The organism is Xanthomonas sp. WHRI 10207, assembly GCF_040202975.1.
Classification (GTDB): Bacteria; Pseudomonadota; Gammaproteobacteria; order Xanthomonadales; family Xanthomonadaceae; genus Xanthomonas.
In genome coordinates this window covers 153,749-266,977 of sequence record NZ_JBEGDX010000003.1, presented here as the reverse complement: position 1 = coordinate 266,977, position 113,229 = coordinate 153,749, and the positions used below count along the sequence as shown (strand labels likewise).

The 113,229-nt window shown below is 65.1% G+C and carries 101 protein-coding genes, 2 other RNA genes and 1 pseudogene; 40 read left to right on the top strand and 64 right to left on the bottom strand.

Annotation, left to right across the window (positions count from 1 at the left end):
• Positions 1–393 precede the first annotated feature (393 nt).
• Complete coding sequence (locus ABQU90_RS11595) at positions 394–744, top strand: hypothetical protein (protein ID WP_323521032.1); 351 nt, start codon at positions 394–396, stop codon at positions 742–744.
• A gap of 186 nt (positions 745–930) precedes the next feature.
• Here the strand turns inward: ABQU90_RS11595 and ABQU90_RS11590 are convergent, their stop codons facing one another.
• Entirely contained in the window at positions 931–3,048 is a 2,118-nt protein-coding gene (locus ABQU90_RS11590) for a methyl-accepting chemotaxis protein (RefSeq protein WP_323521031.1), read from the bottom strand.
• A gap of 307 nt (positions 3,049–3,355) precedes the next feature.
• Between ABQU90_RS11590 and hrpB the strand changes: the two genes are divergently transcribed.
• On the top strand, positions 3,356–5,857 hold the full coding sequence (hrpB, locus tag ABQU90_RS11585; protein WP_323521030.1) for an ATP-dependent helicase HrpB: 2,502 nt from the start codon (positions 3,356–3,358) through the stop codon (positions 5,855–5,857).
• Positions 5,858–6,068: 211 nt separating this feature from the next.
• A complete protein-coding gene (locus tag ABQU90_RS11580) occupies positions 6,069–6,500 on the top strand; it encodes a hypothetical protein (protein ID WP_055853585.1) in 432 nt (143 codons plus the stop codon).
• Positions 6,501–6,888: 388 nt separating this feature from the next.
• Here ABQU90_RS11580 and ABQU90_RS11575 read toward each other — a convergent pair whose 3' ends face one another.
• On the bottom strand, positions 6,889–7,464 hold the full coding sequence (locus ABQU90_RS11575; protein ID WP_323521029.1) for a pseudouridine synthase: 576 nt from the start codon (positions 7,462–7,464) through the stop codon (positions 6,889–6,891).
• 328 nt (positions 7,465–7,792) lie between these two features.
• Positions 7,793–8,647 (bottom strand): class I SAM-dependent methyltransferase, encoded by an 855-nt coding sequence (locus ABQU90_RS11570; protein WP_323521142.1) that lies wholly within the window; start codon positions 8,645–8,647, stop codon positions 7,793–7,795.
• A gap of 233 nt (positions 8,648–8,880) precedes the next feature.
• Between ABQU90_RS11570 and ABQU90_RS11565 the strand changes: the two genes are divergently transcribed.
• From ABQU90_RS11565 to ABQU90_RS11545, 5 genes are all read left to right on the top strand, one after another.
• Positions 8,881–9,849: an aldo/keto reductase gene (locus ABQU90_RS11565; protein ID WP_323521028.1), complete on the top strand. Its 969-nt coding sequence runs from the start codon at positions 8,881–8,883 to the stop codon at positions 9,847–9,849.
• Between the two features lie 105 nt (positions 9,850–9,954).
• Positions 9,955–10,983: an NADPH-dependent curcumin/dihydrocurcumin reductase gene (gene curA, locus ABQU90_RS11560; protein WP_311239435.1), complete on the top strand. Its 1,029-nt coding sequence runs from the start codon at positions 9,955–9,957 to the stop codon at positions 10,981–10,983.
• 62 nt (positions 10,984–11,045) lie between these two features.
• Positions 11,046–11,849, top strand: a complete 804-nt coding sequence (gene dkgB, locus ABQU90_RS11555) for a 2,5-didehydrogluconate reductase DkgB (RefSeq protein ID WP_323521027.1) — start codon at positions 11,046–11,048, stop codon at positions 11,847–11,849.
• An 89-nt stretch (positions 11,850–11,938) separates the two neighbouring features.
• Positions 11,939–12,013: non-coding RNA, sX9 sRNA (locus ABQU90_RS11550), on the top strand.
• Between the two features lie 121 nt (positions 12,014–12,134).
• Positions 12,135–12,437 carry a hypothetical protein gene (locus tag ABQU90_RS11545; RefSeq protein WP_055853597.1) on the top strand — a complete coding sequence of 101 codons (303 nt, stop codon included), beginning with the start codon at positions 12,135–12,137 and terminating at the stop codon, positions 12,435–12,437.
• A gap of 409 nt (positions 12,438–12,846) precedes the next feature.
• Here ABQU90_RS11545 and ABQU90_RS11540 read toward each other — a convergent pair whose 3' ends face one another.
• The gene (locus tag ABQU90_RS11540) at positions 12,847–13,263 is read right to left on the bottom strand and encodes a hypothetical protein (RefSeq protein ID WP_055853599.1); all 417 of its coding nucleotides are present in this window, start codon (positions 13,261–13,263) and stop codon (positions 12,847–12,849) included.
• 219 nt (positions 13,264–13,482) lie between these two features.
• Here ABQU90_RS11540 and ABQU90_RS11535 point away from each other — a divergent pair, with 219 nt between their 5' ends.
• Positions 13,483–14,283, top strand: coding sequence for a DUF2884 family protein (locus ABQU90_RS11535; RefSeq protein WP_323521026.1), 801 nt, complete (start codon positions 13,483–13,485; stop codon positions 14,281–14,283).
• Between the two features lie 417 nt (positions 14,284–14,700).
• Here ABQU90_RS11535 and ABQU90_RS11530 read toward each other — a convergent pair whose 3' ends face one another.
• The 5 genes from ABQU90_RS11530 to ABQU90_RS11510 all read right to left on the bottom strand — a co-directional run bounded on the left by ABQU90_RS11530 (position 14,701) and on the right by ABQU90_RS11510 (position 19,040).
• Positions 14,701–15,732, bottom strand: a complete 1,032-nt coding sequence (locus tag ABQU90_RS11530) for an alpha/beta hydrolase (protein ID WP_228324924.1) — start codon at positions 15,730–15,732, stop codon at positions 14,701–14,703.
• A 19-nt stretch (positions 15,733–15,751) separates the two neighbouring features.
• Positions 15,752–16,180 (bottom strand): organic hydroperoxide resistance protein, encoded by a 429-nt coding sequence (locus tag ABQU90_RS11525; protein WP_055853607.1) that lies wholly within the window; start codon positions 16,178–16,180, stop codon positions 15,752–15,754.
• A 99-nt stretch (positions 16,181–16,279) separates the two neighbouring features.
• On the bottom strand, positions 16,280–16,741 hold the full coding sequence (locus ABQU90_RS11520) for a MarR family winged helix-turn-helix transcriptional regulator (protein ID WP_055853609.1): 462 nt from the start codon (positions 16,739–16,741) through the stop codon (positions 16,280–16,282).
• Positions 16,742–17,204: 463 nt separating this feature from the next.
• Positions 17,205–18,299 carry a cell division protein ZapE gene (gene zapE / locus ABQU90_RS11515; RefSeq protein WP_055853613.1) on the bottom strand — a complete coding sequence of 365 codons (1,095 nt, stop codon included), beginning with the start codon at positions 18,297–18,299 and terminating at the stop codon, positions 17,205–17,207.
• Between the two features lie 78 nt (positions 18,300–18,377).
• On the bottom strand, positions 18,378–19,040 hold the full coding sequence (locus ABQU90_RS11510) for an alpha/beta hydrolase (RefSeq protein WP_115552900.1): 663 nt from the start codon (positions 19,038–19,040) through the stop codon (positions 18,378–18,380).
• 66 nt (positions 19,041–19,106) lie between these two features.
• On the opposite strand from ABQU90_RS11510, the gene ABQU90_RS11505 reads away from it, so the two are divergent.
• Positions 19,107–19,988 (top strand): EamA/RhaT family transporter, encoded by an 882-nt coding sequence (locus ABQU90_RS11505; protein ID WP_323521025.1) that lies wholly within the window; start codon positions 19,107–19,109, stop codon positions 19,986–19,988.
• Positions 19,989–20,062: 74 nt separating this feature from the next.
• On the opposite strand, the gene ABQU90_RS11500 is transcribed toward ABQU90_RS11505, so the two are convergent.
• Positions 20,063–21,388: a GTP-binding protein gene (locus ABQU90_RS11500; protein WP_323521024.1), complete on the bottom strand. Its 1,326-nt coding sequence runs from the start codon at positions 21,386–21,388 to the stop codon at positions 20,063–20,065.
• A 61-nt stretch (positions 21,389–21,449) separates the two neighbouring features.
• Between ABQU90_RS11500 and ABQU90_RS11495 the strand changes: the two genes are divergently transcribed.
• A complete protein-coding gene (locus ABQU90_RS11495; RefSeq protein WP_323521023.1) occupies positions 21,450–21,836 on the top strand; it encodes a MerC family mercury resistance protein in 387 nt (128 codons plus the stop codon).
• 288 nt (positions 21,837–22,124) lie between these two features.
• On the opposite strand, the gene ABQU90_RS11490 is transcribed toward ABQU90_RS11495, so the two are convergent.
• The gene (locus ABQU90_RS11490; protein WP_323521022.1) at positions 22,125–23,843 is read right to left on the bottom strand and encodes an ExeM/NucH family extracellular endonuclease; all 1,719 of its coding nucleotides are present in this window, start codon (positions 23,841–23,843) and stop codon (positions 22,125–22,127) included.
• A 282-nt stretch (positions 23,844–24,125) separates the two neighbouring features.
• Positions 24,126–24,644 carry a c-type cytochrome gene (locus ABQU90_RS11485; protein ID WP_055853623.1) on the bottom strand — a complete coding sequence of 173 codons (519 nt, stop codon included), beginning with the start codon at positions 24,642–24,644 and terminating at the stop codon, positions 24,126–24,128.
• A gap of 281 nt (positions 24,645–24,925) precedes the next feature.
• On the opposite strand from ABQU90_RS11485, the gene ABQU90_RS11480 reads away from it, so the two are divergent.
• Genes ABQU90_RS11480 through ABQU90_RS11465 form a run of 4 tightly spaced genes read left to right on the top strand, consistent with a single transcriptional unit; the run spans position 24,926 to position 27,867 of the window.
• On the top strand, positions 24,926–25,570 hold the full coding sequence (locus tag ABQU90_RS11480) for a DUF4198 domain-containing protein (RefSeq protein WP_323521021.1): 645 nt from the start codon (positions 24,926–24,928) through the stop codon (positions 25,568–25,570).
• Positions 25,571–25,607: 37 nt separating this feature from the next.
• The gene (locus ABQU90_RS11475; RefSeq protein WP_323521020.1) at positions 25,608–25,919 is read left to right on the top strand and encodes a DUF3649 domain-containing protein; all 312 of its coding nucleotides are present in this window, start codon (positions 25,608–25,610) and stop codon (positions 25,917–25,919) included.
• Positions 25,916–27,535, top strand: a complete 1,620-nt coding sequence (locus ABQU90_RS11470; protein WP_323521019.1) for a PepSY-associated TM helix domain-containing protein — start codon at positions 25,916–25,918, stop codon at positions 27,533–27,535. Before ABQU90_RS11475 ends, ABQU90_RS11470 begins: the two co-directional genes overlap by 4 nt.
• Entirely contained in the window at positions 27,532–27,867 is a 336-nt protein-coding gene (locus tag ABQU90_RS11465) for a DUF3325 domain-containing protein (RefSeq protein ID WP_323521018.1), read from the top strand. Before ABQU90_RS11470 ends, ABQU90_RS11465 begins: the two co-directional genes overlap by 4 nt.
• Positions 27,868–28,082: 215 nt before the next feature.
• On the opposite strand, the gene ABQU90_RS11460 is transcribed toward ABQU90_RS11465, so the two are convergent.
• From ABQU90_RS11460 to ABQU90_RS11450, 3 genes are all read right to left on the bottom strand, one after another.
• A complete protein-coding gene (locus ABQU90_RS11460) occupies positions 28,083–28,610 on the bottom strand; it encodes an RES family NAD+ phosphorylase (RefSeq protein WP_055853633.1) in 528 nt (175 codons plus the stop codon).
• Positions 28,607–28,981 carry a hypothetical protein gene (locus tag ABQU90_RS11455; RefSeq protein ID WP_055853635.1) on the bottom strand — a complete coding sequence of 125 codons (375 nt, stop codon included), beginning with the start codon at positions 28,979–28,981 and terminating at the stop codon, positions 28,607–28,609. Before ABQU90_RS11455 ends, ABQU90_RS11460 begins: the two co-directional genes overlap by 4 nt.
• Before the next feature lie 87 nt (positions 28,982–29,068).
• Positions 29,069–29,686, bottom strand: coding sequence for a TetR/AcrR family transcriptional regulator (locus ABQU90_RS11450; protein WP_323521017.1), 618 nt, complete (start codon positions 29,684–29,686; stop codon positions 29,069–29,071).
• A 129-nt stretch (positions 29,687–29,815) separates the two neighbouring features.
• On the opposite strand from ABQU90_RS11450, the gene ABQU90_RS11445 reads away from it, so the two are divergent.
• The 4 genes from ABQU90_RS11445 (at position 29,816) to ABQU90_RS11430 (ending at position 37,041) form a co-directional block, all read left to right on the top strand.
• Positions 29,816–30,979, top strand: coding sequence for an isovaleryl-CoA dehydrogenase (locus ABQU90_RS11445; RefSeq protein WP_323521016.1), 1,164 nt, complete (start codon positions 29,816–29,818; stop codon positions 30,977–30,979).
• 10 nt (positions 30,980–30,989) lie between these two features.
• Positions 30,990–32,600: a carboxyl transferase domain-containing protein gene (locus ABQU90_RS11440; RefSeq protein WP_323521015.1), complete on the top strand. Its 1,611-nt coding sequence runs from the start codon at positions 30,990–30,992 to the stop codon at positions 32,598–32,600.
• Between the two features lie 223 nt (positions 32,601–32,823).
• Positions 32,824–34,851: an acetyl/propionyl/methylcrotonyl-CoA carboxylase subunit alpha gene (locus ABQU90_RS11435; protein ID WP_323521014.1), complete on the top strand. Its 2,028-nt coding sequence runs from the start codon at positions 32,824–32,826 to the stop codon at positions 34,849–34,851.
• 102 nt (positions 34,852–34,953) lie between these two features.
• A complete protein-coding gene (locus ABQU90_RS11430; protein WP_323521013.1) occupies positions 34,954–37,041 on the top strand; it encodes a S9 family peptidase in 2,088 nt (695 codons plus the stop codon).
• Positions 37,042–37,300: 259 nt separating this feature from the next.
• Here ABQU90_RS11430 and ABQU90_RS11425 read toward each other — a convergent pair whose 3' ends face one another.
• A complete protein-coding gene (locus tag ABQU90_RS11425; RefSeq protein ID WP_323521012.1) occupies positions 37,301–38,545 on the bottom strand; it encodes a putative peptide maturation dehydrogenase in 1,245 nt (414 codons plus the stop codon).
• Between ABQU90_RS11425 and ABQU90_RS11420 the strand changes: the two genes are divergently transcribed.
• Positions 38,544–38,855, top strand: a complete 312-nt coding sequence (locus ABQU90_RS11420; RefSeq protein WP_115526751.1) for an NHLP-related RiPP peptide — start codon at positions 38,544–38,546, stop codon at positions 38,853–38,855. The two genes, ABQU90_RS11425 and ABQU90_RS11420, sit on opposite strands and share 2 nt — an antisense overlap.
• Positions 38,856–38,882: 27 nt before the next feature.
• Here ABQU90_RS11420 and ABQU90_RS11415 read toward each other — a convergent pair whose 3' ends face one another.
• The 4 genes from ABQU90_RS11415 to aceB form a co-directional block, all read right to left on the bottom strand.
• Complete coding sequence (locus ABQU90_RS11415; protein ID WP_407078723.1) at positions 38,883–41,375, bottom strand: putative peptide modification system cyclase; 2,493 nt, start codon at positions 41,373–41,375, stop codon at positions 38,883–38,885.
• A 3-nt stretch (positions 41,376–41,378) separates the two neighbouring features.
• Positions 41,379–42,446 (bottom strand): GGDEF domain-containing protein, encoded by a 1,068-nt coding sequence (locus tag ABQU90_RS11410; RefSeq protein ID WP_115552631.1) that lies wholly within the window; start codon positions 42,444–42,446, stop codon positions 41,379–41,381.
• A gap of 192 nt (positions 42,447–42,638) precedes the next feature.
• Positions 42,639–43,934, bottom strand: coding sequence for an isocitrate lyase (gene aceA, locus ABQU90_RS11405; protein ID WP_055853656.1), 1,296 nt, complete (start codon positions 43,932–43,934; stop codon positions 42,639–42,641).
• 169 nt (positions 43,935–44,103) lie between these two features.
• A complete protein-coding gene (gene aceB, locus ABQU90_RS11400) occupies positions 44,104–45,720 on the bottom strand; it encodes a malate synthase A (protein WP_323521011.1) in 1,617 nt (538 codons plus the stop codon).
• Between the two features lie 118 nt (positions 45,721–45,838).
• Between aceB and ABQU90_RS11395 the strand changes: the two genes are divergently transcribed.
• A complete protein-coding gene (locus tag ABQU90_RS11395; protein ID WP_055853659.1) occupies positions 45,839–46,795 on the top strand; it encodes a LysR family transcriptional regulator in 957 nt (318 codons plus the stop codon).
• A gap of 378 nt (positions 46,796–47,173) precedes the next feature.
• On the opposite strand, the gene ABQU90_RS11390 is transcribed toward ABQU90_RS11395, so the two are convergent.
• On the bottom strand, positions 47,174–47,806 hold the full coding sequence (locus ABQU90_RS11390; RefSeq protein ID WP_055853661.1) for a TetR/AcrR family transcriptional regulator: 633 nt from the start codon (positions 47,804–47,806) through the stop codon (positions 47,174–47,176).
• A gap of 98 nt (positions 47,807–47,904) precedes the next feature.
• Between ABQU90_RS11390 and ABQU90_RS11385 the strand changes: the two genes are divergently transcribed.
• The 3 genes from ABQU90_RS11385 to ABQU90_RS11375 are packed head-to-tail and all read left to right on the top strand — an operon-like array spanning position 47,905 to position 49,918.
• On the top strand, positions 47,905–48,972 hold the full coding sequence (locus ABQU90_RS11385) for an MBL fold metallo-hydrolase (RefSeq protein WP_311239452.1): 1,068 nt from the start codon (positions 47,905–47,907) through the stop codon (positions 48,970–48,972).
• Positions 48,969–49,637 (top strand): SDR family NAD(P)-dependent oxidoreductase, encoded by a 669-nt coding sequence (locus ABQU90_RS11380; RefSeq protein WP_323521010.1) that lies wholly within the window; start codon positions 48,969–48,971, stop codon positions 49,635–49,637. The genes ABQU90_RS11385 and ABQU90_RS11380 overlap by 4 nt, the downstream gene beginning before the upstream one ends.
• A complete protein-coding gene (locus tag ABQU90_RS11375) occupies positions 49,592–49,918 on the top strand; it encodes an SDR family NAD(P)-dependent oxidoreductase (RefSeq protein ID WP_323521009.1) in 327 nt (108 codons plus the stop codon). The genes ABQU90_RS11380 and ABQU90_RS11375 overlap by 46 nt, the downstream gene beginning before the upstream one ends.
• A gap of 88 nt (positions 49,919–50,006) precedes the next feature.
• Here the strand turns inward: ABQU90_RS11375 and lepB are convergent, their stop codons facing one another.
• From lepB to arfB, 8 genes are all read right to left on the bottom strand, one after another.
• Positions 50,007–50,633 (bottom strand): signal peptidase I, encoded by a 627-nt coding sequence (gene lepB / locus ABQU90_RS11370; protein WP_323521008.1) that lies wholly within the window; start codon positions 50,631–50,633, stop codon positions 50,007–50,009.
• Positions 50,634–51,106: 473 nt separating this feature from the next.
• Positions 51,107–53,275, bottom strand: a complete 2,169-nt coding sequence (dcp, locus tag ABQU90_RS11365; protein ID WP_323521007.1) for a peptidyl-dipeptidase Dcp — start codon at positions 53,273–53,275, stop codon at positions 51,107–51,109.
• Between the two features lie 268 nt (positions 53,276–53,543).
• Positions 53,544–55,712, bottom strand: coding sequence for a M3 family metallopeptidase (locus ABQU90_RS11360; RefSeq protein ID WP_323521006.1), 2,169 nt, complete (start codon positions 55,710–55,712; stop codon positions 53,544–53,546).
• Between the two features lie 227 nt (positions 55,713–55,939).
• Positions 55,940–58,120, bottom strand: coding sequence for a peptidyl-dipeptidase Dcp (dcp, locus tag ABQU90_RS11355; protein WP_323521005.1), 2,181 nt, complete (start codon positions 58,118–58,120; stop codon positions 55,940–55,942).
• A gap of 252 nt (positions 58,121–58,372) precedes the next feature.
• Positions 58,373–59,383 carry an isoaspartyl peptidase/L-asparaginase family protein gene (locus tag ABQU90_RS11350; protein WP_323521004.1) on the bottom strand — a complete coding sequence of 337 codons (1,011 nt, stop codon included), beginning with the start codon at positions 59,381–59,383 and terminating at the stop codon, positions 58,373–58,375.
• A gap of 182 nt (positions 59,384–59,565) precedes the next feature.
• Positions 59,566–59,835 (bottom strand): hypothetical protein, encoded by a 270-nt coding sequence (locus ABQU90_RS11345; RefSeq protein ID WP_323521003.1) that lies wholly within the window; start codon positions 59,833–59,835, stop codon positions 59,566–59,568.
• 113 nt (positions 59,836–59,948) lie between these two features.
• Positions 59,949–60,578, bottom strand: a complete 630-nt coding sequence (locus ABQU90_RS11340) for a lysophosphatidylcholine acyltransferase (RefSeq protein ID WP_055853674.1) — start codon at positions 60,576–60,578, stop codon at positions 59,949–59,951.
• Positions 60,579–60,580: 2 nt separating this feature from the next.
• Positions 60,581–61,012: an alternative ribosome rescue aminoacyl-tRNA hydrolase ArfB gene (arfB, locus tag ABQU90_RS11335; protein ID WP_011257289.1), complete on the bottom strand. Its 432-nt coding sequence runs from the start codon at positions 61,010–61,012 to the stop codon at positions 60,581–60,583.
• Between the two features lie 57 nt (positions 61,013–61,069).
• Here arfB and ABQU90_RS11330 point away from each other — a divergent pair, with 57 nt between their 5' ends.
• Positions 61,070–61,645, top strand: a complete 576-nt coding sequence (locus tag ABQU90_RS11330) for a DUF2059 domain-containing protein (RefSeq protein WP_323521140.1) — start codon at positions 61,070–61,072, stop codon at positions 61,643–61,645.
• 677 nt (positions 61,646–62,322) lie between these two features.
• Here ABQU90_RS11330 and ABQU90_RS11325 read toward each other — a convergent pair.
• The gene (locus tag ABQU90_RS11325) at positions 62,323–63,093 is read right to left on the bottom strand and encodes a pseudouridine synthase (RefSeq protein WP_323521002.1); all 771 of its coding nucleotides are present in this window, start codon (positions 63,091–63,093) and stop codon (positions 62,323–62,325) included.
• Between the two features lie 81 nt (positions 63,094–63,174).
• Here ABQU90_RS11325 and ABQU90_RS11320 point away from each other — a divergent pair, with 81 nt between their 5' ends.
• Positions 63,175–63,636, top strand: coding sequence for a thioredoxin family protein (locus ABQU90_RS11320; RefSeq protein WP_323521001.1), 462 nt, complete (start codon positions 63,175–63,177; stop codon positions 63,634–63,636).
• Between the two features lie 171 nt (positions 63,637–63,807).
• Here ABQU90_RS11320 and ubiB read toward each other — a convergent pair whose 3' ends face one another.
• Complete coding sequence (gene ubiB, locus ABQU90_RS11315) at positions 63,808–65,481, bottom strand: ubiquinone biosynthesis regulatory protein kinase UbiB (RefSeq protein ID WP_115514994.1); 1,674 nt, start codon at positions 65,479–65,481, stop codon at positions 63,808–63,810.
• The gene (locus ABQU90_RS11310; RefSeq protein ID WP_323521000.1) at positions 65,478–66,122 is read right to left on the bottom strand and encodes a ubiquinone biosynthesis accessory factor UbiJ; all 645 of its coding nucleotides are present in this window, start codon (positions 66,120–66,122) and stop codon (positions 65,478–65,480) included. Before ABQU90_RS11310 ends, ubiB begins: the two co-directional genes overlap by 4 nt.
• Before the next feature lie 350 nt (positions 66,123–66,472).
• Between ABQU90_RS11310 and ddlA the strand changes: the two genes are divergently transcribed.
• Both ddlA and ABQU90_RS11300 read left to right on the top strand, forming a co-directional pair.
• On the top strand, positions 66,473–67,579 hold the full coding sequence (gene ddlA / locus ABQU90_RS11305) for a D-alanine--D-alanine ligase (protein WP_323520999.1): 1,107 nt from the start codon (positions 66,473–66,475) through the stop codon (positions 67,577–67,579).
• Positions 67,576–68,058: a GNAT family N-acetyltransferase gene (locus ABQU90_RS11300; protein WP_323520998.1), complete on the top strand. Its 483-nt coding sequence runs from the start codon at positions 67,576–67,578 to the stop codon at positions 68,056–68,058. The genes ddlA and ABQU90_RS11300 overlap by 4 nt, the downstream gene beginning before the upstream one ends.
• 115 nt (positions 68,059–68,173) lie before the next feature.
• Here the strand turns inward: ABQU90_RS11300 and ABQU90_RS11295 are convergent, their stop codons facing one another.
• Both ABQU90_RS11295 and oleD read right to left on the bottom strand, forming a co-directional pair.
• Positions 68,174–68,332, bottom strand: coding sequence for a DUF1328 domain-containing protein (locus ABQU90_RS11295; protein ID WP_003468167.1), 159 nt, complete (start codon positions 68,330–68,332; stop codon positions 68,174–68,176).
• A gap of 64 nt (positions 68,333–68,396) precedes the next feature.
• Positions 68,397–69,407 (bottom strand): 2-alkyl-3-oxoalkanoate reductase, encoded by a 1,011-nt coding sequence (oleD, locus tag ABQU90_RS11290; RefSeq protein WP_323520997.1) that lies wholly within the window; start codon positions 69,405–69,407, stop codon positions 68,397–68,399.
• Between the two features lie 198 nt (positions 69,408–69,605).
• Between oleD and ABQU90_RS11285 the strand changes: the two genes are divergently transcribed.
• A complete protein-coding gene (locus ABQU90_RS11285; RefSeq protein ID WP_323520996.1) occupies positions 69,606–70,760 on the top strand; it encodes a serine hydrolase domain-containing protein in 1,155 nt (384 codons plus the stop codon).
• A 5-nt stretch (positions 70,761–70,765) separates the two neighbouring features.
• Here the strand turns inward: ABQU90_RS11285 and ABQU90_RS11280 are convergent.
• The 3 genes from ABQU90_RS11280 to oleC all read right to left on the bottom strand — a co-directional run bounded on the left by ABQU90_RS11280 (position 70,766) and on the right by oleC (position 74,307).
• Positions 70,766–70,841: non-coding RNA, sX9 sRNA (locus ABQU90_RS11280), on the bottom strand.
• A gap of 251 nt (positions 70,842–71,092) precedes the next feature.
• On the bottom strand, positions 71,093–72,646 hold the full coding sequence (locus tag ABQU90_RS11275; RefSeq protein WP_323520995.1) for a winged helix-turn-helix domain-containing protein: 1,554 nt from the start codon (positions 72,644–72,646) through the stop codon (positions 71,093–71,095).
• A gap of 8 nt (positions 72,647–72,654) precedes the next feature.
• Complete coding sequence (oleC, locus tag ABQU90_RS11270) at positions 72,655–74,307, bottom strand: olefin beta-lactone synthetase (RefSeq protein ID WP_323520994.1); 1,653 nt, start codon at positions 74,305–74,307, stop codon at positions 72,655–72,657.
• A 322-nt stretch (positions 74,308–74,629) separates the two neighbouring features.
• Between oleC and ABQU90_RS11265 the strand changes: the two genes are divergently transcribed.
• Positions 74,630–75,013 carry a YkgJ family cysteine cluster protein gene (locus ABQU90_RS11265; protein WP_323520993.1) on the top strand — a complete coding sequence of 128 codons (384 nt, stop codon included), beginning with the start codon at positions 74,630–74,632 and terminating at the stop codon, positions 75,011–75,013.
• 57 nt (positions 75,014–75,070) lie between these two features.
• Here ABQU90_RS11265 and ABQU90_RS11260 read toward each other — a convergent pair whose 3' ends face one another.
• The 4 genes from ABQU90_RS11260 to ABQU90_RS11245 all read right to left on the bottom strand — a co-directional run bounded on the left by ABQU90_RS11260 (position 75,071) and on the right by ABQU90_RS11245 (position 78,811).
• A complete protein-coding gene (locus tag ABQU90_RS11260) occupies positions 75,071–75,973 on the bottom strand; it encodes an alpha/beta fold hydrolase (protein WP_323520992.1) in 903 nt (300 codons plus the stop codon).
• 145 nt (positions 75,974–76,118) lie between these two features.
• Positions 76,119–77,273: a protein adenylyltransferase Fic gene (gene fic, locus ABQU90_RS11255; RefSeq protein WP_323520991.1), complete on the bottom strand. Its 1,155-nt coding sequence runs from the start codon at positions 77,271–77,273 to the stop codon at positions 76,119–76,121.
• Positions 77,274–77,372: 99 nt separating this feature from the next.
• Positions 77,373–78,389 carry a 3-oxoacyl-ACP synthase III gene (locus ABQU90_RS11250; RefSeq protein WP_055853700.1) on the bottom strand — a complete coding sequence of 339 codons (1,017 nt, stop codon included), beginning with the start codon at positions 78,387–78,389 and terminating at the stop codon, positions 77,373–77,375.
• A 101-nt stretch (positions 78,390–78,490) separates the two neighbouring features.
• Positions 78,491–78,811, bottom strand: a complete 321-nt coding sequence (locus ABQU90_RS11245) for a DUF4156 domain-containing protein (protein WP_055853702.1) — start codon at positions 78,809–78,811, stop codon at positions 78,491–78,493.
• A 386-nt stretch (positions 78,812–79,197) separates the two neighbouring features.
• On the opposite strand from ABQU90_RS11245, the gene ABQU90_RS11240 reads away from it, so the two are divergent.
• Together ABQU90_RS11240 and ABQU90_RS11235 are read left to right on the top strand one after the other, a co-directional pair.
• A complete protein-coding gene (locus ABQU90_RS11240) occupies positions 79,198–79,659 on the top strand; it encodes an XAC0231 family protein (protein WP_055853704.1) in 462 nt (153 codons plus the stop codon).
• 26 nt (positions 79,660–79,685) lie between these two features.
• On the top strand, positions 79,686–80,162 hold the full coding sequence (locus ABQU90_RS11235) for a tRNA (cytidine(34)-2'-O)-methyltransferase (RefSeq protein WP_323520990.1): 477 nt from the start codon (positions 79,686–79,688) through the stop codon (positions 80,160–80,162).
• Between the two features lie 324 nt (positions 80,163–80,486).
• Here ABQU90_RS11235 and ABQU90_RS11230 read toward each other — a convergent pair whose 3' ends face one another.
• From ABQU90_RS11230 to poxB, 6 genes are all read right to left on the bottom strand, one after another.
• Positions 80,487–81,713 carry an MFS transporter gene (locus tag ABQU90_RS11230; RefSeq protein ID WP_323520989.1) on the bottom strand — a complete coding sequence of 409 codons (1,227 nt, stop codon included), beginning with the start codon at positions 81,711–81,713 and terminating at the stop codon, positions 80,487–80,489.
• 91 nt (positions 81,714–81,804) lie between these two features.
• On the bottom strand, positions 81,805–82,440 hold the full coding sequence (locus ABQU90_RS11225; protein WP_323520988.1) for a hypothetical protein: 636 nt from the start codon (positions 82,438–82,440) through the stop codon (positions 81,805–81,807).
• 130 nt (positions 82,441–82,570) lie between these two features.
• The gene (locus ABQU90_RS11220; protein WP_323520987.1) at positions 82,571–83,368 is read right to left on the bottom strand and encodes a hypothetical protein; all 798 of its coding nucleotides are present in this window, start codon (positions 83,366–83,368) and stop codon (positions 82,571–82,573) included.
• A gap of 456 nt (positions 83,369–83,824) precedes the next feature.
• Positions 83,825–85,165 (bottom strand): sigma-54-dependent transcriptional regulator, encoded by a 1,341-nt coding sequence (locus ABQU90_RS11215; RefSeq protein WP_323520986.1) that lies wholly within the window; start codon positions 85,163–85,165, stop codon positions 83,825–83,827.
• Positions 85,150–86,592, bottom strand: a complete 1,443-nt coding sequence (locus ABQU90_RS11210) for a sensor histidine kinase (protein WP_323520985.1) — start codon at positions 86,590–86,592, stop codon at positions 85,150–85,152. The genes ABQU90_RS11215 and ABQU90_RS11210 overlap by 16 nt, the downstream gene beginning before the upstream one ends.
• Positions 86,593–86,636: 44 nt before the next feature.
• On the bottom strand, positions 86,637–88,346 hold the full coding sequence (poxB, locus tag ABQU90_RS11205) for a ubiquinone-dependent pyruvate dehydrogenase (RefSeq protein WP_323521139.1): 1,710 nt from the start codon (positions 88,344–88,346) through the stop codon (positions 86,637–86,639).
• A 362-nt stretch (positions 88,347–88,708) separates the two neighbouring features.
• Between poxB and ABQU90_RS11200 the strand changes: the two genes are divergently transcribed.
• Positions 88,709–89,305 (top strand): OmpO family porin, encoded by a 597-nt coding sequence (locus ABQU90_RS11200; RefSeq protein WP_104611926.1) that lies wholly within the window; start codon positions 88,709–88,711, stop codon positions 89,303–89,305.
• Positions 89,306–89,589: 284 nt separating this feature from the next.
• Here ABQU90_RS11200 and ABQU90_RS11195 read toward each other — a convergent pair whose 3' ends face one another.
• The 7 genes from ABQU90_RS11195 to ABQU90_RS11165 form a co-directional block, all read right to left on the bottom strand.
• Positions 89,590–90,615 carry an NAD(P)H-dependent glycerol-3-phosphate dehydrogenase gene (locus ABQU90_RS11195; RefSeq protein ID WP_115514979.1) on the bottom strand — a complete coding sequence of 342 codons (1,026 nt, stop codon included), beginning with the start codon at positions 90,613–90,615 and terminating at the stop codon, positions 89,590–89,592.
• A gap of 15 nt (positions 90,616–90,630) precedes the next feature.
• Positions 90,631–91,146, bottom strand: a complete 516-nt coding sequence (gene secB, locus ABQU90_RS11190; RefSeq protein WP_055853720.1) for a protein-export chaperone SecB — start codon at positions 91,144–91,146, stop codon at positions 90,631–90,633.
• 109 nt (positions 91,147–91,255) lie between these two features.
• Positions 91,256–91,690: a rhodanese-like domain-containing protein gene (locus tag ABQU90_RS11185; protein ID WP_055853722.1), complete on the bottom strand. Its 435-nt coding sequence runs from the start codon at positions 91,688–91,690 to the stop codon at positions 91,256–91,258.
• Between the two features lie 76 nt (positions 91,691–91,766).
• Positions 91,767–92,189 (bottom strand): hypothetical protein, encoded by a 423-nt coding sequence (locus ABQU90_RS11180; protein WP_055853724.1) that lies wholly within the window; start codon positions 92,187–92,189, stop codon positions 91,767–91,769.
• A gap of 29 nt (positions 92,190–92,218) precedes the next feature.
• Entirely contained in the window at positions 92,219–92,689 is a 471-nt protein-coding gene (locus ABQU90_RS11175; protein WP_055853726.1) for a YiiD C-terminal domain-containing protein, read from the bottom strand.
• On the bottom strand, positions 92,686–92,883 hold the full coding sequence (locus ABQU90_RS11170; protein ID WP_323520984.1) for a hypothetical protein: 198 nt from the start codon (positions 92,881–92,883) through the stop codon (positions 92,686–92,688). Before ABQU90_RS11170 ends, ABQU90_RS11175 begins: the two co-directional genes overlap by 4 nt.
• 60 nt (positions 92,884–92,943) lie before the next feature.
• The gene (locus tag ABQU90_RS11165) at positions 92,944–93,753 is read right to left on the bottom strand and encodes a glycosyltransferase family 25 protein (protein WP_323520983.1); all 810 of its coding nucleotides are present in this window, start codon (positions 93,751–93,753) and stop codon (positions 92,944–92,946) included.
• A gap of 263 nt (positions 93,754–94,016) precedes the next feature.
• Between ABQU90_RS11165 and ABQU90_RS11160 the strand changes: the two genes are divergently transcribed.
• From ABQU90_RS11160 to ABQU90_RS11150, 3 genes are all read left to right on the top strand, one after another.
• A complete protein-coding gene (locus ABQU90_RS11160; RefSeq protein ID WP_323520982.1) occupies positions 94,017–94,880 on the top strand; it encodes a uroporphyrinogen-III synthase in 864 nt (287 codons plus the stop codon).
• 103 nt (positions 94,881–94,983) lie between these two features.
• Entirely contained in the window at positions 94,984–95,961 is a 978-nt protein-coding gene (locus ABQU90_RS11155; RefSeq protein ID WP_323520981.1) for a uroporphyrinogen-III C-methyltransferase, read from the top strand.
• A complete protein-coding gene (locus tag ABQU90_RS11150; protein ID WP_055853736.1) occupies positions 95,958–97,223 on the top strand; it encodes a heme biosynthesis protein HemY in 1,266 nt (421 codons plus the stop codon). Before ABQU90_RS11155 ends, ABQU90_RS11150 begins: the two co-directional genes overlap by 4 nt.
• A 55-nt stretch (positions 97,224–97,278) precedes the next feature.
• On the opposite strand, the gene ABQU90_RS11145 is transcribed toward ABQU90_RS11150, so the two are convergent.
• Positions 97,279–97,821, bottom strand: a complete 543-nt coding sequence (locus ABQU90_RS11145) for a hypothetical protein (RefSeq protein WP_323520980.1) — start codon at positions 97,819–97,821, stop codon at positions 97,279–97,281.
• Positions 97,822–97,926: 105 nt separating this feature from the next.
• Entirely contained in the window at positions 97,927–99,222 is a 1,296-nt protein-coding gene (locus ABQU90_RS11140; RefSeq protein WP_115526719.1) for an acetyl-CoA C-acetyltransferase, read from the bottom strand.
• 88 nt (positions 99,223–99,310) lie between these two features.
• On the opposite strand from ABQU90_RS11140, the gene ABQU90_RS11135 reads away from it, so the two are divergent.
• Together ABQU90_RS11135 and ABQU90_RS11130 are read left to right on the top strand one after the other, a co-directional pair.
• The gene (locus ABQU90_RS11135; protein WP_161964583.1) at positions 99,311–100,195 is read left to right on the top strand and encodes a hypothetical protein; all 885 of its coding nucleotides are present in this window, start codon (positions 99,311–99,313) and stop codon (positions 100,193–100,195) included.
• Positions 100,196–100,263: 68 nt separating this feature from the next.
• Positions 100,264–100,627, top strand: a pseudogene (locus tag ABQU90_RS11130) (VOC family protein).
• A gap of 433 nt (positions 100,628–101,060) precedes the next feature.
• On the opposite strand, the gene ABQU90_RS11125 reads toward ABQU90_RS11130, so the two are convergent.
• The 7 genes from ABQU90_RS11125 to glnA form a co-directional block, all read right to left on the bottom strand.
• Positions 101,061–101,708 (bottom strand): superoxide dismutase family protein, encoded by a 648-nt coding sequence (locus ABQU90_RS11125; protein ID WP_115560927.1) that lies wholly within the window; start codon positions 101,706–101,708, stop codon positions 101,061–101,063.
• Between the two features lie 47 nt (positions 101,709–101,755).
• Entirely contained in the window at positions 101,756–102,355 is a 600-nt protein-coding gene (locus ABQU90_RS11120) for a superoxide dismutase family protein (RefSeq protein ID WP_055853746.1), read from the bottom strand.
• A 753-nt stretch (positions 102,356–103,108) separates the two neighbouring features.
• Positions 103,109–104,536: a nitrogen regulation protein NR(I) gene (ntrC, locus tag ABQU90_RS11115; RefSeq protein WP_323517837.1), complete on the bottom strand. Its 1,428-nt coding sequence runs from the start codon at positions 104,534–104,536 to the stop codon at positions 103,109–103,111.
• Positions 104,529–105,578 carry a two-component system sensor histidine kinase NtrB gene (locus tag ABQU90_RS11110; protein ID WP_115552572.1) on the bottom strand — a complete coding sequence of 350 codons (1,050 nt, stop codon included), beginning with the start codon at positions 105,576–105,578 and terminating at the stop codon, positions 104,529–104,531. The genes ntrC and ABQU90_RS11110 overlap by 8 nt, the downstream gene beginning before the upstream one ends.
• A 271-nt stretch (positions 105,579–105,849) precedes the next feature.
• Positions 105,850–107,292, bottom strand: a complete 1,443-nt coding sequence (locus tag ABQU90_RS11105; protein WP_115558749.1) for an ammonium transporter — start codon at positions 107,290–107,292, stop codon at positions 105,850–105,852.
• Between the two features lie 22 nt (positions 107,293–107,314).
• On the bottom strand, positions 107,315–107,653 hold the full coding sequence (locus ABQU90_RS11100; protein ID WP_002808480.1) for a P-II family nitrogen regulator: 339 nt from the start codon (positions 107,651–107,653) through the stop codon (positions 107,315–107,317).
• Positions 107,654–107,927: 274 nt separating this feature from the next.
• On the bottom strand, positions 107,928–109,337 hold the full coding sequence (glnA, locus tag ABQU90_RS11095; protein ID WP_055853753.1) for a type I glutamate--ammonia ligase: 1,410 nt from the start codon (positions 109,335–109,337) through the stop codon (positions 107,928–107,930).
• Between the two features lie 224 nt (positions 109,338–109,561).
• On the opposite strand from glnA, the gene ABQU90_RS11090 reads away from it, so the two are divergent.
• Positions 109,562–110,356, top strand: coding sequence for an undecaprenyl-diphosphate phosphatase (locus ABQU90_RS11090; protein ID WP_323520979.1), 795 nt, complete (start codon positions 109,562–109,564; stop codon positions 110,354–110,356).
• A gap of 249 nt (positions 110,357–110,605) precedes the next feature.
• Complete coding sequence (locus ABQU90_RS11085) at positions 110,606–111,379, top strand: META domain-containing protein (protein WP_323520978.1); 774 nt, start codon at positions 110,606–110,608, stop codon at positions 111,377–111,379.
• A 624-nt stretch (positions 111,380–112,003) separates the two neighbouring features.
• Here ABQU90_RS11085 and ABQU90_RS11080 read toward each other — a convergent pair.
• Positions 112,004–112,615: a YbhB/YbcL family Raf kinase inhibitor-like protein gene (locus ABQU90_RS11080; RefSeq protein ID WP_055853760.1), complete on the bottom strand. Its 612-nt coding sequence runs from the start codon at positions 112,613–112,615 to the stop codon at positions 112,004–112,006.
• Positions 112,616–113,229 lie beyond the last annotated feature (614 nt).

Sequence of the window (113,229 nt, the reverse complement as noted above, 5' to 3'; positions counted from 1 at the left end):
GCGCAGCGGCATCGCGGCTTGCACAGCTGACGCATGTGGATAACGCAAACCCAACACCGCGATCACTACGCTTCAAAAGTGACCACACGGATGTGACGCATGGGGAGTGCACCAGGATTGCGTGCCGAGTCACGTTGGCACGAGTCGGCATCGGCATTGCTCGCTGTGTTCGTGCTGCACGTGGTGTTTGCCGTTTGGCTCATCCACCTATCCCCTGACCGCATGCCACGGCAGCGCGACATCACCGCCACGCGCATCACCCTCACGTTCATCGCACGTGACCCGTCGCCAGCACCCACCCCGCCTGTACGGATGCGGCAACCAGCCCCCAAGGCACCGACGCGCACGAACACGCGTCTCATCGCGACTGCGCAACAGCCTATCGGACCCGCGTTGGCGACGCCCTCGCCCCTGACTCCCGGCACGGCCGCGACCGGCACGCCCGGCTTGAACCTGCAGGTGCAAGACACCACGCCAGTAATCGCCGCACGCAGCCAGCGCCTGCTCACGCCGCCGGATGCCTTGCCGGTGGACACCACGCGCTTCAACCAGGCCTGGGCGCCGGATGGTGGCGAAGTGCAGCAGACCTGGGCCTTCCGCTCCGGCTTGGCGCGCGCGGCTTTATCGATGACCGGGGCCTTACGCCAGCCCTGCAACCAGCGCGAACGCAATCAACGCCTGGAAAAATGCTTCGGCAGGCAATACCAGAGCGATGTGGAACCGCCCGTGTCGCCCGGCCGCTGAAACAGGCGACGCAGCTGCAGCGATCCATCGCCGCTGCCGCGCCATGATGCAACCCACACCATCTAGCAAGCCGTGGTCAGGCGGCAACGCGCGGCGCGCAGAAACCGGCGTGCAGACGTCGCCCTTCTTGCCGGCACCGCAAACCCACCGCGCACCTGTCGGCGACGCAGCGGCTGCGCGCCGCGCTTACGCAGCCGCCACCAAGCGCGGCTTGCGTGCATCCAGGCGGAACACCGACACCGCTTCGCTCAGCTCCACTGCCTGTTCTTCCATCGCACGTGCGGCGGCCGAGGCTTCTTCCACCAACGCTGCATTGCGCTGGGTGGTTTCGTCCATGTCGTTGACGGTGCGCGCCACCTGTTCGATGCCCGACGATTGCTCGCGCGAGGCGGCAGAGATCTCGGCGATCAGCGTGGTCACCTGCTGCACCGATTGCACGATGTCCTGCATCGTGCGTCCGGCCTGATCCACGCGCGCGCTCCCGCGCGCCACGCTCTCCACCGATGCATCGATCAACTGCTTGACCTCCTTGGCGGCACCGGCCGAGCGCTGTGCCAGCGCGCGCACTTCGGAGGCCACCACCGCAAAGCCGCGGCCCTGTTCGCCGGCGCGCGCGGCTTCCACCGCCGCGTTCAACGCCAGGATATTGGTCTGGAACGCGATGCCGTCGATGACGCTGATGATCTCGGCGATCTTCTTCGACGACACTTCGATCTCGCCCATGGTATCGACCACGCTGGCGACCATCTCGCCGCCACGGCCGGCGATGTCGGCAGCGGCCTGCGCACCACGGCTGGCCTGCTGCGCGGTGTCGGAGTTCTGCCGCACGGTCGAGGTGAGTTCTTCCATCGAGGCGGCGGTTTCTTCCAGATTCGCCGCCTGTTGTTCGGTGCGTTGCGCCAGATCGCTGTTGCCGGCGGCAATTTCTGCCGAGGCGGTGCGGATGGTCTGCGCGGCCAGCGTGATATCGCCAACGATATCGGTCAGGCGTTGCACGGTGGCGTTGGCATCGTCGCGCATCCGCGCGAACACGCCCTGCTGGTTACCGCGCATGCGCGCGGTCAGATCGCCATCGGCAATCGCCTTGAGCAGCTGCGACAACTCGCCCAGATTCTGGTCCACGTTCTGCATCAGGCCATTGAGGCCCTCGACCATGCCGCGGAATTCGAACTTGTAGGCATCGGCATTGCCGCGGGTCGCAAAGTCGCCGGCCGCAGCGGCGTCCACCAGGCCGCGAATTTCGCCATTGATGGCCGCCAGGTTGCGCTTGGTGGTGTCCATCGCATCGGTAATCTGCGCCTTTTCGCCCGGCAGGCGCGGCATGTCCACCGACATGTCGCCCACCGCGTAATGCTGCATCACCTGCAGCATGGTGCCGATCAGGCCCACCTGCGCGCCGATCAATCCGTTGGTGTCATCGACCATGCGGCCGTAAGCGCCGGGAAACGCCTGCGCGTCCATGCGGTAGCTCATCTGCCCGGCTTCGTGGCGCTGCGCCATGTCCGCCTGCGCGCTGGAGACATCGGTAAGCGTGTTGACCACCTGCCCCATCGCCTGGCCAAGCAGGCCGATTTCATCGCGATTGCTGACCGCAGCGCGCGCGGACAGATCGCCGGCCGCCACTAGGCGTGCCGCACGCGCGACGTTTTCGATGGGCCGCACGATCGAGCGACGAATCCACCACCCCAACACCACCACCAGACATAACGCCGCAGCAATGGTGGCCAGCGCCGAATACACCAGCATGTGCTGCGCCGATTGCGAACTTGCCAGTACGGCCGCATCGGCCAACGCCTTGCTGCGCGCGACCAACGCCTCCAACGTCTGGCTGGGCGCGCGGTCCTTGCCCTTGACCAGCTGGTCGCCCACCTGGGTGTCGTAACCGGACTCGGCAAACTTGCCCAACGCCGCTTCGTAGCTGACCTGCAGTTCCAGATGCGCCTTGGCAAAGTCCTGCGCCAACGTGCGCGCCTGCGGATCGGCCAGCGCGCCTGCCAGTGAGGTGACCGTGCCCTGCACGCTCTTGCCCTTGTCGCGGAAGGCAGTCAGATGTTTTTCGAGCTGTGCAGGGTCGCGGCCCCGGATCAGCACGTTCTTCCATTCCTGCACCTGCAGGCGGAAATCGCGGGTGAGTTCTTCGCTGGCAGAGGCCTGCGCCACTTCCACCGGCACCTTGCCGGACAGACTCAACCAGGCAGAGCCCAGACCGCCAAGTGCGCATAACAGGATGATCGACAGACCAAGCGCAAGGGCGCCCAGCAGCTTGCTTTGCAGACTGACAAAACGCGGGGACGGGGTGGACATGGTCAATCCAATGACGGGTTCAACCGGGTTATCGACGCCGGCCATGCACTCTGAAGCATGCAAGCCTCCTGCATTTGCACTCGTCGGATCCGCCGCGCAGCAACTGAGCGGACGCTGCCGGAGCGGCTAAATGGCGCACATCTTTGTGCACGCAGGCTCTTGGTCCGCAGCACGTCGCTGGGCAGCAAGCGCTGGCGGCAAGCCCACACAGTTGCGTTGCCGACAGGCCATACGCCATTCCCTGACAGGCTTCACCTCGATCCCCGACCATCGCACCGGCGCGAGCAGGCCCGTATCCTTGCCGCGCATGACCGAACCTGCATTCCCCATCGCCCCACTGCTGCCGCAGATCCGCGACAGCCTGGCCGCCCACCCGCGTCTGGTGCTCGAAGCCCCGCCCGGTGCCGGCAAGACCACCCAGGTGCCGCTGGCGTTACTGGATGCGCCGTGGCTGGCCGGCCGCAGCATCGTGATGCTGGAACCGCGCCGGGTGGCCGCGCGTAGCGCTGCGCTGTTCATGGCGCGCCAGTTGGGCGAGCCGGTCGGCGAAACGGTGGGCTACCGCATCCGCTTCGAAAACAAGACCTCTGCGCGCACCCGGATCGAAGTGGTCACCGAAGGCATCCTGACCCGGATGATCCAGGATGACCCGATGCTGGAACGCGTGGGCGCGCTGCTGTTCGACGAATTCCACGAACGCCATCTGGCCGGCGACCTCGGCCTGGCGTTGGCGCTGGACGTGCAGGCACAGGTGCGCGAGGACCTGCGCATCGTGGCGATGTCGGCCACGTTGGATGGCGAGCGGCTGGCCGGCTTTCTGGATGCGCCGCGCCTGAGCAGTGCCGGGCGCAGTTTTCCGGTGGAGATCGCACATTTCCCCGCGCGCCGCGACGAAGCGCTGGAACCACAGACGCGGCGCGCAGTGGAGCATGCCCTGCTCACCCATCCCGGCGATGTGCTGGTGTTTTTGCCCGGCCAACGCGAGATCGCGCGCGTGCAAGGCGCCTTGCAGGACGCACTGGACCCGGCCATCCAGGTATTGCCGCTGCACGGCGAGTTGTCGGTGGACGCGCAAAGCCAGGTGCTGCAGCCGGATGCGCAGGGCCGCCGCCGCGTGGTGCTGGCCACCAACGTGGCAGAGTCCTCGGTGACCTTGCCCGGCGTGCGCGCGGTGATCGACAGCGGCCAGGCGCGCGAGCCGCACTACGACCCCAACAGCGGCTTTTCGCGGCTGGATGTAGCCACCATTTCGCAGGCGTCGGCCGACCAGCGCGCCGGCCGTGCCGGACGCGTGGCCAGCGGCTGGGCGTACCGGCTGTGGCCGCAATCGCAGCGCCTGGAGCCGCAACGGCGCGCCGAAATCACCCAGGTGGAACTGGCCGGCCTGGCACTGGAACTGGCTGCCTGGGGCAGCGATGCGCTGCGCTTTGTCGATACCCCGCCCACTGGCGCGCTGGCGGCCGCGCGCGAATTGCTGCAACGGCTGGGCGCGCTCAGCGACAGCGGCGGCATCACCGCGCTGGGCCGCCGCATGCTGGCGCTGGGCACGCATCCGCGTCTGGCCGCGATGCTGGCGCAGGCCGGCGCTGCATCGCGCCTGGCATTGGCCTGCGACCTGGCCGCGTTGCTGGAAGCGCGCGACCCGCTGCGGCAGGGCGGCGATGGATTGGCCGCACGCTGGCGCGCGTTGGCGGCATTTCGCCAGGGCCGCAACGCGCCCGATGCCAACCGCGGCGGCCTGGCCGCGATCGACAGTGCCGCCAAACAATGGCGCCGCCGACTACGCTGCGACACTGCCCCACCCAGCAGCGTGGAGGCGCACGCGCTGGGCGACCTGCTCGCGCATGCCTTCCCCGACCGCATCGCCGCACGCCACCCGACCGACCCGTTGCGCTATCTGCTCGCCAACGGCCGCAGCGCGCGTCTGTTCGACCACAGCGACCTGCGCGGCGAACCGTGGCTGGTCGCTAGCGAGCTGCGTTACGAGGCCAAGGACGCCCTACTGCTGCGCGCCGCTCCGGTCGACGAGGCGTATCTGCGCCGCAGCCTGCCCGAGCGTTTCGTGCAGCAGGACGTGGTGCAGTGGGACGCCGACAAACGCGCCTTGGTCGCGCGCCGGCAATCCAGCTTCGACCGCATCGTGCTCGACAGCCGCCCCGCCGGCCGTGTCGATCCCGCCCAGGCCGCCGGCGCCCTGACCGAGGCGGTGCGTCAGCTCGGCCTGGATGCCCTGCCCTGGACCGAGACCCTGCAGCAATGGCGCGCCCGTGTGCTGTCGCTGCGGGTGTGGATGCCCGAGCTGGAGCTGCCCGATCTCTCCGATACCGCATTACTTGCCTCGTTGGACCGTTGGCTGCGCCCGGCCTTCGCCGGTAAGACCCGGCTCGACGCGCTGGATGAGTCCAGCCTGGGCGAGGCGCTCAAGGCCGCCCTACCGTGGGAACGCCGCCAGGCCATCGACCGCCACGCTCCGACCCGCATCAACGTGCCGTCGGGCATGGAACGCCAGATCAGCTACGCACTCGACCACACCCAACAACCGCTGCCGCCGGTGCTGGCGGTCAAACTGCAGGAACTGTTCGGCCTGGCCGAAACCCCGCGCATTGCCGATGGCCGCATCCCGCTGACCCTGCACCTGCTCTCGCCCGGCGGCCGCCCACTGCAGGTCACGCAGGATCTGAAAAGCTTCTGGGCCAACACCTATCCGGACGTCAAAAAAGAAATGAAGGGCCGGTATCCCAGGCATCCATGGCCAGACGACCCCTGGACAGCCGCCGCAACCCATCGCGCAAAACCCCGCGGTACCTGACCCGCCTTGCTGTAGCCGCTCGCCGCCGGGAGAGCGGTTGGGGTGCGGGGACGGCCGCCCGTTGGTCGTGCAATGCGAAGCGGCATCTCTTTTGAACGCAGGCAACAGCGCTTTTTAACCGTTAGCCAAACGGCGCTTACTGCCGCTAACGCCGCCTATACGCCATTGGCCACAGACTGCAGGTCACGTACTCGGAAAGGAAACGCCTTCAATGAGCAAGCTGACTGTGATCACCGAACGCGCCCTGGAGCGTGCCCTGGAACTGGCCGGCACCGCCGGCGACCAACTGCGTCATGCCGCATCCACTGCGGGCGACCAGGCACGTAGCGCCGGCAGCAGCCTGCGTCATTTCGGTCCGGGTGCCAGCGAATGGCTGAAGACCGGCGTGGCGCTGGGCGCAGTGCGCAGCGGCGGCAAGGCAGCCAGCAAGCTGGTCAAGCGCAACCCGGCCATCACCGTGGCAGCGGCCGTCGCCGGCCTCGGCCTGATCGGCTATGCGGTGTATCGCAAGCGCCAGCGCGATCAGCAGGTGCTGGGTGGCAATGTGCATCGTCTGGATCGCGAACATGCCAGCAATGCCAACGCACGTCGCGCCGCCTACCAGCGCCGCGCTGCAGTGACCCCGAGCGACGGCGTCGAATAAGACACCGAGTCCGCCGAACAAGCGGTTTGCACTCCAGAACGCCACGGCCTCGCGCTGTGGCGTTTTCGTTTGTGGGCAGGCATTTCATAGCGCTGTGTGGCACTCAGCCGCATAGCAACCCACTACGTTGCCTGATCGCTATGCCGCTTTAGAGCAGCTGAGAAAACGACTGCGCTCACCGCCAGGCGGGCGCGGCTGGTGCTCGGTGCAGCAGGGACTACCCGTACACCTACACGCCGGATCCGAGTGCGGCATCCACACCCAGGTAAGAGCTGCTCGCTACGTGTCGTCAGCCGCTCGTTGAACGAGGCATGCAATCGCCGCAGTTCGATCGCATCACTGGCGATTGCAGCGATCGCACCATCGACGTGATCGCAACACCCCAGCGCTATCTGCGCGACCCACGCCCCTGTCGCGGGCCAGGCGTGTCATCCACACGCCACTGCCCAGGCGCGAGCGCATCCAGTCTCCAGTCGCCGATCGCTACCCGCACCAGACGCAAGGTGGGCAGACCGACCGATGCGGTCATCCGACGCACCTGACGGTTACGGCCCTCGCTGATCTGCAGTTCCAGCCAGGCATCGGGCACGGTCTTGCGCACACGCACCGGCGGATTGCGCGGCCACAGCTCCGGCGCGGGGTCGAGCGTGCGCACCGCTGCCGGCCGGGTCGGGCCGTCGTTGAGCAGCACGCCATCGCGCAAGGCCTGCAGCTGTGCGTCCTGCGGCTCGCCTTCCACCTGCACCCAGTACGTTTTGGGTTGTTTGTGCCGTGGGTCGGTGAGCCGATGCGTCAGTGCGCCATCGTCGGTGAGCAACAACAGCCCTTCGCTGTCGTGATCCAGGCGGCCCGCCGCGTACACGTCCGGCGGCAGGCCGAACTCGGCCAGCGTGCGCTTGGGCGGCTGCGAGCGGTCGCTGAATTGCGATAGCACGCCATAGGGTTTGTTCAACAGCACCAACATGGACAGACCTGTTGCAGGAGAGCGCTGCGCGCAGCGATCGCCGCGCGTGGCTGTATGACGTAAGCAAGATGCGCACCACCAGCAGCGCGGTCGCTGGCATGCGGCATCCCGTGGAAACAACGGAAACTTCGGGTGCGCAGGTCACACCATGGTCAAACGTAGCTGTCCGCCACGCATCGCAGATCCCGTCTCGACGCACTCGCAACGCACATGCACTGCGTTCTTGCGTCCGGCTGTCATACACACACAACCGCACGCCACATGACCGCCGTGATGCGCAGCAACCACTGCATGCCGGCCGCATCTGCGCCGGCATGCAGACACGTGCTTACTGTTTGACGAACTTCAAGGTCATGCGGTCGCTCTCGCCGATCGCCTTGTACTTGGCATCGTCGGCCTTGTCGTGGCTGTTGCTCGGCGGCAACGTCCACACGCCACCCGGGTAATCCTTGGTATCACGCGGATTGGCGTTGAGCTCGCTTTTGCCGGCCAGCTTGAAGCCCGCCGCTTCGGCCATCGCAATCACCTGCGCCTGACCGACATAGCCGCTCTTGTCGTCGGCCGGCACGTCGGTCTTGGCGCGGTGCTCGACCACGCCCAGCACGCCGCCGGGCTTGAGCACCTTGTAGAAGCCGGCGAACATCGCCTCGGCACTGCCGGCCATGCGCCAGTTGTGCACGTTACGGAAGGTCAGCACCAGGTCGGCCGAGTTGTCCACGCCGAACGACGGCGACTTGGGCACATACGACACGAACGACGGCTTGCCATACACCTCGGGCTTGGCCTTGAACTTCTTTTCCAGCTCGTCGCGCGCACGCTGGGCGTAATCGCGGTTACGGCCTTCGGATGCCGACGCCGGGTCGACCACCGCTGCCACGTACTTGCCCTTCTCGCGCAAGTAAGGCGACAGGATTTCCGAATACCAGCCGCCGCCGGGCGTGATCTCGATGACGGTCTGGGTCGGCTTGATACCGAAGAACGCCAGCGTCTGGCCCGGGTGGCGGTACTGATCGCGCTGCACGTACACACGGTCGCGCCAGTTGCCATTGATGGCCGCCTGCAACGCGGCATCGGGCGCCGGCGGGCTCGCGCTGTCGGCCGGCTTCATGGCCATCGCCAGGGGCGCACTCATCGCCACCATGACACTCATCACACACGCACAAGCCAGCTTGTTGCGGATCATCGCAGCGCCCTCTTCCGGGTAAAAGTAGCGCGAGCCTAGCACGCGGCCCGGGGCCTGCCATGTGCCCGAATCGCAATGCTCAGCGGTGGTTCGCATCGCCGTGCATCCGCGAGATGTTCATATCCTGTGAGCCGATGCACACGATCGGCGGAACGCTGAATCCACATCGATGTCACACGCATGATCGGTGCGCATGACTATCCTGTCGGCAGTTCGCATCAGGAGCTTCCACGATGACTCACCCCCGCGCACTGGGCCGCTCCGGCCTGCAGGTTCAACCGATCGTCTTCGGCGGCAATGTGTTCGGCTGGAGCGCCGATGAGGCGACCTCGTTCGCCTTGCTGGATGCTTTCGTCGATGCCGGCTTCAATCTGATCGACACCGCCGATGCGTATTCGGGCTGGGTGCCGGGCAATCGCGGCGGCGAATCGGAAACCATCATCGGGCGTTGGCTTGCACGCAGCGGCAAGCGCGACAAGGTGCTGATTGCGACCAAGGTCGCCAAGTGGAGCGAGCATCCCGGCCTGTCCCCGGAGAACATCGCAGCGGCGGTGGAAGATTCGCTGACGCGCCTGCAGACCGATGTGATCGATCTGTACCAGGCGCACGAAGACGATGAATCGATTCCGCTGGAAGCCACGCTGGCCGCGTTCGGCCGTTTGATCGAACAAGGCAAGGTGCGCGCGATCGGCGCGTCCAATTACAGCGCGTCGCGCCTGCGCGATGCGCTGGATATCTCCGAGCAATACACGCTGCCGCGCTACGAAAGCCTGCAGCCCGAATACAACCTCTACGACCGCGCCGGCTATGAAGCCGAGCTGGAACCGCTGGTACGCGAGCGCGGCCTGGGCGTGATCAGTTACTACTCGTTGGCCAGCGGCTTTCTGACCGGCAAGTACCGCAGTGCCGACGATGCCGGCAAGAGCAGCGCGCGTGGCGCCTCGGTGGTCAAGCAATACGTCAACCCGCGTGGCCTGCGCATTCTGCAGGCGCTGGACGATCTGGCAGCGACCCACAACGCCACGCCGGCGCAGATCGCGCTGGCCTGGTTGATCGCACGCCCCGGCCTCACCGCACCGATCGTCAGCGCCACCAGCGTGACTCAGCTGCACGATGTGCTGGCTGCGGCGCAGCTGTCGCTGAGCGCCGAGCAGCTTGCGCAACTGGATGGCGCAAGCGCGCCGGAACCGGCTGCAGCGTAACGCCGCAACAGCGCAGCATCGGCCTGTTCATTCACTCGCACGGCGACTTCTGTCGCTGTGTTCCCTCGGCCGCGCACGCGCGGCTCCCCTGCGAGGATCTTCCGCATGACATCGATCACCAACCGCCGCATCGTGCTGGCATCGCGCCCGCACGGCGAACCCAACGCAGACAACTTCCGCATCGAAGAAGTCGCCCTGCCGCCCACCGGACACGACCAGATTTTGGTGCGCAACCGCTTCCTGTCGCTCGACCCGTACATGCGTGGCCGCATGGACGATGGCCCGTCGTATGCGGCGCCCGTGGCCATCGATGCGGTGATGGAAGGCGGCACCATTGGCGAAGTCGTCGAGTCGCATCATGCCGACTATCAGCCCGGCGATCTGCTGGTGCTCTCCGGCGGTTGGCAGACCTATAGCCTGCTCACCCCGACAACGCCGCTGCGCAAACTGCCCAAGGACGACAGCCTGCCGCTGAGCACCGCGCTCGGCGTCTACGGCATGCCCGGCTTTACCGCCTACGCCGGCCTGCACGAGATCGGCAAGCCGCAGCCCGGCGAAACGCTGGTGGTGGCCGCCGCCAGTGGGCCAGTCGGCGCCACCGTGGCGCAGTTGGCGCGCCTGCAAGGTTTGCGCGTGGTGGGCATTGCCGGTGGCGCAGAAAAAGTGCGCTACCTGCGTGAGTCGTTGCAGGTGGATGTGGCGCTGGACCATCGCGCCGACGACTTTGCTGCGCAGTTGCGCGCCGCCACGCCCGACGGCATCGATATCTATTTCGAAAATGTCGGCGGCAAGGTGTTCGATGCGGTGCTGCCGCAACTCAACGACTTTGCGCGCATTCCGGTGTGCGGCGTGATCGCCACCTACAACAGCCGTGGGCAGGCACTGCCTGGGCCCGATCGCCTGCCGGACTTCATGGGCCATGTGCTGCGCAAGCGACTGACCGTGCGAGGTTTCATCCAGCACGATTTCATCCGCCTGATGCCGGCATTTCTGCGCGAAATGGGCCAGTGGCTGCGCGAAGAGCGCATCCAGTATCGCGAGCATGTGCTGCATGGCCTGGATGCCGCACCGCAGGGGCTGATCAGCCTGTTGCGCGGCGAAAACTTCGGCAAAGCGGTCGTCGCACTCGACTGATCAATGCGCAGCGCTCTACCGGCTCTTACGATTCCCCATTCCCCATTCCCAAAAGGAACACAATGACTGTCCCCGCATTCGGCCTCGGCACCTTCCGTCTCAAAGATCAGGTCGTTATCGACTCGGTACGCAACGCGTTGGCGTTGGGATATCGCGCCGTCGATACCGCACAGATCTACGACAACGAAGCGCAGGTTGGCCAGGCGATCACCGCCTCCGGCGTGCCGCGCGACCAACTGTATGTGACCACTAAAATCTGGGTCGACAAGTTCGGCCGCGATGCGCTGCTGCCGAGTCTGCAGGAGAGCCTGCGCAAACTCGGCACCGAGTATGTCGACCTCACCCTGATCCATTGGCCGTCGCCGAAGGATCAGGTACCGATGCGCGAGTATCTGGAAGCCTTGGCGGACGCCAAGCAGCAGGGCCTGACGCGTGCGATTGGCGTGTCCAACTTCACCATTGCCCTGGTCAAACAGGCGATCGAGATCCTGGGCGCCGAGGCGATTGCCACCAACCAGATCGAGGTGCACCCGTACCTGCAAAATCGCGCGTTGATTGCATTCCTGCGCGAACAGGGGATCCACGTGACGTCCTACATGACGCTGGCCGTGGGCGAAGTGCTCAAGGATCCGGTGATCCTGGCCATCGCCGCGCGCCATGACGCCACCCCGGCGCAAGTCACGCTGGCGTGGGCACTGCAGCAGGGATATTCGGTGATTCCATCGTCGACCAAACGGGCGAATCTGGAAAGCAATCTCAAGGCACAGGACCTGCGCCTGAGCGAGCAGGACATGGGCGAAATCGCCGCACTCGACCGCGGGCAGCGGCTGGCCAACCCGCACGCCATCGCGCCCGACTGGGACTGATGGTGCACCGACGCATGCAGCGGGCTGAGAGCGGCTGACACAACGACTGCGCTCACCACCAGGCGGGCGCAGTCGGCACGCGGTACGGCATGGAGCACTCAGACACTGCGGTTATGAGTGCGCCGCCCACACCCATCTGATGACTGCTCGCTACGGTATTGGCCGCGCTTGGCGCTGCATGTATCGACAGCGGTGGCGACCGCTCGTCGTCGCGGACTGGTGAGCCGTCACCGGCGCTGCTACGGTGCCCGCACAGGGGGGTAGCCCGGTCACGGAGTCCTACCCATGCACAGCGCAGCCGTTCTGACCCGCAATACCGTCAATGTCGACGCAGAAATCGCCTACTGGCGCGATGTCCATGCCGAAGGGCATCTGGGCGGTTACGCGTTTGCCGATTACGCCCGCCTGCTGATGCTGGGCTACGACATCTACCTGGCATATCCGCGCGCCACCGAAGCGCAGCTGTACCGGGTCCTGCAGGATGCGTACTACCAGGACCAACCGCTGCTGTCGGTGCCGTGGGACCAGGCGCGCTGGATCGTACGCCATGCCTGGCAGCATCTGCAGGATGCAAGCGTGCGGCACTGAAGGCGCCCTGCGCTTCGGCACAACGCGAGTATTTTGCAGGATGGACGGCAGCGTAGTTCGATCAAGAAGCGCGTGCTGCGTGTTGTGCTGAGCGCCCTATGCTCGCGATGACTGCACACCGCCACGTTGTTTGATTTGGGAAGGGATATCTTTCGCGAGCCGCATCAAATCAGGTTGGGCCGTAAGCGCGAATTAGCCGCCGTTTTTAAGCGCGCTGACGCTACAAATTCAAGAGCGCACTGACGCTACAAAACGTCGAACACACGCTGGCGCGATAAGGCAGCTGGCAACACCAATCGCCTGCACCACACGATGACCTAAACGGGCGGCATTGCGACCGCTCTACTCCGCGACGCATCACCCCGGTGACAGCTGGCCGCGCAGCAGTGCGCGGCATCGTGGACAGCAATCAGTTCAACTGACCCATCGCCATCGCCTGCCGATCGATACGGTGCTTTTCGGCCAGCGCCTGCATGCCTTGCAGCGTCGAAGCGATCAGGCTCGCGTAACGCAGCCGCCACAGGTTGGCGCGGTCGTCGTCGTCCTGTGTGCTGCCCAGCCCATCCAGCACCTGCGGCAGGCGGCGGTCTGCCAAGGCGGACGCGGCCAGATAAGGCTTCGGCGGTGCGATCACGTCGACCGGCGCGCGCCAGTCGTTGGCGACGTGGCGGGCAATGCCGGCCAGGTGCGACAACTGATGCATGCCGATCAGGGTTTCGTGCAGCATCTCGCGGCACGCCCATTGCCACAGCGCCACCTTTTCCGATGGGTCCTGGGCGATTTCGGTCAGCGCCAGGTCAACCTTTTCGATACGTGTGTCGAGCATTGCTGAGCTCCGATGCTGCTATGCAACATAATTCACACCATACGCCGTGAGAATCAAGTGAGCCAGTCGTTTGGATACCGTCATCGCGCCGATGCTCGACCCGGTTCACGCTTTACGACGACCGCCGGTCGGAGCGGCACGGCCGGCACCCTGACTTCCTGCCCATGCAGCCCAAGCGCCGCTGCGTGATGCTGCAGTCCCCCGCCCGCGGTCACTCCCATGCGCCTTGCCGTCCTTGTGCCGCTGCTTGTGTTGGCGACCTGCACTGCGCAGGCCGAGACCGCCAAGCCGCAGCTGTCCTCGCGGCAATGCGAGGTCAGCACCTCCTACGACGTACTGGCCGATAGCGGCGGCATCTGGCTGCGTCGCAAGCAGGGCGCGCCACGCGAGATTTTCTTCCACGGTGGCGAGCTCAACGTGGACCGCCAGGCGCAACCGGTCAGCGCAACCGATGCGCAACGGCTGCGCGAGCTCGAACAACGCACCCGCGCGCTAATGCCGGCAGTGACCTCCATCGCCCACTCGGTCGTCGACATCACCTTCGATGCGCTCGGCGGTGTGGTACATGTGCTGTCCGGAAGCGCACGTCAGCAACGCAAGGTCGAGCAACTGCGCACCGGCGCGCTGGCGCAGGTGGATGGCAGCCTGGGGCGTGGGCGCTGGGAGCAGCAACTGTTCGACGAGCGTTTCGAGGCCAGCGTCGAGGACGCGGCCGAGGATCTGGCCGGTAGCCTCACCCGCAGCGTGATGTGGACGGTGATGACCGGCCGTGCCGGGCAGCTGGAACGCCGTGGCGCGGAGCTGGATGCACGGCTGGAGCACACCATGCAGCAGCGCAACCAGGTGCTGGAGACACAGGCGCAGGCGGTGTGCGTGCAGGCGCAGGCGCTGTATGCCATCCAGCAGGCGTTGGAATACCGCTTCCAGGGCGAACAGTTGCAGATGCTGGAACTCAACACCCCCGCGCCCAAGGATGACGCGCCGGTGCCTGCCAGCGTGGTTGCCACCGCGGCACATTGAACGCGTCACCCGCGTGCTGGCTTTGCTAGTCCAGGACCGTTGCCTGATGTGCCGCGTCTTCTTCGGAAGAGCCACGCGCTAGCGGAAAGGCGCGTGGCGATCGACCGCGTTTGCCCCATTGCTGCCTGGCGCAGCAGCCAGTTGCGTCACGCATCCGACACCGCCTGCCGCTGTTCCAGTTCCAGCACGGCTCACAAAACGACGCACACACATACGCCCGATGCGGCCGCACCGGGCGTATCTGCTGTAACAATCCACACTCACACGATGGCACCGAGCAGCGGGCACACACCTCCCTCCGGCGCACCGTGAAGTGACCGCGGCAGTTCGCTTGAAGGGTGTGCACCACTCGTACTTTCGGCTGCCGAACGCGCCGTCAACAAGGGCTGACGAACACCGACCGGTCAACGGCCGCGGTTACTTGGCCAGATGCTGCTGCAACTCATCGCCCGCCTGACGGATGGCGGTGCGCACTGCCGGCACCTCGCTGAGCGCGTTGAGCAGGCCGTAATCGTGAATCAAGCCGTTGTAGCGGGTCACGGTGACGTCCACACCGGCCTGGTCCAGTTTGCGGCCGTAGGCTTCGCCTTCGTCGCGCAACACATCCAGCTCGGCGGTCTGGATCAAGGTCGGCGGCAAGCCCTTGAGCTGCTCCACGCTGGCCTGCAACGGCGAGGCATAGATCTCGCGGCGCTGCTTCGGGTCGGTGGTGTAGCTGTCCCAGAACCAACGCATCATGTTGCGGCTGAGGAAATAGCCCTGCTGATACTGCTGGTAGGAGCCGTTGTCGAACGCGGCATCGGTCACCGGCCACAGCAGCACTTGGTAGCGCAGTGCCGGCGTGCCGGCCGCCTTGGCCTGCAAGGCCACCGAGGTCGCCATGTTGCCACCCACGCTGTTGCCGACCACCGCCAGGCGCGTGCCGTCCACGCCAAGCTCGGCGCCGTGCTCGGCGACCCACTTGGTGGCCGCATAGGCCTGGTGGATGGCGACCGGATAACGCGCTTCCGGCGACGGGCTGTAGTCCACGTACACCGCTGCCGCGCCCGAGGCGCGCGCCAGATCGCGGATCAGCCGCTCATGGGTGGGGAAATCCCCCAATACCCAGCCGCCGCCGTGGAAGAACATGAATACCGGCAAGGTCTTGCCGGCGCTGCCCGGCGGCTTGACCACCACCAGGCCGAGCGGCTTGCCGTCGACAGTGATGGTCTTGCGGGTGACCTCGGCGGCCGGCAGCGTGGCGCCGGCCTGGGCGTCCACCAGTATCTTGCGGGCCTGCTGTGGGGTGAGCTGCTCCATCGGCTTGCCGCCGGAGGAGTTGAGCGCGTCCAGGAAGGCCTGGACCTTGGGTGAGGCGGCCGGTGCGCTGGAATCGGTCGGCGCGGCAAGCGCGCCGCCGATTGCCGACGCCAACGTGCCAACCAACAGCAACGATGCGTAGGGTTTCATGGGGATGTCCGGGGTGGAATCAGGCCAACGTCAGGGTGACGTCGATGTTGCCGCGGGTGGCATTGGAGTACGGGCAGACCTGGTGGGCCTTGTCGACCAACGCCTGCAGTTCGGCCTTGTCCATGCCCGGCACGGCGACGCGCAGTTCGACCGCGATGCCGAAGCCGCCCGGAATCTGGCCAATGCCGACGCTGCTGTCGATGCTGACTTCGCCTGGCAGCTTGAGCTTGTCCTGCGCGGCCACGGCCTTCATCGCACCGATGAAACAGGCGGCGTAACCGGCAGCGAACAGCTGCTCCGGGTTGGTGCCGTCGCCGCCAGCGCCGCCGAGTTCGCGCGGGGTGGACAGCTTGGCGTCCAGTGCATTGTCCGAAGACACGGCACGGCCTTCGCGGCCACCGGTAGCAGTGGCGTGGGCGGTGTAGAGGATCTTTTCGGGTGAGGCCATGGTGGTTCTCCTGAGTGAGCGCAGTGCGCGTTGAATAAATTGTTAGCGATTAAATAGCGTGCTACTTAGCGGATAGAGCAATTGGATGCGATGACCGGCTTATCCCGCACCCAGGCTGGAGCGTAGCTTTTCCAGTTCCTGCTTGAGTTGACGCAGTTCGTCCAACGAGCAGGCCGAGGCGCAAAACACCTGCTCCGGCACGCGACCGGCCTTGCTGCGCAGCGCGCGCCCGGCATCGGTGAGCGCAATGATGACCTGGCGCTCGTCGCTGACGGCGCGCGTACGGGTGACCAGGCCCGCGCTTTGCAGCCGCTTGAGCAGCGGCGTCAGCGTGGCCGAATCCAGATACAGCCGCTCGCCGATCTCCGATACGCTGCGGCTATCGGTCTCCCACAGCACCAGCATCACCAGGTACTGCGGATAGGTCAGGTCCAGATCCTTCAACAGCCCGCGGTAGAGCTTGTGCATCGCCAGGTTGGCCGAATACAGCGCAAAGCACAGCTGGTTATCCAGTTGCAGCAAGGCGTTGGTGCGGTCGTTGGTGGCAGTGACGGTGTCCATGGGCTGCAATTTACATAGCACACTATTTAATTGCAAGCGATTTTTTGAACATGTTTGTCATGGACTGGTGCGGCCATGTCGCCGGGAGTCCAGCGGCCCCTACCGGAGCTATCGGTATCGGTATCGGCAGGCTAGGTCTTGGCATCGCTCGACGCGATGGTGTCGCGCTGGTTTTGCGGAAGGAGGCGACCTTGCACAACGCAGCCCGGCGGTCGCCGTCGCCTCGCCGTTCGATCGCTGCAAACACCGTCGCTGCCATGCCATCGGCCAGCCAGGGACTGGGCAGGAACAGGTCGGTCAGCATGACGCTCGGCAGCATCGACTGGCGGGTCGACGGGTCACGGGTCGATAGGCAACAACGGCATCTCGTTCAACCACGCGCCGCCGCCAAACTGGCTCTACCCGCACTCTTCTTCGATGGCGCCGATCTTGTAGCGCCCCGGCGCAGGACGCGCGTGCGCGCTCACGCCCGATGCGCAGTGGCCAGATATTCCGCGCTCTGCATTTCGATCAAACGCGAGGCAGTACGTTCGAAGGCGCCGGCCAGGCGCTGGCCGCTGTACAACGCTGGCGGTGCGTCCTGCGCGGTGCAGACCAGATTGACGTGACGGTCGTAGAGTTCGTCGATCAGGTTGACGAAGCGCCGCGCGGCATCCTCGTTCATGCGATCGAAATGCGGAATGCCACCGAGCAACACGGTGGTGAATTCGCATGCGATCTCGATGTAATCGGCCGGACCGCGCGGTCCTTCGCACAGCGCAGCAAAATCGAACCAGGCGATGCTCTTGCCGCGCGCGCGCACCGCGATCTTGCGCGCTTCGATTTCGATATTGCCGCCGCGTGCCTCGGCATTGCCGCTCAATTCGCTCCAGCGCTGCAGCAGCCAGTCATCGGCCTGCGCATCCAGCGGCGCGCGATACACCGGCGAGCGCGTCAACGCACGCATGCGGTAATCCTCGGTGCCTTCGGCATAGAGCTCGACGCAGAATTTCTGCAGCAGCCCGATCGCCGGCATGAAGCTGTCGCGCTGCAAGCCGTTGGCGTAGAGGTTGGCCGGCGCGGTGTTGGAGGTGGTCACCAGGGTCACGCCTTCGGCGAACAGGCGCTCCAGCAGGCGCGCCAGCAACATCGCATCGCCGATGTCGGTGACGAAAAATTCGTCCAGCACCAGCACGCGCAGATTTTCACGCCACTGCTGGGCGATCTTGGCCAACGGATCGCTTTGCCCGGCGTGTTCGCGCAACTGCTCGTGCACGCCGCGCATGAAGCGATGGAAGTGCGTGCGGTACTTCTGTTTGATCGGCAAGCCGTCGTAGAACAGATCGACCAGGAAGGTCTTGCCACGCCCCACGCCACCCCAGAAATACAGGCCGCGCACCGGCTCGGGCTTTTTCCAGAACGCCGACAGCCGATCCAGCCAGCCGTCCTGCGCGCTATCCACCAAGGCCTCGTGGATACGGTCCAGTTCCGCCAGCGCCGCCTGCTGCGCAGGATCGGCGCGCCAGTCGCCGCGTTGTACGCCGGCGGCGTAGCGCTGCGACGGGGTCATCTCACTCATTGTGTTCTCCGCGGGCCGGCTGCTGCCCTGCCCGCTCAACGGCGCATCGCCAGGCGATACGCGTGGTCCATGCCGCGGTCAGACAGCGGCCGGCAACCAGCGCCGGACACCATGCTGGATCGCACCGCGTAGGTCGATCAATTTGCGGTGGAAGAAGTGGCTGGTGTCGGGCATGCGCACCAACTCGGGCTGCTGCTCCAGCGTGTCCAGCCAGGCGTACACCGCCTGCGGGTCGACGATTTCGTCGGCATCGCCCTGGATCACCAGCCACTGCTCCGGCGGCTGCATGTCGCTGAAATCCCAGCGCCCGGCCGGTGGTGCGATCGAGATCAGCACCTGCGGCGCGAGCGCACCGGCAGCCCGCAACGACACATACGCACCGAAGCTGAAACCGCCCAGCCAGAGCGTGTCGCCCGGCCGCTGCGCGCGCACCCAATCGGCGACCGCGCGCAGATCGTCCTGCTCGCCGTCGCCATGATCGAAGCTGCCGGCCGAAGTACCCACGCTGCGAAAATTGAAACGCACCACGGTGATACCGAGCTCGCGCAGCGCGCGCGCGGCCATGGTGACGACCTTGTTGTGCATGCTGCCGCCCTCGGTAGAGAGCGGGTGGCAGAGAATGGCCGTGAGCGGTTGCGCGGCAACGTCCGGCTCAGGCAGATCGACCGCGACATCGAGCGGACCGACCGGCCCATCCAGCGTCAACGTGGCGGATTCGGTGGGAAATGGGGGATTGGACATGCCTGCATAATAGCCGCCCCGCCGGCCGCGTTCATCGCCCTGCCTGCACACTTCGTTGCGTTGCCCATGCATTTTCTGCTGTTTGCCGTTGTCTGCAGCGTGTTGGTGTCGGTGTTGTTGAAGCTGGCACCGCGTCGCGAGATCGACGTGTTTCAGGCCATTACCTGGAATTACGCCACCGCCTGCGTGCTGGCTGTGGCCCTGCTCAACCCCGCATTTTCCAGCCTGAGCGCGGCGACCACGCCGTGGCTGGCGCTGCTGGGCCTGGCGGTTGCATTGCCAGGTATTTTCCTGGTGCTGGCGCGCTCGGTGCGCGTGGCCGGCATCGTGCGCACCGACGTGGCGCAACGGCTGTCGCTGCTGTTGTCGCTGGCGGCGGCGTTTACCGTCTTCGGCGAGGCCGCCGGGCCCTGGAAGCTGGCAGGGCTGGGCGTCGGATTGCTGGCGATGGTCGGCATCGTGCAGCGCGCGCATGCGCCGGCGACGGTCGAGCCTGCATCTACCACCGGCGCGCAGGCACGTGCGTGGCCCTGGCTGCTGGGCGTATGGGTAGGCTTTGCGCTGATCGATATCCTGCTCAAGACGATTGCGCTTTCGGGCACGACCTCACTCACTGCGCTGACGCTGTGCTTTGCAATCGCGTTCGGGTTACTGCTGTGCGTGCAGCTGGTGCGCATGCAGCGCGGCCATCGGCTGCATCCGCGCAGCATGGCCGCCGGGTTGCTGCTGGGCGTGCTCAATTTCGGCAACATCCTGTTTTACGTGCGCGCCCACCAACAGCTGCCGCACAGCCCCGCCACGGTCTTTGCGACGATGAACATCGGGGTGGTGGCGCTCGGTGCGTTGGCCGGTATCGCAGTGTTCGGCGAGCGCACCACGCGCTGGACGCGCGTGGGTCTGGGATTGGCGGTGCTGGCGATTGCGCTGATTGCCTGGGGCTCGCGCTGAGGGGCCAGTTGCCTAGTCACGTCGCGGCTGTCACCCGTACGCCGCCGGCGCCCGCATGACAGCGTGCAAAGACTTCAACGCTCCCACTGCGGGAACGGATCCTCCAGCAGTTGCCACTGCGCCGGACCCTGGCGCAGTTCGTGATCGCTGAGCAGACAGGCATCCAGGGCGGCGCGCGTGTGCGTCGTATCCATCTCCACACCGATCACGGCAAGCTCCTGGCGACGATCTCCCCATAACGGGTGCCAGAGCCGCTGCATGGCGGCGTACTCGGTGGCATCGCCCACTTCATGCAGCTGCGGTAGCGGCGCGGTCCAGCATTGGGTCTGCTGCCGCTGCCAACCGATGTCGGTGTACGGCAGCGGCGTGATGCTGGTCTGCAGCCGCTCGCCGATCGATTGCGCATCCACGCGATGACGTGCGGCAAACCAGAAGCCGGCGGCATTGGTCTGGGTGGCGCCGCCGACGCTGGACAACTCGCCCACCCAATCCATGCGGCTGGCCAACCAGAAAAATCCCTTGCTGCGGATCACCTGCGGCAGCCCGTTGTGCACCATGCGCGCAAACCGCTGCGGGTGAAACGGTCGACGTGCGCGATACACGAAACTGCTGATGCCGTATTCCTCGGTCTCCGGCGTGTGCTCACCGCGCAGTTCCTGCATCCAGCCTGGCGCCAGCTGCGCACGGGTGAAATCGAACCGCTTGGTATCGAGCAGCTGATGCAATGGCACATCCCCGTGCGTCGCATCCACAATCGTCGCCTCGCGATTGAGCGCACGCAGCACCGCGCGCAGACGTTGCAGCTGCGCTGCATCGATACGGTCGCACTTGCTGATCACCAGCACATCGGCGAACTCGACTTGTTCGCCCAGCAATTGCACCAACCCGCGCGTATCGTCCGGCCCGGCTTGCTGACCCAGCTCGGCCAGCGTCGTGGCCGAACCGAAATCCTCGAGAAAACGGCTGCCGTCCACCACCGTCACCATGGTGTCCAGGCGCGCGATATCCGACAGGCTGAAGCCATCTGCATCGCGCACTGCAAAGGTCGCCGCGACCGGCATCGGTTCGGCGATGCCGGTCGATTCGATCAGCAGATAGTCGTAGCGACGCTGCTCGGCCAGCCTGCGCACCTCCTGCAGCAGGTCGTCGCGCAGCGTGCAGCAGATGCAGCCGTTGCTGAATTCCACCAGCGTCTCTTCGGTCCGCCGCAATGCCGCGCCGCCGTCGCGCACCAGCTGCGCATCGATGTTGATCTCGCTCATGTCGTTGACGATCACCGCCACACGCAGGCCCTCTCGGTTGTGCAGGATGCGGTTGAGCAAGGTGGTCTTGCCGGCACCCAGAAAACCGGACAACACGGTGACGGGAAGACGCGGATCGCGGGTGGGGGACAGGGACATCCGGACAACCTCGGGGGAGTGAAGTGTTACTATATAACAATTACTCAACGAGACCGCGTCCATGCGTGCAACCGCTTCGTTACTGGATACTTCGGCCATCGCCTTGTCCGGCCTGTGCCTGCTGCATTGCCTAGCACTGCCTCTGCTGGCCGTTGCGCTGCCACTGCTGGGTGCCTGGAGCCGGGCCGAATGGGTGCACGTCGTGTTTGCCGCTGCGGCGGTGCCGCTGAGTGGTTTCGCGCTGTGGAGCACGCATCGACGCCACGCGCTACCGGCGCCGGTGTGGGCGTTGGCGGGTTTTGGACTGGCCGGCCTGGCATTGGGCGCCAGCGGCATTGCAGGAGGCACTCTGGAAACACCCATCACGGTCACAGGCAGCTTGCTCCTGGCCAGCGCGCATCTGCTCAATCTGCGGCTGCGGCGCAGCGCTGGGCGTTGTGAGAGCTAAACCTGCTGCGGCCCGGCCCGGCATAGACAGCGTTGTAGACGATGGCGTTCAAAATGCGAGCAGGCGGTGCAATCACACGCGCTGATGGCTGTTTTGGCGAAGACTCGCCGCTGCAATTCTGCACTGGCTATCGGCACGATGGAGTTTGCCGACGGCACTGCTGCACGCGCGCCTGACCGCAGGCATCGGCGACAACATGCCTTCGTGATCCGGCAACATTGCGACGTATATAGCTGGTCGCTGCATGCGCGCACCAGCACCGCCGCGACGACCGCGCCTCGGCGTCACCTACAACGAAAAGCCCAACAACACCGGATCGTGATCGGAGCTACGCCACGGGCCGGGCAGGTTGCGCTTGGCATAGCCAGCGTCGTCCATCGCATCGGCATTGACGTGCCATTCCACTGCGCCGCGCAGTTGCTTGGCCATCGCCGGGCTGAGCAGCGCATGGTCCAGGCGCCCGCTCATGCCGTCGTAAACGTAGCTGTAGGGTTGCTTCACCCCAGCCACCGCAAAAGCGTCCTGCCAGCCGCTGGCGCGCAGGCTGCGCATCGGCGTTTCCATCGCGTAGGCGTTGAAGTCGCCCAGCAGCACGGCCAGCTTGGTCTGCGCGCCGGTGGGGTCGGTCTGCAGCCATTGGTGCAGGCGCTTGGCCGATTCGGTGCGCGTGGCATTCCAGCACGCTTGGCCGTCCTGCTGGTCGGCATCGGCGCCGCTGGCGTTGCCGCAACCCTTGGACTTGAAGTGGTTGGCGACCACCACGAAGGTGGCGCCGCGGCTGCTGCGGAAAGCCTGCGCCAACGGCACGCGGCTATGGTTGTCGAACGGCCCGCCGGTCAGCGTGGCCGGCTCACCCACCGGGGTGACCTGCGAGCTGCGATAGAGCATGCCGACCCGGATCGCGTCCTCGCCCGGGCCGCTGGCGGTATCGACGAACTGCCAGTCCTTGTCCTTGCCGGCGGCGTTGAGCGCGGCCACCAGCTGCGCGACGGCCGCATCGGCACCGTTGCCGTCGTTTTCCAGTTCCATCAGCGCGGCCACGTCGGCCTGCAACGGCAGGATGGTGGCAACCAGCTTGGCCAGTTGGGCCTGGAATTGCTCGTGCGTGCGCGCGCCGCGCTTGGTCGGGAAACCACCGCCGCGGCCATTGCCGTTGAAGAAGTTCTCCAGATTGAACGAGGCAATGCGCAGATCGCCGCCGACCTGCGGCGCCACCGCCGTAGGCATGGCCGGCAGCGTGAGCGGAGTCAGCACCTGGATGCGGTACTGGCCGTCATAGCGCTGGTCGACGATGCCATCGACCGACTTGAGCAGGCTGCCGCTGCGCAGCACCGCCTCGGGTTGCAGATACGCCACCGTCTTGGGGCTGCGTCCATTGCGCGCATCGTCCAGCAGCACGCGGCGGCGCGCGTTCTCGGTGTCGACCTGGGCAAAGGCCGGGGTGCCGGCGGCGGCCACTTCGCTCGGCTGCCACAACCGCCCACCGAATGCGGCGACCAACTCGCCGTAGGTGTCCAGGCGGTCGCTACCGTTGAGCGTCAGCGCGGCGATGCGCACGTGCTCGCCTTCCAGCGCCTCCCAGTTGGCCGGCGGCCCGCTGAGCATGCGCACCGGCACCGGCTGGCCGCTGGCGAGCCGTTCGATGCTGCTGGCATCCACCGAGGTCAGACTCGCCTCGCCGCCTGCCGACACCTCGCGCACCGTGCCGACGATGCGGACGCGATCGCCCACCGCCACCTCGGCATTGCCCGCACCGGTGACAAACAGGCCATGCGAGCGCCGCGGCTCGAAGCCGGGCTGCTGCACGAACAGGCCGGCCAGCCCGGCACGCGTATCGGCAGTGACGATGCCTTCCACGTCGACCACGCGGCCGTCGTAGGGGCTGCGGGTGTCCTCGCCCTGCACGTCGGCAATCGACAGACGCTGCGGCGCGCTGTCGGCCGCGCTGCACAGCAGCGGCGCCAGCAAACCGATCACACCGAGCACAAGCAGCGGGCAACGCGACATCGAAACACTCCAGAAGATAGGTCAAACGCAAACGCCGCCCGGAAGGCGGCGCGTGAGGACAGGGCGCAGGAGCAGGCTAACAAACCGCTGGGAAGTACCGCCAGATCCTGCGTCGACAGGTCCGTGGCGGACCGGCGGCACCCGGTGTGCACGTCGCCACGTTGACAGACCCGTGCAATGAAGCGCGCACCGACCCGGCGAGCGAGCTCATCAGACGCACCCGCCACAGACGCACCGCCACAGTAGACGCGGGCCTGTCGACGTCGACGACGCCGCAAAAGGTTATTTCAGATTGCCCAGCATCCAGTCGACCGTGGCGCGCACCTGTTCTTCGGTCAACCCCGGGTTGCCACCTTTGGGCGGCATGATGCCGCCGTCCGGGCCGGTGTAGCCCTCGATCGCGTGCTTGTACAAGGTGTCCTTGCCCTGGGCGATACGCGCGTCCCAATGCGAGTGGTCCAGCGTCGGCGCCTTGCCCACGCCGGTGGTATGGCAGGCGGTGCACAGGTTGTCGAAGATGGTCTTGCCGTCGGTGGTGCCACCGTAGGCGGACTGCGAGGACGCCTTGGCCAGCGCTGCGGCCTGGGCCGCAGCCTGTGCGGCTGCACCGGTGGTGCCGGCATAGACCGCGCCCGCCGGTGCGATGCGCTGCTGCACGCGCTTGACGGCAGTCGGCGACACCTCATCGGGGATGGCACGCTGCAAATAGGCTGCCAGGGCGATCAGGCCCAGGGTGATGACTACAAGTAATCCGATCACCATCGAGAATTTTTTCAGGAACTCGAGGTCGTAATTCCGCACGCGCTCACCCCTGGCTGTTGGTCGAAGACCTCTGCTAACGCCGGAGTATAGAGCACAGTTCATGCCCGTCTGACCAGCGTGCATGACAGTTTTTGCCGCGATGTGCGCTGCGCCCTGACCGGCTGTAGCCCCTGTGCGCGGGCACGCTCGCGCCCGCCGACAAATTGCCGCAGTGCCGCATGGCATGTTGGTCTCTGCGAAGGGAATTGCGTATCATTCCCATCAACCCACGGTGACGCGCCTGCTGCCTCGCCCGGTCCCGTCAACGAGGAGTCGCCGCGATGAAGTCTTTCCTGCTGTCCTGCCTGGCCTTGGCCAGCATCAGTCTGTCCGCCCAGGCCCACGAAATCTGGATCGAACGCGATGGCAGCGGCCCGGTACGCATCTTCTTCGGCGAGCCAGCGCAGGAGACCCTCGACCACGGCCAGGACGAGATCAAGCGCGTGGTAAAGCCAAGCGTGTTCGGTACCGCCGGCAAGGCCGGTGCCCTGACGCGTGGCGACGACGTCCTGACCGCGCCGCTCGCCGGTGCCGGCGATGCGTGGCTGAGCGATGACAGCGTGTTCGAGCCGTGGAAGGGCGAAGCCGGCGGGTTCGAGACGGTGAGCTATTACGCCCGTGCCGGGCGCAGCACGCCAGCGGCCAAGCTCGATCTGGAGCTGGTGCCCACCACCGCCAACGGCAGCACGCTCACCGTGCTCTATCGCAACAAGCCGCTGCCCAAGGCCGAGGTCACCGTGATCGACCCGCAGAAGTGGCAAAAGACGCTCACCTCCGACGACAAGGGCCAGGTCACCCTGCCCAAACTGCGCGCCGGTCGCCACATTCTGGTGGTGAACAACAAGGAGCCGGTGACGCGTGAGATCGCCGGCAAGCAGGTGTCGATGGTGCATCACATCAGCACCCTGACCTTCGTCGCCGAATAAGCATCGCGTTAGGTCAGCCACGCCTGTCGCCCGCCTGATGTCCAGTGCATCGCCCCTGTCGCTTCCATGGTTCCGGCGCCCGTGGCTGGGCGTGCTTGCGCGCACGCTGGCGGCGATCTTCGGCGGCTACGCGCTGGCCAGCGCGACCAATCTCTTGCTTGCACTGGTCTTGCCGTTGCCGCGTAGCGAAGCGGTCTTGACCAGCATGCTGGTCGGCATCGTGGTGTGCGCATGCGCGCCGCTGTGGGCATTCGCCACCGCCAGCGTGTGGCGTGCCTGGGCCGGCATTACGGTGCCGGCGGCACTGATGTTTGCGCTGGCCACCTGGCTGCAACGGGGTATGGCATGAAGCAGGGATTCCGCCAGTCGATGGCCTGGCTGCACACCTGGACCGGGCTGCTGGTCGGCTGGGTATTGCTGCTGATCTTCATGGGCGGCACGGCCAGTTATTACCGCGACGAAATCAGCCGCTGGATGCGCCCGGAGCTGCCCACCACCACGGTGAGCACTGAGATCGCACTGCGTAGCGCCGAACGCTATCTGCAAACGCATGCAGCCGATGCGCTGAGCTGGAACATCACCTTGCCGGAGACGCGCAACCCGGTGGTGAGCATGTATTGGCAAAACCCTGCGCCCGCCGACGGCAAACCGGCAAGTCGCCGGCAACTGTATGGCAATGCCATCATCGACCCGGCCACCGGCAAGGAGATCGCCGCGCGCGACACGCTAGGCGGCGAGTTCTTCTACCGGCTGCATTTCGACCTGCATTATCTGCCGGTGCTGTGGGCGCGCTATATCGTGGGGTTCTGCGCGATGTTCATGCTGGTGGCGATCATCAGCGGCGTGATCACGCACAAGAAGATCTTCAAGGACTTCTTTACCTTCCGCCCGGGCAAAGGCCTGCGGTCGTGGCTGGATTTCCATAACGTCAGTGCGGTGACCGCGTTGCCGTACCACGCGATGATCACCTATACCGGCATCGTGACCTTGATGTTCATGTACCTGCCGTGGGGCATCAAGGCACGCTACGCCGACGATGAGATGCGCTTCTACGACGAGTCGGCCAACCGCGTGGCCGATACGCGGCAAGCGGCCGGTACGCGGGCGCCGATGCTGCCGTTGGAGCAGTTTGTGGCACGTGCGCGCCGCGATCTGCATGGGGCCGATATCGGCAACGTGGCGGTGTCGCTGCCCAACGATGCGCATGCCGCCGTTGGCGTGAGCCAGTTGGCAGCCAAGCTGTCCACCACCGCGCCGTCGATGCTGTACGACGCGGTCAGCGGCGAGCGCCTGCAACGCAGTAGCGCGCCCGGCGGCGCGAGCGAAACACGCGGCGTGATGGTCGGCCTGCATATCGCGCACTTCGCCGGCCCCTGGTTACGCGTGCTGTTTTTCAGTTCCGGATTGCTGGGCTGTTTGATGGTGGCCAGCGGCGTGGTGATGTGGGCGGTGAAAGAACGGCCCAAGCATCTGAAAGCCGGCCGCATCGGGTTTGGATTGCGCCTGGTGGATGCACTCAATATCGGCACGGTGGCCGGCTTGCCGATCGCCTTTGCCAGTTTCTTCTGGGCCAACCGGCTGTTGCCGGTGACGCTGGAATCGCGCGCGGCGATGGAAGCGAACCTGTTCTTCGCCGCCTGGAGTGTTGCGTTGCTGGCTGCGTTCGTGTGGCCGCGTCGCGCGATGTGGAGCTGGCAGCTGTACATAGGCGCCGCCTTGTTCGCGCTGGTGCCGCTCGTCAACGCACTGACCACCGAGGTGCATCTGGGCGTCACGCTGCCGGCCGGGCAATGGGCGTTGGCCGGTGTCGATCTGGTGTGCCTGGGCCTGGGCGTGTGCCTGGGCATTGCCGGCTGGCGCCTGCAGCACTGGAAGGCGCCGCAGTCGGCAGCCGCGCGCCGTGCACGCGCCACCACGACTGCGGCAGCGGTGCAAAACAACGTCCACGTGCAGGAAGGCGCATGAGCGTGCTGCTGTTGCTGGCGCTGAATTTTTCCGGATTCGCCGCGCTGTGTCTGGCGATGGAAAAACATCAGCACGAGGTCCGTGGCCGCAGCCTCGGCACTGCCCGCACGCGGCAGCTGCGCATCGTCGGCTGGTTACTGCTGTCGCTCACCTTCGGCATCGCCGTCCATGCACAAGGCTGGGGTATCGGGCCGGTGCTATGGCTGGGGACAGTGACCGCTGCAGCGGCACTGTTATCGCTATGGCTGCTGCCGTACCGGCGTGCACTGATCCTGCCGGCTGCGATGGCCGCCCCGGTGCTGGCCGGCATGGCGCAGCTGCTGGCCGGTTGAATCCGGTCGCGCTGTTTCGCGGCGGCAGTGCCCTGGGTTGCAGCGGTTTCTGGTGTGCTGCGATTTCCGCTGCTTTCGCGCACGCGGCGTTGCTGGGCACGTGGACGCGCCAGGCAATCTTCAGGACATTGGTCACGCGCGTCTTTGCCGCATCGCGGCCGCAATGACGTCCCGTGCGTTCGATGCAGGATCCGCAGCTGCCGTGCGTCTGGCCGCTACACCGCTGTCGGCGGGTCGCCCCAACTGCGGCCATCGCGCGGCAGGCGTCCATCGTCGAGCACGCGCAGCACCTGATCGGGCTGCAGCATGTCAAGGAACACCGCTACGTTGACGCCATTGGGCGCGGCCATGCTCGGGAAGATCACGCCGGGAATCAGCGCCTCGCGCAGCATGTCGCCAAGCACCCAGCTGACCGGCTCGACCTTGTTGACCAGAGCCTTGCGCCAGTCGTCGGTCCAGTCGGCCCATAGTGCGTCCCAGCTTGCGTCGAGCAGGCGCAGGTCGGCCAGCGCAGGCAACGCGGCCGCATAACTGACCAGCGTAAACGGCGGCAGGAACGGCGCCGCCTGCGCATATTCGGCGGCGGCGGTGTCCAGTTCCATAGCCAGATACAGCGCCGGCTGACCGAAGCGGTTGAAGCGGCCGCCCGATCGCGCTGCACCTGCGCCGCTCAGCGGTTCGGCGGCCCAGCGCGGAGTGAAGGCGCGATACAGCGTGCAGTGCGCCGGGGCGCTCAGCCTCAACCCGCGGCCCCGGCGGCGACGGTGCGCAGATACGTCAGCGCGTCGTCGGTGCGGCCCTGCTTGACCACTTCCAGCAGCGTGGCGAATTCGAACGCAGGAATCGGCGTGTTTTTGAGATGGAACACCAGTTGGCGCTCGTCCGGCTGGATCTGCGCCATCGCCACCAGCAAGCGCGACAGGTTGCGCAGCAGATCCTGCACACGCGGACTCTCCGGGTGCACGCGCAGACTGTTGCGATGCACGCCGGCAAGCTCGGCCAACTCCTGCTGCGACAACTCCAGCAGGCCCGCCATGGCCGACGGCGAGAGGATGGTGCGATCGGGCGCGCGCAGCCGCTCGGTCAGGGACAGCGGATTGAGGACGGCGACCATGGCATGTGCTTCGATACGGAGTGCGCACAGTATATGCACAGTAATCCACCTCCATCCAGCACAGCCAGATGCATGGTCAGTGCATCCTCAGGCGGGCGCGGCTGCGCCCACGGCGCGCAGGCAGAAGCCGCAGATCGCCTCCACCAGGTGCTCGCCCTGCTGCGGATCGCCCCGGCTGGGGGCAATCGGTCCGACCAGGGCTTCGGTAAAGGCGCCGACGATGCAGGCCGCGGCCGCATCCAGCGACTGCTCGGGGAACTCTCCGGCCGCCACGCCTTCGGCGAGCAACTGACGAAACACCTCGCCAAACAGGCGACGGCCACGGATACGTTCGGCATCCACCTCGCTCTCCACCGGCTCGGCGATGAAAGCGTAGGCCAGCGCCGGGCCGGCCAGCGCTCGCCGCACAAAGGTGGCGATGGCGCTGCGCAGGCGCTCGGCCGCGCTGGCATCGATGGTGGCGATGGCGCGCAGGATGGCCATCTCGCGCTGCACCGCCGCGTCGAGAACTTCGACGAAAAGCTCGGCCTTGGAGGGGAAATGCCGATAAATCTGCCCGGTCGAGACCCCTGCGGCGGCGGCGACCGCGGTGATCGGGGCATTGCGATAGCCGCCTTCGGCGATCAGGGCGCGGGCCGCGTGCAGGATGCGTTCGCGATTGCCGGCCAGGCGTTCTTCCATCAGGGCGGAGCGTCGATAAGCCATGGTGTGATTCTGGGTTCAATAGTTGAATTTTAGTTCACTTTTTTGTCGCGGACCGCTAGGCTGCCCCACATACGCCGTGCGGCCTGCCCGCTCCCACCCGGCACGTCCCGATCCTTGCGGAGTCGCTCCATGCATGTGCCGTCCTTGAACTTCGAGCTTGGCGAAGAGATCGATCTGCTGCGCGAAAGCGTCGCGGCGTTCGCCAGCCACCATATCGCCCCGCTCGCCGCCGCGGCCGATCACGACAATGTGTTTCCGTCGCAGCTGTGGCGCCTGTTCGGCGAACAGGGCCTGCTCGGGCTCACCGTGGAAGAAGAATACGGCGGCAGCGGCATGGGCTACCTGGCGCATGTGGTGGCGATGGAAGAAATCTCGCGCGCCGGCGGCGCCATTGGATTGTCGTACGGCGCGCATTCCAACCTGTGCCTCAACCAGCTGCGCAAGAACGCCACGCCCGAGCAGAAGCAGCGCTACCTGCCTAAGCTGTGCACCGGCGAGCATGTCGGCGCGCTGGCGATGAGCGAGGCCGGCTCCGGCTCGGACGTGGTATCGATGAAGCTGCGCGCCGACGCGCGCGGCGACCGCTTCGTGCTCAACGGCAGCAAGATGTGGATCACCAACGGCCCCGATGCCGACGTGCTGGTGGTGTACGCCAAGACCGACCCGGACGCCGGCGCACGCGGCATCACCGCGTTCATCGTCGAAAAGGGCATGCCGGGGTTCTCGACCGCGCAGAAACTCGACAAGCTGGGCATGCGTGGCTCCAACACCTGCGAATTGGTGTTCACCGACTGCGAGGTGCCTGCAGAAAACGTGCTGGGCACGCTCAACGGTGGCGTGCGCGTGCTGATGTCCGGGCTGGATTTCGAACGCGTGGTGCTGGCCGGTGGCCCGCTTGGATTGATGGCCGCAGCGATGGGTGTGGTGTTTCCGTATGTGCATGAGCGCAAGCAGTTCGGCGAGCCGATCGGTACCTTCCAGTTGATGCAGGCCAAGCTGGCCGACATGTACGTCGGGCTCAATGCCTGTCGCGCGTATGTGTATGCGGTGGCACGCGCCTGCGATGCGGGGCGCACCACGCGCCAGGACGCAGCCGGGGCGATCTTGTACGCTGCCGAAAAGGCGACCTGGCTCACCGGCCAGGCGATCCAGGTGCTGGGCGGCAACGGCTACATCAACGACTACCCCACCGGGCGCTTGTGGCGCGATGCGAAGCTGTACGAGATCGGCGCGGGCACCTCGGAGATCCGCCGTATGTTGATCGGCCGCGAGCTGTTCGAACGCACCGCCTGACGGAGCCACTATGAGCGTGATCACCAGCAAGCTGCAGATCAGCAGCGACAGCTTTCAGGTAAACGCCGCTGCGATGCGCGTCGTGGTGGACGATTTACGCCGCACCTTGGCGCACACAGCGCTCGGCGGCAGCGAGGCCGCGCGGGCAAAGCACGTCGCACGCGGCAAGCTGCTGGTGCGCGCACGCATCGACGCGCTGCTCGACCCCGGCAGCGCCCTGCTGGAAATCGCGCCGTTGGCGGCGCATGGTCTGTACGACGATCAGGTGCCGTGTGCGGGCGTGGTGGCCGGCATTGGCCGCGTGTCCGGCGTGGAATGCGTGATCGTGGCCAACGATGCCACCGTCAAGGGCGGCACGTATTATCCGATGACGGTGAAAAAGCATCTGCGCGCGCAGGAAATCGCGCAACAGAACCGCCTGCCGTGCATCTATCTGGTCGATTCCGGCGGCGCATTCTTGCCACTGCAGGATGAAGTCTTCCCGGATCGCGATCACTTCGGGCGCATCTTCTACAACCAGGCCAACCTGTCGGCGCAGGGCATCCCGCAGATCGCTTGCGTGATGGGGTCGTGCACCGCCGGCGGTGCCTATGTGCCTGCAATGAGCGATGAAACGGTAATCGTGCGCGAACAGGGCACGATCTTTCTCGGCGGCCCGCCGTTGGTCAAAGCCGCCACCGGCGAAGAAGTCAGCGCCGAAGAGTTGGGCGGCGCCGATGTGCATACGCGCATCTCCGGGGTGGCCGACCATTTTGCCGACAACGATCTACAGGCGCTGGCACGCGTGCGCGCGATCATTGCGCAGCTCAACTGGCGCAAGCCGGCTGCATCGTTGGCGCTGCAGGCGCCGTTGCCGCCGCGGCATGCCGCCGACGAACTGTATGGGGTGATCCCTGCCGATACGCGCAAGCCGTTCGATGTGCGCGAAGTGATCGCGCGCATCGTCGATGATTCGCAACTGGACGAATTCAAGCCGCGCTATGGCAGCACCCTGGTCACCGGCTTTGCGCATCTGCACGGCTACCCGGTGGGCATCATCGCCAACAACGGCATCCTGTTTTCCGAGTCCGCGCTGAAGGGCGCACACTTCATCGAGTTGTGCACGCAGCGCGGCATTCCGCTGGTATTCCTGCAGAACATCACCGGCTTCATGGTGGGACGCAAATACGAACATGGCGGCATCGCCAAAGACGGCGCCAAGCTGGTGATGGCGGTGGCCTGCGCCAAAGTGCCCAAGTTCACCGTGGTGATCGGCGGCTCGTTCGGTGCCGGCAATTACGGCATGTGCGGCCGTGCGTATTCGCCTAATTTCCTGTGGATGTGGCCGAACGCGCGCATTGGCGTGATGGGTGGCGAGCAGGCCGCCAGCGTCTTGGCCACCGTGCGCCGCGACGGCATCGAAGCCAAGGGCGGCGCGTGGTCGGGCGACGACGAAGACGCCTTCAAGGCGCCGATACGCGCGCAGTTCGAGCAGCAGGGCCATCCGTACTATGCCAGCGCACGGCTGTGGGACGACGGCATCATCGACCCGGCCGATACACGCCGTGTGCTGGGTCTGGGCTTGTCGGCGGCGTTGAATGCGCCGATCGAGCCAACGCGTTTTGGCGTATTTCGCATGTAAGCGGCAGCGTGTGCTGGCAGGCACCGCAGGTGGTGCCGGCTGCGCGCTGCGGTTGCTCCATCGCCAGACAGGTAGCGTTCGACCAGATGTCAGCGTCACCTGTCCGTCTCCAACGCATGCATCGCACCTGCTGTCTTCGCACAACGACACATCCGCGCTTTTAATCGCAAGACTTTAATCGCACGACCGCCGGCCACGCTGGCGATGTGCAGAGACCGACCCGATGACACAGCACGACTCCATTGCCACAGTACCGCAGCGGCCGTTCGACAAGATCCTGATCGCCAATCGCGGCGAGATCGCATGCCGGATCATGGCAACCTGCCGCAAGCTCGGCATTGCCACGGTGGCGGTGTATTCGGATGCCGACCGCGATGCGCGGCATGTGCGTCTGGCCGACGAAGCGATCCATCTCGGCCCGGCACCAGCGCAACAGAGCTATCTGCGCGGCGATGCGATTATCGATGCGGCACGCGTCAGCGGCGCCCAGGCGATTCATCCCGGTTACGGATTTCTTTCTGAAAACGCGGCGTTTGCAGACGCCTGCGCGCAGGCCGGCATTGTGTTCATCGGCCCGCCTGCAAGTGCGATTCGTGCGATGGGCGACAAGAGCGCCGCCAAGGCGTTGATGGAACGCGCGGGCGTGCCGTTGACGCCGGGCTATCACGGCGACGAGCAGGCCTCTGCGTTTTTGCGCGCGCAAGCCGATGCCATCGGCTACCCGGTGTTGATCAAGGCCAGCGCCGGCGGTGGCGGCAAGGGCATGCGGCGGGTCGATACCAGCGCCGCGTTCGACGAGGCATTGGCCAGCTGCCAGCGCGAGGCGCAATCGGCGTTTGGCAATGCGCACGTGCTGGTGGAGAAATATGTCGAGCGTCCGCGGCATATCGAGATCCAGGTGTTCGGCGATACGCATGGCGAGGTGGTGTATCTGTTCGAACGCGATTGCTCGGTGCAGCGCCGGCACCAGAAGGTGCTGGAAGAAGCGCCCGCACCCGGCATGACCGAACAACGCCGCGCAGCGATGGGCAAGGCGGCCGTGGATGCAGCGCGCGCGGTGGGATACGTCGGCGCAGGCACGGTGGAATTTATCGCCGGGCCGGATGGCGATTTTTATTTCATGGAAATGAATACCCGGCTGCAGGTGGAGCACCCGGTGACCGAGTTGATCACCGGCACCGACCTGGTCGAGTGGCAACTGCGCGTGGCCGCAGGCGGGCCACTACCGCAACGCCAGGATGCGCTGCGTATCCACGGCCATGCACTGGAAGCGCGCCTGTATGCCGAAGATGCCGACCGCGGTTTTTTGCCTTCGACCGGCACCCTGCGCCAGCTGCAGTTGCCGGCTGCCAGCGCGCATGTGCGCATCGATGCAGGCGTGGAGCAAGGCGACACCATCAGCCCGTATTACGACCCGATGATTGCCAAACTCATCGTCTGGGATATCGACCGCCCCGCCGCACTGGCGCGTATGCGCGAGGCGCTGGCACAGGTGCATGCGGTGGGCGTCACTACCAACAGCGCGTTCCTTGCGCGGCTGGTCGGCACCCACGCGTTTGCGACTGCCGATCTGGATACCGCGCTGATCGAACGCGAACATGCGGCGTTGTTCGCCGATGCGGTGGTCCCGGACACCGCTTGGTGGTGTCTGGCGGCGGTGTTGATGACACACGCGTTGCCCAAGGCGACGCCGGACCTGGCCGACCCCTTTTCGCCGTGGCAGGACAGCGATGGATGGCGCATCGGCGCGCATGCAGCGCACACCGTGCGGTTGGAAGCCGCTGGCGAGCATCGCGAACTGGGCGTGCGTCGCCTCGCCGATGCGTGGCAGGTCACGCACGCAGACACCACACACACGCTGCGCTACCACGCACACGACAACGCACTGCGGGTGGAATTGGATGGTCGCCAGTGGCGTGCACACGCCTTGCGTGATGGCACCGCGCTGATCGTCAGTGATTCCAACCAACGCGCGATCTTCCATCACCACGACGCGTTGCTGGAGGCGGACCAGCCAGCGCACGATGCCGGCGGACTCACTGCACCGATGCCCGGCCGCATCGTGGCGCTGGTCGCGACAGTGGGGCAACCGGTCACTCGCGGGCAGGCGCTGGTCGTGCTGGAGGCGATGAAGATGGAACACACCCTGCACGCCCCCAGCGACGGCACGGTGCAGGCGTATCTGGTGGCCGAAGGCGATCTGGTCGCCGACGCCGCCTTGTTGGTGGAATTCGTGTCCGCGAAAGCGTAGACCCGCCCGGCAGGGTGACCAACGGCACGTCCGCGCGCGTCGGTCCTGGTCTTAGCGTGGCAGTATCGGCTGGATTGGCCGCGACCCCAACCGGAGACTTTCATGCAACGCCTGCTTCTCGTTTCCAGCATGCTGCTGGCCTTGTCCGCCTGCAGCGACAAGACCGCACCGGCCGACAGCACTGCGGCAACCCCGACGCCGGCTGCCACGCCTGCACCGGCGGCGCCGCCGGAACTGATCACCCGCGACGCGCTGTTCGGCAATCCCGAGCGGGCGAACGTCAGCATCAGTCCGGACGGCAAGTACCTGAGTTGGGTGGCCCCGCTGGACGGCGTGCTCAACGTCTGGGTCGCGCCGGTGGATGCACCGGATCAGGCACGCGCGATCACCAAGGACACCGCACGCGGCATCCGCAGCTATTTCTGGACCCATCACACCGACACCTTGTTGTACCTGCGCGATAACGGCGGCGACGAGGATTTCCATCTGTTCTCGGTCAACCTGAGCGATGGCAGCAGCAAGGACCTCACCCCGTTCCAGAAAACCAATGCCGAGGTGGTCAGGATCAGCGCACACCACCCTGAGTCGATCATGGTCGGCATGAACGACCGCGACGCCAAGTGGCACGACCTGTATCGGGTCGATCTGGCATCGGGTAAACGCACCCTGGTGCAGAAGAACACCGACAGCCTGGGCACCTATCTGCTCGACGGCGACTACCAGCTGCGCTATGCCACCCGTGCCACCGACGATGCCGGCAGTGAGTTGCTGGTGCCCGATGGCAAGGCGTGGAAGAGCGTGGACCGCATTCCGTTCGAGGATGTCACCAACACCTCGCCGCAAGGACTGACCGACGACGGCAAGACGCTGTACATGCAGGATTCGCGCAGCCGCGATACCGCTGCGCTGTATGCCATCGACACCGCCAGCAATGCACGCACGCTGCTGTTCGAAAACCCGAAGGTCGACGTCGGCAAAATCTTGAGCGACCCCAAGACCGGCGTGGTACAGGCGGTCTCCACCGATTATCTACGCGAAGAATGGAAGGCGCTGGATACCAGGATCGCTGCCGACCTGCAGAAACTCAAGTCGCTCGGCACCGGCGATGCCGAGGTCTCCGCACGCACGCTCGATGACCGCAACTGGATTGTGGCCTACTCGGCTGCGGAAACGCCGACCACGTACTACCGCTACGATCGCGCCGACGGCGGCAAGCTGAGCAAACTGTTCTCCGCCCGCCCCGCACTCGACGGCAAGCCGCTGGTGCCGATGTGGCCGCAGGCACTGACCGCGCGCGATGGCCTCACCCTGGTCAGCTACCTCACGCTCCCCGCCGAGGCCGACGCCAACCACGACGGCAAGGCCGACAAACCGGTGCCGTTGGTGCTGTTCGTGCATGGCGGCCCGTGGGCGCGCGACAGCTATGGCTACGGCCCTTACGAACAATGGCTGGCCAATCGCGGCTACGCGGTGCTGTCGGTGAATTTCCGCGGCTCTACCGGCTTCGGCAAGGCCTTCACCAATGCCGGTAACGGCGAGTGGGCCGCCAAGATGCACGACGATCTACTCGATGCGGTGCAGTGGGCGGTCAAGCAGGGCGTCACCAAGCCCGACCAGGTCGCCATCATGGGCGGCAGCTACGGTGGATACGCCACGCTGGTGGGCATGACCTTCACGCCGGACGCATTCAAGTGCGGCGTGGACATCGTCGGGCCGGCCAATCTCAATACGCTGCTCGGTACCGTGCCACCGTACTGGGCCAGCCTCTACAAGCAACTGACCAAGCGCATGGGCGACCCGGCCACCGAAGCCGGCAAACAATGGCTGACCGAACGCTCACCGCTGACCCATGTCGACAAGATCAGCAAGCCGTTGCTGATCGGCCAGGGCGCCAACGACCCACGCGTCAAGCAGGCCGAAAGCGACCAGATCGTCAACGCGATGAAGGCCAAGAACATCCCGGTGACCTACGTGCTGTTCCCCGACGAAGGCCACGGCTTCAGGCGCCCAGAAAACAGCAAGGCCTTCAACGCGGTGACCGAAGGGTTCCTGAGCCAGTGCCTGGGCGGCCGCGCGCAACCGATCGGCGCGGACTTCGAAGGCTCCAGCCTCACCGTCCCGGAAGGTGCCGACAAAGTCACCGGCCTGAGCGATGCGCTGAAGACGCATACGCAGGCGATTCGGAAGTAGGTATCCGGTGGTGCAGCCGGAGTCGGCTGAATGTATCTGCGGATACTGATCGCATTGCGCTCAGCGGCTATCCACCGAGCGCAATGCGCAGTGCGGCACATCGACCGAACGCCATCACTCCACAACAAATGCCGTGATCCCACGATGGGGCCACCCGCGCAGTGCGCGGGATAGCCCACCGTTTTCGGCATCGACATGTACGCGCGCTTGGCATGACGGCGGCGCCCAACCCGGCAGCCGATCACGCAAGAATTGTCGGCTAGCTCGACGCCCAGACTTCGTTGTTGGGATCAAGCTCCATGGTTTGCATGCTATCGCCGCGCACACCGAAGCCGCACAGCGCCACAACACCTTCCATGATCGGCTCCAGGCCGAGCAATGCTTCGATCTGGACTTCATTGATCGCGCAGGTGACGAATGCACCCAAGCCCACATCTGTGGCTGCCATGTACAGCGTTTGCGAAAAATGGCCTGCTTCCAGCGCAAGCGCGCGATACGCCTTTGCATGCATGCGGTACTTCCAGAAATTGCGGTAGTAACGCGGACAGAGCGCCACGATCACCTGCGCATTGGCGAACCAGTCCTGCCCTGCCAGTAGAGTCAGCGCGACATCCTGCAGATTGTCCACCTCCACACCAAGCGGCTCCAGGGCATGATCGACGGGAAGATAATGGTAAATCCCATCCGCAATACCCGACACGTTGCGGATCAATAGATACGCGTCCAACGGATGCAGGCCGCCACCCGACGGACTTGAGCGCTTGAGAAACACGGTTTCCGGATCGGCCTCCAGCACTGCATTTGCAGCGAAGGTTCGCTCGATGATCCGCGCAAACACCGCAGCATCCATGTGCGCATCGGTTTCGAAATTTCTGCAGGTGGTACGACGCCGTAGCACTGTGTCCAGGTAGCCGTGGTCCTGGGCGCGTGCGAGGTAAATTGCATCGATCGTTCCCCGTCGCACCTGCTCGGGCGGCGGCGGGCCGAAGGTCCGCAGCAATGCGCTTGCAGTGTCCGCGCCTGCGTCCTTGGCTGCCCGCGCTGAGTCGACATCATTCCAACGGGTAAAGGCGTGATAGGTCGCTGCGAGTGGATGCCACTGGCTGTGGCGCTGTACGGTATCGCGCTGCTGTGCCGGATGCGTCTGTTCGCTGTCTTCTAGTAGCAGACCCTTGTCCAACAGCGATCGCACAACAGATAGGTCTTTAATGGTCGTGGCGTCTTGCCAGTTGCTCGGACTCACCCGGCCCAACACAAGCGCTTCCGCTTCGGTCAGCACACACTCCGCATCCAGATGCGGCGCAAGCGCCACCCAGCGTAATGCGCGCGAGGCACCGGCACCTCCTGCGCATAAATCGACAAGATCAATTGCAACAGACTCTCTAGGCTCGAGATAGACAACCGCACAACGCCTTACCCGCATGTTCTTGAACTCATCTTTAGATTGATCTTCTAGCGGTCTGGACTTAGATTTCTTGAAGACCTCCCTACCATTGAAGAGCATGAACGAGAACGAGAAAGGCCCTGCCCCGCTACAACCGGACACCGCGCACAGGCTGCTGGATCTTCTGGCAACCGATGATGGATTCCGCGATCTGTTCAAGAACGACCCGAAGGCCGCACTGGTGCAGGTCGGCCACCCCCCCGAGGATGCAGCACTGCTCGCCGCTCAACTCAAGGTAGAAACCCTGGCCGACAAGGCTTCCATCGCACAGGCACGCGACGACATCCACGTCAGCCTGACGTCGTCGGTCAATATGCAGCCGATTCGACTCAATGTTCCCTCGGGATCGACGCCCCAGCTCAAGAAGTAATCGTGCTGCGGCAAATGACATCCTGGTTCATTTGCCGCCAGCCTTCATGGCATCGAAGACATTCATCGGCTGCTGGCACCACCCACAGCCGCCGAACTCGGCATAAGCGCGCCCATGCGCGTTTTTCAGCCATCTGGATTCGTTTGCCGCAGAACGTTGATCGTTCAAAGACGTGTACGCCTCTTTCAGGACGACGTGATACTGGTACGCCTCAGTACCATCCAGACGCGGCTTGAGCAGCTGGACGGCCTCGCTGGCGCGCCCCTCAAGGAGCGCCGTCCGTGCCTGCAGCAGCAAGACCAGCTCGGCCACAGAGGGCATCTTGGCCAGCTCCGGCTTGGCCATGAGGGTCTGCAAGACCGCCTTGGCCGTTGCCGCGTGCCCCAGGCGTTGCCCTAACAATGCCAAGGAAGCGGCGACCACGGCATTGGAGCGCTGGCTGAAACCATCCGCGCTTGTTGAGATACTCGCCAACGCCTCAGGAACCGTCGCCTTGATCGTCGCCAGGACCTCGGCATGCTGTCCCTGCGCATACTGCGCTGCGGCCATGGCGACGACCGATTGCCGATAGCGTGTCGACGTGTGCTCTATCCCGTTGGAAAGACGCTGTATTTCTGGAAGCGCCTTGTCGCTGCGCCCTTCATCGATATAGATGGAGACCTGATCGAAATAGGCGACATCCAGGCGTTTCTCGTCCGGCCAGATGGCATGCGCAGCCGGAAAATCTCCCATCACCGCCAGGGTGACCGCTTCCCAGACTGCAGCCGATGCCAGACCTGACGCTCTTGCCGAGCGAAATGCTGCCAGTGCTTCCTTCTTTTTTCCCAACGCCAACTGCATCCGACCGAGAAGCTCCAATGCCAACGGATCGTATTCGTAGCGCGACGATGCCGCACTCTTGGCATAGACAAGCGCCTCGCTGTAGCGATTGCGCGCTTCCAGCGCGTACGCCGTATTCTCGGCCGCAGCGAAATCATCCGGATACAGATTGGCCATCTGCATCCATTTCTCGTATGCGTTTATTGGATCCTTGATCTGTGCGTACCACGCGTCCAGGTAGACCTGCTCGCGCGGAGGAAGCTTTTCTCGAAAGCTGAGGGCTTTTTCCAGATAAGGCAATCCGAGGAGTGGTTCTTCCAAGTAATAATTACAGCGCGCGACGCCGACATTGGCCAGTGCAAATGTCGGGTCAAGCTCCACGGCCCTCATGTAATAGTCACGTGCACGCCGATAATGCCCGGTGCCAAATTCGCGCTGCGCCAGGGCGTACGCGTTCAATGCATCCATGTTTGCAGTGGACACGCGCGGCAACGGTGCAGAATTCACCTTGATCGACGCTAGCGTTTCGCCAAGTCCTGCACGCAGATTGGAGCTGACTGCGTCAATGGAAGACAGCAAAGAGCGCTGGCCGCGGCCCTCCGAGTGATACATGTAGATCGTCGCCTGCGTGACAGGATCGATCACTTCGACGGTGACCCGGAGATTTCCGCCGACATCCGCCACGCTGGGCAATATCAAGGCTTTGGCGCCCGAGCGCAGGGCGATTTGCGCACCCAACGCACGATCGATCTTGGCACGATCACTCTGCTTCATCAGTTCCAGCATGTCGTGCGCGCGTTTCTCGGACACGAGGTTGACGTGCTTGGACTGCTGGAGACTGAGCCGTAACGCCTGCTGCAACGGGTCATCCAGTACGGTGCTGTCGGTGAGGTTGTGCAGGTCGCCGACCACCACCCAATCACGTTCGGCAAAAGCGATGGCAGGCTCCGGACGACCGATGACCCACAAGATGCCGGCGGTCAGCACGATCAATGCGACCTCCGTCGCCAACGCCGCCGGCCGGCGCCACAACGGCACATCGCGCCACGCCTTGGCGGAGTTTTTCGGGGTGCGCAGCGGGGTCAGGCCGACTTCGCCGACCTCGTAGATTTCCATCGGCGTGGGCACGCCTTTGAAGCGCCAGCGGCCGTGGGATTTCCACAGGATGCGCTCGACCCGCTCGCCCAGTTCGCGCGCGGCGCGGTGCGTCAGCGATTCGGCCACGGCCGAGATCAGGATCTGCCCAGGCCGCGCCATCGACATCAGGCGTGCGGCCGTCGGTTTGGCCAGGCCTTCGACTTCCAGCGGTTTGGCGCCGATGCTCACCGCCTCGTCGCTGTTGCGCCAGGTCAGCACTTCGCCGACATGCAGGCCTTGGCGCGCACACAGAATAAGGGCGTGGGCATCGCTCATTGCTTTGAGCCCACGCGCGTAATCCAGCGCAAAGCCCAACCCGTCGATCGGGCGGTCGAACAACAGCAGCAAGCCGTCGGAGCGGTCGATCAGGCGGCCGCGCCACTGCTGCTGCAGCTTGACCACCAACCGATCGTGTTCGCGAAACAGCGCGGCGGCGGCGTTGTCGCCGATGCGTTCGACCAGTGCGGTCGAATCGCACAGGTCGGTTAGCAATAGGGTTCGCAGACGCGGCGCCTGCATCGCCTCCGACGACGCGTCCTTGCGTGCGTGGGTGCGGGCGCTCATGCCTTAGCGATGCCCCGGTGCAAGCGTGCTACCGGATGGAAGCGGTGCAAGCGCTTCGTGCATGGCCAACACATTGCCGCCCTGGCGCTTGGCTTCGTACAGCGCGCTGTCGGCGAGCGTGTACCAGTCGTTCCAGGCCGCATCGGCATCGATCATGCACAGGCCGACGCTCACCGAGCAGCCCTGCTCGCTCTGGCCGTTGCACAGGCGCGCCTCCACCGCGCGCACGATGCACTCGCCAATGTGGTGCACCAGTTCCGGGGTGCCTTGTGCAACCAGCACGCAGAATTCGTCGCCGCCGAGACGGCAGGCAAGGTCACCTTCGGCGATGACCGAACGCAACGCATGCGCCACGTTCTGCAACACGCGGTCGCCGGCAAGATGACCGAACTCGTCGTTGATGCGCTTGAAGCGGTCGCAGTCGATCAGGATCAGGCCGACGCCCGGCACGTTGCCGGCACGTCGGCATTCCTGCAGATACAGCGCCAGACCGCGCCGGTTGTGCAACCCGGTCAGCTCGTCGGTACGGCTGAGTTCTTCGGTGTGGTTGAGCTGATGCGAGGTGACGTAGAGATTATCCAGCGCCGCTTCCAGATCGTGGTTGCGACGGCGCAGCTGGCGGATCAGCAACTGCTCGTTGTTGACCACGCGCACGATGGAGCGACGCAGGAAATGCGCCACCATCGAAGGGTCGTGGTCGACCAGGCGCTGAAAATCGTCATGCGCCAGTTCGATCAGGCGGCTGTCCATGGATGCGCTGGCACCGGCACTACGCGCGTGATCGCCGATCAGCAGGCCGAGTTCGCCAAAAAATTCGCCCGGGCCCAGATGCTTGAGCATCAGATCCTCGCCGAAATCCAGGTCGATCTGGCCACTCACCACGATGAACATCTGCGTGCCGATCGCACCGCGCTCGAACAGCGCCTGGCCTGCCGCAAGCTCACGGGTACGGCCGAAACGGGCGAAAAACGCCAGTTCGTCAGCGGTCATCAACGCATGCAGCCCGTCCGAGAGCGTCTTGGCGACGCTGCCCGTCGGCTCGACTGCGCCTGCGGTGTTGTGGCAAGTCATCCTGTTTCCTTAGGCCGGCCTGCAACGTTAGCCCATGGACAAATCCTACAGGACCCCCTTGTTCAGCACCAGATCACACTTGTTCTCATTACAAAAGAGACGAATTGTCGGGTACTGCTTAAAAAAAAAGGGCCCGGTTTCCCGAGCCCTTCCCCCTCCCGGGGTGGCGAAACGTGGGCAGCCCGCTGCAGGCTAGGCCGCCTTCTCGCCGTGAAACTGTTCTTCTTCGGTAGAGCCGCGCAGCGCGGTGGTGGACGACTGCCCCTGCTGGATCGCCTGCGTCACCGCATCGAAGTAGCCGGTGCCCACTTCGCGTTGATGCTTGACCGCAGTGAAGCCCATTTCCGCCGCATCGAATTCGGCTTGTTGCAACTCGACGAAGGCGCTCATCTGGCGACGCGCATAGCCGTGCGCCAGGTGGAACATGCCGTAGTTGAGTGCATGGAAACCAGCCAGGGTGATGAACTGGAATTTATAGCCATAGCTCGCCAGCTCGGTCTGGAATTTGGCAATGGTGGCATCGTCGAGATTCTTCTTCCAGTTGAAGCTGGGCGAGCAGTTATAGGCCAGCAACTTGCCTGGAAACTTGGCATGGATGGCCTGTGCAAATGCACGCGCGAATTCCAGATCCGGCTTGCCGGTCTCGCACCAGATCAGATCCGCATACGGTGCGTACGCCAACCCGCGGCTGATGGCTTGATCCAGCCCGTTGCGGGTTTTGAAGAAACCTTCGACGGTGCGCTCACCGGTAGTGAACGGCTGATCGTTGGCATCCACGTCGCTGGTGATCAGATCGGCCGCTTCTGCGTCGGTGCGTGCAATCAGCAGCGTCGGCACACCCAAGACATCGGCGGCCAGGCGCGCGGCGTTCAATTTTTCGATGGCTTCGCGCGTGGGCACCAGCACCTTGCCACCCATGTGGCCGCACTTCTTGACCGATGCCAGCTGATCTTCGAAATGCACGCCGGCAGCGCCGGCTTCGATCATCGCCTTCATCAGCTCGAAGGCGTTGAGCACGCCGCCAAAACCGGCTTCGGCATCGGCCACGATGGGCTGCAGGAAGTCGATAGTGTCGTTACCTTCGGCATGATGCAGTTGATCTGCGCGCAGCAAGGTGTTGTTGATGCGCTTGACCACCGCCGGCACCGAATCGGCCGGGTACAACGACTGATCCGGATACATCTGCCCGGCCAGGTTGGCATCGGCTGCCACCTGCCAGCCGCTCAGGTAGATCGCCTTCAAGCCGGCCTTGACCTGCTGCATCGCCTGGTTGCCGGTCAACGCGCCCAGGGCGTTGACGAACGGGGTGGCGTGCAATGAAGTCCACAATTTGTCCGCGCCCAAGCGCGCCAACGAATGCTCCACATGCACGGTGCCGCGCAGGCGCACCACATCGGCGGCGGTGTAGTTGCGGGTGATGCCGGTCCAGCGCGGGTTGGTGGTCCAGTCCTGCTGCAGTTGTTCGGCGTTTTGCAGTGCGGTGCTCATCTTGCGTTCTCCTGAAAAGGGACGACGGATGGAACGAGGAAGAAACGGCGTGCATGACACGGCATGCGGCATGGCGGGGCCGTCGTTGCGCATGCGCGCAACGGGCGGTGTACTGCGTGGAGGTGAGAAGTGCAGCGACAGCATGCGAGGTGTCGCTGCAACGCGGTGATTAATCGATCAGTTGGTACGCCGGCACGGTAAGAAAGTCCGCCAGTTCATCGGCGCGGCTGAGCTCTTCCAGCAACGCAATGGCTTCATCGATTCGCGCTGCGCCGGGGAGTGCCGTGGTTGTGCCCAACCGTGCCGGCAATGCGCGCAAGGTTGCCTGCAACAGCTGTTGATCGATGGCGGTGCCGTCGTCCAGATGCTGGCCGTGATGCAGCCACTGCCACAGCTGCGCGCGGCTGATTTCGGCGGTGGCGGCGTCTTCCATCAGGTTGTGGATCGGCACGCAACCGTTGCCATCCAGCCAGGCGGCCAGATATCGCACGCAGACTTCGACATTGCCTTCGAAACCGGCGCGGGTGACGCTACCGGCGGACGGTGCGATCAACATGTCGCGCGTCACCTGCACATCGTTGCGCAACACATGCTGCTGATGCGCGGTGGGCATGTGTTCGTCGAACAGTTTCATCGCCACCGGAATCAAGGCCGGATGCGCCACCCAGGTGCCATCGTGGCCGGCGCTGACCTCGCGCAGCTTGTCGGCGCGCACGCGGGCCATGGCCTGCTCGTTGGCGGCCTCGTCGTGGTTGATCGGAATCTGCGCGGCCATCCCGCCCATCGCATGCGCGCCACGGCGGTGACAGGTCTTGATCAGCAGTTCCGAATACGCCTTCAAAAACGGCTGGGTCATGGTGACCTGGCCACGCTCCGGCAACACGCGGTCGCGGTGCGCACGAAAGGTCTTGAGATACGAAAAGATGTAGTCCCAGCGCCCGCAATTGAGCCCGACGATGCGCTCGCGCAGCGCGTGCAGGATCTCGTCCATCTCGAACACCGCCGGCAGCGTTTCGATCAACACGGTGACCTTGATTTGCCCATGCGGCAGACCCAGCATCGCTTCGATATGCGCCAGCGCGGTGTCCCACAGCGCAGCTTCTTCCATGCTCTGCAACTTGGGCAGATACAGGTACGGGCCGCGGTCCTTGGCCAACAGCGCGCGGCCGTTATGAAAGGCGAACAGTGCGGCATCGAACAGGCCGCCGGCCAGCGGCTGGCCATCGATGTGGACGTGTTTTTCGTCCAGGTGCCAACCGCGCGGGCGCACAATCAGCACCGCGCGCTCGGCTTCGGGGCGCAACGCGTAGTGCTTGCCATTGGGCGCATCGAAGGTCAGCTCGCCGCGCACGGCGGCGGCTAGGGTGCGCTGGCCGGCCAGCAGGTTGCGCCAGGTCGGCGCGGTGGAATCCTCGAAGTCGGCCATGAACACCTTGGCACCGGAGTTCAGTGCGTTGATGACCATCTTCGGATCGGTCGGGCCGGTGATCTCGACGCGGCGGTCCTGCAGCGCCGCCGGCAGCGCGGCCACCCGCCAGTCGCCCTCGCGGATGGCGCGGGTGTCGGCACGGAAGTCCGGCAGCTGGCCGGCGTCGAAGGCGGCCTGGCGGGCACGTCGCTGGGCCAGACGCTGCTGGCGGCCAGGCTCGATCGCCCGATGCAGCGACACCAGCAGCGCCAGCGCGGCCGGCGGCAGCAGCTCCGCTTGCCCCGCTACCTGGGTGGTCAGCGACAGACCGGGCGTGGCTTGGGCGGTGGGACGTGAAGCGAAAGCGGTGGCAGACATGTGGAGGTCCTTGTGCATCCGGACCTGCACCGTGCGCCCCCACCAACTATTTGACAAAGCAGTTTTATCAATGCTGTAAATAAGCTGGACTTATACTTTCGCTGGAAGCCCGCCCGACATGGCGCCAACCCCTCGATTTTCCTACAAATCCGACCGCCTCAAGCCGCTGCGTGCGTTCTGTCAGACGGTCCGTCTGGGCTCGGTCTCACGGGCTGCTGAGGCGCTATACGTCAGCCAGCCGGCGGTGACGTTGCAATTGCAGGCGCTGGAGCGCGACCTGGGGGTGGCCTTGTTCGAGCGCTCCGGGCGACGCCTGGCGCCCAGCCGGGAGGGACAGTTGCTGTACGACATGGCACTGCCGCTGGTGGAAAGCCTGGACGGCCTGGAGGCGAGCTTCCGCGAAAAAGTGCGCGGGCTGGATGCCGGCGAGCTCAACATCGCCGCCAACAGTTCCACCATCCTGTATCTGCTGCCGCGCATCGTGGCGAACTTTCGCGCCCGCCACCCGGATGTGCGGCTGACCCTGCACAACGCGATCAGCGCCGACGGCACCGACCTGTTGCGCGAGGATGCGGTGGACCTGGCGGTCGGCTCGATGCTGGATGTGCCGGCCGACCTCAACTACGCCCCGGTGTATCGCTTCGAGCAGCTGTTGATCACCCCGCCCGATCACCCGCTGGCGCACAAGGCCACGGTGTCGCTGCAGGATCTCTCGCCCTATCCGTTGATCCTGCCACCACGTCGGCAGGTGACCTATCGCCTGGTCGACCTGATTTTTCAGCAGGCGCGTGTGCCGTACACGGTGGCGCTGGAAGTGGGCGGCTGGGAAGTGATCAAGCAGTACGTGGCGATGGGCATGGGCATTTCCATCGTCACCGCGATCTGCGTGACCGATGCCGATCGCGACAAGCTGGCAACGCGCTCGCTCAAGGAATACTTCCCCACCCGCAGCTATGGCGTGGTGGTACGCAAGGGCAAGTATCTGTCGCCGCAGGCACGCGCGTTTATCGAATTGATCCAGCCGGATCTGTTTACGCCGCGCGGGTATGACGAGAGTGGCGATTCGGAGCGCTAACAGCATCGCTCTTGCAGCGAGCGATGCGGCCAGCGATAACTGATTTAACGCCCCTGCGCACCGTGCCGGACGCTGATACTGCCCAACACCGTGGCACCGCATACACGAAACCGTTGCACGGGCGATGAGTTGCGGGGCCTTACTCGGGAGCCCCGTGTAGCTCGGCAGTGCGCGCTCGCAAGTCTCACGTAGATGACAACAAGGCGCGTTTGGTAACGCCTGCTTGTGTGCACAGGCCCAGCTGAAGACCAACAACTAGAGCGCGTTGGTCAGATGCGCGCGGATAGCGCGAATGAACCAAAGTGTGCGGGCAGCAGTGCCGATTGCAGGCACCGCCCACGCCGCCCGATGGACGCGAAGCCGTGTTGCCTGCGGCACTTACTCGCGCCCGTAAAGCCCCAGAAACATCTCCACCGCCGACTCGGCCACCTGCGCTTGCTGGGCGGGCGACAGCGGCGGCTGCCCCATCGCCAACTGCGGCCAGAACGCGAACCCCTTCACCAGCGCCTGCAATTGCTGCGAGGCGAATTCCGCATCGACCGCTGCCAGGCGGCCATCGGCCAGCGCGGCGCGCAGCCAGGTGGTGGTGCCCTCTTCCTTGCTGCCCAGTTGCGCCAGCAGGGCGCGCGCGCGTTCGGGCGAGTGGATGCATTCGGCAATCGCCACGCGCGACAGATCGATAAAGGCGGCATCGTCGAGCAGCCGCAGCTTTTGCTGCAGCAATTGCGTCAACTGCGTGCGCAATGATTGGTCGGGGCGATAAACCAGACTCACTGCCTCGGCACTGCGTTGCCACAGCCCGCGCAGGATCTCGCCGAACAACGCGTCCTTGCTGGAGAAATGGTTGTAGACGGTGCGCTTGGACACGCCCGCCGTCGCGGCCACGCGGTCCATGCTGGTGGCCTCGAACCCGTGCTGGCTGAATTCGGCGATGGCCGCTTCGAGAATGGCGTGGCGCTTGCGGTCGGTAAGCCGCTGCGGTGCCGGCGCTGCGTCGGATGAACTGGACATGGTGCAATGTTACACCGAGCAGTTTACATTCCCAAAATAAAACTACACTGTGTAGTGTAACTAAAGCGCCGGTACCGCCGGTTCGCCCGCCCCCAACGATGGATAGCGTCGTGCTCACCCAGTCCCGCCACCTGCCACCTACCGCTTCGCATGCCGCCTCGCCGCAGTTCCGCAACGGCCGGTTCCGCAACGCGCTGCCCACCCGCTTGAGTCAGCCCGGTGTGTTGGCTGGCCTGCGCCTGCTGTGGGAAGTGCTGTTCAACAAGCCCGCGCACACGGTGCCGTCGCAGGCGCTGCCGGTGCTGCCACTGAGCGCGGCGCAGCTGCGCGACGCGCCCGACCATAGCCTGTTCCGGCTGGGCCATTCCACGGTGCTGATGAAACTGCGTGGCGGCCTGTGGTTGACCGACCCGGTGTTCTCCAAGCGCGCCTCGCCGTTCGCGTTTGCCGGCCCCAAGCGCTTCCATGCGCCGCCGATCGCGCTGGACGACCTGCCGCCGCTGGCCGGCGTGCTGTTGTCGCACAACCACTACGACCATCTGGACCGCGCCACCATCCGCGCCCTGGCCGACCGCGTCGGCGTGTTCGTCGCGCCGCTGGGCGTGGGCGATCTGCTGGTGCGCTGGGGCGTGGACCCGGGCAAGGTGCGGCAGCTGGATTGGTGGCAATCGGTGGACGTGGGTGGCCTGACCCTCACCGCCACCCCGTCGCGGCATTTTTCCGGCCGCGGCCTGTTCGACCGCGACCGCACGCTGTGGTGCTCGTGGGCGATCCAGGACGCCGATCTGCGGGTGTTCTTCAGCGGCGACGGCGGCTATGGCCCGCACTTCAAGACGATCGGCCAGCGTCTGGGGCCGTTCGATGTGGCGCTGATCGAAAACGGCGCCTACGACCAGATGTGGCCTGACGTGCACATGCAACCGGAGCAGAGCCTGCAGGCGTTTATCGATATCGGCGGCCGCACCTTGCTGCCGATCCACAACGGCACCTTCGATCTGGCCATGCATGTCTGGTCCGAGCCGCTGGAACGCATCGTGGCGCTGGCAGCGGACGCGAACGTCGCGCTGGCCACCCCGCACATGGGCGAACGGGTGGATTTACGCAGCCCGGCCACCGGCGAGCGCTGGTGGCGCACGCTGCCCGAAACGCTGGCGTTGGCGCAATGAGCGGCTGGACCCTGGCCGACCTGCCACCGCAGCGCGCAAAAGTGGCCGTCATCACCGGCGCCAGCGTGGGCGGGCTGGGCTATGAGACCGCGCTGGCGTTGGCCGGTGCCGGCGCCAGCGTGGTGCTGACTGCGCGCAACGCCGACAAGGGCGAAGCCGCACGGCAGGCGCTGCTCGCCGTGCATCCGCACGCCACGGTGCGCGTGGAAACGCTGGACCTTGCACACCTGGCATCGGTGCGCGCGTTCGCCGAGCGACTTGGCGCGCGCCAGCAATGGGTGGACCTGCTGATCAACAACGCCGGCGTGATGGCGCCGCCGCAGCGGCAAACCACCGCCGACGGAATGGAGCTGCAGTTCGGCAGCAATTATCTGGGGCATTTCGCGCTGACCGCGCAGCTGCTGCCGTTGCTGCGCGCGGCAGCGGCGCCGCGTGTGGTCAACCTGTCGAGTCTGGCGCATCGCAGTGCCCGCATCGATTTCGATGATCTGCAGACCGCACGCCCGTATCGGCCGTGGAAGGCGTATGGCCAGTCCAAGCTGGCGATGTTGATTTTCAGCATGGAACTGCAGCGGCGCAGCGACGCGCAGCGACGCGCAGCGACGCGCGGGGCTGGGGCGTGCGCGCCATCGCCGCGCATCCCGGTCTGGCGCGTACCGCCCTGATCGCCAACGGACCGGCGGCTGGTGGTCGCCGCACCGCGATCGGTGCAGCGACCGCGCTGCTGGGGCCTTACATCAGCCACTCCGCGGCCGCTGGCGCGCTCCCCACGTTGTATGCCGCTACCGACCCGCAGGCACAGGGCGGCGGATATTACGGCCCGGATGGCCTGTTCGAACTGAAGGGCGCCCCCGGCCCGGCCACCATCGCCCGCCAGGTCCACGACCGGCAGGTGGCAACGCGCTTGTGGGAGACCTCGTGCACACTGGCGGATGTGGCGCTCTGATCACGACGCGCTGCAGACGGTTGCGCATCGGCTGCGCGTGTTCGCCTGCAGGCCCGCACGCGCTGTGCGGGCACTGCCGCGCCGGCGACTACAGCCGGTTCCACTCCAGGCCTTCGCCGCGCCGGTAATACACCGCCACCGCCTTGCCGTACACCGCCGAGGCATCGACAAAACCGAAATAGCGCCCATCCAGGCTATCGCCGCGGTGGTCGCCCACCGCCAATACCTTGCCGGCCGGCACGCGGACATCGTGCAGATCCGGCCCACCGCCGGCATCCAGATTCAGGTGCGCAATGCGCGCACCGAAGCGCTCGCGCTCACCCTCGTCATCGATCTGCAGCGGTTGGCCGTTGATGGATAAATGCCCATTGCGCAGATCCACACGGTCGCCTGCCACGGCCACCACCCGCTTGATCAACCGCGTGCCATCGCGCGGCGAATCGAACACCGCCACATCCCCACGCTGCGGTCGGTCGCCATCGATGACGATGCGGTTGCTCAGCGGCAATCGCCAGCCGTAGGCGTGCATATCCACCACCACGCGATCGCCTGGCTGCAAGGTCGGCTGCATCGAGCCGCTGGGCACCTGGTAGTGATTGGCAAACGAGGAGCGCGCAGCGGTCAGCAAGACCAGCATGACCAGCAGCGGCAGCAGTTCCTTGCGCGACCACCGTGCGGCGCGCTGAAGGCGGGAGGTGGGATGCGATGGGTGCATGGGAGATCTGTCGGGTGGTCAGCAGCCGGCTTGGCGCTTCGACGATGCGCCTGGGCGATGGGCTGTGGAAGTGACGAAAGGCATGGCAAGGCCGGTTGTTGCGTGTGGGGACTTGCGCGAGTAAGCAAGCGTGTTTCACCAGCCGGTGGCCGATCGAGCAACAACGAAACACGTCCTTAGCCCGTTGCGCTGCGACAGGTTCGCAATCCGCGGGATACATTTTTATCAGGGACGTGCATGTTCCTTACAAAAACCTCGCGCATCCATGCACGCCGCCCTGCAGGTTGTCGCGACCGGACTTGCCGCTGCGGCATGGGGATTGGGAAGCCAATGGTGAAAACAACAGCGACAACAACCGTAGGTTTACCGCACCTTCCCGATTGCGCCAACGCAAACGGGATGGCACAAGGGCCATCCCGTTTCGTCTACTGCGAGCGCTCACCTGTGCACACATAGCCACCCAAACGCATCGCTTATTCTGTCAAACCACGATTTTCCAGAAATGCCTTGACGCTGGGATCCTTGCCGCGGAAATCGCGGTACAGCGTGGCCGAATCGACAGTGTTGCCGCGTGAGAGGATCTTGGCGCGGAAAATATCGCCGTTCTTGCGGTTCAAGCCACCATTTTCCTCGAACCATTCGAAGGCATCGTCGTCGAGCACTTCCGACCAGAGGTAGGCGTAATAGCTGGCGGCATAACCCATCTCCCAGATATGGTTGAAATAGCTGCTGTGATACCGCGGCGGCACGTCAGCCATGTCCAGCTTGAAGCGCTTGAGCGCATCGGTCTCGAACCGGCCCACGTCCTGCAAGGGTGCATCGGCCGGCAGGGTGTGCCAGGCCAGATCGAGCAGCGATGCCGACAGGGTCTCGGTGATCGTGTAGCCGCTATTGAAGCTCTTGGCCTTCTTGATCTTTTCCACCAGCTCGGCCGGCATCACTGCGCCGGTTTGATAATGCTTGGCATAGTTGGCGAAGACCTTCGGATCGGAGGCCCAGTGCTCGTTGAACTGCGAGGGAAATTCCTTGAAGTCGCGCGGCGTTTTGGTTCCGGAAATCCCCGCGTAGGTCACCTTGGAGAACATGCCGTGTAGCGCGTGGCCGAACTCATGGAACACCGTGGTGACGTCGTCGAAACTCAGCAACGCCGGCTGGCCGGCAGCGGGCTTGGTGAAGTTACAGACGTTGTAGACCACCGGCTTGGCACCGGTCAGCCCGCTCTGATCGACGAATGATCCCATCCACGCGCCACCGGACTTGCTGTCGCGTTTGAAATAGTCGGTGTAGAACAGCGCCATCGAGGTGCCGTCTGCATCAAACACCTCGTATACCTTCACGTCCGGATGGTAGGTGGGAATGTCGGTGCGCTGCTTGAAGGTGATGCCGTAGAGCTGGGTAGCCGCATAGAAAACGCCGTTCTGCAGCACGTTATCCAGTTCGAAATACGGCTTGATCTGCGACTCGTCCAGATCGTACTTGGCCTTGCGTACCTGCTCGGCATAGAAATCCCAGTCGGAAGCGGCCAACTTGAAACCGCCCTTCTGGGCATCGATGACTTTCTGAATCTCGGCTGCTTCGCGGCGCGTCTTGGCTGTGGCCGCCGGCACGGTGTCGGTCAGCAGCTTTAACGCCGCATCCGGGGTCTTGGCCATCTGGTCGTTCAATACGTAAGCGGCATAGCTGTCGTAGCCCAACAACCTGGCGCGTTGAGCGCGCAACTGCGCCAGTCGCTGGACCACCTTGCGCGTGTCGTTGTCATCGCCCTGTTCGGTGCGCTTCTGCGAAGCCTGCATGATCTGCGCACGCAACGCACGATCCTTCAACGAGGCGAGAATGGGCTGCTGGGTGGTGTTCTGCAAGGTCAACAGATACTTGCCGTCGAGCTTGCGCTGCTTGGCGGCATCGGCGGCGGCGGCGATATCGCCCTCGCTCAAGCCAGCCAGCCGGGCCTTGTCGTCCACAACCACCGCAGCGGCGGCCGTGGCAGCCACCAGCTTTGCGTGGAATTGCGTGGACAGCGTGGTTTCCTCAACATTGAGCTTGCCCACGGTGATCTTGTCGGCATCGGACAACAGCGCGCCGGATGCGACGAACCCTTTGTATGTGATCTCGACCAGGCGCTTTTGCTCCGGATTGAGCTTCATCGCATCGGACTGGTCATGCACCGCCTTGATGCGCGCAAACAGCTTGGGATCCAGAATAACTTCATTATTATGCGCCGCCAGTTTGGGCCCAAGCTCCTCCTGGATTTTCTCGCGTGCCGAATTGGTATCGGCAGAGATCACCCCGGAGAAAATATCCGACACGCGCGACAGTACCTCGCCGCCGCGATCGAATGCTTCGATGGTGTTTTCGAAGGTCGCCGGTTCGGGGTTGGCGGTGATCTTGCGCGCGTCCGCAAGCTCTAGACGCATGCCTTCCTCGAAGGCAGGCAGATAATCGCTGTCCTGGATTTTGTCGAATGGCGGCGCCTTGAACGGCAGCGTGCTGGCGGTCAACAACGGATTGGACCTGGCCACAGAAGACTGGCTGGTGGCGGTATTGCCGGTCGTGGTCGCGGGCTGCGTATCCGGCGCTTCTTTTCCGGAACAGGCAGCGAGCGCCAGGGTAATGGCAGCTGCCAGAATGAGGGTACGCGACATGGAGTATGGAATTCCTGAGTGATCACAGCAGCCGGCAACGTTAATAGCTTTTCCGGCATCGAGCATGTGCTGCCGAACTGATCGGCATGGCGGGGTTAAGGACAGCGCTTGCTGTTGCAGAAGATGCGATGACCTCATTGAAGGCGATAGGGCAGCGATAGTGCCCATGCGCAATGGCCGATGACTTGGCGAGAGCGAATGACTGGCGATAAAAACGAAACGGGATGGCACCGCCATCCCGTTTCGTTCACAGATTAAGGATTGCCGATCACTCCGCCAACCCGCGGTTTTTTAGCAGTGCCTTGACGCTTGGATCCTTGCCACGAAAATCGCGATACAGCTGACTCACATCCACCGAATTACCAGGCGCGAGAATCTTGGCGCGGAAGAGATCCCCATTTTTCCGCGTCAAACCGCCGTTCTCGCTGATCCACTCGAACGCGTCATCGTCGATGACCTCCGACCAGAAGTACGCGTAGTAACTCGCCGCATAACCACGGCTCCAGATATGGTCGAAATAACTGGCGCCATAGCGTGGCGGAACCTCAGGCAGGTCAACCTTGTAACGCTTCAGCGTGTCGGCCTGCATGGCACTCACATCCTGCATCTCTGCGGTCGCTGGTTGGCCATGCAAGGCCAGGTCCACGATCTGCGCCGAGAGTGACTCGGTCATCAGATAGCCGCTGTTGAAGGTCTTTGCATTCTTCAGCTTCTTCACCAGCGCCTCCGGCATCGCCTCTCCGGTCTTGTAGTGCTTTGCGTAGTGCGCGAAAACAGATGGGTCGGTCGCCCAGTGCTCATTGAACTGCGAGGGGAATTCAGAAAAATCTCGCGGCGTAGCGGCGCTATCCAACGAGGAATACTTCACTGTCGACAACATGTAGTGCAGCGCATGGCCGAACTCGTGAAACATCGTGGTGACTTCTTCCATGCTTAGCAACGCAGCCTGCCCATCGGCCGGCTTGCTGAAGTTGCACACGTTATAGATCACCGACTTGGCGCCAGTGAGTCCGTTGCGCTGGACCAAGGAGCCTGCCCACGAACCACCGGACTTGCTCTCCCGCTGGAAATAGTCCGTGTAAAACAGCGCCAACGAGGTGCCGTCTACATCGAAGACTTCGTAGACCTTTACGTCTGGGTGATAGGTCGGGATGTCGGTGCGCTGCTTGAAGGTGATCCCGTACAGCTGTGTGGCCGCATAGAAGACGCCATCATTGAGCACGGTATCCAAGGCGAAATACGGCTTGATCTGCGATACGTCCAGATCGTACTTGGCCTTGCGCACCTGCTCGGCATAAAAATCCCAATCCGACGCAGCCAACGTAAAGCCGCCATGCTGCGCATCGATCAACGCCTGGATCTGTGCCGCTTCCCGGCGTGCCTTGGCCGTGGCGGCAGGCACCGTGTCGGTCAGCAATTTCAGTGCCACCTGCGGCGTTCTGGCCATCTGGTTGCGCAGGCTGTAGGCGGCATAGCTGTCGTACCCAAGCAGGCTGGCGCGCTGCGCACGCACCTGCAACAAGCGCTTGATGGTGTCACGCGTATCGTTGGCATCGCCCTGCTCGGCGCGTTTTTCCGAGGCCTGCAGTATCTGCGCACGCAATGCGCGATCCTTCAGCGAGGCCAGCACCGGTTGCTGCGTGGTGTTTTGCAGACTCAGAAGATATTTTCCCTCAAGTTTGCGCGCCTTGGCAGCAGCAGCAGCGGCGGCGATATCGCCCTCGCTCATGCCGTCGAGCTTTGTCTTGTCATCCACCACCACCGCAGCGGCCAAAGCTGCGGCCGTCAATTTATTGTGGTACTGGGTGGTGAGGTTGGTCTCTTCCAAGTTGAGCTTGCGCAAGGTGGCTTTGTCTGCATCGGAAAGCTGCGCTCCGGCCTTGATGAAGCTGTCATAGCCGTGCTCGAGCAGGCGCAGCTGTTCCGGCGTCAGTGCGAGCGTATCGCGCCGATCGTAAAGGGCCTTGAAGCGCGCAAACAGCTTCGCATCCAGTGCGATCTCATCGCCGAGGGTGGCCAGCTTGGGGCCGATGTCTTCATCGATTTTCTGCCGCGCAGCGTTGGTATCGGCAGTTGAAATTCCTAAGAAGATGTTGGAGACATAGGCGAGTGTTGCGCCGCTGCGTTCCAGCGCCTCAACCGTGTTCTCAAAGGTGGGTGGCTCCGGGTTTTCGGTAATGCCGTGCAACTCGTGCCGGACCTGGCGAATGCCTTCTTCAAAGGCCGGCAGATAATCGCTGTCGCGAATCTTGTCGAATGGCGGCGCCTGAAATGGCAGCGTGCTTGGCACAAGCAGCGGATTGGACGCCAGATCCGCAGATGTGGTGGCCGGTGTCGCGGCACCTGCGGCGGCAGGTGTGGTGCGCGGGGAATTCTTTTCCGAACATGCGGCCAGCGCAAAGGTGACCGCAGCAGCCAGAATAAGTGAACGTCGCATGGTGTAGTGATCCTGCAGAACGTGTAACCGGACACAGGACGGATGCCTCGACGTCCGGCATCGGCCCTGAATGAGCAGAGCGCCACAGCTGCGCTACTGCGCGTTGGCGGTCGCCAAGTATCTGGGCGATGCCTGCATGACATCCGGCAGGAACGGAATCGGCGGCCTTGAAAACGAAACGGGATGGCACCGCCATCCCGTTTCGTTCACCGATTAAGGGTTGCCGATCACTCGGTCAAACCGCGATTCTCCAGCAGCGCCTTGACGCTGGGATCCTTGCCGCGGAAATCGCGGTACAGCGTAGCAAGATCCACGGTGTTACCACGCGAGAGAATCTTGGCGCGGAAAATATCGCCGTTCTTGCGGTTCAATCCGCCGTTTTCCTTGAACCATTCGAAAGCGTCGTCGTCGAGCACTTCCGACCAGAAATACGCGTAATAGCCGGCCGAATAACCGCCGCCCCAGATGTGGTCGAAATAGCTGCTGCGGTAGCGCGGCGGCACTTCGGCCAGGTCCACCTTGAAGCGCTTGAGCGCATCGGCTTCGAACTTGCTCACGTCCTGCAACGGCGCATCCGCCGGCTGGGTGTGCCAGGCCAGATCCAGCAGCGCTGCCGACAGATATTCGGTGGTGGCGTAGCCGCTGTTGAAGGTCTTGGCCTTCTTGATCTTTTCCACCAGTTCGGCCGGCATCACTGCGCCGGTTTGAGAATGCTTGGCGTAGTTGGCGAAGACCTTCGGATCGGACGCCCAGTGCTCGTTGAACTGCGAGGGGAATTCCACAAAATCGCGCGAGGTGCTGGTGCCGGCGATCGAGGGATACTTCACCTTGGAGAACATGCCGTGCAGCGCGTGGCCGAACTCATGGAACAGCGTGGTGACGTCGTCGAAGCTCAGCAACGCCGGCTGGCCGGCAGCGGGCTTGGTGAAGTTGCAGACGTTGTAGACCACCGGCTTGGTGCCGGTCAGGCCGTCCTGTTCGACGAACACGTCCATCCACGCGCCACCGGACTTGCTGTCGCGCTTGAAGTAGTCGGTGTAGAACAACGCCATCGAGGTGCCGTCGGCATCGAAGACTTCGTACACCTTCATGTCGGGGTGGTAGGTCGGGATGTCGGTGCGCTGCTTGAAGGTGATGCCGTAGAGCTGGGTGGCCGCATAGAAAACGCCGTTCTGCAGCACGTTATCCAGTTCGAAATACGGCTTGATCTGCGACTCGTCCAGATCGTACTTGGCCTTGCGCACCTGCTCGGCGTAAAAGTCCCAATCGGAGGCGGCAAGCTTGAAATCGCCGGTCTTTGCATCAGCACGCTGCGCGTCGATGACCTTCTGCATCTCGCCCACTTCGCGGCGCGCCTTGGCAGTGGCCGCCGGCACGGTGTCGGTCAGCAGTTTCAGCGCCGCCTCCGGGGTCTTGGCCATCTGGTTGCCCAGGCTATAAGCGGCGTAATTGTCGAAGCCGAGCAACTTGGCTTTTTGCGCACGCAGCTGCGCCAGACGCTGGATGGTCTGGCGGGTGTCGTTGGCATCGCCCTTTTCTGCACGGGTTTCGGAAGCCTTCAACACCTCGGCGCGCAGCGCGCGATCTTTCAACGACGCCAGTACCGGCTGCTGGGTCGTGTTCTGCAAGGTCAGAAGATACTTGCCATCGAGCTTGCGTGCCTTGGCGGCATCGGCGGCGGCGGCAATATCGCCTTCGCTCAGGCCGTCGAGTTTGGCCTTGTCATCGACCACCACTGCACCGGCAGCGGAGGCTGCAACCAGGCGCGTATGGAACTGGGTGGATAGCGTGGTTTCTTCCACGTTGAGTTTGCGCAGGCTGTCCTTGTCGGCATCGGAGAGCTGCGCACCGGCGCGCACCAGGTCTTCATAATCGTGCTCGACCAGACGCTTTTGTTCCGGCTCCAGGTTCAATGTGTCGCGCTGGTCGTACAGAGTTTTGACGCGTGCGAACAGCTTCGGGTCGAGGTTGATCTCGTCCTTGTGCGCGGCCAGCTTGGGCGCGATCTCTTCCTGGATTTTCTGGCGTGCGTCGCTGGTATCGGCCTGCACCAGCCCGAAGAAGATGCGCGACACGCGTGTGAGCGTTTCGCCGCTGCGCTCCATCGCTTCGATGGTGTTGTCGAAGGTGGGCGCTTCGGTGTTGTCGGCGATCTTGCGCACGTCGGCCAGATGCAGGCGCATGCCTTCTTCGAATGCGGGCAGGTAATCGCTGTCCTTGATCTTGTCGAACGGCGGCGCCTGGAACGGCAGGGTGCTGGCGCTCAACAACGGATTCGGCGCAGCGTCGGCGGCCGGGGTGGTGGTCTTTTCGGGCACGGTGGTGGACTCCTTACCGGATGGCTCTTTTCCAGAACATGCGGCCAATGCCAGGGTGATGGCGGCGGCCAGAACGACGGTACGCGACATGGCGTGTGATTCCTGAGTGGGTACGGCAGCCGGTCACGCTAGCGGGTTTGCGTGATGCTGGCATGTGCCGTTGGATTGGATGGATGCAGCGGTTTGGGGATGGTGCAGGCAAGCGCGCAGCCGCAGGCTCGACGCCTGGCCGGTGTGAGCGACACGGTGCAGCAGGGGGTTTTGCGGCTTTCCTGAGTTCGATCACGAGGCAGCACTCAGTCGAAACGGTTAGCGGGTCCGGGACCCGGCCGACCCCGTCCGTCAGAGCGTCTCGTCCTTGAAGATGGCCACATGCGGGCTGCCGTCGGCGCCGATCCAGCCGCGGTACATGCCTTCGGTATTGAACGGGAAGGCGATGTTGCCTTGCGCATCCAGCGCGATGGCACCGCCATCGCCGCCGGCCTTGGGAATCTGCTGATCGATGACCGCCTCGGCCGCCTGTTGCAGCGACTGCCCGGCGTATTTCATGCGCGCACAGATGTCGTAGGCCGCCACCGCACGGATGTAGAACTCGCCCCAGCCGGTGCCGGACACCGCGCACTGCGCATTGGCGTAGGTGCCGGCGCCGATGATGGGCGCGTCGCCGACGCGGCCGTAGCGCTTGTTGGTCATGCCGCCGGTGGACGTGCCGGCAGCCAGATGGCCGTCGCGATCCAGCGCGAGCGCACCGACGGTGCCGAAGTGCTTGGCGGTTTCCAGGTCGAGCGCGGCCTGGGCCTGACGGTCGCCGCTTTCGGCCTTGAGCGCTTTTTGCAGCTGTTGCCAACGCTTGTCGGTACGGAAATAGCTGGGCTCGACCAAGGTGACGCCCTGCTCGCGCGCAAACTGCTCGGCACCGTCGCCGACCAGCATCACGTGCTTGGAGCGGTCCATGACGCTACGCGCCAGCAGAATCGGGTTCTTGACCGTGTGCACGCCGGCAATCGCGCCGGCCTTGCCGCTGGCGCCGTCCATGATCGCGGCATCCAGCTCGTTCTTGCCGTCGTGAGTGAATACCGCACCGCGCCCGGCGTTGAACTGCGGCGCGTCCTCCAGCACGGTGATGGTGGCGGCCACCGCATCCACCGCGCTGCCGCCGCGCGTCAACACCGCATAGCCGGCACGCAGCGCACGTTGCATCGCCTCACGTGCCTGCGCTTGTTCGTCGGGCGAAAGACTGGATTTTTCCACGCCCGCGCCCCCATGGATCACCAGCATCGGCGTGGTGGCCAGCGCCGGGCCGGCACATAGCAATAGTGAGAGGCATAGCGCGCGAGCGGACGAAGCGATCATGGTGTTTCCTCAATGCAAGTTAATTGAGTGACCCGGTGGTGTCAGGCAAGCGGCGAAGACCGCGGGTTCGCCGCAGGCAATGCACGACGTCGGCTACGTCCGCGCCAGTGGGTCGCCATGCCGGGCACTGATCTACTGCTGCCCGCATCAGCCAAGCGTCGACAACATCCGGCGTGATGGTGTCAGGCATCATCGCGCGTTGCTTCGGCAAGACGACGCTGGAAGTCTGTTCCGAGCATCTGATCCACCACCCCAAGTCTGACGACAACGCTGCCAGGATCGAATACGCCGCCGCGTAGCACTGTCTCGGCCTCGTTGTGCATCGCGTACGCCAGATGCGCGGCGGCACGGATGGAAAGAGGCGACTCGTTCTGGCTTCCGAGGTGCCCCGCCAGCAGGCACCGAATCTCGTAGAGCGCGAAGGCGAACAGCTGCTCCTGTGTCGCGGTCATTCGGCACTCCTCCCATGACGCCTAAGTCGAATCCACCGATGCGAGCCACGGCATGCCTAAACAGTGCTGCGCATCGTTAGGCTCACATGCGTGTTCAAAGCACGCTACGCAACCTACAACGTATCGCGATGCTTACCGCGCCACGGCCGGTACCAGGTGCGGATGGCGGCGATGTCGGCGGCCATGTCGGTGCCGGTCCAGAACGGTTCGCCGATGCCCACGGTCTTGCTGGGGTAGTCGAAATACACCGGCAGGATCGGCACCTTGGCATCGGACGCGATCTTCCAGAAACCGGCCTTCCACTGCTCCACACGCTTGCGCGTGCCTTCGGGGGTGATCACGTACCACATCTGTTCGGAGTTGCGGATCAACCGCACCGCTTGGCCGATGGTGCCCTGCGGCGAGCTGCGGTCCAGCGGGATGGCGCCCAGCTTGCGCAGCAGCGGGCCCAGCGGCCACCAGAACAGCTGCGCCTTGCCCAACACACGCACGTCGAAGCCGAGCGCGAACTTGGCGGCAAAGCCCACAAAGCCATCCCAGTTGGACGAGTGCGGCGCCACGATCATCACCAACTTGGGCTCGTCGGGCAGCCGCCCGAGCAGCCGCCAGCCGGTCAGGCGCAGGGCGGTACGGCCCAGCCAGCGGCCGAAGCGACCGTGCGCACGCGGCATCCTGGGCGGGGTTGACTGCAGCAGGATGTTGGCCTGTGTGACCGGCGGCAACGACGGGTCGGTGTGACTCACGCTTACTCCCAGTGGGACGCAGAGCGTCCACGCTTGATATGGCTGCGCTCACGCTTGGCATCCAGCCGCCGCAGCTTGGCACCGTGACTCGGTTTGGTGGCGACCCGGCGCTTGGGCACCGACAGGCATGCACTGATGATCTCGGCCAGCCGCTCGCGCGCATCGTCGCGGTTGCGGTCCTGGGTGCGAAAGCGCTGCGCGTCGATCACCAGCACGCCCTCGGCGGTCATGCGGCGGTCGCGACGCGACAACAGCCGCGCGCGTAACGGCTCAGGCAGCGAGGGCGACCCTGCCACGTCGAAACGCAGTTCCACCGCGGTGGACACCTTGTTGACGTTCTGCCCGCCCGCGCCGCTGGCGCGCACGAAGCGTTCGACGAGTTCGCTGGGCGGAATCGTCAGGCTGGGGGTGATCTGGATCGGGTCGCTGGCCATTAGCCCGCGATTGTATCGGCAGCGGCGTGGACGCGCGCGCGAACGCCTGCTTCCCGTATCCTGCGGCCGGTTCCCCGATCGCAGGATGCTCCGATGACACCTCATTCGTTCGCCGCCGCAGGCGCGCTTGCCCGCCGCCTGCTGCTGCTCGCCCTGCTGGCGGCGGCCGCCCCGGCCGCGCTGGCGCAGGCACCCACCGATGCCGACGTCAACCGTCTGCTGGCCGCCTCGCGCGCGCAGACCATGCTCGACACCATGCTGCCGCAGATCGAAGCGATGCAGCAGCAGCAATTCGCCCAGCTCACCGCGCAGCGCCAGTTCGACGCCGATCAGCAGGCGCAGCTGCAACGCATCCAGGAACGCACCCGCCAGACCGTGCGCAAGGCGCTGTCGTGGTCGGAGCTGCGCCCGATGTACGTGGACATCTACAAGCGCTCGTTCTCGCGCGAGGACGTGCTGGCGATGGCCGAGTTCTACGAGAGCTCGGCCGGCCAGAGCCTGCTGGACAAGACCCCGGCGCTGACCCAGAACCTGATGGGCGCCATCCAGCAGAAGATGCTGCCGCTGTTTGCCGATCTGCAGAAGGATCTGGAAAAAATCGTCAACGAGCCTGCGGCGGCCAAGAAGCCCTGAAGGACGGCAGCCGGGAATGAGGAGTGGGAATTCGTCGGTGCGCGATTCCTGCAACGGTTGCCGATGCGAGTTGCGTGCGTTGCCGGTGACGGGTGCGTCACCTTTCTCAGCTGGCGGAAGACGACTGTCTTGGCGCTTCTGCCGCCGGAGGAATTGCTGTCTTGAGCCAGCAGCTGCGAGTTTGCCCCCATCCGCCCTTCGGGCACCTTCCCCCGCAGGCGAGGGAAGGAAGCAACTGGGAAGGTGACCAGGGAGGGCGGCAGCGCGGGAAGGCGAACATTGCGCGTCGCGCTTGAGCCCCCCTCCCGCCTGCGGGAGAGCGGTTGGGGTGAGGGCACGCTTGCGCAGCTATCTTGCAGGTTCAGTGGACGTTTCGATCAGGCTCAGTGGACCTCTCGACCTCTCTTGGCGCTTCTGCCGCCGGAAGAGCTGCTGTCTTGAGCCCGCAGTGGCGAGCGTGCCCCCATCCGCCCTTCGGGCACCTTCCCCCGCAAGCGAGGGAAGGAAGCAACGCGGGGAAGGCGACCAGCGAGGGCGGCAACGCGGGAAGGCGAACATTGCGCGTCGCGCTTGAGTCCCTCTCCCGCCTGCGGGAGAGGGGTTGGGGTGAGGGGATGCTTGCGCAGATGTCTAGCAGGCTGAGTGGACGTCTCGATCTCTGAACCAGGCACGCCACATCACGCTGGTTGCGCTACTCCCAACTCCGCAATCTCCCAGCCAAACAACGCACACGCCTTGGCAAATTCCACATCCAGCGGCGCGGTGACGCTGATGCGCCTGCCATCGGCCGGATGCGGAAATTCCAGGCGTTCGGCGTGCAACAGCATGCGGTGGATACCGAGCATGCGGAAACTGCGGTTGTGGCGTCCATCGCCATGGCTGGTGTCGCCGATCATGTGATGCGACAGATGCTTCATATGCCGGCGAATCTGCCGAAAGCGCCCGGTCTGCGGTTGGCAGCGCAGCAGCGCATACCGCGAGGTGGCAAAGCCGGTGGACGGAATTTCCAGCTCGCCGGTCGCCAGCCGCTGGAAGTGCGTCACCGCCGGCTTCTTGACCGGTTTGCCGGGGCCGCCATCCAGGTCGTGATCGACGATGAACCGATCCTCGGCAGGCCAGCCGCGGCACACGGTCAGATAATTTTTATCCACCTCGCCGGCCATCAAGGCCTTGCCCAGCGCGCTGGCGCTGTCGCGGTCGAACGCCAGCAGCAGGCAGCCGCTGGTCGCGCGGTCGAGCCGATGCACCAGGAAGATCGGTTTGCCCAGCTGCTCGCGCAGGCGGTCGGCCAGAAAGTCGTCCTCGCCGCGCGCCAGTTTGCTGTCGTGGACCATCAGGCCCGCGGGTTTGTCGACGACGGCCAGGACATCGTCCTGGTAGAGAATCTGCAGATGCTTGGGGGATATGCTCACCGGCGGATTATCCGCATCGCTGACACCGCATGCCACTGCGCTGCGCCATCCACGCGCCCGTTGACCGCATCAGGCCGCTGGCACAGCATGCCGATTCCCCCTCACGGAGCGTCCCCCATGCGCACCTGGCTCCTGTTTTGCCTGCTGGCGGTCGCTCCGCTGGCGCAGTCTTCGACCCTGCCGTACGACGACCATGCCGACGCCGGCACCCAGCTGCGCGATGCGCTGGCCGCCGGCAAGAAAACCCACAAACCCACGCTGGTGATTTTCGGCGCCAACTGGTGCCACGACTGCCGTGCGCTGGATACCTCGCTGCACAGCGCAAAGAACGCGCCGCTGATCGACCGCTCGTTTGTTGTGGTCAAGGTGGACGTGGGTAATTTCGACCACAACCTGGACATCAGCCAGCGCTACGGCGACCCGATCCAGAACGGCATCCCGGCTGCGGTGGTGGTATCGCCGGCCGGCACGCTGCTCTACACCACGCGTGCCGGCGAGCTGGCCAACGCACGCCAGATGAGCGACGACGGCATCTATCAGTTCTTCGACCAAGTGGCGCACGCCCACCGCGCGCCCTGACGCACGTGGGTGCAGGGTCGGCGGTGCACGCTCACACCAGGGCGCGAACCGTCAGCCGTTGGCGTGTGCCCGGCAACATCGCGCTGCATGTCACGGCCGCGGTGTGCAGCGATGCGCTGCACACGGGCAGTGCAGCAGCCTGCACGCGCGGATTGTCGCGCAGCCAGTTGCCTAACGACGCAGCCACGCCACCAGCAACGCAACCGACCCGGCGCCGCCGCTGATCCAGCTCCACACCGGCACCGTGCCCAGGTACCAGCCATCCGGATGCAGGCCGTACAACACGGCTGCCACCACCAACAGTCCGCTACCGGTGATGGCCGTGACCACGCGGGTCTGCAGCTTGCGCAGGCTGATGTCCAGCGCGCGCAATTCGCTCGAACGGATGTCCAGCTGATGCCGGCCTTCCACCTGCTGCTTCAACCAGCTGTGCACCAGGCGCGGCATGTCCGGTGCGTGGGTCATGATTTCCGGTAGCCGCTTGCTCAACTCGCCCAGCATGCGACGCGGGCTGTAGCGCTCGCGCAGGATGCGCTCCAGCACCGGTCGCGCCACCGCCCAGATATCCAGCTTGGGATCGAGCTGGCGGCCGACGCCTTCGATGTTGAGCAGCGTCTTCTGCAGCAGGATCAACTGCGGCTGCAGCGTCAACTCGTAGCGCTGCGCCACGCGGAACAACTTGATCAGCACCTGCGCCAGCGAAATTTCCGACAGCGGCCGGGTGAAGTACGGCTCGCACACCGAGCGCGCGGCCGCTTCCAGCTCGTCGATGCGCACGTTGGACGGCATCCAGCCCGCCTCCACGTGCAGCTCGGCCATGCGGCGATAATCCTTGTGGAAGATCGCCATGAAGTTCTCGGCCAGGTAGTACTGATCTTCCTGCGAGAGCTGCCCCATGATGCCGAAATCCAGCGCGATGAAACGCGGATTGAGGCGGCGCTCCGGGTCCGAGTCGACCCAGATGTTGCCGGCGTGCGCATCGGCGTGGAAGAAGTTGTCGCGGAACACTTGCGTGTAGAACACGCGCACGCCCTTGGCCGCCAGCGCCTTGCGGTCGATGCCGGCAGCATCGAGCTTGGCGATATCGTCGGACGGAATGCCGTACACGCGCTCCAGCGTGAGCGCGCGCTCGGCGGTGTGCGACCAGATCACTTCCGGCACGTACAGATCGTCCGAGCCTTCCCAGAACCGGCGCAGCACGCTGGCATTGGCGCCTTCGCGCTGTAGATCGAGTTCGGCCGACAAGGTGCCTTCGATCTCGGCCACCACTTCGCGCGGACGGATCTTGTCGGCGCGCGGATGGGTGCGTTCGACCAGCGTGGCCAGCGAATGCAGCAGCGCGATATCGGCGTCGATCTGACGCTCGATGTCCGGGCGCAACACCTTGACCACCACTTCGCGGCGCACGCCGTTGGCATCGGGCGGCAAGGTGGCCGCATGCACCTGCGCGATCGAAGCCGATGCCAGCGGCACGGTATCGAACGAGGCGAATGCCACGCTGACCGGCAGGCCGAGCGCGCCTTCCACGATCAGGCGCGCGGCCTGCCCATCGAACGGCTTGACCCGGTCCTGCAGCAAGGTGAGTTCTTCGGCCACATCGGCGGGGATCAGGTCGCGGCGGGTCGACAGGATCTGCCCGAACTTGACGAAGATCGGGCCGAGTTCCTGCAATGCCAACCGCAGCCGTGCACCGCGCGATTGCGCGGCGATTTCGGCGCTGGCACGCGGCACGAACGGCTTGGCCAAGCGCAGCCAGCGTTCGGCGGCGGTGCCTTGCAGCAGGTCGTCCAGGCGGTAGCGCAAGATCACCCGGCCAATGCGGCTGGCCCGCAAAATCGCCTTCATGCCGCGCCTCCGGCGGCACGCAGGCGGCTCACGCGCGCGGCCATCCGCTCCACGTCGTCGCGCAGCTCGTCCACATCATCGTGGAAGGCCTCGAGCTCGGCACGCGGCACTACATCGCGCGATTCTTCGGTGACGAATTCGGCCGCGCTATGCGCCAGGTCCGAGGCGCTGCGACGCGCCTGCTGCAATGCTGCACGCACCGCGCCGGCGATCTGCACGCCCAGGATCTCGCCGAACACCGCCACGAACGGCAACTGCCAATCCGGGTCGAAGCGGCCGGCCAGTTGCTGCAGCTGACGCGCCAGCTCCGCATCGCCGGAGACCTTGAGCCGCCCCGCCGGTGCACCGCTGCGGCGCGCGTTGGCCAGAAACGGCAGCTGCCCCAGCAACCCGGCCAGGCTGCTGCGCACCGCCAGATCCGGCTCGTGTGTCTGATCGACCGGGCCGACCAGCAGCCGGCGCTCGTGCACGCGGATCTGCAGCGCCAAGGCGGGCGCGTCCAGGGTCAGCGCGATGCGCTGGCCTTCCAGCGGTAACAGGGCATCGCGGGTATCCGGGTCCAGCGCCAGTGCGCGATTGAGCGCGGCCTGCAGGGCCTGGCCGGCGAGCGGCTTGAGGGAGTTGAAGAATGATCCGGGCATGGGCGCATTCTACCGCCCCCGCATGTCGCAGCTGACTGACGGTGATGAGGCGCTGCGCGCCGGAGGCTGTTGCCGTCCGTGGCCATGGCGGGCGCTTGTCTGGCAGTAGAGCGATCAATGCGGGGGGCGCTGCCTGGATTGCCTGGATTGCCTGGACGGTCGGCACGCACTGCACGGCAGCTCGCCGGGATGCTGCGCTTTGTAGGCCGCACCTCATGGGCCATCGCGCCCTGCGGCGATGAGCGCGGCGTCCGTGCACAGCTGCCGACCGCGCAGGATCTGCCGACTTCCTTCGGCCGGCCGGTCACGGGCATGCTGGCGCCTTCTCGAACAGGTGGCAGGAGCAGGCGATGCGCAAGATCCGGGTCGGTCTCATCTTTGGCGGCAAATCCGCCGAGCACGAGGTTTCGCTGCAATCGGCGCGCAACCTCCTGGACGCGCTCGACCCGCAGCGCTTCGAACCGGTGCTGATCGGCATCGACAAGCAGGGCCAGTGGCATCTGAGCGCGCCGGACAGCTTTCTGCACGATGCCGACGACCCGGGCCGGATCGCCTTGCACCGCAGCGGCCGCTCGGTGGCGGTGCTGCCCGGCGCCGAGCAGGCGCAGCTGCGGCCGGTGGATACCGAGCAGGCGCTGGCGCAGATCGATGTGGTGTTTCCGATCGTGCACGGCACCCTGGGCGAGGACGGCTCGCTGCAGGGCTTGTTGCGCATGGCCAACCTGCCCTTCGTCGGCTCCGGCGTGCTTGGTTCGGCGGTAGCGATGGACAAGGACATGGCCAAGCGCGTGCTGCGCGATGCCGGCCTGGCGGTGGCGCCGTTTGTCTGCTTCAACCGCCACACCGCCGCGCAGGCCGATGTGGATGCGCTGATCGCGCAGTTGGGGTTGCCGCTGTTCGTCAAGCCGGCCAACCAGAGCTCTTCGGTCGGCGTCAGCCAGGTGCGCAGCGCGGACGCCTTTGCCGCCGCGCTCGCATTGGCGTTGTCCTACGACCACAAGGTGCTGGTGGAAGCGGCCATTGTCGGTCGCGAGATCGAATGCGCAGTGCTCGGCAATGCCACGCCACAGGCCAGCGTGTGCGGCGAGGTGGTGGTACACGATGCGTTTTATTCATACGACACCAAATACATCAGCGCAGATGGCGCCGACATCGTGATCCCCGCCGATCTCGATGCGCAGACGCAGCAGCGCATCCAGCAACTTGCGGTGCAGGCGTATCAAGCGCTGGACTGTGCCGGCATGGCACGCGTGGATGTGTTCCTGTGCGCGGACGGGCGCATCGTGATCAACGAGGTCAATACGCTGCCTGGCTTCACCCGCATAAGCATGTATCCAAAGTTATGGCAGGCAAGCGGGCTGGACTATCGTGGCTTGATCACGCAGTTGATCGAGCTGGCCTTGCAACGGCATGCGGACGATCAACTGCTGCGCAGCGCGGTGGACGCGCGCGCATGAGTGCGGCGCAGTTACGCGCAGTGCAAGCGCACGACCATGCGGCACTGCTCGCACTCAACAATACGCACGCCACCGCACTGTCGTTGCTCGATGCCGATGGGCTCACCGCTTTATTGCAGATGGCCTGGCACGCCCGCCTCGTCCCGCCGGCCGACGGCCTGTTGATCGCACTGGATCAGAGCGCTGCCTATGCCAATGCAAACTTTGCATGGCTGGCGGAGCGCTCCGCGCGCTTTGTGTACGTGGACCGCATCGTGATCGCCGCCCATGCGCAGCGACGTGGCCTTGCTGTGCAGCTGTACGACGACCTCATCCGCAGCGCGCGTGCAGCAGCGCAACCGCGCGTGGTGTGCGAAGTCAATCTGAGCCCGCCCAATCCGGCCTCCCTCGCATTGCATCGACAACTGGGATTCGTGCCGATCGGCGATACGCTGTTGGCCAATGGCAAGCAAGTGCAATACCTGGAAAAGCTGCTTTGACTTGCAGAAATCGCGTTAAAAACCGCCATAACGCACATGGCCCGCCTCCTTGCGGAGGCGGGCCATGTGAGCGCCGACCGGCAGCGCCGCTGCCGTGACGTATCGCGGTGAGGCGTTAGACCTTGCCGCGACGGAACATCGAGATCACTGCCAGGATCAGGAACACCACAAACAGGATCCAGGCGATGTTGGTCGCCGCACCGGCGATACCGCTGAAGCCCAGCACAGCGGCGATGATGGCAATGACGAAAAAGATGATGGCGTAATGCAGCATGGCAAGGGTTCCAGAAGTTGTCGTGCCGAATCGGCGCAGACGTATCCTGATCAGATGGCGGTCTTTATCGAGTGATGGCGATGTCGTTGGAAGATGAGGATCGCAGCCGATTCAGGCCCTCTTCGATGCTGATACGCGGCACATAGCCGAAGTCGCGGCGCGCTGGTTCCATGCTGTACCAATGCGGCGTACACAACTGTTCGACCAAGAACCGCGTCAACGGCACTTCGCCTGGCAGACGCAACAGTGGCCATAAGGTTTCGCACACCGCACCGATGCGATACGCGGTCTTGAACGACAACGAGCGCGTCACTGCCGGCGCGTCCACGGCCGCGAGCAAGCGATTGAGCAACTCGCGCATCGGCAACGGTTCGCCGTTGGAAATGAAGTACGCCTTGCCCGCGCAGGCAGCGCCCTGCGCAAGATGGTCGAACGCATCGAAATGCGCTTGCGCGGCGTTGTCGATGTACGTGCTGTCCACCAGGTTGCTGCCATCGCCCACCATGCGCAGGCGACCGGCGCGTGCGCGTGCGGCCAAACGCGGCAACAGATGATTGTCGCCCGGCCCCCAGATCAACCGCGGACGCAATGCCACCGTGGCCAGCTGCGCATCGTTGGCCGCCAGGACCGCACGCTCGGCGATCGCCTTGGTCGCTGCGTACGCGGCGCGCAGGTCTTCGCCATACGGCACTTCGTCGGCGCCCAGGCCCTCCACCGGATGGGTGGCGCGATGGGTGACGCTGGGCGTGGAGGTGTAGATCAGCCGCGGCACGCCATTGGCGCGGCACGCGTCGAGCACGTTCTGCGTGCCCACCACATTGGCCTGGTGATAGCTGTCGTAGCTGCCCCAGGCGCCGGCCTTGGCGGCGTTGTGAAACACCGCATCGACCCCGCTGAAGGCATGCCGCACGGCCTGCGGGTCGGCCAGGTCGCCACGGATCTGCCCCACACCCAGCGTCTGCAGCACCGGGTAATCGCCGCGCTGGAAACTCACCACCTCGTGCCCGCGCGCACGCAAGCCGCGGCACAACGCCTGGCCAAGAAATCCACCACCGCCGGTCACCAGCACTTTCATCACGCCACACCCATCGCTCCTGCAGGGCGCACACAATAGCCGGACAGGACCGTCAGGGCGACGCGGCGTGCGTTTTTTCTCGCGAGCGGCGCGGCTAACCCTTTGATCGCAAAGACCTTCATAAATCTTCATTGCAGCATCAGGCAGTTCATTCGCGGCGCAGGCGTCATGGCCGGACCCTCGATCGCTGGAGTTGCCATGACCCGCCTGTCACTGCTGTTGCTACCCCTGCTTTACGTCACCGCGCTGCACGCCGCGGCGCCAGTTGCCGCCTCGACAGCAGCGGCGCCCGCGCCGCCAGCCGCCACACCGCCAGCCCTGGACGACGGCTGGCCGGTCGCCAACGCTGCCGCCAAGGGCTGGAACCTTCCGCTGCTGGCGCAGATGGAGCAGGCGCTCGCCGCCGATCTGGCCCCCTCCACCACCAGCCTGGTGATCGCACGCGACGGCGTATTGGTCTACGAGCGCTACCTGGGCGATGCCGATCGACAGACCCTGCACGACACCCGCTCGTTGACCAAGAGCGTGACCGGGCTACTGGTCGGGGCGGCCATCGTGCGCAAGCTGATTCCCGACGTGCAGGCCAAGGTCTATGACGCTTTTGGCGAGCGGCACTGGCAGCACCCCGATCCGCGCAAGCGTGCGATCACCGTCGAAGATCTGCTGACGATGAGCTCGCAGCTGGAATGCAACGACGAAAATACATTTTCGGCCGGCAACGAAGAACGCATGTACGTGAGTGCGGACTGGACGCAGTTCGCGCTGGATCTGCCGATCCGCGGCTATGCGCCGTGGACGCCGCGGCCCGCACAGAGCCCGCACGCCCGCGCGTTTTCGTATTGCACCGCCGGCTCCTTCCTGCTGGGTGCGATGCTGGAAAAATTCGCCGGCAAGCCGCTGCAGGCCTTTTCGGCGCAGGTGCTGGAAACACCGCTGGGCATCGAGCGGGCGCAGTGGAACCTATCGTCCGAAGGCGTGGGCATGGGCGGTGGCGGCACTCGCTACCGCAGCCGCGACCTGGCAAAGCTCGGCCAACTGCTGCTGGCACACGGACGCTGGCAAGGCCGCCAGGTGATTCCTGCCGACTGGGTGCAGGCGATGACCAGCGTGCATGCGCAGGCACGCGAGGATGCCGATTACGGCTATCTAATCTGGCACTTCCGGTTTCCGGTGCGCGGCGTGCAACGCGATACCTGGGCGATGTCCGGCAATGGCGGCAACTACGTGTTCGTGGTGCCTGACGAACGCCTGGTGGTGGTGCTCACACGCAGCGCGTACAACACGCGGCAGATGCACCAACAGTCGCAGCGCTTGCTGACCGACTATGTACTCAAGGCGCTGCCTGAGCACTGAGAGCCGGTAAAACAACGTCGCAAGCAGTCGTCAGCTGGGTGTGGACGGCGCGCTCTGACTCGGCATGTCCGCGTGGCACATGCCAGACCGAGCACCGGTCGCACCTGTCTGGCGGTGACTGCTGCTGTCAGTTAGCCGCTCAAAACACTGGTTGGTGGTTGGCGTGCATGGCGTGTTCGCCACCCAGACCTGGCAACCGATGCGCTACCACACCGACGCGCCGCAGGGCGCGGCCTATGCCTGGTGCGGCGCAGATCTCGATGGCTCGTTCTGGATCTGACCTCACCGTCTGAGCATGCAGTGGGCCCTTCCGGACAACGCTCACCCAGTTGTCAGTCGCCGTTGGATGTTGCCTGCGCACGCAGCACATCGGCACGCCGCAACTGCCCACGCTGGGCAGCAAGATCGGCATCGATACGTGCCAGCAACGCGGCAAACTCCGGCGACCCGCGCAATGGCTGCAGCAGCGGCGATTGACGCAAATAGCCGGCGTTGCGGTAGCCGGCGGCCTCGGCGCGTTGCAAGGCGCGCATCGCCGCGTCGGGCGCATCCGCACCCAGCAACAGCACGGCGGCATCGACTGCATCGAACGGGTCGCCGCCACGCGCGACGCTGCCGAGCAACTCCTGCGCATGCGCGTGCAGCATGGCGGCTGGCGGAGGCGGCTCGGCGTGCAGCGCCCATACCACCGTCTGCGCAAAGCTACCCTGTGGACGCAGCTGCAAGGCCCGCCGCGCCGCGCTGCGTGCAAGCGCGGTGTCGCCACGCGACCACGCCAGCTGCGCCTGCAACAAGGACAGCCCGGCATAGTCGGTGCCGCGACCCAATGCTTCGTTCAATGCCGTCTGCGCCTCTGCCGCGCGGCCATGCTCGAACAGAAACGTGGGCCAGGCCAGATTGGAAAACGCATCGTCCGGATACAGCTGAAAGTTCTGCCGATAGCGTGCTTCGGCGGCACTCGCATAGCCGAGCAGGCTCAGGTTGCTGGCAATCTGGATCGGCAGAAAGCGCACGCGTTTTGGCTCGCGCACGGCCAGGTTGGCCGACAGCGCCTGCACCAGTTTGCCCTGTCGCTCGTATAGGTAGGCGGCCGAGCCGCGCACGGCATCGGCCGCTGGATCCAGCTGCAACGCCTGCTCGTAGGCGGCCAGTGCAGCGCCATTGCGGCCCTGGCAATCCAGCGCGTAACCACGCGCGGCGTAGGCCGCCGCAAGACCCGGTTGCGCCTTGATCACCGCATCGGCCAGTTGCTGGGCCTGCTGTGCAAATCCGCCGTCGCCATCGTATTGGCACACGCGTGCGGCGTAGGCACGGCTGAGCCCGAGCTGGGCCTGCCGATCGTCCGGCGCTTGCTGCAGACGTTGGCGATACAGACCGATTGCGCGGTCGTTGTCGTCGCGCTGGCCGATGCCGGCGTAGTAGTCGGCACGTTGCAGCAACGCCGCCTTCGCGGGTGGTGGGTCGCCGCGCTGCACCCACCAGGCCGCACCGCCGCCTACCACGACCAGCATCGCCACGGCAGCGGCGATCCAGACACCGTACCGCCGTGGCGCGGGCACAGGCGGCGCCTGTTCCTGCTGCACCGGCACGCACAGTTGATACCCCTGCCCCCGTACCGAGCGCAGATAGCGCGGCTGCCGCGAGTCATCGCCCAAGGCCTGCCGTAGCAACCGCACGCGTTGGGTGACGGTTTCTTCGTTGACCAGCGCCGGTGCCCACACGTTCTGGATCAACGCGTCGAACTCCACCACGCGTTGGCCCTGCTGCAGCATGTAGTGCAACAGACGAAAACTCAGCCCGCCCACCTCAAGCGCCACGCCGTCGCGCTCCACGCGCTGCCGCGCCACATCGATGCGCAGATCATCCAGACGATAATGCGCGGACATCGTGGACGTCAGGAGCGCTGCTGCGCCGCCCAGACCGCCAGTTTTTCGCGGCCGATCTTGGCGTTGTGGCGAATATCGACCGGAAAGCCGGAATGCCGCAGAAAACGCGCAATACCGGCGGTATGCGAATGCGCCGCGCCCAGCGCACGCAATGCGGTTTGCACGTCCGCAAAGGCCGATGCCGACACGCCCGGCTGCAACTCCACGCACAGCACCGGTTGCTGCTGCCCGGGCGCGCCCACACCGACCAAGGCGGTGCGCCGCACCTGTGGATGCACGTTGAACACCGGCTCCACCTGTTCGGTGTACAGCGGGCCGCTTGCCGTTTCCACGCGATGGGTCTTGCGTCCACAGAACCACAAGCGTCCTTCCGCATCGAAATAGCCGACATCGCCCATGCGGTGCACGATGCGCTCGCTGCCATCGTCGCTACGCTCACGGATCTTGGCGATGCGTGTGGCCGCGTCGCGATTGAAGTAGGTATCGGTGGTGGTGGGGCCGGCGACGGTGATCTCGCCGACGTCGCCCACGGCCAGCACCCGCGCGCCGCTCCAATCGGCAATGGCCGCATCGTCGATGGCGATAATGCGCACCTCATTGGGCGCGACGACCTGCCCCACGCAGGTGCCGGCCCCGGCTTCGGTGGCGGCACGGGTCGCGTCCAGCGTGCGTCCTTCGATCGCCGCTACCGGCAGACATTCGGTGGCGCCGTATGGAGTCCAGAATTGCGCATCGGCCGGCAGCAGCGCGCGGATGGTGGCCACTACATCGGGAGGCACCGGTGCGCCTGCCGACGTTGCCAGGCGCACGTTGGGCAGCGGCTGACCATAGTCGGCCAGCACGCGCATCAGCGCCGGCGAGCCGAACAACTGCGTCACTCCAAAGCGGTTGAGCGCATCGTGCAGCTTGCGCGGGTCGGCGGTGGCCGGACGGGTCGGGTCCATATCTGGGATCACCGAGGTCAGCCCCAAGGCGGGATCGAACAAGGCAAACGGTGGAAACGTCGGCAGATCCACGCCACCGGGCTGCATGCCGAACGCGTTGCGCAGCAATTCGATTTGCCCGACAAAATGCCGGTGCCGGTACACCACGCCCTTGGGCACGCCGGTGGAGCCGCTGGTGAACAGAATCGCCGCCACATCGTCCGGCGCGGTATCGGCCAGTTGGCTGCCAGCGCCGACGCCATCGCGCTCCACACGCGCCAGCGTCACCCCGCCCCAGCCGTAGCGTCCACCGACAGTGACGATCTGCTTGGCAGAGCGCGCCCAACGCAGCAACCGGCGCGCCAGCTGCGCGAGCGGAATGCCGATAAACGCCTGTGGCTGCGCTTCGTCCAGACACTGTTTGAGCGCGCGTTTGTCGATGCCCGGGTCGACCAACACCGGCACCGCACCGGCCTTGAACAACGCAAACATCAGCAGGAAGAACTCCGGCGACGGCCGCACCATCACTACCGCGCGCGCACCACGGCCGATGCCGTGCAGTGCCAGGCCGGCCGCAATCGCATCGCTGCGTGCATCCAGTTCGGCATAGCTCAAGGTCACGTCGTAGGCCGCAAACCCGTTGGCGGCGCGGCGGCCGGGGCAGCGGATGGCGATCTGATCGGGGCGCTCGCGCGCCAGCTGCGGCAAGGTGGCAGCGATATTGCAGAGAGTGGTCATCGCCGTATTATCACTCATGCACTCACGGTGCCGGCCGCTTGCGTCTATCTCCAGGATCAGGCGTGCACGTAGCACCTGCAGGGATGGCGCGCCGCACGCCGCGATCGCACTGATCGAACGGAAGCCGATGTACGGATGCGGCGCCTGTTTGGCGCTGTGCGGCCTAACCACCGCGTAATGCATGCATGCTCTTTGTCGGTCTTGGACGGTCCCGGCAGACGAATCGCTGACCTACGCGCCACCACGCCCCTTGTATCGCAGCACGGTTCGGTCAAAATGCCGCGCTCCCCACGCGATTTCGCCGCGCCAGGCCCGGCATTCCATGGCACACCCCTGCCTTACCTGCGGCGCTTGCTGCGCCTATTTCCGCGTCAGTTTCCACTGGAGCGAAGCCGATCCCGCATTGGGCGGCAGGGTGCCGATCGAACTGACCGACTCCTTGCGCACGCATGAGCGCGTGATGCGCGGCACCTCGCAGTCGCAACCGCGCTGCATCGCCCTGGATGCGGACATCGGCCGCTACAGCCGCTGCAGCATCCACGACCGCCGCCCGTCCTCCTGCGCCGCCGTACCGGCCTCGCTGGAGTTCGGCGAGCGCAGTGCGCAATGCGACAAATCGCGCCTGGCGCATGGCCTGCAGGCGCTGACGCAGGACGATTGGATCGGCGTGGACGACGCACAGCGCAATCCGCTGCCAACCTCGTGAACATGCCTCGCTGCTGACCTGCGCACCAGCGCATGGGTCAGCAGCGGCGTGCATCGCCTACAGCGGATGCGTGTCCAGAAACGTGCGGATCGCCGGCACCAACACGTCGTGTTTGTCTTCGAGCACGTAGTGATTGGCATCCTCGAATGCAGTCACTTCCGCATTCGGCAACGCGCGGCGAAAACCGGCCAGAAAGTGCTTGTCGAAGCAGATATCGCGCAGGCCCCAGGCGATAAAAGCAGGCCGGTCGGCAAACGACGGCAAGGCCTGTGCGGAACGCTCCAGCAACGACCAGCCCTTGTCGGCCGGCGACAGCGGAATGTCCTGCATGAAACGGATCGTGGAGATGCGGTTGCGCCAAGTGTTGTAGGGCGCCACATAGGCGCGCCGCACGGCCGAGGGCATGCGCTTTGATACGCCGAACCATGAAGCGCCGGACGAAAACGCATTGAAGGTGCGGATAAACCATTCGCCCGGCCGCCAATGGCGTCCCATCGCGATCTGCCATGGCATCGGCTTTTCCGGCGGCAGTGGGAATGCGGCGGTATTGGTGATCACCAATCGTTTGACCTGCGTGTGATGCGACAACGCCCAGCCGAACCCGATCATGCCGCCCCAGTCATGCACCGCCAGCGTGACCGGGCCGGTGATGCCCAGGTGCCGCAACAAGGTATCCAGATCGTCCACGCGCGACTGCAAGGTGTAGTCATAGCGCGGCTGCGCATCGGGTGCATCGTCCGGCTTGTCGGACAAGCCCATGCCGATATGGTCGGGCACGATGCAGCGGTAGCGATCGGACAGCCCGCTGACCAGGTGCCGCCACAGATAGCTCCACGACGGATTGCCGTGCAGCATCACGACCACCTCGCCATCGCGTGGACCCTCGTCCAAATACGACATCGCAACGCCGGGCCGCACATCGAGGCGCTTGGGGGTGAAGGGGTAGCCTGGGTAGTTCATGCCAAAGGGATCCGGTTTGTTTCAAGAAGAGCTACATCGCGCTGGCGTTGGCCCGAGCGATGCAGATAAAAATCCTGCAGCGATCGCATGCTGCGCCCTATCAGACGGCAGCACTGGATGCATAAAGTGGCAGCAGTCTTAGAGATCATGTGGTTTCTTGCGGACTTGCTCGGTAAGGCGGCAGTTGATGACCGTCAGCGGAAAGTAGTTGCAGGAAGGCCGGATGCAGGAACAGCTTCTCCTTGCCCAGACGCTGCTCCTTGAGCACTCCGATATCCACCAGTTCCTTGAGATGACGCGCTGCGGTCTGGCGCGTCACGCCGAGCGCATCCACCACGTTTTGAATGCGGCAGTACGGCTGGTTGAAAATCACATCGACAAGCTCCCGGCTATACGCCTTGGGTGCAAGGCGGCGAACGTGATCACGCGCCTGCGTCTCCAGGCCGCGGATCGCCTGAATTTTCGCGGTTGTCCAGGCAGCGGTCTCCGCAACCGCAGCGAGCATGTAATGAATCCACTCAGCCCAGTGCCCATGCCGCGTCACGTCCAGCAGCAGGCGGTAGTAATCGCTGCGATGGCGAATGATGTAGCGCGACAGATACAGCACCGGCACATCCAGCAGACCCTGTTCGATCAGCATCAACAGATTCAGCACCCGCCCCGTGCGGCCGTTGCCGTCGGTAAACGGGTGGATCGCTTCGAATTGGTAGTGCGCCACCGCCATCCGGATCAGTGGATCGACGTCGGTGTGCTCATGGATGAAGCGCTCCCAGTTCGCGAGCTTGTCGCGCAGCAGCGTTTCGCCAACCGGCGGGGTGTAGATGATCTGCTGCATCTGGTCGTTGGCCAGCGCAGTGCCCGGCACGCGACGAATCTGCATCTGCACCGCTTTGATGCGGCTACACACCACAACAGCGGTGTCGGTACACAGCGGCCGCTGCTGCAGCGATTGAAATCCCTCATACAGCGCACTGCGGTAACGCAGCGCTTCTTTGGTCGCGGGATGTTGCGCGCGCTCCTGATCGTCTGCGTAACGAAACAACTCGTCCGTGGTGGTGACGATGTTTTCGATCTCCGAACTGGCCTGCGCCTCCAGGATCGGAATCGTATTGATCAGTACGGCCGGATTGGGCAGCAGCGCAGTGGCCTGCTTCAGCTCGGCCAATGCGGTGCGCGCAACGATGCAGGCCTTGAGCAGGCTGCGGGTTTCGATATCTCCCGCCGGCGGTAGCGGCGGGAGAGCGTTGTGGGGCTTGGTCGGATCGAAATTGGTCGGATCGAAAACGGAGGTGTCGTCCATGTCACCTACTCATGTTGCGAGAACGAACATGATGCAGCGACGCGTTCTAAAAATCCATTTTTTTTAACACGTTCTTGTGGCATTCGACCTGACAGCCACTCACCAAACCACTTCCGCCATCGAGCAGTTCAGCCCCGAGCCGATGCCCATCAGTGCGATGCGGTCGCCCTTCTTCAAGCGGCCGAGCTCCTTGAGCTTGCTCAGCACGATCGGCACCGACGCGGGGCCGATGTTGCCGTGTTCGCCGAAGATGGTCATGACCTTGGCTGGGTCGATGCCGAACGACTTCACGAACGAAGCGGTGTGCGGGCGGCTGACCTGATGGATGACGAACTGGTCCAGTTCGTCCACCGCCCAGCCCATCGCCTGCTTGGCGGCCAGGAAGGTCTTCTGTGCCAGCTTGATGCCTTCGATCAGCAGCAAGCGGGTGTCGGTGACCATGCGGTCCAGGTTGCCGCGGCACAGCTTGTTCCACTCGGTAGCCGAACGGGTCACGCCACCCTTGTAGCGCGGCGCGTCGGGCACCAGCTCGGTGCGCGCCATCACCATCGCGGCAGCGCCGCAGCCCAGGGTCAGCGCGGCGAGTTCGTTGCGGAACTCTTCCTCGGTGACGTCCGGGGAAGTCATGCGCTCCAGGGTCTTTTCATAGACCAGGTTGGCGGTTTCGCCATCGACGACCAACGCGTAGTCGATCTCGCCGCGTTCGAGCATGCGCGCAGCGATGTCCATGCCGTTGATGAAGGCAAGGCAGGCGTTGGCCACGTCGAAGGTCACGCAATGGTCGCTGACCCCCAGGTTGCCGGACACGATGGACGCCGTGGACGGCTCCAGGTAGTCGCGGCTCACCGAGGTGTTGACCAGCAGGCCGATCTTCTCGATGCCGATGCCGGCATCGATCAGCGCCTTGCGCGCGGCCTGGGTGGCGGCGTCGGATGCCTGGACATCCTGGTCCCACAAGCGCCGTGCATGGATACCGGCAACGTCGCCCAACACGTCGGTCTTGATCCCGAGGCGGTCGTAGGTCGGTTGCAGGCGCTCGTTGATTTCCTTGGAAGTCAGCGTATGCGGCGCATCAATATGCGCCAGTCCCGCGATGGAGACATTCTGGAAGAGCATCGAAGTAGCGCCATGGCGTCAGGCGAGGGGGCGTCAGTCTAGCCGCTGGCTGGTTTTACCGCATCTTTACATTTGAATCGCCCCCGCCCCAGCCCAACGGTTCAGCGCGGTGGGCAGCGGAAGGCGTTGAAACGCTGGCTTCCGTCGGCCGGCTGGCCTTGCGCCTGGACGGTATTGGCATTGGCGCCCGGGGCCTCGTTGCGCGCCAGGGTCTCCAGTTCTTCCTGCACGCGCAGCGGGTTGCGGTTATAGAAGCCGACCTTGCTCTTGACCGTCACCACCACCTCGCCCTGCTGCTGACAGCCAGCTGGCACAGGGCCTGCGGGCAATACCTGCACGCTCTTGCCGCTTTGTTCGATCGGCACCCAGGTGCACGCCGCGGTGGTGGTGGCAACCAGAACAGACAGCATCAGCACGCGCATAAGTCATCCACACCGAAGGGCAAAGCCGGATTGTGCCGCAGTTGTCCGGCGGTCAAACGCGTGCCCGGCATGCGCCATACGCCTCATTCAGCACACCGGCACCTGCCCTTATCCGCCGCATGGACTTGATGGCGTCGCTGTCCACTGCCCGCAAACGCGTCCGGGTGTCCGGACGCGGACACCTGCAAACATCAAATACATCTTTAAAAACAATGCTTTGAAGATGGCACGCGGTTTGCTCTATTCAACCGGCACCGGCAGAACACAACAGAAAACTGACTTTTTGCTGAACAAATAAACGACAGCCTCGAAAGCTCTTGCACATACCGAAACGGTGTACTACCTTACTACCACACCACTGATCACCCACACCAAGAGACCTCGCCATGAAGACCCAGACCCTGCGCATCGCCCTCTCCGCCGCCCTCCTGGCCGGCACCACCTTCGCCGGTTTTGCCCAAGCCGCCAGCCTGACCACGCTCGACACCGTCCAGGTTCGCCCGGCCGCCGACCAGATCGCCCAGCAGACGCTGGAACGCAGCAGCGATATCCGCACCCTGACTGCCGTGCAGGTGCGCCCGTCCGCCGAGCAGCTGGCTGCCTTCGCTGCCGAACAGGCCGGCCCGCGCGTTGTCACCCTTGCCGCGGTGCAGGTGCGTCCGTCGGCCGAACAGCGCGCCGAGCTGGTGGTCCGCAGCAGCGCCGCCACTGCCCAGAGCGCCTCCGGCCAGACCGCCGCCGCGATCGGTGCGTTGATGGGTCAGGTCATGGTCAATCTGCCGGTGCCGCAGCTGCAGCCGTCGCCGGCCGAACTGGAAGCCCTGGTCAGCGCCGCCATCAGCCTTTAAGCACGCGCGCAGCTACACTTGCGCGCATGTCAGCACCCGTCCTCGATGTCATCCTGTTTCAACCGGAAATTCCGCCCAACACGGGCAATGTGATTCGCTTGTGCGCCAACACCGGCGCGCGCCTGCACCTGATCGAGCCGCTCGGCTTCGACCTCAGCGACAAGCAGCTCAAGCGCGCGGGCCTGGACTATCACGAATACGCGACCCTGCAAGTGCACGCCGACCTGCCAACTGCATTGGCTGCCATCGCACCCACGCGCGTGTTTGCCCTGAGTACGCGCAGCACGGTGCGTTACGACACACCGCAGTTCGCCGCCGGCGATGCGTTTTTGTTCGGCCCGGAAACCCGCGGCCTGCCGGCCGATGTGCTGGAGTCGATCCCGCCGCAGCACCGTCTGCGTCTGCCGATGCGTCCTGACAATCGCAGCCTCAATCTGTCCAACACCGTTGCGGTGATGGTGTTCGAAGCCTGGCGGCAGTGGAACTTCGCTGGCGGTAAATAGCCTCGACGCAGCACCAACAGCAAGCACTGCGCGCCCGCTATCGGCAATCAGCAATCTGCATGGACCACTGCACGCTCGGTTCTTGAGCGAGATGCCCAGGCGTCTACCGGTCACTTGCCGCAGGTGACTGGTTCACCACCAGACACCCGGCACTGCCCACGCCTTACAGCGCGATGGTGATTGCCGTGTTGTGTGCATGCGCGCTGCAGGTCTTCAGTCTTTACATCCAGGCTTGCGATTCTCGACAACACCGCGCAATGCACCACGCCCCGCTGGCGATGGAATCAATACACACGCGCTTTCTTGCACGCACCTGCGCAGCCACTACGACGCGGTCTGCACGCTGGTCGCTGCCTGCAACAGGCCGCGGCAGCCAGCCCATAACGCCACTGCCAACAAGGCGATTGCGCCCAGGCTCAAAAACGCGATGCGGTAGCCGAAGGCGTGCGCGAGCCAGCCGCCGAACGCCGGGCTGAGCGCCGCGCCAATCCCCTGCACCGTCATCACCGCGCCTTGGCCGACGTTGACCCGCCCGGTGCCATGCAGCAAGCGCGCCACCAATGCCGGCACCACCACGCTTTGCAGACCGGCGCCGAGCCCGTCGAGGATCTGCACCGGGAATACGCCCCAGCCGTGAATCACCGAGGCCGCCACCAGCGCGCGCAGCGGCAAGGCCATGAAGGCCAGCAGCAGGACCCACCAATGCCCGTGCACGCGGATCCAGCGCATCGCCAGCAACGCGACCACCACCATCGTGGCTTGGGCGACCACAATCGTGGTGGCGGTCAGCGCGCTCGGGTCGCCGGCATGCGCGGCCACGATCGCCATGCCATACAACGGCAGCATCGCCGCGTTGCCCAGATGAAACAGCCCCAGCGTGACCGCCAGCAATGCAAGCGGCCGGCAGGTCAGCAACACCCGCCAGGCGCTCAATGCGTCTGCGCCATCGGCATGCCCAAGGCCGCGTGCAGCGCGATGGTCGATGGCGGTTGCCGGAATCGACAGCACGGCCGTCAGCGCCAACACGCCGAACACCGCCGTGAGCGCGAAGATCGCGCCAAACCCGTAGCGCCATCCCAACCAGCCGGCCAGCACCGCCGCCAGCATGTTGCCGGCGTGATTGGCGACCTGGTTGCGCGCCAGCTGATGATCGAACCCGCGCGCACGCACCAGGCCCAACGTGATGCCGGTCAGCGCCGGGCCGATGCCGGCCGCCGCCAGCGCCGATGCGATCTGTGCAGCGACCACGCCGGAGGCGGTCGGGCGCAGCCAGATCAACGCGGTGGCGAGCAGGATCGCCAGACAGCCGACCACCACCACGGCGCGCTTGCGCTGGGTGGCATCGACCAATGCGCCAGCCGGCGTGGTGGCGAGCATACCGGCAATGCCGCCCACGCTCATCACCGTGCCGATCGCGCCCACCGACCAGCCCTTGGACTGCAAGAACACACTCAAAAACGGCCCCAGCCCGTCCTGGACATCGGCCACGCTGAAATGCAGCGCTTCCAGCGCGCGCGTGCCACGCGGTCGGGTCGACGTGCTCATGCGCATCGCCCTGCTGCGTGTTGCCCTGCACGGCCTGCCTGCAGGGCAACGCCGATGACGCCTGTCTCATTGCAGCGCAGCGGGCACATTGCGGCGCCTAGTGCTTGGGCTTGGGCTTGGGCTTGGGCTTGTGCGCGCCCGGGCCATGCGGCGGATGGTCGATCTGCTTCAACGCAGCGGCCTTGCTGCCCAGCGCATGCGCGTGGATCAACACGCCATGCGGCGTGGCCTTGGTGTCGCCTTCGACCACCAACGGCTTGCCGACCACCAGCTGCTTGGCGAAGTCGGCACCGGCATGCGGCGGAAACCGCACCGTCACCTCGTCGTCGAACAGCACGCCATGCACCTGCCCGTGCGGGCCATGCAGCAGCCGCGCGATGGTGCCGGCGTGCTGGGTGAGCTGCGGCTTGGGCGGCTTGCCGGCCGGCGGTTTGGGTTTGGGCTTGGGCTTGGCATGCGGCCCATGCGGGCCCTCGTCGAGGATGCGCTTGCCGCCGTCCGGGTCGATCGCCAGGGCCACCAGCATGTCCACATCGCGTGGCTTGAGGCCGCGCACGGTCAATGCGCTGCCAGGCTTGAGCGCCTTGAGCAAGGCCGCCGACAGATGCGGCGGTGTGTGTACTTCAGTGCCATCGGTCAACAGCAGGCCATCGATATCGGCCTTGGGATTGAGCAGAAAACGCGCCAGGGTGCCGCGGGTTTCAGGGAGGAAATCAGGATCGACCCAATGCATTGTGGACTCCAACTAGGTAGGACCGGCCAACGCCGGCAAGCCGCGCCCGACGCCATGCAGGCGGCGCGGCGGGGTGCGTGAACGAACATCTGGGTGCGCGCCGCCGTCGCGTTCGCAGCGGCGGCTTGCTTCAGCGCGGTGTGGGTGGGGCCGCCGGCGGCACGGGCGGCCCAGGTGGTGCGGGCGGCGGTGGCGGCGGCAGCGGGCCATCCGGGCGCGGAGGAACGAACAACGCACGCTGCGACGCGCGGTCGCGACCCACTGCGGTGGCTTCGATCGCGCGCCCGGCCGCAGTGGCGACACCGAACCCGCGCACGCTCAGCGGTGCTCCAGTACGCAGCAGGTCGCTCAACTGCAATGCCAGATGCGGCGGCATCCGCACCACGGTGCCGTCGCTCAGCAACGCACCGTTGGTCTCGCCGCCCGCGCCGTAGACCAGGCGCTCGATGCGTCCGTCCGCTGTTAACGGCGTCAGTGCGGCAGGCGCGGGCGGCGGCGGCATGTCGCCGGCCAACGGCGGGCGGTCCACCACCTCACGCTTGCTGCGCGTGGAGCGGATGCTGCTGGCACGTAGTACCGGCAAGTCGCCCAGGCGATAGCCCTGCACGCTCACCGCATCGCCGCGACGCACGGCCGCCTGCAGGTCATCGGACAGATGCGGTGAAAACGCCACCTGGGTGCCGTCGCGCAACCACAGCCCGTCCACGTCGCCGTTGGGATTGAGCATGAAACGCTCGACGGTGCCGCTGACCTGCACCGGCGTAGCAGCCACCGGTGCGGGCGGCGCAGGCGGCATCGGCGGCGGTGGGGGCGGCGTGCCCACCGGCGGACGCGGTGCGACCGGCGCGGCAGGCGGCGGCGGAACCTGCGCCGCCGCGGTAGCCATGCTGCAAGCCAATGCAACAGCAAGTGCGGTCTGACGAAGCATGTGATGTCTCCAATGCGGCAGGAGTGCCGCTCGCAATGCGTACAACGCAGACATCGTGCCAACTCTGAAAGCCTTGTTTTTCAAGGCGGATGGCCTGGAACAGGGCACCTAAGATGTCTGCACTTCATCCAGCGTTGTCCGTTTTGCAGACACGTGCGCTGCGGTGTCCCCTGTCCGGGCAGCATCGGAGGCCGGCGTTCACGATTGCAGGCTGCGTCTGTGGCTGCGTCTGTGGCTGTGTCTGTGGCTGCGTCTGTAGCTGGCTGCACGGCTGCACGGCTGCACGGCTGCACGGCTGCAAATGCTAGCGCTGGCCCATGGCCGCCTGTCGATGCCCTGGCGATGGATGCCTCTGTTTGCAACGTCCTGCCGGCAATGGGGCCGGGCAGGCGAACCACTCGATCAGCACCGGTTCGTCGCCCATCCGCACAGCCTTGCAGGCGCCAGCCCGCGCGCCTACTGCAAGCCGTAGTCGTCGAGCTTGCGGTACAGCAGCTGCCGATGAATGCCGAGCCGACGTGCAGCCTCGGCACGATTGCCGCCGCTGTGCGCCAGCGCATCCTGGATCATCTGCTTCTCGAGCCGCGCCACCGCTTCGGGGAGCTGCATTTCCGTAGCCGCCGGCGGCGCCTGCGGCGACGCGAGGTCGCCGAGCGCCTCGTCCAGATCGTCCGCCTCGATGCTGTGCCCGCGCACCAGCACCTGACTACGCTGCATGACATTGCGCAGCTCGCGCACATTGCCCGGCCACGGGTAAGCCAGCACGCGCGCCTGCGCGGCCGGCGACAGCGTGCGTGCACTGCCCTGCCCTGTGCGCAGAAAGTAGTCGGCCAGCAGCACGATGTCCTGACCACGCTCGCGCAGCGGCGGCAGCTCGATCGGCACCACGTTCAAGCGGTAGCGCAGGTCGCTGCGGAACTGCCCGGCCGCCACCCACGCGGCCAGATCGCGATGGGTGGCCGCCAGCACGCGCACGTCCACCTTCTGGGCACCGCGGCCGCCCAGCGGCGTCACTTCGCCTTCCTGCAAGAAGCGCAGCAGCTTGGCCTGCATGGGCAACGGCATGTCGCCGATTTCATCCAGAAACAAAGTGCCGCCATCGGCCTCGCGGATCAGGCCGATGCGGTCGCTGGTCGCACCGGAAAAGGCGCCCTTGCGATGACCGAACAACTCGCTCTCCATCAACTCCAACGGAATGGCCGCGCAATTGACCGCGACAAACGCCGCATTCGCACGCGCACTGGCGCGATGCAATGCACGCGCGGCCAACTCCTTGCCGGTACCGGTCTCGCCGGTGATCAGCACCGGCAGGTCCGATGCGGCCGCCAACCCGATGCGCTTGTGCACGGTGCGCATCGCCGGGCTGTGGCCGACCAGCGCATCGTCTTCTTCAGGCAGCGGGATCTGCGGCTCGGCGGCTGCAGCGTCGGCGCGGCTCAGCAACGCACGTTCCACCACATCGACGATATCGGCACGCCCCACCGGCTTGACCAGATGATCGAACGCACCCAGCGTCATCGCCTCGATGGTGTTGCCGCTGGACACATGGGCGGTGAGCATCACCAGCGGCACCTGGGCCGCCTGCGCATCGCCCGCCCGCGCGCGCAACACTTCGATCCCGTCCATGCCCGGCATACGGAAATCCACAAACGCCAGATCGACACCGCCTTCGCGCAACTGCGCCAGCCCCTGCGCGCCGTCGCTTGCGGCAATCACGCTGTGCCCGAGCGAGCGCAGCGTCGCCTGCAAGGTGGCGAGAAATGCTGCATCGTCGTCGATGATCAGGATGCGCGCCATGGCAACTCCACATTGAAATGTGTCATGCCATCGGCATGGGTGTAGTGCGCCTGGCCGCCGTGCGCGCGCGCGATCTCGCGCACCAGTGCCAGCCCCAGCCCATTGCCGTCGCTGCGGCCGCTGACGAACGGTTCGAACAGCTGCGCCGCAATCGGCTCGGGCACGGGCGCACCGCGATTGCTCACTTGCAAATGCAACATGCCTTCGCGTTGCTCCGCACACATCACAACCTGCGTGCCTGGGTCGGCGTGCTGCAACGCATTGCGCAGCAGATTGTGCAATGCGCGCCCAAGTTGCTGCGGATCCAGTGACCACTGCAGCGGTGCATCCGGCACCTGCAGCTGCAATTGATGCGCAGTGTGCGGCAACAGTGTGGGATCCAGCAGTTCCTTCAGCCAGTCCTGCACCACTACTGTCTCCAGTTGCAGGCGGATCGGCTGCACCATGCCGAGCAGGCTTTCGACCACACCATCCAGGCGCCGGATCTGCGCCAGCATCAGCGCGCCATGCGCGGCATCGTCGGGGGTGACATCGCGGCGTGCGATCTCGTTTTCCACCGCAAGCCGCATGGTGGCGATGGGGTTGCGGATTTCATGCGCCACCGTTGCAGTCATGCGCCCGAGCGCGGCAAGCCGCTCGTGCCGCGATAGCTCGTCGGCCAGCTTGCGTGTCTGCGCCAGCGCCTGCGCAGTGCGCTGCGCGTAGCCGGTGACCGCAGCGCCAAGCCGATCAAGTTCGGGCGCACCCGTGTGCGGAATCTGCGGCATCTCGGTATCGGCCGCCAATGCGTGTTGAATCTTCTGCAGACGCTGACTCCAGCGCCGCACCACCACGCCCAGCGCAATCGCCGACACCGCGACCATCGCAAAGATCAATACCATGCCGACCACCAGCGGCCTCCGCGCATCCGAACTGCTCGCCGGTACCCGCGACATGGTCCACGCGGCGGTGCCGGACGCCAACGGGCAGGCGCTGATCAGCAGCACCTCGCGACTGCCATCGCGGCGGAACTGCACGGGCTTGCGTCCCTGCGCGCTTTGCCGCGCAGTGCCCACGATGGTTGTCCACTCGGCTGCCGGGATATCGGTCTTGTGATCGCTGCCGTCATAGGTGGGGTAGGCATAGGCGATGAAGCCCTTGTCCACATTCCACACGCCGCCTTCCACGCCGGGCGCATCGGCCAACACCAGTTGCACCACCACCGCAGCCAAGCCGGCGCCGTTGTCGCCGCTGCGCGCGGCCTCGCTTGCGCCGGCATAGCGCTGCACGATGCGCATGCACTGGCCGCTCAACTGTTGCCGCGCGTCTTCCAGCCGCACACCTTCGGTCTGGCGATACAGGCCATACAGCATCGTGGCCACGCCCAGGCAGGCGGCCACGATCACCATCCAGATCAGCAACAATTGCCGCAGTAGCGAACGTGGCATGCAAGCGATCCGGGCAAGGTCGGCCGATGATAGAACTGGCCGCGTTAGCGCAGGTTGGTCTTGACCAGCTCAATCACCTCATCGCCCCGCCCGCTCATCACCGCCTTGAGCAGGTACAGGCCCATGCCCTTGGCCTGTTCGAGCTTGATCGCCGGCGGCACCGCCAGTTCCTGCGTGGCGATGCGCACATCCACCAGCGCCGGACCGGAATGCGCAAAGGCCTGCCGCAACGCACGCTCCAGCTGCGACGATTCGTCCACGCGGATGCCCAGGATGCCCATCGCATTGCTCATCGCGGCAAAATCCGGGTTGCGCAACTCGGTGCCGGTATCCAAGTAACCGGCAGCCTTCATTTCCATCGCCACAAAGCCCAGCGAGGCATTGTTGAACACCACGATCTTCACTGGCAGGTTCAACTGCGCCAATGAAATGAAATCGCCCATCAACATCGCAAAACCGCCATCGCCGGATAGCGCAATCACCTGCCGCCCGGGGAACGCCGCCTGCGCACCCAGTGCCTGCGGCATCGCATTGGCCATCGAGCCATGGTTGAACGACCCCAGCAAACGGCGCTTGCCGTTCATGCGCAGATAGCGCGCCGCCCACACTGTGGGCGTGCCGACATCGCAAGTGAACACCGCATCCTGATCGGCAATCTGGCTGATCAGCCGGGTCACGAACTGCGGATGCAACGGCTCACCAGGATCGGCCGGCACTGCCAGGTCATCCAGCCCTTCGCGCGCCTTGCGGTAGTGCTCCAACGATTTTTCCAGGAAGCGGCGGTCTTCGCGACGCTGCAACTGCGGCAGCAAGGCCGCGATGGTTTCGCCCACATCCGCCGCAATGCCCAGCTGCAGCGGCGTGCGCCGTCCCAATGCACCCGGGTCGCGGTCCACCTGCACGATGGTGGCGTCCTTCGGATAGAACTGCCGATACGGGAAATCCGTGCCCAACATGATCAAGGTGTCGCAGTTGAGCATCGCGTGGTAACCGGAACTGAAGCCGATCAAGCCGGTCATACCGACATCGAACGGGTTCTCCCATTCCACATATTCCTTGCCACGTAGCGCGTGCACGATTGGCGCGCCCAGCCTCTCTGCCAGCGCCACCACCGCATCGTGTGCACCTGCGCATCCGCTGCCGCACAACAAGGTGACCGCCTTGCTCTGCTGCAATAGCTCGGCCAACTGCTGCACATCGTCGGCCGCAGGCAGCACGCGCGGCGCGCGCAGGGCAGGCCATGCGCTCGACAGATGCTTGTCCACCTCCAGCAACGCGATATCGCCGGGAATCACCACCACCGCCACGCCTTGCTGCAGGATGGCCGTGCGCATCGCACGATGCAGCACTTCCGGCAGCTGCGCCGGATTGGTCACCAGCTCCACAAAGTGGCTGCACTCGCGGAACAGCTCCTGCGGGTGGGTTTCCTGAAAATAATTCAGGCCGATCTCGGACGATGGAATATGCGCGGCAATCGCCAGCACTGGCTGTCGGCTGCGATGGCAGTCGAACAAGCCGTTGATCAAATGCAGATTGCCCGGCCCGCAACTCCCGGCGCATACCGCCAGCGTGCCGGTCACCGCCGCCTCGGCGCCTGCGGCAAACGCGGCGACTTCTTCGTGGCGCACATGCATCCACTCGATGGTCTGCATCTCGCGCAATGCATCAGTCAAGCCATTGAGGCTGTCGCCGGTCACGCCCCAGATCCGCTCCACACCCGCGCTCTGCAGCGTCTCGGCCAGAAACCGCGCCACCGTCTTCTTCTTCGCCACGATGCAGCTCCGCTACTAGTCAACAGGCCTGCAATGCTCCCAGCGGCGATGTCAGTGCAATGTGCTCGTGCATGAAAAGTACTGAAAAACCAGATGATTTAAACGTTTGTGCACACACGTCTCACATTGCAGGTGCGCAGTGAATGCCGCGTCACGCTTTACACGTGCGCTACGCGCATCCGCCGGGGACCACAAGAAAGCGCAGCTGAATCTGGCGCGATGATTCATTCACGGCTCAGTCCAAAATTCATGTCGCGTTCCATCGAATAACGGAGAATTTACATCTCGGCAGCGAACGGCATTCGCCTCAGCGCCGGCCCAAACCATAAGTACAGGTATTGATCATGAAGACTTCACTGCTGGCCCTCGGCCTCCTCGCAGCCCTGCCGTTTGCGGCCTCCGCTGCTGAAAACCTCTCCTACAATTTCGTCGAAGGCGACTACGTGCGCACTCCGACCGAAGGTCGCGATGCAGATGGTTGGGGCCTGAAGGCTTCTTACGCCGTTGCTCCGAACTTCCACGTGTTCGGCGATTACAGCAAGCAGAACGCTGACGACAACGACAGCGTGTTCGAAAGCTCCAACTCCGACTTCCAGCAGTGGGGCGTCGGTGTGGGCTACAACCACGAGATCGCCACCAGCACCGACTTCGTTGCTCGCGTTGCTTACCGCAAGCTGGACCTGGACAGCCCGAACATCAGCTTCGACGGCTACAGCGTAGAAGCCGGTCTGCGTAACGCGTTCGGCGAGCACTTCGAAGTCTATGCCCTGGCTGGCTACGAAGACTTCTCCAAGAAGCGCGGCATCGACATCGGCGACAACTTCTACGGCCGCCTTGGCGCCCAGGTGAAGTTGAACCAGAACTGGGGCATCAACGGCGACATCCGTATGGATGGCGACGGCAACAAGGAATGGTCGGTTGGCCCGCGCTTCAGCTGGTAAGCCGTACGTTTGACTGCAACGCGACTCTCTCTCCCGCATTGCATTGGAAGCCCGGTCCCCCGACCGGGCTTCTTTACTTTTGCGCGATTGGTCGATGGCGACGCAGCGTCGCGTGGTTGTTTCGCACACGTGCGCACGCAGCGCTTCTGGACGAAGCACTCGAGTCGCCTCGCACTTGAGTTGCCGCGAAGCGGTGATGCGTCTGATATGCACCAACAAAAAGCCCGGCAGTGCCGGGCTTTTTGTTGTCTTCATTGCATCACGCGATACGCATTGCCGCCCGATCAGGTGAATAACGCCTGCGGATACTCGGGCTTGCGCTCGCGCGCCAGCAGTTCCTTCAACGCCGCTTCCGGCGTGATTTCGCCATGCAGCACTGCGCGTACGGCATTGGAGATCGGCAACTCGATGCCGTGCTGTTCGGCCTGGCGCATGACTTCGTCGGCAGTCTGCACCGACTCGACCACCTGGCCGATCTCGCGGATCGCATCGTTCAAGCTCTGACCGCGCCCCAGCGCCAACCCAAGCCGGCGGTTGCGCGACAGATCGCCGGTGCAGGTGAGCACCAGATCGCCCAACCCGGCCAGGCCCATCAACGTTTCCGGGCGCGCACCGATCACTGCAGCCAGGCGCAACATCTCGTTCAAACCGCGCGTGATCAGACCAGCGCGGGCGTTGAGGCCAAGCTGCATGCCGTCGGCCACACCAGTGGCCACGGCCAGCACGTTTTTCATTGCGCCACCCAGCTCTGCGCCCACCATGTCATCGCCGGTGTAGGCGCGGAAGGTGGGGCCGTGCATCGCATCGGCCACGACTTGGGCAAACGCCGCATCGTCGCCGTGCACGGTGACAGCAGTAGGCAAGCCGAGCGTGACTTCCTTGGCGAAGGACGGCCCGGTCACCACGGCCAGCGCAACGCTGGGACCGAGCAGATCGCGCGCCACTTCATGCAGAAAGCGCCCGGAACCGGGTTCAAAGCCCTTGGTCGCCCATGCCACGCCGGCGTTGGCCGGACGCAACGGAGCGATCAAGCGAATCGTTTCGGTGAATGCATGCGAGGGCACCACGACCAGAATCCAGCTTGCATCGGCCATGGCGGCCTGCAGGTCAGTGGTGGCACGCAACGTCTCCGGCAACGGAATGCCCGGCAGGTAACGCACGTTCTCGTGGGTGCGATCGATGGCATCCACCATCGCCGCATCGCGTCCCCAGAGCACGGTTGAGTGACCGTGTCTGGCGAGAAGCGCGGCCAGGGCCGTGCCCCAGGAACCGGCGCCGAGAACGGCGATCTTGTGGGTCGAATCGCTCATCGGCGCAGACAGTGCTTAGGCGTTGCCAGCCGGCTCGGAATCGGCCAGCGAGGTGCCTTCGCCCTGCGACCGCTGACGCAGGGTTTCTGCGTACAGGGCTTCGAAGTTGATCGGCTGCAGGTAGAACGGCGGGAAGCCGCCGGCCTGGATCAGATCGCTGACCAGGGTGCGCACGTACGGGAACAGGATGTTCGGGCACTGCGTGCCCAGCAGCACGTCGATCGCCTGCGGCTCCAGGCCGACCAGGCCGAACACGCCGGCTTGCTGCACTTCGGCCACGTAGGCGGTCTTGCCGCCGGCGGTGCAGGTCAGGGTCACGGCCAGCACGACTTCGAAGGCGTTGTCGTTGAGGCGCTGGACCTTCTGATTGAGGTTCAGCTGCAGCTCGGGCTGGTTGGCGTCGTTGAAGACGGCCGGCGCGTTCGGCGATTCGAAAGAAACGTCCTTGACGTAAATCTTTTCGATGGTGAAAGCGGGGCCAGCAGCGGCGTCGGCCGGCGCAGCGGCGCCGTTGAGGATTTCGTCGGACATTCCTAACTCCAAAAGCGGTTCGGTGGATGCAGCGTTGAGTGATGCAGACGTGAAAACGCGAGTATCTCACGCAAGCAATGGGGGCTTGCGAGCTGCCGCACAAGGCGGATCAGCGGCCCTTGATCAGTGGCAATTCGGCCATTTGCCAGGCAGCGACGCCACCTTCGAGCCAGTACACCTTCTCGAAGCCGGCTTTCTTCAGCGTCTTGGCCGCACCTGCAGAGGTGTTGCCGCTACGGCAGACCACCACCACCGGCGATGCCTTGGCGTTGGCAAGCAGCTTGCTGGCCGGGTCGAACTTGGCCAGGGCCACGTTGCGGCTGCCGGCGATATGGCCCTTTTCGAAATCGGCGGTGGGCGACAGGTCGATCACCAGCGCGTCTTCGCTGTTGATCAAACGGGTCAGCTCGGCCGGCTTGAGTGCGCGATACCCGCGGAACAGGCGCGCAACCTCGGTGACGATCAGGGCGATGGTCAGGCCCACCAGGGCCATTGACAACATGGGGTTGCGGCCGACAAAGGCCTGCAGCTCTTCGAAATTCACGGGGTCAGGGTCAGTCGAGCGGGCGGGAATTGTCGCACAGCTGGCGCGCGCGACGGCCAGCAAGGCAGAGGCCGGGCTACTGGCCCTTCCACAGGTCGGGCAGGCCGCTGGCCAGCCACCAGCGCTTTTGTTCGGGATTCCAGTGCCAGATCTCGATGCTGCGCACCAGCCGTTCGGCCTGGGTATTGCGGTTGATCACGCGCAGCTCGACCTCACGGCGCAGGTCGCCATTGGGTTCTTCGCCCACGCGCAACTCGCGGTAGCCGGAAATCTGCACCTGCTCATAGCGTGAGCGTTCCAGGTCGCTGAGCGGATGGGCCTGGGCGTAGGTCGGTTCGACAAACCCCTGCGCGGCATCGAAATCGCTCCAGCGCACCGCCGCCGTGTAGGCAGCCTGGGTGGTTTCCAGCGCGCGCCCCTGGGCGCGACTGCCGGCGGTGGCCACCCCGCTCAGCATCGCCAACCCCAGCAGGACGACTGCTCCCATCAGTGCACGCATGCGTATTCCCCCTTGATCCAGCCCGCATCCTACCGTTTTGGAAACGCCACGAAGCGCCCGCTCAACGTGGCCGCCGCTGCGCCCGAGCCCAGCGCGATCTGCGCGCGCATGCCGATGCGCGCCTTGCCGCGCTGACGGAAGGTCGCCAGAAAGGCGTCCCAGCCACCCAATTCGGCGGGCTCGGCATCGGCCACCAGGTCTTCGTACACCGGCGCGACATAGCGCAGCTGGCTGTCGGCGACATACACGTCGGCTTCGTGGCCGGCCAATTGCAGTTGCAGCGTCAGCCACCCCCAGCTGGCCAGCGTCATCAACGAGGCCAGGCTGCCGCCGAACGCATTGGCCTTGTCGTTGACGTTGGCCTGCAACGGCGCGCGCAGGCGCAGCGCCCCATCGTGCAAGCCATCCACGGCAATGCCCATCGACAACACCGGAGGCATGGCGATGAACTGCTGCTGCAGCGACTGCAGGGCGGAGACGAGCGTGCACGAAGGAGTCATTGGAAAGGCTGGCAGACGGCGAAGGGCGGCATCATGCCGCAATGTCCGGCGAGCGTCTTGTGCATGTGGATGACATGCGGTACCGCATGGTGAACGCGTGCAGCATCGGGCTGTTGCACGCCTTGGTTTTCCGTCAACAAGCCGGTAAGCACGTCGGCATCAGGCGCTGTGGACTGTGCATGCAATTGCGGCATGCGAGCGCGCAAGTGCGAGACCTGCGATCAGCCCATGGGGCCACCGTGTCGATCGCCGTTTTACGGCGCGAACACGACCTTGCGATAGCCCTGCGCCACGCGCAGCAGCGTCGTCGCCTTGGCCTTCCAGTGCGCGCTGCGTTGCTTTTGCGCGCGCGTCAGCGGCGCATCGATGGTGCTGGTGAACACGATCTGCTCCGGCGCTGCGTGGAAGAACTTGTCCTGGATACAGGCGGCCGGCGACAGCTGATAGGTGGACAGCTGCTGCGCCACCGGCGATTCGTTCCAACCGAACAAAAAGATATCGGCCATGGTGTGCCAGCGCGCGTCGGCGGCCAGCAGCAGTCGCGCCGCCTCGCGGCTGATGATCAGCGCACCGGCGCACACCGGCCAGCAATGCTGGTAGGTCGATGGACGCACCAGGCGCAGCTGGCGCCCGGCAATGTCGGCGACCTTGGCATCGAGCTTGATCCGGTTGTAGGACGGCTCCAGGCGCACGATGCTGCTGCCCGGTGGGAGCCAGTCGGTGCTGCGCAACAGCGCCGGTAGCGCATCGGACAGGTGCATGTCGTCTTCGAAGATGGCGGTGTACGCAGCGTCGGACTCGGCGGCGATGCGCCAGGCCGCCTGATGGCTCAGGAAGCAGCCGATGTTGGACGCGGTCCATTTACGCGGGCCGGTGCTGAACGCATCGCCGGAGTTTTCCAGCGGGCGCTCACGCACGAAATCGGCGATCTGCGCAGGCGTGAGCGTGGCGCCGTCGATGGCGGGGAGGCGCTCGAACGGGATCCCCAACGCCTGGAACCGCGCCGCCATGGCCTGCAGGCGATCGCCGCTGCGCTGCATGTTGATGAGGTAGGACTTGATCACGGTGCCACTCCAGCTCGATTGTCGTGGCGGATCGTGAGCGGAGGCGCTGATTGGCTCACCCCCGAGTACGAGGTTGTGGCCGCACAAACGCAGGTATCCCGCCAAGCGGGCACGCGTAGCCAGGCAAGGCGCGAGGAGGAGGAACGACGAAAACGACCGCTCACGACCACCACACGGGTGCGGCTGGTGCTCGGAATCGGCACGCCCCAATCGTCCGATAAGGTTTCTGTGCACTGCCCATCCCCCTGGCAGCGGCTCGCGCCGTGTTTGCTGGCCGCTCTGCATCGTCGTGCGCGCCAACGCAGCACGCGCACCACCCCGAGACGGCATGGCTCTCGCATAATCGCCAGATGACCCGCCCTCCCCCGCTCGCCGATCCCTGGACCCTGCTCTCGCTGCGTCCCAGCGGGGAGCACGCGCCATTGCGGCGGGTGGTGGCACGGCATGGCGGGCAGCTGCTTGCCCTGTCGCCGTGGCGCCTGCAGACCAACGACACCGCGCAGGCGCGCGCCGCCTTGCAGCGCGCGTTGGAGGCGCCCATCGCGGTGTTCACCAGCCCGGCAGCCGTGCGCGCCGCGCATCAGCTGCGGCCCTTGCAGCGGCCGGTGCAGGCGCAATGGGTGAGCGTAGGCGAAGGCACCGCGCGTGCGCTGCACGCCTGTGGCATCGACGCGGTTGTGCGCCCTGCGCGCATGGACAGCGAAGGCTTGCTCGCCTTGCCGCTGTTCGCAGCGCCGTTGCAGAGCGTCGGCCTGATCACCGCGCCGGGTGGACGCGGCATGTTGGCGCCTGCGCTGGAACAACGCGGTGCGCGCATCCTGCGTGCGGATGTGTATCAACGCGTGCCGCTGCGCTTGCGCCCGTCGGCACTGCACGCCTTGACCGACGCACTGCCGCGCAGCGTATTTGCCATGAGCAGTGCCGAGGCGCTGACGCTGGTGCTGCAACAGTTGCCCGCCGCGCTGAGCGAGGCGGTGCGGCAACGCCCGCTGGTCGCCTCCAGCGAACGCCTGTGCGACGCCGCGCAAACGGCGGGCTTCTGCCACGTCGTCCGCGCGGCAGGTCCATTGCCGGAGCAACTGGTCGCTGCCGCTGCAGCGATCGTGACACCATCGCGACCTTGCTGAACTGCGAACTCAAGCACAGCTTGCGGCGCTCTGCCGGCGCACGCCATGCTGTGCCAGATGACTGCGGCGCCTGCGCCGGTCGTGACCGCCCGAGGATGTCCGAATGACCGAAATGCCCGCCACCACGCGACGGTTTCCCTGGGCCTGGCTGCTGCTTGTGCTGGCCATTGCCGCCGTGGGCGTGGCGCTGTTTCTCGGCTGGCGTGCGTGGCAGAGCTATCACGACGCGCAATTGCAGGCCGCGCAGGCGCAGCAGCAACGCTGGGACGGCACCCAGCAATTGCTGGAAACACTGCGCCGCGATCAACGCCTAGCCAATGAGCGCCTGCAGGATGCGGCCGCCACCAATCGCGTGCTGCGCGATGAAATGCTGGGTCTGAGCCAGCGCAGCGCCTTGCTCGAAGACACCGTGCAAAAGCTTGCCGACCCGAACCGGCATGGCGCACAGGCGCTGCGGCTGGATGAAGTAGAACTGTTGCTGCGGCTCGGACAGCAGCGGCTGAGCATTGCCGGCGATGCCGATGGCGCCCGTCGCGCCTACGCGCTGGCCAACGGCGCACTCAACGGGATCGACGATCCGGGCTATCTCAATCTGCGCCAGGCACTGGTGCAGGAGCGCGATGCGCTGGACCGCCTCGGCGCCGGCCCGCAGGCCCAGGCGGCGCAGGCGCTCGATCAGTTGGCCATCGATCTGCAGCGCCTGCCGGAACACTCCGCACAAACTACCGAAGCGGCGCGACCGTGGTGGCAGAAAGTGCTCGCACCGCTGGTAGATATTCGCCCTAGCCGTGGCGACGCCTTGCTGACCGCCGGCGATCGCAACGCCGCCAGCGATGCCTTGCAGATCGAAATCAGCCTCGCCCGCGCCGCTGCAGAACGTGGCGATCCGCAAGGCTTTGCACAATCGCTACGCCGCGTGGAGACCTGGACCACCCGGTTATGGCCGGACTCGCCGCAACGCCGTCAGATGCGTGCGCGCCTGCGCACGCTGCAACAAGCGCCACTGCGTCCGCGACTGCCGGAACTGGGCACCACCCTGCTGCAACTGCAGGCCATGCGTGAAGGGAGATCCACCCAATGAAAGTGTTGCGTACCGTCTTGATCCTGTTGGTTGCCGTGGCACTGGGCGTGCTCGGTGCGCAGTGGTTGTCGCATCAGAACAGCTACGACCTGGGTAACGTGGTGGTCAGCGTAGGTGGCAACGACTACCGCGCCGCAATGCCGCAGGCGGTGCTGATCCTGATCATCGCGCTGCTGGTGATCTGGCTGCTGTGGACGCTCATCAGCCTGCCGTTCCGCGTATGGGGCAAGTACCGCCGCAAGAAGGGCCGCGCGCGCCTGATCGAAGGCCTGCGCGCCGCCGACCACGGCCAGTGGCAACGCGCCGAGCGCCTGCTGGTCACTGCCAGCGAAGACGACGAGGTCAGCGGCATTGCGCTCGCCAGCGCGGTGCGCGTGGCCGATGCACGCGGCGACGAGGCATCGGCCACTGCGCTCGCACAGCAGTTGGCCGAGCGCGATCCCACCGCGTACGCGCTGCTGCAGGGTGAGCGACATCTGGCGCGGCAACGGCCGGTCGAGGCGATCAATGCGCTCGATGCTGCCAATGCCCAACCGCTGCCGGCACGTGGCCTGTTGCTGCGCACGCATGCCCTGACCCAGATCGGCCGTGCCGATGAAGCCTACGGCCAGCTCGGTGCCTTGCGTCAGCAAGCGGTGCTGGCACCGGAGGCTTACAGCGCGCTGGAGGCCACACTGGCCGAACAGACCCTGTTGCAGGCCGGCGATGCCAATGCGCTGGCCGAGCGCTGGGAGGCACTGCCCAAGCCGTTGCGCACCTACCCGGCCGTGGTCGGTGCATACGCGCAACGTGCCGCGGTACTGCATTGGGACGATGCCGCCGTGCACAGCCTGGAACAGGCGCTGGATACGCAATGGGACGAATCGCTGGTGCGCCTGTACGGCGTGCTGCCGCTGGAAAAATACGATTCGCGCCGGGCCAGTGCGCAGCGCTGGCTGACCCAGTATCCGGACAGCCCGGGCCTGCTGTTGACGCTGGCGCGGCTGGCACGCCATCAGCAGCAGTGGTCGCAGGCCGAAGAGTTCCTGCACCGCGCGCTTGCCAATGGCGCCGGCAGCGAGGCCTGGGAAGAGTTGGGCCATGGATTTGCCGCCGCCGGCGACCTGCTCTCTGCGCAGCATTGCTACGCCAATGCATTGCGCGCCGCACGCGGCGAGCCGGTGCATGAAGGCATGCCGCAGCAGTCGCTGCGCGGGCCGATCGTGTCAGCAAGTCCGGCGCCTGCGGCCGACCCACTCGCACCGGACGATCGCATTCTGTAATCGCTGCGGTTGTTCGACCTTGCAGCGGCGCACACCACAGGTGCGCCGCGTTGCATCAACGCTGGCGCGATGCCTGTGGCGGTGGCGGCAAATCGCTCAGGAATGCATCGCAGGCACCCAGATACCGTGCCTGCGCATGGTCGACCTGCGTCGGCGACAACACGCGCGAGCCCAGGCGGCCGATCAACAACATCGCCGCCATCACGCCGGCACCGATCACCCAGCGGAACTGGCTATCGATCAACAGCCCGCACATCAGCAACGCCAACACCGATGCCATCGCCACCGCGACGTAGCGGGCGCGGCGGCGCTCGTGTTGCGCGCACAAGGTGAGCACGTGCGTGCTGCGTTTGCGTAGCGCAATGGCCAGGATCACGTACGGCAGCACGCCCAGCAGCAGCGCGGCGTAGATCACCGGGTGGTGCCAATGAAAGATGTAGCGACGTGGCGGCATGTCGGCCGGCGCATTGCACTTGACGCACCGCGGCGGCAGATTGGCGCCCGCCGTACACACCAGCACATCGCCCTCGCGCCACATATCGCCGTTCGCCGGCGGCAGAGACAGGCTGGGCGGCTCGCGAAACGCGTCATTCGACATCCATGCGTCCTTGCTGGTTGAGGATCTGGGATTGGGGATTGGGGATTCGGGATTAGTAAAAGCCGGATTTCTCTAGCGAATCCCCAATCCCGCTGCGCAGCAGCGTCAACGCTCGACGATCGCCACCACGCCCATGCCGCCGGCGGTGCAGATCGAAATCAGCGCGCGGCCGCCGCCGCGTTCTTCCAGCTGCTTGGCGGCGGTGGCCACCACGCGCGCGCCGGTGGCGGCGAACGGGTGGCCGGTGGCCAGCGACGAACCCAGCGGGTTGATCTTGTCCGGGTCGATGCGGCCCAGCGGTGCGTCCAGCCCCAGACGCGTGCGGCAGTAATCCTCGCTCTCCCACGCGCGCAGCGTGCACAACACCTGCGCGGCAAAGGCTTCATGGATTTCGTAGATGTCGAAGTCCTGCAGGGTCAGACCCTGACGCGCCAGCATCTGCGGTACCGCGATGGTCGGCGCCATCAGCAGGCCTTCGCCATGCACGAAATCCACTGCCGCCACCTGCGCATCGCGCAGATACGCCATCGGCGTATGGCCGTGCGCCAGCGCCCAGGCCTCGCTGGACAGCAGCACTGCGGCGGCGCCATCGGTCAGCGGGGTGGAATTGGCGGCAGTCAAGGTGCCACGGCCGGAGGTCTTGTCGAACGCCGGGCGCAAGGTCGCCAGCTTTTCCAGCGAGGTGTCGGCGCGCAGGATGTTGTCGCGCGAGACCCCACGGAACGGGGCGATCAGCGAATCGAAGAAGCCGCGCTCATACGCAGCCGCCAGCTTGTGATGCGAAGCCACTGCCCATTCGTCCTGCGAATCGCGCGAGATGTTCCACTCCTTGGCCATGTCCTCGCAGTGGGCGCCCATGCTCTTGCCGGTGCGCGGCTCGGCCACACCGGGGAAATCAGGCTTGAGTTCGCTCAACTTGAAGCCGCGCAGCAACGCCTTGAGTTTGTCGCCGGTGGCCTTGGCGCGGTTGGCGGCCATCAGGCGCGCGCGCAACTTCTTGCCATAGACGATCGGCACTTCGGAGGTGGTGTCCGAGCCGCCACCGATGCCCGAATCGATCTGCCCCAGCGCGATCTTGTTGGCGATGGTGATCACCGAATCCAGGCTGGTGCCGCAGGCGCGCTGCAAGGTGATGCCCGGCGTCAGCGGCGACAGACCCGACGACAGCGCAGCCTCGCGGGCCAGGTTCCAGTCCGAGGAGTGCTTGATCACCGCCCCCATCGCCACTTCGCCCAATTGCTGGCCATGCAGGCCGAAGCGCTCGACCAGCGCGCCCAGCGTGCGCACCGACATGCCCAGGTTGCCCACGTCCGCGTAAGCGGTGTTCTGACGACAGAACGGGATACGAACGCCGCCCAGAATGGCGACGGGACGGGCTGCGGGCATCGGTTGACCTGGCATGGAGGACTCGGGGACATGGCCTGCACAGGGCCGGCAGGCATAATGGCCGCAGTGTAGCTTCGACCCCGTGATGGGCCAACCGCGAATCATGAGCAAGACCGAACACGGCGTGACCGCCATGGGTGTGATGGCGCTGGAATTGACGGGCGGCACCGCCCCCGAGCGCGGTGCCCTGGCGCCCGAGCAGGCCGGCATGCTGGCCGAGCGCATTGGCCGCGACCTGGCGCAATGGATCCCGGAGATCCGCGCGCTGGAGTTGAGCGTGGCGATGGCGCATTTCGACCCCGCCGAAGTGCTGCGGCCGGGCTGGCCGCTGCATCGCCGGCTGGAGGAACTGCATGCCCGCGCGCCGGGCCGCGACCAGGGCCCGCGGGTGCTGGCCTTCGGTGCCGATGCGCAGGGCGAGATTCCCTTGCCGTTCCAGGCCGATGCCCAGTTGACCGGTGGCGGCCTGCGCGTGCTGCCGTTCCTGCTGTCGGGCGACCCTGACATCGTGGCGAGCGTTGCCGATGCGATGGAAGAAGTGCTACTGGCCCAGGGCATGGCCCAGGCCGACACCGCGCTGCTGGCGCAGGAAAGCTTCGGCGCGCGCATCGAGCACGCCCGCTATCTCACCGCGCACGATCTGGCGGCGATGATCTCGATGCAGTACGACAACCAGGGCCTGGCACCGCTGTGGCCGCTGATCGAAGCCGCCCTGCTCGCCCCCGACAGCGAAGAATGGCTGCAGCAATCGCCCGAGCCGGTGTTGCGCTATGTCGATGGCGAAGTGCGCATCGCATTGTTCGACCCGGCCGGCTGGTGCGATTACTACACGCACGACCGCGAGAATTGCGAGCGCCTGCGTGGCGTCTACGAGCAATTCCTTTCGCGTCAGCGGCAGATGGCTGCCGTACTGGAAGCGCACGGGTTGCCGGTGCTGTACGTGCATGTGGAGCCGGGCCAGGACCCGCGCCAGGCCTTGTCTGCATAAGCGACACGTCGGTGTGCACCGCGCCTGCCTTGCAGGGCGTGTTGGACACCGACGTGTAGGCGGCAGACCTGGAGCGTGCCTGCGCGTTTTATGCGCGTGTACCTGGCCTGCAGCCGATGCACTGCGATGCGCGCATGCCTGCGTACGCGAGTGCGCCGAGGCAAGTGTTGCTCCTGATTCTTGTAGGGAAGTACCTCGAACACGGCTACATGACCCGGCGGGACGATTCCACCGCACAACAGTAGCGGACGTGCGCACCATGCACTGGCGATCGCTAGCGATGCACCAACCGGTTGGGAAGCGCCTTTGCAGGCGTGCGGCGCGCTGATCGAAGGCTGCACGCGGTGGCCGGTGGCGCACAACGTATTAACTTCCGCGATACCGATGCGCACTTGCTGGGTAGCGACGCCTAGCCTTCGGCCAAATCACTGAGCGCGGTTGGCAAAGCCACTTACCGCAACACGCACCGCTCGTGCTCGGATCCGCTCACGATTCATCCGCGCTGGTTACCACTGCGCTATCTACCCAGCTGAAGATTGCTTGCTACGGATTGGCTGCCCCGAGCGCGTATGCGTGCATACGGTCGACAGCGCAGCAGTTGGCGCACTGATGCATAAACTGCAGTATTTACCGCATCTATCGATGCACGGTCCAACCATGCACGCTCCGCTGAGCAACGTTGCCGCGTCGTAGCAGCATCAGCGTCTGCAAGACCATGAGCGAGATGCCGCCTTCACGTTGCCAACAGGCCATTATGTCCGGCGGAACAACGCGTCGACGCCTGACACACAGCTGCTTACCGCGGCCGTTGTGCATTACAAGACAAAAGACGCGACGGCCATCGAATGCCGCCGCGTCCATGCGCTTACTTGGTTGCAGCCTGCGCGTTGTCGGTGGTGATCACGCCGCAGGCCAGACGGCCGCCGGCGTTGCCGGTGGGCTGGGTTTTGTAGTCGTCGGCATCGGCGTGCACGATCACCGCGTGACCTGCGATGTCGAACTGATCGGCCTTGCCCAGGTTGACGTTGCTGGAGACCGGGCCGTCGATGCTGGCATTGCCCTGCGCGTCGGACTTGATGTTGGGCATGTCGCCGCCGTGATGCGGGTCGGCACTGACGTTGCCGTGGTCGGACTGAGCCGGGTTGAAATGGCCGCCGGCGCTGCTGCCGTCCGGGGCGCTGCAATCGCCCTTTTCGTGGATATGGAAGCCGTGCTCGGTGTTGGGCGTGAGCCCACTGAGTTGGCCGGTCACGCGCAGCACGCCATCGACAGTCTTGAAGGTCACCGTGCCTTTGACGTCACTGCCCTTGGTCGGCTTGAGCTCGGCGGTGGCCGTGGTGGTGGCGGCCGCCCCGGTCACCATGGCGGCGGCATGCTCGCCACTGTGCGCGGCGTCGGCCGGGGTGCTGGCCGTCGGTGCGGGTGTGGGCTCGGCCGGTGCGGGCTCGTCGCGCTTGCACGCGGTCAACACCAGGGCGGTCGCCAGGAACAGGGTTGTGGGAAGAATACGCATGGGAAAGCTCCTGTAGAGACCGCAGCTGCGGCCATTGATGCCCCAACTCAGGGCTGCGAAGGGGGTGTGCGCCACTGGGTGACGCGAATGACGCCGCAGGCCAGGCGTGCACCCGCATTGCCGCTGGGCTGGCTGCGATAGTCGTCGGCGTCGGCATGCACGATCAGCGCCTTGCCGATCACATCGCTGGGCGCGCCGTCGCCCAGGCTGATGCCGGCCAGGATCATGTCCAGATGCGCGACGCCCTCGGCGTCGGCACGCAGGTTGTCCATATCGCCCAGGTGATGGCCGCCGCTTCCGGCGCGGCCGTGCGAGGCGCCGGTCGGATTGAAATGCGCGCCCGCACTGCTGGCATCGGCCGCGCTGCAATCGCCGCGTTCGTGCACATGGAAACCGGCCACGCCACCTGGGCGCAGGCCACCAACCGTGCCGGTGATGCGGATGCCCTGCAGCGCCGGCACCAACACGACCCGGCCGCTGACCAGGCTGCCCGACGCCGAAGCCAGTGCGGCTTCGGCCTGCTGCACCGGACGCGCGGGCACCACGCGCGCCGCTGGCGGCGGTGGCGGGGGAGGTGGCGGCGTGCTGCTGCAGGCGGCCAGCGCCAGAGCGGTAAGGGCAACGATCGTGGACGACCGATAACGCATCGAGCTGTTCTCCTGATCAGGCTGGAAACCTATGCGGGCGCATGTTCACGTGTCATGAAATGCGTCTGGGGCAGCGCAGGAGTTTACGGGGTTGGTGTGGATGGTCGGGTTGTTTGCACGCCCGCTGTGCGGGATGTGGTGCGGGGAGCCTTGCGCGGCTTCGACGGCGGCGTAGGCCGATCAGGGCCCACCACGAGTTCATCGATGGCCAGGGGGATGCGGTGTCGTGTGGATGGTGAAACACGTGCAGTGAGGGTGCTCAATGTGTGGTGATGCGCGTCAATCTCGTTGCGTGCTCGTTGCGTGCACTAAGTAATTCACACGTTTCGTGCGCGAGCTGATTCAAAGGAGCGACGCAGGCGGCTGCGCTTTTATCGGCTTGGGTGCCCTTTCCTTACCCCACCCCCAGCTCCGCGCCCCGGCCCGCGCTTGCGGCGCGGGCGCTCCAAGGCACGCGCGCCCGCGGCGCGCAAGCCGTGCCTTCTCGCCCCGCAGGCGGGAGAGGGGCTTCACCGCAGCGATCGGCAGGGTTCGCCGCAGTGATCGAGGCATTTCATCGCAGTGATCGGCAGGGCTCGCCGCAGCGATCACCTACCTGCCTTCTCCCGCGTGCGGGGGAAGGTGCCCGAAGGGCGGATGGGGGCAGCGTTCACCGCCGAGTGACCGGTGCAATTGCGCTCACGTAAGCGCAAAAACGCCCACGCAACCACCCAAGCACGATCCCGATCCCGCCCGGCCTAGCCGCCGGACCGCTCAGCGGCGCTTGCGGCCCGGGCCGAGTTTGCGGGTGACGGTGTTGCGGCCCAGGCCCAGGCGTGCGGCGGCTTCGGCGCGACGGCCCTGGGTGAGTTGCAGGGCGGCTTCGAGCAGGGTCTTGTCCAGGCGTTCGCGCGCTTCGGCGTGTACGCCCTGGGCGCCTTCGCTCAGGCGTTGCGCGGCCCAGCTGGACAGCATGTCGTCCCATTGCCCGACGCTGCTACGGCCGGTGCGCTGGCGGCCGCGCGCCAGCGCTGCGTCCACGTCGACCACATCGATGATGTCGGCGGTGGCCAGGGCGGCCAGGCGCCAGCAGACGTTTTCCAGTTCGCGCACGTTGCCGGGCCAGTCGTATTGGCGCAGGTCTTCCAGTGCGGCCGACGATAGCCGCTTGGGCAGCATGTCGAGCTTGCGCCCGGCCATGGCCAGGAAATTTTCCGCCAGTTGCGCGATGTCGCCGCGACGCTCGCGCAGCGGTGGCAGCTGCAGGCGCACCACATCCAGGCGGTGCAGCAAATCGGCACGGAAGCGGCCTTGTTCGACCAACGCTTCCAGATCCTGGTGAGTGGCGGCGATCACGCGTACATCGACACGGATCAACTCGCGCCCACCGACGCGAAAGAATTCGTTCTCTGCCAGCACGCGCAGCAGGCGCGTCTGCAACGGCAGCGGCATGTCGCCGATTTCGTCCAGAAACAAGGTGCCGCCATCGGCTTGTTCGAAGCGGCCGATGTGCCGTTTGGTGGCGCCGGTGAAGGCGCCGGTTTCGTGGCCGAACAACTCGCTTTCCAGCAACTCGGCAGGAATGGCGGCAGTGTTGAGTGCGACGAAGGGTTTGCGCGCGCGCGGCGATTCGTTGTGCAGCGCGCGCGCGACCAACTCCTTGCCGGTGCCGGTTTCGCCGTTGATCAGCACCGACAACGGCGCTTGTGCGAGGCGTCCGATCGCGCGGAACAAGGCCTGCATCGCCGGGGTGTCGCCGATCAGCGCGGCCGAGCCTTCAGCCAGCGGCGTGCCAATGATCTTGTCGACACCGGCATCGGCGTCGGGCAGCGCGCGTGCGGCCAGCGCCACCGCATCGTCCAGATCGAACGGCTTGGACAGGAATTCGTGCGCACCACCGCGAAAGGCGCCGGCGGTGCTGGCGACATCGGTATAGGCCGACATCACGATCACCGGCAGCTGCGGGTGCTTGGATTTTAGCTTGTCGAGCAGGCTCAGGCCGTCTTCGCCGGGCATGCGCACGTCGGTGAACAACAGGTCCGGCATGGGCCGCATCGACAGTGCCTGCAGCGCCGCGGCGGCGCTGTCGAAGCCATCCACCGCGTAACCGGCATCGCGCAAGGCCGTGGACAGCACGAAGCGGACCGAACGGTCGTCGTCGACCACCCAGATGTGGTGGGATGCGGCGGCGGCCTCAGCCATGCAGATGCTCCTTGTCGTGATCGCCGACCAGCTCGGGCAGCAGCAGTGTGAAAACGGTATGGCCCGGACGCGAGCGGTAGGTCAGGGTGCCGTGGTGCTCGCGCGAGACCTGCTGGGCCAGCGCCAGTCCCAGCCCGCTGCCCTCGGCGCGGCCGCTGACCAGCGGCAGGAACAGGTGCTCGGCCAGTTCTTCCGGCACGCCGCCGCCGTCGTCGATGATTTCCAGCCGCAGCGACATCGCGTGCACGCGGTCGCGGATGCGCTGGCCGTGCTCGACGCGGGTGCGCAGGGTGACGCGGGTGGCGCCGGCCTGAAACGCGTTGCGCACCAGATTCCAGACCGCCTGGGTGAGCCGGTCCACATCGCCCAGGATGTCGGGAATGCTGGGGTCGTAATCGCGCTGCACCTGCACCGACCAGCCGCCCTCGGCTTCGGCCAGGCGCAGCACGCGTTCGAGCACCACGTGGATGTTGAGGCCCTCGTGCGGGCGCAGCGGCGACGGCGAGAGCAGGCGTTCGAGCAAGGTGTTGAGGCGTTCGATTTCGGTGCCGATCAGCTCGATCAGCTCGCGCTCGTCTTCATCGCGGCCGGCCGAGCGGCGCGCCAGCAACTGCGCGGCGCCCTTCAAGCCGGCCAGCGGGTTACGCAGTTCGTGCGCCAGGCCCTTGAGCGCGGCGCTCAAGGCATTGGGCAACGCGTGGGTGGGGTCCAGCGCGGGGAATTCGTCGACCGGGTGCGTTTCCAACAGCCAGCCGCCGTCGTCCAGCCGCGACAGCCAGCCTTCGGCAAAGCGTGGCGCGTCGTTGGGCAGGCCCAGCGCCAGCCGATGCAGGCGCAGCACGTCGCGTTCGTCGTTGAGCAGGAAGCGCGCGAGTGCGTCGCCCTGCACTTCCAGTGCAGCCAGCGGCTGGTCGACCAGCCGCCGCGCGCTGACGCCGAGCCAGCGCGCGAATGCCGGGTTGACCCCCAGCACGCGGCCGTCGCGGTCGGCCCAGGCCACCGGGGTGCCCAGGCTGTCGAGCGACGGTGTGGAGGTCGTCATCCGCATTGCACCAATTTAGTGCAAACCGCATCGGCGTGCGCGAATGGCGCGCCGAACGCAGCCTGCATCGAAGCATCTGAGGCCGGGTGGCAGTGGAATGCACCGACCCGGCGCGCATCCGCGCCGACGGTGACGGGCGTGAGGCTGGTCATGCAGGCACCTCGGCAATGGATCCGCGCCGGCAGCGGCCGCGGTAGAAACCGACCCGGCGCGGACAGCGCCGGCCGGGTCGTTGCGCCACCCGCGGAGATCTCGCCGCGGGTGTGCATGCTCAGGACTCGTATGCGGCTTCGCCGTGCGAGGTGATGTCCAGCCCCTCGCGCTCGGCTTCTTCGGTGACACGCAGGCCGAAGACCAGCTTGGCGACCAGGAATCCGACCACCGACACCACGCCGATCCACACCACGGTGATGCCCACGCCCAGGGCCTGGATGCCGACCTGATGCAGCATGTCGTAATCGCCGCCCTTCTGGCCGCCCAGCGAGGCCGCCGAGAACACGCCGGTCAGGATCGCGCCGATGATGCCGCCCAGGCCATGCACGCCGAACACGTCCAGGCTGTCGTCGGCACCCAGCAGGCGCTTCAGACCGGTGACGCCCCACACGCACAGCACGCCAGCCGCCAGGCCGATCACGATGGCGCCGAACGGACCCACGGTGCCGCAGGCCGGGGTGATGCCGACCAGACCGGCAACCATGCCCGACGCCACACCCAGGGCGGACGATTTGCCCTTGATGATCTTCTCGGTGAGCGACCAGCCCAGGATGGCGGCCGCGGTGGCCAGCAAGGTGTTGAGGAAGGCCAGCGCCGCACCGGCATTGGCTTCCAGGTTGGAGCCGGCATTGAAGCCGAACCAGCCCACCCACAGCAGCGAGGCGCCGACGAAGGTCAGGGTCACGTTGTGCGGTTTGATCGCCTCACGCCCCAACCCGGCCCGCTTGCCGACGAAGTAGGCACCCACCAGGCCGGCGATACCGGCATTGATGTGCACCACTGTGCCGCCGGCAAAATCCAGCGCGCCCAGCCCGAACAGATAGCCACCGGTCGCCCAGACCATGTGCGCCAGCGGCAGATAGCCGAAGGTGAACCAGATCACCGAGAACAGCAGCACCGCGGCGAACTTGGCGCGTTCGGCAAAGGCGCCGACGATCAGCGCGCCGGTGATGCCGGCAAAGGTCGCCTGGAACCCGATAAACACGTATTCCGGCAGGCTCACACCCTTGGTGAAGGTGGCCGACAGGCTCTCGATGGTCACGCCCTTGAGCAGCGCCTTGTCCAGATTGCCGATCCACGGACCTTCGCCGGAAAACGCCAGGCTATAGCCGTAGAGCACCCACAGGATGGTCAGCAGCGAGAACACCGTTGCGACCTGGATCAGCACCGACAACACGTTCTTGGCGCGCACCATGCCGCCGTAGAACAACGCCAGGCCCGGCACCACCATCAGCAACACCAGCAGCGTGGAGGTCAGCATCCAGGCGACGTCGCCCTTGTCGACCACCGGCGCGACTTCGGCGGCAGCGGCCGGCGCGGCGGCCGGCTGCGCAGACGGCAGCGGTTCGGTGGTGACCGGCTCGGTCGGCAACGGGGTGACCTGCGGGGTGGATTGCGCCTGGGCGCTGCCCATGCCGCCCACCACCAGCGCGCTGAACAACATCAGCATGCACACGCTGTAGAACCGGGCTTTCCACCCGGCAAAAAGAGCTGTCTTCATACGACCTCCAGAGGTGGGGGACTCAGAGCGCATCGGCGCCGATTTCGCCGGTGCGGATCCGCACCACTTGCTCGATCGCAGTCACAAAGATCTTGCCGTCGCCGATCTTGCCGGTGCCGGCCGCGTTCTGGATCGCCTCGACCACAGCGTCCAGCCGATCGTCGGTCACCACCGTCTCGATCTTGATCTTGGGCAAAAAGTCCACGACGTACTCGGCGCCGCGATACAGCTCGGTGTGGCCTTTCTGACGCCCGAAGCCCTTGACCTCGGTGACGGTGATACCCGACACGCCAGCGGCGGACAGGGCCTCGCGGACCTCGTCGAGCTTGAACGGCCGGATGATGGCGGTGATCAATTTCATGCGCATACCCCGAAAGGTGGAAGGAACCGGCCGGCATTGCGCCGCCCGGCGGTGTCAGTCACCTGGATGCCAACCCCGGCATCCAATCGTTCGCGGATCGCGCAGACCCCGACGGATGCCATACATCCGCCTCGTGGGAGAGGTCAGGCCCGCGCGCCGCGAACTGTGTGCTCTCTCGTACCCCTCGACTCCATGGCGGTGCCAGGGAGCCATCGAACATGTGCGGCGATGGCGGAGGTGGGAGGGGGGGCCTCCGCCATCACCGCGGTGGAACTCAGTTGCCGTAGTACAGCTGGTATTCCAGCGGATGCGTTGCCGCACGGAACTTGGTGACTTCCTGCATCTTCAGCGCGATGTAGCCGTCGATGAAGTCGTCGCTCATCACGCCACCGGCCTTGAGGAACTCGCGATCCTTGTCCAGCGCTTCCAGTGCCTGGTCCAGGCTGGAGCAGACCTGCGGGATCAACTTCTCTTCTTCCGGCGGCAGGTCGTACAGATCCTTGTCGCTCGGAGCGCCCGGGTCGATCTGGTTCTTGATGCCGTCCAGGCCGGCCATCATCAGCGCGGTGAAGGTCAGGTAGCCGGACTGCAACGGATCGGGGAAGCGCATTTCGATGCGGCGCGCCTTGGGGTTGGTGACCCACGGAATGCGGCACGAGGCCGAGCGGTTCCGCGCCGAATAAGCCAGCATCACCGGCGCTTCGTAACCCGGCACGAGACGCTTGTAGCTGTTGGTGCCGGAGTTGGCGAATGCATTGATCGCACGGGCGTGCTTGAAGATGCCGCCGATGTACCACAGCGCCATCTGCGACAGGCCGCCGTAGCCGTCGCCGGCGAACAGGTTGGTGCCGCCCTTGGTCAGCGACTGGTGCACGTGCATGCCGGAGCCGTTGTCGCCGACGATCGGCTTGGGCATGAAGGTGGCGGTCTTGCCGTTGCGGTAGGCGACGTTCTTGATGATGTACTTCATCGTCAGCAGTTCGTCGGCCTTCTGCACCAGCGAGCTGAACTTGGTGCCGATCTCGCACTGGCCGGCGGTGGCCACTTCGTGATGGTGCACTTCGGTTTCGATGCCGACCTGTTCCAGCGTCTTGATCATTTCCGCGCGCAGGTCGTGCAGGGTGTCGGTCGGCGGCACCGGGAAGTAGCCACCCTTCACGCCCGGACGATAGCCGCTGTTGCCGCCGTCGTACTTGGCGCCGGTGTTCCAGGCCGCCTCTTCGGAACCCACCTGGAAGAAGGTGTGGCCCATGTCGTTGGCGAAGCGGACCGAATCGAAGATGAAGAATTCCGGCTCCGGGCCGAAGAAGGCCTGGTCGGCGGTGCCGGAGGACTTCAGATAGGCCTCGGCGCGCTTTGCGATGCCGCGCGGGTCGCGCTCATAGCTCTGCATGGTGGCCGGATCGAGGATGTCGCAGGTCAGCACGATGGTCGGATCGGCGAAAAACGGATCCAGATACGCGGTGCCGGCGTCGGGCAGCAACACCATGTCCGACTCGTTGATGCCCTTCCAACCCGCGATCGAGCTGCCATCGAACATCTTGCCTTCTTCGAACAACGCCGGCTCGATGATGTTGGCCGGAAAGGTGATGTGCTGCTGTACACCACGCATATCGACGAAGCGCAGGTCGACAAACTCGACCTTGTTGTCCTTGATCAGCTTTTCAACGTTTTCCACGGACATCGGAAGAAACCTCGGATTGGAGTGAAGTGGATCGTGGGCGGTACTACAGCAGGGACCATGCCAAACCACCGACGTTCACAAGTCGTTGATTTTGCTTGCATCACTTGAGACCGCTACACGCGCAATAGCACCTTATTGGTGCTATCTACATTGATGGTGCACCGATATGGTGCATGTCGCAATGCACTATCCTGACGCCTCCCCCAATCCTCCCCTCTCGTCCGATGTCCGATCTGATTTCCGCCCTGCTCTTGGGCATTCTCGAAGGCTTGACCGAATTTCTGCCGATCTCCAGCACCGGCCACCTGTTGATCGCCGAACAATGGCTCGGACGCCGTTCTGACTTCTTCAATATCGTCATCCAGGCCGGCGCGATCCTGGCCATCTGCCTGGCGTTGCGGCAGAAGCTGTGGAGTCTGGCCACCGGGCTGGGCGAGCGTGCCAACCGCGACTATGTGCTCAAGATCGGCGTGGCCTTCATGGTCACTGCCGTGGTCGGGCTGATCGTGCGCAACGCCGGTTGGCAGTTGCCGGAAACCGTGCATCCGGTGGCCTGGGCGCTGCTGATCGGCGGCCTGTGGATGCTGGTGGCCGAGCACTTTGCCGGCAAGTTGCCGGAGCGCGACGTGGTGACCTGGAAAGTCGCCATTGCCGTGGGCCTGGCGCAGGTGGTGGCCGGCGTGTTCCCCGGCACCTCGCGCTCGGCCTCGGCGATCTTCCTGGCCATGTTGCTGGGCCTGAGCAAGCGCTCGGCGGCAGCGGATTTCGTGTTCATGGTCGGCATCCCGACCATGTTCGCGGCCAGCGGTTACGCACTGCTGGAGATGTACAAGGAAGGCGGGTTCGGCAGCGAGAACTGGACAGACGTGGCAGTGGCCTTCGTGGCAGCGACCATCACCGGTTTTGTGGTGGTGAAGTGGCTGCTGGGCTACATCAAGAAGCACCGCTTCACGGTGTTTGCGGTGTACCGCATCGTGCTCGGTGCGGCCCTGCTGTTGTGGTTGCCGGCCGCAGCCTGAGCCGCGACAACGTCACGCCCTGCCCGTGCACCGATTGTTACTGGCAGGGCAACGGCGGGCGGCAGCAGTTATCGCTGGCGCCCCGTCCAAGCCGCCATGCCGGCGGCGGGCGGCGATCATTCGCCAAGGCAACCGATGCCGCGTTTGTGCAGACGCGCATCGGCGGCACGTTGCCGGGCAGTGACGCCGGTCATTGCCCTGGCCGCACGCTGGCGGTATCACTGAGGCCTTGACCACCGGGAGCCGCCGATGCGTGCCGTGTTCTTTGCCCCAGCCCTGCTGGCGGCAGGCGTGACGGCCTGCGAATCGGGCGCGACTGCCGCTTCAACCGCAGCGACAACCCCCGTCAGCGACAACGCGCCGTTACGGGCCGCCCTGCAGGCACAACACTGGCAACTGCAGCAGGCCAGCGATGCGCACGGCACCGCCCTGCGCAGCCTGTTTGTGGCCGGTAGTGCGCCGTTGCAGCTGGATTTCGGCGATCAACGCATCCAGGTCAGCCAGACCTGCAACGCGCTGGGCGCTAATTACAGCGTGGCCGCGGCGCAGCTGCAGATCGGCCGGGTGGTATCGAGCAAACGTCTGTGCGCGCAGCCGCAAAAGATGACGCAGGAACGCGCTGCCAGCGAGCTGTTGTCCGGCCGTTTTGCGGTGGCGCTGGACACGGCGCAAGCCGCACCACGGCTGACCCTGACCCGCAGCGACGGCACCCGCCTGTTGTTCGCCGGCGCGCCCACGGCAGATACCCGCTACGGCGGGCCCGGGCAGACGCTGTTGATCGAAGTGGCGGCCGATACGGTGCCATGCGCCTCCGACCCGTCGCGCGCCTGCCTGCAGCTGCGCGAGCGCGCCGATGGACAGCCTGCGGCCGCGTCCTGGCAAACCTTCGACGGCACGATCGAAGGCTTCGAACACGAAGCCGGCATCCGCACCCTGCTGCGCGTCACCCGCTATCCGGCTGCGACCGGGACGGACGGTGCACCGGTGTATGTGCTGGATCAGATGATTGAGGCGAGCGGCTAGCGCTGGGAATTGGGAATTGGGAATTGGGAATTGGGAATTGGGAATCGGGAATTGGGAATTGGGAATCGGGAATCGGGAATCGGGAATCGGGAATCGTCGCGCGTTGCACGATTGGTGATGCGATTGGCGCATCGGCAGCGTTGACGCGCTCTGCGCTGAAACGCGAGTGACGGTTGGCCAGCTGGGTGCCGTCACAGCAGCGGCCCGGTCATCGTCGCCTGGTGCAGACGCCATGCCGGATTCGCTTTTTGGCTTCCGCGTCGCACGGCATCAAGACCAGGTCGCCGGCACCCCGGCTCGCCGCAAAGAACTTACGGGCTGAGCACATCTGCGCGTACCACGCGCGTGTGGGCGGATCAGCTTCCATCCAGGATGATGCTCAGCCGCCAGTCAACGCATGCATCAGATCAATGCGCGCTGTGGTTGCGCTTGACGGGCATCTACGCACCTCTTCCGGGAGCGTTCCGCTAGACGGAAGTCGATCTTTACGCGCTTCCATGCGGGCCTTGAGCAGCCGCACGTCGGCCGGACACAATGTGCGGATGCGGCGCTTGCAATTTTCTTGATGGTCGGTACCGCCACGACCGCACGGCTTGGCAGCCATGCGGTCGTGCCGATCTGCGCTCAGCGCAGCGACGGGTTCAGCGTGTAAGTGCCGTGCAGCGCAGCTTCGGCCAGGACGTGACCCTGGATGGCCGACAGCACATCGGCTGCAGTGAAGGTGGCGGGCAGGCTGAGCGTGGCCACATCCAGCGCGAACACGCGGAAGAAATAGCGGTGCAGGCGCAGATCGTTGAACGGCGGATACGGGCCGTCATAGCCCAGATAGTCGCCGGCCATGTCGGGGTTGCCGGCAAACCATTGGGTATAGGAGTTCAGGCCCTGGCGTGCGCCGGCCGGGCCGGCTGGCTGCTGCTTACCCTTGGCCACAAAGCCGTCGCTGCAGCTGCCTGCCGCGATCTCGTGCACGTCGGCGGGAATATCGGCCATCGCCCAATGCACGAAATCGGCGCGTGGCTGCTCGACCGGGATCTGCACATCCTCGCGCCCCACCGTTTCCGGCACCGTCGGCACATCCGGGTCCAGACACAGCAGCGCGAACGAACGCGTCCCTGGCGGAACATCGCTCCAGGCCAGGTGCGGGTTGCGGTTGGGCGCGAAGCCGTCCGGTGTGCCGGCGGCAAATTCCACCGCGATGGGCTTGCCGTTTTCGATGCTGTTGCTGGTCAGACGCATGCAAAGTCTCCGTGGATCGAAGCCCTCAGCCTGCCTGGATTGGCACGGCAGCGGAAGCGGTCGCAATGGAACCTTGTGTGGCGCGGTTGGGTGCATGCGTTGCGAAACAGTTGACCGTGCAGCGAGTCGTGCGGCCTGGGCTAGCACTGCCGGCCACCCGCATGTCACTCCGCTGCCGCGGATCGCATGCATTGTTGATCGCGCACATGTGATCTGTAGCCCGCCGTCCACGCGCATCGCGACATCCGGACATCCGTAGGAGCGGACCTGGCCGCGATGGGCTTCACCGGTATCGGTAACGCCTCATCGCGGCCGGGTCCGCTCCTACGACAGCACTGTGGCTGCGGGATGTAAGCCTCAGGCCGTGCGCTAGCCAGTGCTCAAAGATCTTCCGTCGATGCCATGGCGAGCGGCGCGGCCGCGACTAGCACCACACCAGCCGTACCTGTGTCAGCGCTACTGTCACCGCTACAGCGCGGATCGCTGCCATCGTTATCCGTAGCCCGCTTTATCCGCCGCCCGCGTCCACGCGCACCGCGACATCCGGACATCCGTAGGAGCGGACCTGGCCGCGATGGGCTTCACCGGTATCGGTAACGCCTCATCGCGGCCGG

Coding starts and splice junctions, on each gene's coding strand:
- ABQU90_RS11590 (WP_323521031.1), bottom strand. CDS start 3,048: ATGTCCACCCCGTCCCCGCGTTTTGTCAGTCTGCAAAGCAAGCTGCTG.
- hrpB (WP_323521030.1), top strand. CDS start 3,356: ATGACCGAACCTGCATTCCCCATCGCCCCACTGCTGCCGCAGATCCGC.
- ABQU90_RS11580 (WP_055853585.1), top strand. CDS start 6,069: ATGAGCAAGCTGACTGTGATCACCGAACGCGCCCTGGAGCGTGCCCTG.
- ABQU90_RS11575 (WP_323521029.1), bottom strand. CDS start 7,464: ATGTTGGTGCTGTTGAACAAACCCTATGGCGTGCTATCGCAATTCAGC.
- ABQU90_RS11570 (WP_323521142.1), bottom strand. CDS start 8,647: ATGATCCGCAACAAGCTGGCTTGTGCGTGTGTGATGAGTGTCATGGTG.
- ABQU90_RS11565 (WP_323521028.1), top strand. CDS start 8,881: ATGACTCACCCCCGCGCACTGGGCCGCTCCGGCCTGCAGGTTCAACCG.
- curA (WP_311239435.1), top strand. CDS start 9,955: ATGACATCGATCACCAACCGCCGCATCGTGCTGGCATCGCGCCCGCAC.
- dkgB (WP_323521027.1), top strand. CDS start 11,046: ATGACTGTCCCCGCATTCGGCCTCGGCACCTTCCGTCTCAAAGATCAG.
- ABQU90_RS11545 (WP_055853597.1), top strand. CDS start 12,135: ATGCACAGCGCAGCCGTTCTGACCCGCAATACCGTCAATGTCGACGCA.
- ABQU90_RS11540 (WP_055853599.1), bottom strand. CDS start 13,263: ATGCTCGACACACGTATCGAAAAGGTTGACCTGGCGCTGACCGAAATC.
- ABQU90_RS11535 (WP_323521026.1), top strand. CDS start 13,483: ATGCGCCTTGCCGTCCTTGTGCCGCTGCTTGTGTTGGCGACCTGCACT.
- ABQU90_RS11530 (WP_228324924.1), bottom strand. CDS start 15,732: ATGAAACCCTACGCATCGTTGCTGTTGGTTGGCACGTTGGCGTCGGCA.
- ABQU90_RS11525 (WP_055853607.1), bottom strand. CDS start 16,180: ATGGCCTCACCCGAAAAGATCCTCTACACCGCCCACGCCACTGCTACC.
- ABQU90_RS11520 (WP_055853609.1), bottom strand. CDS start 16,741: ATGGACACCGTCACTGCCACCAACGACCGCACCAACGCCTTGCTGCAA.
- zapE (WP_055853613.1), bottom strand. CDS start 18,299: ATGAGTGAGATGACCCCGTCGCAGCGCTACGCCGCCGGCGTACAACGC.
- ABQU90_RS11510 (WP_115552900.1), bottom strand. CDS start 19,040: ATGTCCAATCCCCCATTTCCCACCGAATCCGCCACGTTGACGCTGGAT.
- ABQU90_RS11505 (WP_323521025.1), top strand. CDS start 19,107: ATGCATTTTCTGCTGTTTGCCGTTGTCTGCAGCGTGTTGGTGTCGGTG.
- ABQU90_RS11500 (WP_323521024.1), bottom strand. CDS start 21,388: ATGTCCCTGTCCCCCACCCGCGATCCGCGTCTTCCCGTCACCGTGTTG.
- ABQU90_RS11495 (WP_323521023.1), top strand. CDS start 21,450: ATGCGTGCAACCGCTTCGTTACTGGATACTTCGGCCATCGCCTTGTCC.
- ABQU90_RS11490 (WP_323521022.1), bottom strand. CDS start 23,843: ATGTCGCGTTGCCCGCTGCTTGTGCTCGGTGTGATCGGTTTGCTGGCG.
- ABQU90_RS11480 (WP_323521021.1), top strand. CDS start 24,926: ATGAAGTCTTTCCTGCTGTCCTGCCTGGCCTTGGCCAGCATCAGTCTG.
- ABQU90_RS11475 (WP_323521020.1), top strand. CDS start 25,608: ATGTCCAGTGCATCGCCCCTGTCGCTTCCATGGTTCCGGCGCCCGTGG.
- ABQU90_RS11470 (WP_323521019.1), top strand. CDS start 25,916: ATGAAGCAGGGATTCCGCCAGTCGATGGCCTGGCTGCACACCTGGACC.
- ABQU90_RS11465 (WP_323521018.1), top strand. CDS start 27,532: ATGAGCGTGCTGCTGTTGCTGGCGCTGAATTTTTCCGGATTCGCCGCG.
- ABQU90_RS11455 (WP_055853635.1), bottom strand. CDS start 28,981: ATGGTCGCCGTCCTCAATCCGCTGTCCCTGACCGAGCGGCTGCGCGCG.
- ABQU90_RS11450 (WP_323521017.1), bottom strand. CDS start 29,686: ATGGCTTATCGACGCTCCGCCCTGATGGAAGAACGCCTGGCCGGCAAT.
- ABQU90_RS11445 (WP_323521016.1), top strand. CDS start 29,816: ATGCATGTGCCGTCCTTGAACTTCGAGCTTGGCGAAGAGATCGATCTG.
- ABQU90_RS11440 (WP_323521015.1), top strand. CDS start 30,990: ATGAGCGTGATCACCAGCAAGCTGCAGATCAGCAGCGACAGCTTTCAG.
- ABQU90_RS11435 (WP_323521014.1), top strand. CDS start 32,824: ATGACACAGCACGACTCCATTGCCACAGTACCGCAGCGGCCGTTCGAC.
- ABQU90_RS11430 (WP_323521013.1), top strand. CDS start 34,954: ATGCAACGCCTGCTTCTCGTTTCCAGCATGCTGCTGGCCTTGTCCGCC.
- ABQU90_RS11420 (WP_115526751.1), top strand. CDS start 38,544: ATGAACGAGAACGAGAAAGGCCCTGCCCCGCTACAACCGGACACCGCG.
- ABQU90_RS11425 (WP_323521012.1), bottom strand. CDS start 38,545: ATGCTCTTCAATGGTAGGGAGGTCTTCAAGAAATCTAAGTCCAGACCG.
- ABQU90_RS11415 (WP_407078723.1), bottom strand. CDS start 41,375: ATGAGCGCCCGCACCCACGCACGCAAGGACGCGTCGTCGGAGGCGATG.
- ABQU90_RS11410 (WP_115552631.1), bottom strand. CDS start 42,446: ATGACTTGCCACAACACCGCAGGCGCAGTCGAGCCGACGGGCAGCGTC.
- aceA (WP_055853656.1), bottom strand. CDS start 43,934: ATGAGCACCGCACTGCAAAACGCCGAACAACTGCAGCAGGACTGGACC.
- aceB (WP_323521011.1), bottom strand. CDS start 45,720: ATGTCTGCCACCGCTTTCGCTTCACGTCCCACCGCCCAAGCCACGCCC.
- ABQU90_RS11395 (WP_055853659.1), top strand. CDS start 45,839: ATGGCGCCAACCCCTCGATTTTCCTACAAATCCGACCGCCTCAAGCCG.
- ABQU90_RS11390 (WP_055853661.1), bottom strand. CDS start 47,806: ATGTCCAGTTCATCCGACGCAGCGCCGGCACCGCAGCGGCTTACCGAC.
- ABQU90_RS11385 (WP_311239452.1), top strand. CDS start 47,905: ATGGATAGCGTCGTGCTCACCCAGTCCCGCCACCTGCCACCTACCGCT.
- ABQU90_RS11380 (WP_323521010.1), top strand. CDS start 48,969: ATGAGCGGCTGGACCCTGGCCGACCTGCCACCGCAGCGCGCAAAAGTG.
- lepB (WP_323521008.1), bottom strand. CDS start 50,633: ATGCACCCATCGCATCCCACCTCCCGCCTTCAGCGCGCCGCACGGTGG.
- dcp (WP_323521007.1), bottom strand. CDS start 53,275: ATGTCGCGTACCCTCATTCTGGCAGCTGCCATTACCCTGGCGCTCGCT.
- ABQU90_RS11360 (WP_323521006.1), bottom strand. CDS start 55,712: ATGCGACGTTCACTTATTCTGGCTGCTGCGGTCACCTTTGCGCTGGCC.
- dcp (WP_323521005.1), bottom strand. CDS start 58,120: ATGTCGCGTACCGTCGTTCTGGCCGCCGCCATCACCCTGGCATTGGCC.
- ABQU90_RS11350 (WP_323521004.1), bottom strand. CDS start 59,383: ATGATCGCTTCGTCCGCTCGCGCGCTATGCCTCTCACTATTGCTATGT.
- ABQU90_RS11345 (WP_323521003.1), bottom strand. CDS start 59,835: ATGACCGCGACACAGGAGCAGCTGTTCGCCTTCGCGCTCTACGAGATT.
- arfB (WP_011257289.1), bottom strand. CDS start 61,012: ATGGCCAGCGACCCGATCCAGATCACCCCCAGCCTGACGATTCCGCCC.
- ABQU90_RS11320 (WP_323521001.1), top strand. CDS start 63,175: ATGCGCACCTGGCTCCTGTTTTGCCTGCTGGCGGTCGCTCCGCTGGCG.
- ubiB (WP_115514994.1), bottom strand. CDS start 65,481: ATGAAGGCGATTTTGCGGGCCAGCCGCATTGGCCGGGTGATCTTGCGC.
- ABQU90_RS11310 (WP_323521000.1), bottom strand. CDS start 66,122: ATGCCCGGATCATTCTTCAACTCCCTCAAGCCGCTCGCCGGCCAGGCC.
- ddlA (WP_323520999.1), top strand. CDS start 66,473: ATGCGCAAGATCCGGGTCGGTCTCATCTTTGGCGGCAAATCCGCCGAG.
- ABQU90_RS11300 (WP_323520998.1), top strand. CDS start 67,576: ATGAGTGCGGCGCAGTTACGCGCAGTGCAAGCGCACGACCATGCGGCA.
- ABQU90_RS11295 (WP_003468167.1), bottom strand. CDS start 68,332: ATGCTGCATTACGCCATCATCTTTTTCGTCATTGCCATCATCGCCGCT.
- oleD (WP_323520997.1), bottom strand. CDS start 69,407: ATGAAAGTGCTGGTGACCGGCGGTGGTGGATTTCTTGGCCAGGCGTTG.
- ABQU90_RS11285 (WP_323520996.1), top strand. CDS start 69,606: ATGACCCGCCTGTCACTGCTGTTGCTACCCCTGCTTTACGTCACCGCG.
- ABQU90_RS11275 (WP_323520995.1), bottom strand. CDS start 72,646: ATGTCCGCGCATTATCGTCTGGATGATCTGCGCATCGATGTGGCGCGG.
- oleC (WP_323520994.1), bottom strand. CDS start 74,307: ATGACCACTCTCTGCAATATCGCTGCCACCTTGCCGCAGCTGGCGCGC.
- ABQU90_RS11265 (WP_323520993.1), top strand. CDS start 74,630: ATGGCACACCCCTGCCTTACCTGCGGCGCTTGCTGCGCCTATTTCCGC.
- ABQU90_RS11260 (WP_323520992.1), bottom strand. CDS start 75,973: ATGAACTACCCAGGCTACCCCTTCACCCCCAAGCGCCTCGATGTGCGG.
- fic (WP_323520991.1), bottom strand. CDS start 77,273: ATGGACGACACCTCCGTTTTCGATCCGACCAATTTCGATCCGACCAAG.
- ABQU90_RS11250 (WP_055853700.1), bottom strand. CDS start 78,389: ATGCTCTTCCAGAATGTCTCCATCGCGGGACTGGCGCATATTGATGCG.
- ABQU90_RS11245 (WP_055853702.1), bottom strand. CDS start 78,811: ATGCGCGTGCTGATGCTGTCTGTTCTGGTTGCCACCACCACCGCGGCG.
- ABQU90_RS11240 (WP_055853704.1), top strand. CDS start 79,198: ATGAAGACCCAGACCCTGCGCATCGCCCTCTCCGCCGCCCTCCTGGCC.
- ABQU90_RS11235 (WP_323520990.1), top strand. CDS start 79,686: ATGTCAGCACCCGTCCTCGATGTCATCCTGTTTCAACCGGAAATTCCG.
- ABQU90_RS11230 (WP_323520989.1), bottom strand. CDS start 81,713: ATGCGCATGAGCACGTCGACCCGACCGCGTGGCACGCGCGCGCTGGAA.
- ABQU90_RS11225 (WP_323520988.1), bottom strand. CDS start 82,440: ATGCATTGGGTCGATCCTGATTTCCTCCCTGAAACCCGCGGCACCCTG.
- ABQU90_RS11220 (WP_323520987.1), bottom strand. CDS start 83,368: ATGCTTCGTCAGACCGCACTTGCTGTTGCATTGGCTTGCAGCATGGCT.
- ABQU90_RS11215 (WP_323520986.1), bottom strand. CDS start 85,165: ATGGCGCGCATCCTGATCATCGACGACGATGCAGCATTTCTCGCCACC.
- ABQU90_RS11210 (WP_323520985.1), bottom strand. CDS start 86,592: ATGCCACGTTCGCTACTGCGGCAATTGTTGCTGATCTGGATGGTGATC.
- ABQU90_RS11200 (WP_104611926.1), top strand. CDS start 88,709: ATGAAGACTTCACTGCTGGCCCTCGGCCTCCTCGCAGCCCTGCCGTTT.
- ABQU90_RS11195 (WP_115514979.1), bottom strand. CDS start 90,615: ATGAGCGATTCGACCCACAAGATCGCCGTTCTCGGCGCCGGTTCCTGG.
- secB (WP_055853720.1), bottom strand. CDS start 91,146: ATGTCCGACGAAATCCTCAACGGCGCCGCTGCGCCGGCCGACGCCGCT.
- ABQU90_RS11180 (WP_055853724.1), bottom strand. CDS start 92,189: ATGCGTGCACTGATGGGAGCAGTCGTCCTGCTGGGGTTGGCGATGCTG.
- ABQU90_RS11175 (WP_055853726.1), bottom strand. CDS start 92,689: ATGACTCCTTCGTGCACGCTCGTCTCCGCCCTGCAGTCGCTGCAGCAG.
- ABQU90_RS11170 (WP_323520984.1), bottom strand. CDS start 92,883: ATGCCGCAATTGCATGCACAGTCCACAGCGCCTGATGCCGACGTGCTT.
- ABQU90_RS11155 (WP_323520981.1), top strand. CDS start 94,984: ATGACCGAAATGCCCGCCACCACGCGACGGTTTCCCTGGGCCTGGCTG.
- ABQU90_RS11150 (WP_055853736.1), top strand. CDS start 95,958: ATGAAAGTGTTGCGTACCGTCTTGATCCTGTTGGTTGCCGTGGCACTG.
- ABQU90_RS11145 (WP_323520980.1), bottom strand. CDS start 97,821: ATGTCGAATGACGCGTTTCGCGAGCCGCCCAGCCTGTCTCTGCCGCCG.
- ABQU90_RS11140 (WP_115526719.1), bottom strand. CDS start 99,222: ATGCCAGGTCAACCGATGCCCGCAGCCCGTCCCGTCGCCATTCTGGGC.
- ABQU90_RS11135 (WP_161964583.1), top strand. CDS start 99,311: ATGAGCAAGACCGAACACGGCGTGACCGCCATGGGTGTGATGGCGCTG.
- ABQU90_RS11125 (WP_115560927.1), bottom strand. CDS start 101,708: ATGCGTATTCTTCCCACAACCCTGTTCCTGGCGACCGCCCTGGTGTTG.
- ABQU90_RS11120 (WP_055853746.1), bottom strand. CDS start 102,355: ATGCGTTATCGGTCGTCCACGATCGTTGCCCTTACCGCTCTGGCGCTG.
- ntrC (WP_323517837.1), bottom strand. CDS start 104,536: ATGGCTGAGGCCGCCGCCGCATCCCACCACATCTGGGTGGTCGACGAC.
- ABQU90_RS11110 (WP_115552572.1), bottom strand. CDS start 105,578: ATGACGACCTCCACACCGTCGCTCGACAGCCTGGGCACCCCGGTGGCC.
- ABQU90_RS11105 (WP_115558749.1), bottom strand. CDS start 107,292: ATGAAGACAGCTCTTTTTGCCGGGTGGAAAGCCCGGTTCTACAGCGTG.
- ABQU90_RS11100 (WP_002808480.1), bottom strand. CDS start 107,653: ATGAAATTGATCACCGCCATCATCCGGCCGTTCAAGCTCGACGAGGTC.
- glnA (WP_055853753.1), bottom strand. CDS start 109,337: ATGTCCGTGGAAAACGTTGAAAAGCTGATCAAGGACAACAAGGTCGAG.
- ABQU90_RS11090 (WP_323520979.1), top strand. CDS start 109,562: ATGTCCGATCTGATTTCCGCCCTGCTCTTGGGCATTCTCGAAGGCTTG.
- ABQU90_RS11085 (WP_323520978.1), top strand. CDS start 110,606: ATGCGTGCCGTGTTCTTTGCCCCAGCCCTGCTGGCGGCAGGCGTGACG.
- ABQU90_RS11080 (WP_055853760.1), bottom strand. CDS start 112,615: ATGCGTCTGACCAGCAACAGCATCGAAAACGGCAAGCCCATCGCGGTG.